General features: G+C 53.0%; 94 protein-coding genes and 5 tRNA genes (1 of these 99 only partly in view). 46 read left to right on the top strand and 53 right to left on the bottom strand.

The window, feature by feature from the left end:
* The first annotated feature begins 85 nt into the window (after nucleotides 1-85).
* The 16 genes from HYT79_02470 (at nucleotide 86) to HYT79_02395 (ending at nucleotide 13,394) form a co-directional block, all read left to right on the top strand.
* Complete coding sequence (locus HYT79_02470) at nucleotides 86-1,090, top strand: sensor domain-containing diguanylate cyclase (protein ID MBI2069438.1); 1,005 nt, start codon at nucleotides 86-88, stop codon at nucleotides 1,088-1,090.
* 107 nt (nucleotides 1,091-1,197) lie between these two features.
* On the top strand, nucleotides 1,198-1,947 hold the full coding sequence (locus tag HYT79_02465; protein MBI2069437.1) for a matrixin family metalloprotease: 750 nt from the start codon (nucleotides 1,198-1,200) through the stop codon (nucleotides 1,945-1,947).
* Between the two features lie 52 nt (nucleotides 1,948-1,999).
* A complete protein-coding gene (locus HYT79_02460) occupies nucleotides 2,000-2,440 on the top strand; it encodes a hypothetical protein (protein MBI2069436.1) in 441 nt (146 codons plus the stop codon).
* Between the two features lie 46 nt (nucleotides 2,441-2,486).
* Entirely contained in the window at nucleotides 2,487-3,437 is a 951-nt protein-coding gene (locus HYT79_02455; GenBank protein MBI2069435.1) for a class I SAM-dependent methyltransferase, read from the top strand.
* Between the two features lie 111 nt (nucleotides 3,438-3,548).
* Nucleotides 3,549-4,598 carry a transposase gene (locus tag HYT79_02450; protein MBI2069434.1) on the top strand — a complete coding sequence of 350 codons (1,050 nt, stop codon included), beginning with the start codon at nucleotides 3,549-3,551 and terminating at the stop codon, nucleotides 4,596-4,598.
* A 12-nt stretch (nucleotides 4,599-4,610) separates the two neighbouring features.
* The gene (locus tag HYT79_02445; protein MBI2069433.1) at nucleotides 4,611-5,498 is read left to right on the top strand and encodes a hypothetical protein; all 888 of its coding nucleotides are present in this window, start codon (nucleotides 4,611-4,613) and stop codon (nucleotides 5,496-5,498) included.
* 19 nt (nucleotides 5,499-5,517) lie between these two features.
* Entirely contained in the window at nucleotides 5,518-5,781 is a 264-nt protein-coding gene (locus HYT79_02440) for a type II toxin-antitoxin system HicB family antitoxin (GenBank protein MBI2069432.1), read from the top strand.
* On the top strand, nucleotides 5,778-6,560 hold the full coding sequence (locus tag HYT79_02435; protein MBI2069431.1) for a hypothetical protein: 783 nt from the start codon (nucleotides 5,778-5,780) through the stop codon (nucleotides 6,558-6,560). Before HYT79_02440 ends, HYT79_02435 begins: the two co-directional genes overlap by 4 nt.
* 32 nt (nucleotides 6,561-6,592) lie before the next feature.
* Nucleotides 6,593-7,843 (top strand): tRNA (N6-isopentenyl adenosine(37)-C2)-methylthiotransferase MiaB, encoded by a 1,251-nt coding sequence (gene miaB / locus HYT79_02430; GenBank protein ID MBI2069430.1) that lies wholly within the window; start codon nucleotides 6,593-6,595, stop codon nucleotides 7,841-7,843.
* Nucleotides 7,840-8,328 (top strand): PilZ domain-containing protein, encoded by a 489-nt coding sequence (locus HYT79_02425; protein ID MBI2069429.1) that lies wholly within the window; start codon nucleotides 7,840-7,842, stop codon nucleotides 8,326-8,328. The genes miaB and HYT79_02425 overlap by 4 nt, the downstream gene beginning before the upstream one ends.
* Complete coding sequence (gene miaA / locus HYT79_02420; GenBank protein ID MBI2069428.1) at nucleotides 8,277-9,353, top strand: tRNA (adenosine(37)-N6)-dimethylallyltransferase MiaA; 1,077 nt, start codon at nucleotides 8,277-8,279, stop codon at nucleotides 9,351-9,353. The genes HYT79_02425 and miaA overlap by 52 nt, the downstream gene beginning before the upstream one ends.
* A complete protein-coding gene (hflX, locus tag HYT79_02415) occupies nucleotides 9,344-10,633 on the top strand; it encodes a GTPase HflX (GenBank protein ID MBI2069427.1) in 1,290 nt (429 codons plus the stop codon). Before miaA ends, hflX begins: the two co-directional genes overlap by 10 nt.
* On the top strand, nucleotides 10,630-11,181 hold the full coding sequence (locus tag HYT79_02410; GenBank protein ID MBI2069426.1) for a CDP-alcohol phosphatidyltransferase family protein: 552 nt from the start codon (nucleotides 10,630-10,632) through the stop codon (nucleotides 11,179-11,181). Before hflX ends, HYT79_02410 begins: the two co-directional genes overlap by 4 nt.
* Nucleotides 11,178-11,777: a glycerol-3-phosphate 1-O-acyltransferase PlsY gene (gene plsY, locus HYT79_02405; GenBank protein ID MBI2069425.1), complete on the top strand. Its 600-nt coding sequence runs from the start codon at nucleotides 11,178-11,180 to the stop codon at nucleotides 11,775-11,777. Before HYT79_02410 ends, plsY begins: the two co-directional genes overlap by 4 nt.
* On the top strand, nucleotides 11,777-12,811 hold the full coding sequence (locus HYT79_02400; protein MBI2069424.1) for a hypothetical protein: 1,035 nt from the start codon (nucleotides 11,777-11,779) through the stop codon (nucleotides 12,809-12,811). Before plsY ends, HYT79_02400 begins: the two co-directional genes overlap by 1 nt.
* A gap of 10 nt (nucleotides 12,812-12,821) precedes the next feature.
* Entirely contained in the window at nucleotides 12,822-13,394 is a 573-nt protein-coding gene (locus HYT79_02395) for a bifunctional nuclease family protein (protein MBI2069423.1), read from the top strand.
* A 5-nt stretch (nucleotides 13,395-13,399) separates the two neighbouring features.
* Here the strand turns inward: HYT79_02395 and HYT79_02390 are convergent, their stop codons facing one another.
* Together HYT79_02390 and HYT79_02385 are read right to left on the bottom strand one after the other, a co-directional pair.
* The gene (locus HYT79_02390) at nucleotides 13,400-13,795 is read right to left on the bottom strand and encodes a MerR family transcriptional regulator (GenBank protein ID MBI2069422.1); all 396 of its coding nucleotides are present in this window, start codon (nucleotides 13,793-13,795) and stop codon (nucleotides 13,400-13,402) included.
* Nucleotides 13,792-14,055 carry an HU family DNA-binding protein gene (locus HYT79_02385; GenBank protein MBI2069421.1) on the bottom strand — a complete coding sequence of 88 codons (264 nt, stop codon included), beginning with the start codon at nucleotides 14,053-14,055 and terminating at the stop codon, nucleotides 13,792-13,794. Before HYT79_02385 ends, HYT79_02390 begins: the two co-directional genes overlap by 4 nt.
* Nucleotides 14,056-14,125: 70 nt before the next feature.
* On the opposite strand from HYT79_02385, the gene HYT79_02380 reads away from it, so the two are divergent.
* A tRNA-Pro gene (locus HYT79_02380) sits at nucleotides 14,126-14,198 on the top strand.
* A 27-nt stretch (nucleotides 14,199-14,225) separates the two neighbouring features.
* Nucleotides 14,226-14,298, top strand: a tRNA-Ala gene (locus HYT79_02375).
* A gap of 17 nt (nucleotides 14,299-14,315) precedes the next feature.
* On the opposite strand, the gene HYT79_02370 is transcribed toward HYT79_02375, so the two are convergent.
* From HYT79_02370 to HYT79_02360, 3 genes are all read right to left on the bottom strand, one after another.
* A complete protein-coding gene (locus HYT79_02370; protein ID MBI2069420.1) occupies nucleotides 14,316-14,963 on the bottom strand; it encodes a VTT domain-containing protein in 648 nt (215 codons plus the stop codon).
* Nucleotides 14,960-16,084: a hypothetical protein gene (locus HYT79_02365; protein ID MBI2069419.1), complete on the bottom strand. Its 1,125-nt coding sequence runs from the start codon at nucleotides 16,082-16,084 to the stop codon at nucleotides 14,960-14,962. The genes HYT79_02370 and HYT79_02365 overlap by 4 nt, the downstream gene beginning before the upstream one ends.
* Before the next feature lie 15 nt (nucleotides 16,085-16,099).
* Nucleotides 16,100-16,171 (bottom strand) — tRNA-Pro (locus tag HYT79_02360).
* Nucleotides 16,172-16,330: 159 nt separating this feature from the next.
* On the opposite strand from HYT79_02360, the gene HYT79_02355 reads away from it, so the two are divergent.
* The 8 genes from HYT79_02355 (at nucleotide 16,331) to HYT79_02320 (ending at nucleotide 23,306) form a co-directional block, all read left to right on the top strand.
* Nucleotides 16,331-16,609 (top strand): acylphosphatase, encoded by a 279-nt coding sequence (locus HYT79_02355; GenBank protein ID MBI2069418.1) that lies wholly within the window; start codon nucleotides 16,331-16,333, stop codon nucleotides 16,607-16,609.
* 1 nt (nucleotide 16,610) lies between these two features.
* A complete protein-coding gene (locus HYT79_02350) occupies nucleotides 16,611-17,570 on the top strand; it encodes a sigma-70 family RNA polymerase sigma factor (protein ID MBI2069417.1) in 960 nt (319 codons plus the stop codon).
* A complete protein-coding gene (locus tag HYT79_02345) occupies nucleotides 17,528-18,082 on the top strand; it encodes an adenine phosphoribosyltransferase (GenBank protein ID MBI2069416.1) in 555 nt (184 codons plus the stop codon). Before HYT79_02350 ends, HYT79_02345 begins: the two co-directional genes overlap by 43 nt.
* 3 nt (nucleotides 18,083-18,085) lie before the next feature.
* A tRNA-Arg gene (locus HYT79_02340) sits at nucleotides 18,086-18,157 on the top strand.
* 36 nt (nucleotides 18,158-18,193) lie between these two features.
* Nucleotides 18,194-18,805, top strand: coding sequence for a tetratricopeptide repeat protein (locus HYT79_02335; protein MBI2069415.1), 612 nt, complete (start codon nucleotides 18,194-18,196; stop codon nucleotides 18,803-18,805).
* 534 nt (nucleotides 18,806-19,339) lie between these two features.
* A complete protein-coding gene (locus HYT79_02330) occupies nucleotides 19,340-20,749 on the top strand; it encodes a hypothetical protein (GenBank protein ID MBI2069414.1) in 1,410 nt (469 codons plus the stop codon).
* An 89-nt stretch (nucleotides 20,750-20,838) separates the two neighbouring features.
* The gene (locus HYT79_02325) at nucleotides 20,839-22,212 is read left to right on the top strand and encodes a hypothetical protein (protein MBI2069413.1); all 1,374 of its coding nucleotides are present in this window, start codon (nucleotides 20,839-20,841) and stop codon (nucleotides 22,210-22,212) included.
* Nucleotides 22,213-22,322: 110 nt separating this feature from the next.
* Nucleotides 22,323-23,306, top strand: coding sequence for a hypothetical protein (locus HYT79_02320; protein MBI2069412.1), 984 nt, complete (start codon nucleotides 22,323-22,325; stop codon nucleotides 23,304-23,306).
* A gap of 13 nt (nucleotides 23,307-23,319) precedes the next feature.
* Here the strand turns inward: HYT79_02320 and HYT79_02315 are convergent, their stop codons facing one another.
* The 3 genes from HYT79_02315 to HYT79_02305 are packed head-to-tail and all read right to left on the bottom strand — an operon-like array spanning nucleotide 23,320 to nucleotide 27,024.
* Nucleotides 23,320-24,495 (bottom strand): hypothetical protein, encoded by a 1,176-nt coding sequence (locus HYT79_02315; GenBank protein ID MBI2069411.1) that lies wholly within the window; start codon nucleotides 24,493-24,495, stop codon nucleotides 23,320-23,322.
* Entirely contained in the window at nucleotides 24,492-25,262 is a 771-nt protein-coding gene (locus HYT79_02310) for a hypothetical protein (GenBank protein ID MBI2069410.1), read from the bottom strand. The genes HYT79_02315 and HYT79_02310 overlap by 4 nt, the downstream gene beginning before the upstream one ends.
* Nucleotides 25,234-27,024 carry a FecR domain-containing protein gene (locus HYT79_02305; GenBank protein ID MBI2069409.1) on the bottom strand — a complete coding sequence of 597 codons (1,791 nt, stop codon included), beginning with the start codon at nucleotides 27,022-27,024 and terminating at the stop codon, nucleotides 25,234-25,236. Before HYT79_02305 ends, HYT79_02310 begins: the two co-directional genes overlap by 29 nt.
* 226 nt (nucleotides 27,025-27,250) lie before the next feature.
* Between HYT79_02305 and HYT79_02300 the strand changes: the two genes are divergently transcribed.
* Genes HYT79_02300 through HYT79_02290 form a run of 3 tightly spaced genes read left to right on the top strand, consistent with a single transcriptional unit; the run spans nucleotide 27,251 to nucleotide 32,012 of the window.
* Nucleotides 27,251-30,463 (top strand): CHASE2 domain-containing protein, encoded by a 3,213-nt coding sequence (locus tag HYT79_02300; protein MBI2069408.1) that lies wholly within the window; start codon nucleotides 27,251-27,253, stop codon nucleotides 30,461-30,463.
* Between the two features lie 4 nt (nucleotides 30,464-30,467).
* A complete protein-coding gene (locus tag HYT79_02295) occupies nucleotides 30,468-31,313 on the top strand; it encodes a Stp1/IreP family PP2C-type Ser/Thr phosphatase (protein MBI2069407.1) in 846 nt (281 codons plus the stop codon).
* Nucleotides 31,314-31,316: 3 nt separating this feature from the next.
* A complete protein-coding gene (locus tag HYT79_02290) occupies nucleotides 31,317-32,012 on the top strand; it encodes an FHA domain-containing protein (GenBank protein MBI2069406.1) in 696 nt (231 codons plus the stop codon).
* Here the strand turns inward: HYT79_02290 and HYT79_02285 are convergent.
* Nucleotides 32,009-32,917 (bottom strand): hypothetical protein, encoded by a 909-nt coding sequence (locus HYT79_02285; GenBank protein ID MBI2069405.1) that lies wholly within the window; start codon nucleotides 32,915-32,917, stop codon nucleotides 32,009-32,011. The two genes, HYT79_02290 and HYT79_02285, sit on opposite strands and share 4 nt — an antisense overlap.
* A gap of 152 nt (nucleotides 32,918-33,069) precedes the next feature.
* Here HYT79_02285 and HYT79_02280 point away from each other — a divergent pair, with 152 nt between their 5' ends.
* The 6 genes from HYT79_02280 to HYT79_02255 all read left to right on the top strand — a co-directional run bounded on the left by HYT79_02280 (nucleotide 33,070) and on the right by HYT79_02255 (nucleotide 38,519).
* Complete coding sequence (locus HYT79_02280; protein ID MBI2069404.1) at nucleotides 33,070-33,747, top strand: hypothetical protein; 678 nt, start codon at nucleotides 33,070-33,072, stop codon at nucleotides 33,745-33,747.
* Nucleotides 33,748-33,798: 51 nt separating this feature from the next.
* Nucleotides 33,799-35,271, top strand: coding sequence for a C40 family peptidase (locus tag HYT79_02275; GenBank protein MBI2069403.1), 1,473 nt, complete (start codon nucleotides 33,799-33,801; stop codon nucleotides 35,269-35,271).
* A complete protein-coding gene (locus HYT79_02270) occupies nucleotides 35,268-36,029 on the top strand; it encodes a hypothetical protein (protein MBI2069402.1) in 762 nt (253 codons plus the stop codon). The genes HYT79_02275 and HYT79_02270 overlap by 4 nt, the downstream gene beginning before the upstream one ends.
* Complete coding sequence (hemE, locus tag HYT79_02265) at nucleotides 36,026-37,090, top strand: uroporphyrinogen decarboxylase (protein ID MBI2069401.1); 1,065 nt, start codon at nucleotides 36,026-36,028, stop codon at nucleotides 37,088-37,090. The genes HYT79_02270 and hemE overlap by 4 nt, the downstream gene beginning before the upstream one ends.
* Before the next feature lie 2 nt (nucleotides 37,091-37,092).
* Entirely contained in the window at nucleotides 37,093-38,031 is a 939-nt protein-coding gene (locus HYT79_02260) for a ferrochelatase (GenBank protein ID MBI2069400.1), read from the top strand.
* Between the two features lie 101 nt (nucleotides 38,032-38,132).
* Nucleotides 38,133-38,519 (top strand): response regulator, encoded by a 387-nt coding sequence (locus tag HYT79_02255; GenBank protein MBI2069399.1) that lies wholly within the window; start codon nucleotides 38,133-38,135, stop codon nucleotides 38,517-38,519.
* 4 nt (nucleotides 38,520-38,523) lie between these two features.
* On the opposite strand, the gene HYT79_02250 is transcribed toward HYT79_02255, so the two are convergent.
* The 8 genes from HYT79_02250 to hisC form a co-directional block, all read right to left on the bottom strand.
* A complete protein-coding gene (locus HYT79_02250) occupies nucleotides 38,524-39,702 on the bottom strand; it encodes a hypothetical protein (GenBank protein MBI2069398.1) in 1,179 nt (392 codons plus the stop codon).
* A gap of 807 nt (nucleotides 39,703-40,509) precedes the next feature.
* Nucleotides 40,510-40,758, bottom strand: a complete 249-nt coding sequence (locus HYT79_02245; protein ID MBI2069397.1) for a hypothetical protein — start codon at nucleotides 40,756-40,758, stop codon at nucleotides 40,510-40,512.
* Nucleotides 40,759-40,767: 9 nt separating this feature from the next.
* Nucleotides 40,768-43,626, bottom strand: a complete 2,859-nt coding sequence (locus tag HYT79_02240; protein ID MBI2069396.1) for a PD40 domain-containing protein — start codon at nucleotides 43,624-43,626, stop codon at nucleotides 40,768-40,770.
* A complete protein-coding gene (locus tag HYT79_02235; GenBank protein ID MBI2069395.1) occupies nucleotides 43,627-44,658 on the bottom strand; it encodes a tetratricopeptide repeat protein in 1,032 nt (343 codons plus the stop codon). It lies immediately after the preceding gene.
* Entirely contained in the window at nucleotides 44,645-45,901 is a 1,257-nt protein-coding gene (locus tag HYT79_02230; GenBank protein ID MBI2069394.1) for a 30S ribosomal protein S1, read from the bottom strand. The genes HYT79_02235 and HYT79_02230 overlap by 14 nt, the downstream gene beginning before the upstream one ends.
* Nucleotides 45,888-46,508, bottom strand: coding sequence for a 1-acyl-sn-glycerol-3-phosphate acyltransferase (locus HYT79_02225; GenBank protein MBI2069393.1), 621 nt, complete (start codon nucleotides 46,506-46,508; stop codon nucleotides 45,888-45,890). The genes HYT79_02230 and HYT79_02225 overlap by 14 nt, the downstream gene beginning before the upstream one ends.
* Nucleotides 46,489-47,226, bottom strand: a complete 738-nt coding sequence (cmk, locus tag HYT79_02220; GenBank protein ID MBI2069392.1) for a (d)CMP kinase — start codon at nucleotides 47,224-47,226, stop codon at nucleotides 46,489-46,491. The genes HYT79_02225 and cmk overlap by 20 nt, the downstream gene beginning before the upstream one ends.
* Nucleotides 47,227-47,246: 20 nt before the next feature.
* Nucleotides 47,247-48,416: a histidinol-phosphate transaminase gene (gene hisC / locus HYT79_02215; GenBank protein ID MBI2069391.1), complete on the bottom strand. Its 1,170-nt coding sequence runs from the start codon at nucleotides 48,414-48,416 to the stop codon at nucleotides 47,247-47,249.
* Between the two features lie 32 nt (nucleotides 48,417-48,448).
* Here hisC and HYT79_02210 point away from each other — a divergent pair, with 32 nt between their 5' ends.
* Nucleotides 48,449-49,438 (top strand): hypothetical protein, encoded by a 990-nt coding sequence (locus tag HYT79_02210; GenBank protein ID MBI2069390.1) that lies wholly within the window; start codon nucleotides 48,449-48,451, stop codon nucleotides 49,436-49,438.
* Between the two features lie 32 nt (nucleotides 49,439-49,470).
* Here the strand turns inward: HYT79_02210 and HYT79_02205 are convergent, their stop codons facing one another.
* From HYT79_02205 to HYT79_02185, 5 genes are all read right to left on the bottom strand, one after another.
* The gene (locus tag HYT79_02205) at nucleotides 49,471-50,094 is read right to left on the bottom strand and encodes a hypothetical protein (protein MBI2069389.1); all 624 of its coding nucleotides are present in this window, start codon (nucleotides 50,092-50,094) and stop codon (nucleotides 49,471-49,473) included.
* A gap of 157 nt (nucleotides 50,095-50,251) precedes the next feature.
* Nucleotides 50,252-51,166, bottom strand: coding sequence for a hypothetical protein (locus HYT79_02200; protein MBI2069388.1), 915 nt, complete (start codon nucleotides 51,164-51,166; stop codon nucleotides 50,252-50,254).
* A gap of 16 nt (nucleotides 51,167-51,182) precedes the next feature.
* The gene (locus HYT79_02195; GenBank protein MBI2069387.1) at nucleotides 51,183-51,572 is read right to left on the bottom strand and encodes a hypothetical protein; all 390 of its coding nucleotides are present in this window, start codon (nucleotides 51,570-51,572) and stop codon (nucleotides 51,183-51,185) included.
* A 157-nt stretch (nucleotides 51,573-51,729) separates the two neighbouring features.
* Entirely contained in the window at nucleotides 51,730-52,407 is a 678-nt protein-coding gene (locus HYT79_02190) for a hypothetical protein (protein MBI2069386.1), read from the bottom strand.
* Nucleotides 52,404-52,904: a hypothetical protein gene (locus tag HYT79_02185; protein MBI2069385.1), complete on the bottom strand. Its 501-nt coding sequence runs from the start codon at nucleotides 52,902-52,904 to the stop codon at nucleotides 52,404-52,406. The genes HYT79_02190 and HYT79_02185 overlap by 4 nt, the downstream gene beginning before the upstream one ends.
* A gap of 169 nt (nucleotides 52,905-53,073) precedes the next feature.
* On the opposite strand from HYT79_02185, the gene HYT79_02180 reads away from it, so the two are divergent.
* Nucleotides 53,074-53,940 (top strand): hypothetical protein, encoded by an 867-nt coding sequence (locus HYT79_02180; GenBank protein MBI2069384.1) that lies wholly within the window; start codon nucleotides 53,074-53,076, stop codon nucleotides 53,938-53,940.
* A gap of 90 nt (nucleotides 53,941-54,030) precedes the next feature.
* On the opposite strand, the gene HYT79_02175 is transcribed toward HYT79_02180, so the two are convergent.
* The 3 genes from HYT79_02175 to HYT79_02165 form a co-directional block, all read right to left on the bottom strand.
* Nucleotides 54,031-54,444: a hypothetical protein gene (locus HYT79_02175; GenBank protein ID MBI2069383.1), complete on the bottom strand. Its 414-nt coding sequence runs from the start codon at nucleotides 54,442-54,444 to the stop codon at nucleotides 54,031-54,033.
* 94 nt (nucleotides 54,445-54,538) lie between these two features.
* Nucleotides 54,539-55,033, bottom strand: coding sequence for a hypothetical protein (locus tag HYT79_02170; protein MBI2069382.1), 495 nt, complete (start codon nucleotides 55,031-55,033; stop codon nucleotides 54,539-54,541).
* Nucleotides 55,034-55,198: 165 nt separating this feature from the next.
* A complete protein-coding gene (locus HYT79_02165) occupies nucleotides 55,199-55,798 on the bottom strand; it encodes a hypothetical protein (GenBank protein ID MBI2069381.1) in 600 nt (199 codons plus the stop codon).
* Nucleotides 55,799-55,934: 136 nt separating this feature from the next.
* Between HYT79_02165 and HYT79_02160 the strand changes: the two genes are divergently transcribed.
* Nucleotides 55,935-56,801, top strand: a complete 867-nt coding sequence (locus HYT79_02160; GenBank protein ID MBI2069380.1) for a hypothetical protein — start codon at nucleotides 55,935-55,937, stop codon at nucleotides 56,799-56,801.
* Nucleotides 56,802-56,844: 43 nt separating this feature from the next.
* Entirely contained in the window at nucleotides 56,845-58,626 is a 1,782-nt protein-coding gene (locus tag HYT79_02155) for a DUF885 domain-containing protein (GenBank protein MBI2069379.1), read from the top strand.
* On the opposite strand, the gene HYT79_02150 is transcribed toward HYT79_02155, so the two are convergent.
* The 22 genes from HYT79_02150 to HYT79_02045 all read right to left on the bottom strand — a co-directional run bounded on the left by HYT79_02150 (nucleotide 58,550) and on the right by HYT79_02045 (nucleotide 80,585).
* The gene (locus HYT79_02150; GenBank protein ID MBI2069378.1) at nucleotides 58,550-59,128 is read right to left on the bottom strand and encodes a hypothetical protein; all 579 of its coding nucleotides are present in this window, start codon (nucleotides 59,126-59,128) and stop codon (nucleotides 58,550-58,552) included. The two genes, HYT79_02155 and HYT79_02150, sit on opposite strands and share 77 nt — an antisense overlap.
* Entirely contained in the window at nucleotides 59,121-59,966 is an 846-nt protein-coding gene (locus tag HYT79_02145) for an inositol monophosphatase (GenBank protein ID MBI2069377.1), read from the bottom strand. The genes HYT79_02150 and HYT79_02145 overlap by 8 nt, the downstream gene beginning before the upstream one ends.
* Nucleotides 59,936-60,730 carry a uroporphyrinogen-III synthase gene (locus HYT79_02140; GenBank protein ID MBI2069376.1) on the bottom strand — a complete coding sequence of 265 codons (795 nt, stop codon included), beginning with the start codon at nucleotides 60,728-60,730 and terminating at the stop codon, nucleotides 59,936-59,938. The genes HYT79_02145 and HYT79_02140 overlap by 31 nt, the downstream gene beginning before the upstream one ends.
* Before the next feature lie 30 nt (nucleotides 60,731-60,760).
* Nucleotides 60,761-61,504: a laccase domain-containing protein gene (locus tag HYT79_02135; protein ID MBI2069375.1), complete on the bottom strand. Its 744-nt coding sequence runs from the start codon at nucleotides 61,502-61,504 to the stop codon at nucleotides 60,761-60,763.
* The gene (locus tag HYT79_02130) at nucleotides 61,494-62,234 is read right to left on the bottom strand and encodes a deoxynucleoside kinase (protein MBI2069374.1); all 741 of its coding nucleotides are present in this window, start codon (nucleotides 62,232-62,234) and stop codon (nucleotides 61,494-61,496) included. Before HYT79_02130 ends, HYT79_02135 begins: the two co-directional genes overlap by 11 nt.
* 30 nt (nucleotides 62,235-62,264) lie before the next feature.
* Complete coding sequence (locus HYT79_02125; protein MBI2069373.1) at nucleotides 62,265-62,807, bottom strand: peptidylprolyl isomerase; 543 nt, start codon at nucleotides 62,805-62,807, stop codon at nucleotides 62,265-62,267.
* A 220-nt stretch (nucleotides 62,808-63,027) separates the two neighbouring features.
* The gene (locus tag HYT79_02120; protein ID MBI2069372.1) at nucleotides 63,028-63,690 is read right to left on the bottom strand and encodes an HAD-IA family hydrolase; all 663 of its coding nucleotides are present in this window, start codon (nucleotides 63,688-63,690) and stop codon (nucleotides 63,028-63,030) included.
* Nucleotides 63,691-63,715: 25 nt separating this feature from the next.
* Nucleotides 63,716-63,800: transfer RNA gene (locus tag HYT79_02115), tRNA-Leu, on the bottom strand.
* Nucleotides 63,801-63,828: 28 nt separating this feature from the next.
* Complete coding sequence (locus tag HYT79_02110; protein MBI2069371.1) at nucleotides 63,829-65,508, bottom strand: hypothetical protein; 1,680 nt, start codon at nucleotides 65,506-65,508, stop codon at nucleotides 63,829-63,831.
* A 2-nt stretch (nucleotides 65,509-65,510) separates the two neighbouring features.
* On the bottom strand, nucleotides 65,511-66,263 hold the full coding sequence (locus HYT79_02105; GenBank protein MBI2069370.1) for an ABC transporter ATP-binding protein: 753 nt from the start codon (nucleotides 66,261-66,263) through the stop codon (nucleotides 65,511-65,513).
* A 72-nt stretch (nucleotides 66,264-66,335) separates the two neighbouring features.
* The gene (locus HYT79_02100; protein MBI2069369.1) at nucleotides 66,336-67,625 is read right to left on the bottom strand and encodes a TolC family protein; all 1,290 of its coding nucleotides are present in this window, start codon (nucleotides 67,623-67,625) and stop codon (nucleotides 66,336-66,338) included.
* Nucleotides 67,626-67,632: 7 nt separating this feature from the next.
* A complete protein-coding gene (locus tag HYT79_02095) occupies nucleotides 67,633-68,079 on the bottom strand; it encodes a hypothetical protein (protein ID MBI2069368.1) in 447 nt (148 codons plus the stop codon).
* Nucleotides 68,076-71,234 carry an efflux RND transporter permease subunit gene (locus HYT79_02090; protein ID MBI2069367.1) on the bottom strand — a complete coding sequence of 1,053 codons (3,159 nt, stop codon included), beginning with the start codon at nucleotides 71,232-71,234 and terminating at the stop codon, nucleotides 68,076-68,078. Before HYT79_02090 ends, HYT79_02095 begins: the two co-directional genes overlap by 4 nt.
* A 627-nt stretch (nucleotides 71,235-71,861) precedes the next feature.
* A complete protein-coding gene (locus HYT79_02085; GenBank protein ID MBI2069366.1) occupies nucleotides 71,862-73,097 on the bottom strand; it encodes a glycosyltransferase in 1,236 nt (411 codons plus the stop codon).
* Nucleotides 73,084-73,764 (bottom strand): hypothetical protein, encoded by a 681-nt coding sequence (locus HYT79_02080; GenBank protein ID MBI2069365.1) that lies wholly within the window; start codon nucleotides 73,762-73,764, stop codon nucleotides 73,084-73,086. Before HYT79_02080 ends, HYT79_02085 begins: the two co-directional genes overlap by 14 nt.
* The gene (locus HYT79_02075; protein MBI2069364.1) at nucleotides 73,761-74,162 is read right to left on the bottom strand and encodes a low molecular weight phosphatase family protein; all 402 of its coding nucleotides are present in this window, start codon (nucleotides 74,160-74,162) and stop codon (nucleotides 73,761-73,763) included. The genes HYT79_02080 and HYT79_02075 overlap by 4 nt, the downstream gene beginning before the upstream one ends.
* A gap of 3 nt (nucleotides 74,163-74,165) precedes the next feature.
* Complete coding sequence (locus tag HYT79_02070) at nucleotides 74,166-76,430, bottom strand: trehalose-6-phosphate synthase (GenBank protein MBI2069363.1); 2,265 nt, start codon at nucleotides 76,428-76,430, stop codon at nucleotides 74,166-74,168.
* Nucleotides 76,431-76,577: 147 nt separating this feature from the next.
* Nucleotides 76,578-77,132, bottom strand: coding sequence for a thermonuclease family protein (locus HYT79_02065; protein ID MBI2069362.1), 555 nt, complete (start codon nucleotides 77,130-77,132; stop codon nucleotides 76,578-76,580).
* Between the two features lie 26 nt (nucleotides 77,133-77,158).
* Nucleotides 77,159-78,127: a phosphoribosylformylglycinamidine cyclo-ligase gene (purM, locus tag HYT79_02060; protein ID MBI2069361.1), complete on the bottom strand. Its 969-nt coding sequence runs from the start codon at nucleotides 78,125-78,127 to the stop codon at nucleotides 77,159-77,161.
* A 17-nt stretch (nucleotides 78,128-78,144) separates the two neighbouring features.
* Entirely contained in the window at nucleotides 78,145-78,735 is a 591-nt protein-coding gene (locus tag HYT79_02055) for an orotate phosphoribosyltransferase (GenBank protein MBI2069360.1), read from the bottom strand.
* A gap of 36 nt (nucleotides 78,736-78,771) precedes the next feature.
* A complete protein-coding gene (gene pyrF / locus HYT79_02050) occupies nucleotides 78,772-79,515 on the bottom strand; it encodes an orotidine-5'-phosphate decarboxylase (protein MBI2069359.1) in 744 nt (247 codons plus the stop codon).
* Complete coding sequence (locus HYT79_02045) at nucleotides 79,515-80,585, bottom strand: quinone-dependent dihydroorotate dehydrogenase (protein MBI2069358.1); 1,071 nt, start codon at nucleotides 80,583-80,585, stop codon at nucleotides 79,515-79,517. The genes pyrF and HYT79_02045 overlap by 1 nt, the downstream gene beginning before the upstream one ends.
* Nucleotides 80,586-80,729: 144 nt before the next feature.
* Between HYT79_02045 and HYT79_02040 the strand changes: the two genes are divergently transcribed.
* The 7 genes from HYT79_02040 to HYT79_02010 all read left to right on the top strand — a co-directional run bounded on the left by HYT79_02040 (nucleotide 80,730) and on the right by HYT79_02010 (nucleotide 87,573).
* Nucleotides 80,730-81,308, top strand: a complete 579-nt coding sequence (locus HYT79_02040; GenBank protein ID MBI2069357.1) for a thioredoxin family protein — start codon at nucleotides 80,730-80,732, stop codon at nucleotides 81,306-81,308.
* 78 nt (nucleotides 81,309-81,386) lie between these two features.
* Entirely contained in the window at nucleotides 81,387-82,124 is a 738-nt protein-coding gene (locus HYT79_02035; GenBank protein ID MBI2069356.1) for a hypothetical protein, read from the top strand.
* Nucleotides 82,125-82,156: 32 nt separating this feature from the next.
* Complete coding sequence (locus HYT79_02030; GenBank protein MBI2069355.1) at nucleotides 82,157-83,374, top strand: S8 family peptidase; 1,218 nt, start codon at nucleotides 82,157-82,159, stop codon at nucleotides 83,372-83,374.
* Nucleotides 83,375-83,463: 89 nt separating this feature from the next.
* Nucleotides 83,464-84,438 (top strand): DUF1573 domain-containing protein, encoded by a 975-nt coding sequence (locus HYT79_02025; protein MBI2069354.1) that lies wholly within the window; start codon nucleotides 83,464-83,466, stop codon nucleotides 84,436-84,438.
* The gene (locus tag HYT79_02020; GenBank protein MBI2069353.1) at nucleotides 84,435-85,364 is read left to right on the top strand and encodes an ROK family protein; all 930 of its coding nucleotides are present in this window, start codon (nucleotides 84,435-84,437) and stop codon (nucleotides 85,362-85,364) included. Before HYT79_02025 ends, HYT79_02020 begins: the two co-directional genes overlap by 4 nt.
* The gene (locus HYT79_02015; GenBank protein MBI2069352.1) at nucleotides 85,361-87,178 is read left to right on the top strand and encodes a glycosyltransferase family 39 protein; all 1,818 of its coding nucleotides are present in this window, start codon (nucleotides 85,361-85,363) and stop codon (nucleotides 87,176-87,178) included. The genes HYT79_02020 and HYT79_02015 overlap by 4 nt, the downstream gene beginning before the upstream one ends.
* A gap of 5 nt (nucleotides 87,179-87,183) precedes the next feature.
* The gene (locus HYT79_02010; GenBank protein ID MBI2069351.1) at nucleotides 87,184-87,573 is read left to right on the top strand and encodes a response regulator; all 390 of its coding nucleotides are present in this window, start codon (nucleotides 87,184-87,186) and stop codon (nucleotides 87,571-87,573) included.
* 7 nt (nucleotides 87,574-87,580) lie between these two features.
* Here HYT79_02010 and HYT79_02005 read toward each other — a convergent pair whose 3' ends face one another.
* The 6 genes from HYT79_02005 to HYT79_01980 form a co-directional block, all read right to left on the bottom strand.
* On the bottom strand, nucleotides 87,581-88,087 hold the full coding sequence (locus HYT79_02005) for a hypothetical protein (GenBank protein ID MBI2069350.1): 507 nt from the start codon (nucleotides 88,085-88,087) through the stop codon (nucleotides 87,581-87,583).
* Nucleotides 88,087-88,653: a helix-turn-helix transcriptional regulator gene (locus tag HYT79_02000; protein ID MBI2069349.1), complete on the bottom strand. Its 567-nt coding sequence runs from the start codon at nucleotides 88,651-88,653 to the stop codon at nucleotides 88,087-88,089. The genes HYT79_02005 and HYT79_02000 overlap by 1 nt, the downstream gene beginning before the upstream one ends.
* Before the next feature lie 72 nt (nucleotides 88,654-88,725).
* Nucleotides 88,726-90,924: a hypothetical protein gene (locus tag HYT79_01995; GenBank protein MBI2069348.1), complete on the bottom strand. Its 2,199-nt coding sequence runs from the start codon at nucleotides 90,922-90,924 to the stop codon at nucleotides 88,726-88,728.
* 5 nt (nucleotides 90,925-90,929) lie between these two features.
* Nucleotides 90,930-92,255 carry a short-chain fatty acid transporter gene (locus HYT79_01990; GenBank protein MBI2069347.1) on the bottom strand — a complete coding sequence of 442 codons (1,326 nt, stop codon included), beginning with the start codon at nucleotides 92,253-92,255 and terminating at the stop codon, nucleotides 90,930-90,932.
* Nucleotides 92,256-92,322: 67 nt separating this feature from the next.
* On the bottom strand, nucleotides 92,323-95,103 hold the full coding sequence (locus HYT79_01985; GenBank protein ID MBI2069346.1) for an insulinase family protein: 2,781 nt from the start codon (nucleotides 95,101-95,103) through the stop codon (nucleotides 92,323-92,325).
* A gap of 28 nt (nucleotides 95,104-95,131) precedes the next feature.
* A protein-coding gene (locus HYT79_01980; GenBank protein MBI2069345.1) for a DUF885 family protein crosses the window boundary here: on the bottom strand, nucleotides 95,132-99,494 show its end. The gene runs 48,878 nt beyond the window's last position; only the last 4,363 of its 53,241 coding nucleotides appear in the window; its start codon lies off the right edge, out of view; the stop codon is at nucleotides 95,132-95,134.

Genomic DNA, 99,494 nt, shown 5'->3' with positions numbered 1-99,494 from the left:
TGATCGCGGTAACGGCGCCAAATAACCGCTCAAGCGGCGTATTCGCTATTGCCAAAAAAGCGTTTCTCTTCAACACTATAGAATCATGCGCCGGCAAGATACGCTCTATCGCCTTCTTGAAACGACCCTTCTACTAAGCCGCTCGCAGCATGAACAGGAAATATTGGAAGAAATCCTCAAGGCCATCCGCTATGTCATGAACGTCAGAGCCAGCTCCCTTCTCCTGCTTGATCCCTTCACCAAGGAGCTTTATTTCCATACGTTTAAGGGAGGCGCGACCAGCATCCGCGAAATCCGCCTTAAAGTGGGCGAAGGGATCGCCGGCTGGGTCGCTCGATACGGCCGTCCGCTGCTGATCAACGATGTGCGCCGCGACCGGCGCTTCAGTTCTCGCGCGGACAAAAGAACCGGTTTTTCCACCAAAAATATTCTCTGCGTGCCGCTGAAAAATGAAGACAAGATATTGGGCGTCCTGGAAGCCATCAATAAAAAAACCGGCGTTTTCACCAAGGAGGATCAAAAAATATTCTCGGCGTTCGCGGCCCAAGCGGCCGTGGCCATCGAAAACGCGCGGCTTTACTCCATGGCATTTTTCGATCAATTGACCGGCGTTTACGGCCGGCGCTACTTCGAATCCTGGCTGGCCAATGAATTCGCCCGCGCGGACCGCTACAGCGGCGATTTCGGCTTAATCTTGGCGGATATCGACCACTTTAAAGGAATCAATGATCAACACGGCCACTTAGCCGGCGACTTGGCCTTAGCGGCCACGGCCGACACCATCAAAGCGGCCATTCGCACCAGCGATATTTTGGCCCGCTACGGCGGCGAGGAATTCGCGCTGATTTTACCCCACACGAATATTAAACAAACCTCGGTGATCGCCGAACGCATCCGCGCCGACGTGGAAAAACGCACCTTCAATTTCGACAAAGAAACCGTGCCCGTGACGCTCTCATTAGGCGCCACCAGCTTCAAGGCCACCCAGCCTAAATCAAGCAATGAAATGCTCGGGCTCGTGGACCGAGCCCTCTATTCGGCCAAAGAAAGCGGGCGCAATCAGGTCGTCGTTCATCCCAGCAAAGAATGACTCTCCTTGCATCGGGGGCCGTTCTCTGTTAAAAAATTAATATGAAATCAGGGGAATCAAAAACGATCGCAATCCTGCACGCCGGACTTTTGGCCCTTAGTTGTTCAATGCTCAACTTAACCGATGTTTGCGCCGACGCCGATGACAGCGTCGTTGAGCGTTGCGCAGACGACCGGGATCAATATTGCTGTAAAGATTCACACGCTCTGATCGTGATGCCGTTTACCGCCTTCAACGACCTTCTTTGGCCAGAAAATCTTAAACGCAAAGCAAACCAGATTTTGGGAAACCATGAAATAACCATTAACGAACAGTATCCATCCGCGGAAGGTCTTGATCCTTTCTCCATGCTGGAGGGAAATTTTGAGACTCTGGCCGATGCCTGCGTCAGCGTAAATGCAGCCTTATTGAGTCAAATAGGCAATATCCGGGGTAAACTCCCCGTCGTTTACGTCAACTACAGAGGCACTTTCGAAGAAATCGATAGTCCTGATTATTATGGAGCTTACTATAGTCACACCGAATGGCAGTCCGCCTGTCAAACGGCCATCTCAGAATCTTCACGGGAAAACCGGGAGGAAGAAGCCGAGAGGATACACCCGATTGATTTGATCCTGATTAATCTGGCTAATCTTGGCCGGCGCGAAGATGGGAGCGAAGACACGGATCACAAATGCACCAATGCGGTTCTAGCCCATGAAATGGGGCATGCGGTAAGCTTAAGGCATGCCGGCCATCCGACGAATCTCATGTACCCAAGCTGCGACACGAATTACACGCAAGAAAAACTCTCCAAGAAACAGGTCGCCAAATTTTGCAGAAAACGAGGCTTTAACAGACACCCCAGCCTGCCGTAACCCGCGCCAAGGATCGCTTCTCCTATAGCCAAGATCGACATAATTTTGAACAATGCTTTTCAGGAAAACCATGGAAGGCAACCACGCATCGAAGCGCATCAACACCTTGCTGGGCGCTCTTCTTGTCTTGGACATTGTCCTGAGCGTCGTCGCCCTGTTTATTCCCGAATTCTGGTCCCGCGTCATGCACGGGGTCCCCTATGACGATCCCCAGGGGCTTCTTCGTCGCACTGGAGCGACATGGGTCGCCTTCACTCTTTTTCAAGGAATTGCTCTAGCGCGCTGGCGAAAAGAACCCTTTTGGCTTGTTGTTGTCGCGGGCTTGCGATGGAGCGAAATCATTACCGATTGGATTTACCTTTATTTCTGCCAAGACATCACCTTATTCGGCCGGCTCGGCTTATTCGTATCGCCGCCTGTCAATATCTTAGCCGGCTGGTATTTGATTAAAAGCTATCAGCACTGCTCCGGGCAAACCAGCGGCCGCTCCTAACCCCGGATTCCGGGCGGGGCTCCGGTAGTATAATGATCCTATTCCAGTGATTGCCGAACAGATTCAAATCCCAAAAGCCAGCCCCTACCGTGTCGGCCGCTTTTATTTTCATATCAACGAGTTCGATGAAGCCCGGCCTTGGCTGAAAAAAGCGGCGCTCCAGAAACCCTGGAAATTGGAACGCTGGACCCGTTTAGCCATCAGCCATTTGCCCAGGCGCATGGCCGCGGTTTTGGCCGGATCGCGCCGGCGGCTATGGCATCAACTCTGGGAAGAAGCCCTGAAACTCCCCGGCTATCCGACGATTTACGAAAGCGCCTTAAACGAAATGTCCGAATACCTCAAAATTTCCAAGGAGGAAGCCCTCCGGCTATGCCAACAAGCGACGACTCAAATGGCCGATGAGTGGAAAGAGGCCGCCCCGCAAAGCGCCGATCAAATCATGGAATTTTACCGGACAAACACGACCTATATCGCCGACCTGATCCACGAACGAAGCAAACCCTATGAATTCGGCGGCCATCATGCGGTCGAAGCCCTTTTATTCGCTCTTGAGAAAGGCGCTCAATCCTGCCTGGATTTCGGCAGCGGCGACGGCTCCTGCGGCCTTTTGTACGCGCATCATGGTCTACAGGCCTCTATGGCCGATGTTTCGAGCCATCTCCTGGAATTCGTGCGCTGGCGCTTCGCCCAGAGGGGACTTGAAGGCAAATTCTATCTGATGCCGGGCAAACCTTTGCCGGAAAAAGAATTCGACTTGATCACCTCGTTCGATACCTTGGAGCACGTGGCCGATCCCTTGACTGCTTTAAACGACCTCTACCGCAGCTTAAAGCCGGGGGGGCATCTGATCGCCAACACGCCGTTCGGCTGTACGGAAAATCACCCCATGCACCTGCCACATGACCGAAAAAAATTCATCCGAGGCGCCAAAGACATGGGTTTTGCGGTTAAATCATTCCGGTTACGCGAGTTCTACCTCTTCCAAAAAATTTAATCCCCGTCAAATTTCAGGGGACACACCTAAAAACTTGACTGTTTTTTGACTGATTTTCAATTGTTTTGTCAAATATCTGGACATGACCCTTTAAATTGTTAACATGATCCGATGGCCAGGCAACTGCGAATCAATTTAGAAAACGCCCTCTACTATGTCTTTTCCAGAGGCAACGACAAAAAACCCGTTTTTCTTCATGATCAGGATCGCGAATCTTTCATTTCCCTGCTAAACGAAACCTTCGTCCGATACGGCTTTAAGTTTCATGCTTACGCTTTGCTGAACAATCAATACCATCTTCTCGTTGAAACGCCGGGGGCCAATCTATCCATGGGCATGCGCCTGATCAACGGGCGATACGCAGAATACTTCAATCGGCGGCACGGCCGGGTGGGCCACCTTTTCCAGGGCCGGTTTAAGGCCTTGATTCTCGAAAAAGAATCTTATTTGGCCGGATTAAGCCGTTATATCCACCTGCAGCCTGTGGCCGCCAATCTTGCTTTTGATCCCTGGGTCCATCCCTGGAGCAGTTGCCGGGATTATTTGGCTTTAAGGAAACCGCCGGCCTGGCTCAACACCGCCGACGTTCTTTCTTCCTTCGCCAAGACGAAGGAAGGGCCCATCCTCGCTTACAAAAATTTTCTCATGGCCATTGCGGAACATGACGACCCGACGAAAAAGGCGATGGGTCAGACCCTCCTGGGCTCCAAAGAATTCGCCCAAACCATCAAACGCAAAATTCAAAACAGCCTGGGCGACAAGGAAATCGCGCACCGGAATATTTTTAAGGACCGCCTGGAACCCGACGTCGCCGAATCAGCGATCGCCAAGGTCTTTGATCTCAATCCCGATGAATTAGCCGGCGGCCGCCAGAACAATCGCTTGGCCAGAAAATTCGCCATCTACATTTTAAGGGAACGTTCCGGATTAAGCCTCAAAGAAATGGCCGGCCGGTTCCTGATGGGGGAAGCCGGGATCAGCAAACTGGTCACCCGATTAAAATCTAAAATTCAAAACAATGAAGATACCCGGCGGCATTTCGAACGCATCGAGGCGGCCATCGCCGAAACAATACAAGAAAAAACGCCTGTTTCGACAGCCGAAGGCGCGCCCGAACAGCCGCCCGCCGGCGCTTCGAATTCGCTGGACAGATTGAATTAACAGGAGGATTTTATGCAACGACTCGTCGCAGCAATCATTCTTTGCTTGTCGGCCGGATCAGCCGGAGCGATTGATATCGGGTTGCGCCAGACCTTAGGCTCGGATGATTACAAAGGAACATACGGCTATCTCGAGATCGGAGCAGGAGCCCTGTCCATCCGGCCCGAAGCCGATCTTTTCACCTCGGATAAAACAACGGCCAGCTTTAAAACCTTTGCCGCGCGCCTGGGCTACGATACGTCCATACTCGGCCTGGGCGTCACCGGCGGCGCGACGCCTGAAGAGGACGACTACTCAAACGCCTTCGCGGGCGCGGATGCCACGCTCACGTTCTCGGCCACGGGCGGGGGAAGAAAGCGCATCAGAACGTCGGGCGGCGGAGCCCCACGCGGGCGAGGCTTGGCCAGGGTGGATGCCGGCGCCGGCGCTTTAGTCACCAAGCATGAGGATAAATTAAACGCAGCCCGGACCACATTGGCCAATAAATTCGAAGTGACTCAAACCGATTTAAGCGTGTTCGCCGGGGCGAGTTTCGTTGGCATTCATGCCAGCGCCAATCTAACCCAATCCGATTACAATAAAACCTTGACCGCTTCAGACCGGCCGGCCCAACGCTTAAAGCTCGATGGCGTCAACATGCGTCTGGAAGGATTCCCGGAAACCAGCCTGACCCTTCATGCTGAAATTCCGTTTTTGCCTCTCATCAATCCTTTCGTCACCTACAACCGGACGTCGTACAAGGCCAGCACGCTGACAACACGCGTTTTTTCCGTCGGAGCGCATGTCGGCCTTGAAATGCTGGAAGTCTTCGGAGCGTTCGAAGCCCTGCACCCGTCCGTCGGCAAAGACTCCACCGCCGTCACCGTCGGAGCCAGCCTAAGATTCGGTTTGGGCGGGTAAAGAATTTCCGCCTCCGCAGATGGAAAAAAGACCTTATGCCATCCGAGTTCTTTTCAGCAAAGAAGACGGAGGTTATATAGCCACCGTTCCGGAACTTCCCGGCTGCTCAGCCTTCAGCAGGACGTCGGAAAAAGCTGTCAAAGAAGTTAAGGTTGCGGTTTCTCTTTGGCTTAAAACTGCTGGGCGAGAAGAACGCTCTATCCTGAACGACAAAAAACTTTTAAAAAAACTGCGGCGCGGCTCCCGAGACGCCAAAGCCCGCCGAGGCCAAATTGTTCGATGATTAAACAAGAGTTCCTTTTGCCTGAAATTGAAGGGGAAGATCAAAATCTCGAAACTTTCGATCCAAATGCCTTCGTCGGAAATGATAAAGACGAACAAAAGACCTGCAACTTCGTACTGATGCTTGCCCTATTTTTTAATGATTTGAAAAATTTGGTTTGGGCCTTTCGTCAGCTTAAGAATACCTTACCGAAAAATGCAGACTCACCCTCCGTTTACAATGGCCATCACGGAGGATTTGAAGTTCATATTCAAAGATTATTTTGGGCCTGTGTGTTTGAACTAACAGATAGCATCAAAAATAACGAAAACGCCATTAAACACTCGCTTTTTGTAAAAACGATTCATTCGCTGCCACAAGAAAGACAACGCTTGTGGGATGAACTTTATCAATTTTCAGTAGGATCAAAAATCAATAAATTCTCCAATAAACTTCTAGAAGAATTGGCACAGCATCGAAACAATATCGCTTTTCACTATAGTCAGAACAAGGTTATTGCCAACGGTTACAAAGACTTCTTTGCCCCACAAAGCGCAAACCTACATAGTAATCCATTAAAAGTTCCTTACATTTCCAGAGCCGCTTCGATGGCAGAAACAAAATTCTATTTTGCCGATGCTGCTGCTCAAGAATGCCTTAAGAAATTTGATCCCTACGCTACTGAATTGAAAAATCTGGTCAAGGAAAACATACTAAAAACCGTAGGCTCAATTGTAATTAACTTTATTCAGGTTCGAGGATTTGCTTGGCAAAAGCCACAAACAGCCGAACAGGAATAATGAAACTCCACACCGTTAGTTTTGGTTGTCAGATGAATACGGCCGATTCCGAGGAAATGGGCCGGACTTTGGTCGGGCGGGGATTTGGGTTTACTCAAACGCCTCAAGATGCGGATGCCATCCTGATTAACACCTGCACGGTTCGCCAGCACGCTGAGGACAAGGCTTTTTCTTTTGTCGGCACTTTGCGCGAATGGAAAGAGGCGAATCCCAACCGGCTTTTAATCGTGGCCGGGTGCGCGGCGGAGCGGACTAAAGACGTTCTGCAGAAACGCTTTCCCTATGTTGATTTGGTGGTGGGCGCTAAATCGATTGAACAATTTCCGGAAATCGTTGAAGAGGCGCTAAAAGAAAAATTTAGCTGGGAAAAAGACAATGTCGGGGTTTGGCCGGATGAGGGGAATGGAAAAGAAGCAAGGGCACATTGCGCCTATGTCACCATTATGCGCGGGTGCAATTACACCTGCACCTACTGCATCGTGCCCTTTGTGCGGGGACGGGAAATTTACCGTCCGGCGGCAGCCATATTGAAAGAAGTTGAAACACGGGTTCGGGAGGGGGCCAAAGAGATTATGCTGTTAGGGCAAACGGTTAATTCATATCGGGGAGAAGGGGAGATCGTCGATTTTTCGGACTTGCTCAAGACCGTGGCCCAAATACAGGGCGTGGAGCGCATTCGCTTTATGAGCCCGCATCCTTATTACTTCAACGATAAGCTCATCGAAACCTTAGCTGCAACGCCGCAGGTTTGCAACCATATTCACCTGCCCGTGCAATCAGGCTCAAATCGCATCTTAAAACTGATGCGTCGCAATTACACGCGGGAACGCTATTTGGAAATCGTCCAAAAACTGCGCGCAGCCATCCCGAATATCGCCATCACCACGGATATTATCGCGGGCTTTCCCACCGAAACCGAGCAAGACTTCGATGAAACCATGGATTTAATTTGGGAAGGTGGTTTTAACGGCGCTTATTGCTTTAAATTCTCACCTCGCGATGGAACCGATGCCGCTAACTTGGAAGGGCAAATCGATCAGGAAACCAAGGAATGCCGTTTAGCCCGGGCTCTTGAGCTAACCGAAGACATGGGCCGGAAAAAGGCCCAGGCGCAAATCGGTCAAGTTAAAGAGGTTCTCTGGCACACGGATCAAGAAGGATTTTCACGCGATTCCTACAAAGTCGAACTTCTAAACGGCCAAAAAACCCAGGCAGGGTCCGCTCAGCCGGTCAACATTGAAGGTGTCAAAAGCCGCAAATTACTTGGTAGACTAGTGTCATGAAGCCTTCGGAAAGGCGCAAATATCCGCGCATCCCGATTGCCGCCGACCTGGCCGAACCCGTCGAAATCGTTCTACTGCGACAACAATCGAACGGCCGCATTTCAACCACAAACGGCCATAAAGCGCATCGAATACCCGCCATCCTGGCCAATATTTCAGCCGGCGGCATGGCGCTTGTGGCGTTCGGCGAAAAAGAAATTTTTGCCAGGGTTCGCCGCATCCATTTAGTCGCCAATATTCCCGGTTTCGAGCGGGCCAAAATCGAGGGCAATCTTGTTCATGTCCGAAGCCGCGAAGGCATTCAAACCCTGGGTGTTCGATTCGCCGCAGTGGCCAAAAAATTAAAAGACCGGATTCGCCACTTGATCGATGATTATTCGGACTGCGAAACCAGAATCGGCTTGCGCTTGCCGGAGGTTTGCACGGGCCAAACATGCCGCTTCTTCAACCTCTGCAAAAAAGCCCAAAAGCTCGAAACGCCCTGAGTACAACCCTCCTCCCCGTTCATAAAAATACAACCCGCCATCACCCCTTCGTCGTCGCCATTTTAGGCCCCACCGCCTCGGGAAAAACAGCCCTGGCCGTTCGCTTGGCTAAACGCCTGGGCGCGGAAGTTGTTTCCTGCGATTCCCGAAATTTTTACAAAGGCTTGCATGCGCTGACGTCCACGCCCGCCGGCCGTTGGACGGACGACGGAAAAACCTTCACGGTCGATGACGCGGTACCCTATCATCTGGTGGATTTTTTGGATCACCGGCAGCGTTGGGATGCTCAACAATACGCCACGGCCGCCCGGGAAGTTTTAGACGATATTTTTTCACGCTCGCGCTGCGCCATCGTGGCGGGGGGAAGCGGTTTTTACTGGCGCGCCTTAAACCAAGGCCTCGACGAAGCCCCGCCTGTCGATGATTCCCTGCGCCGAGAGCTCAATCAGCGCCTAAACAACGAAGGCCTTCCGGCGCTAAGCGAAGAGCTTAAAAGACTCGATCCTAAGACTCATCAATCCATCGATCGGCAAAATCCCCGCCGCGTTCTGCGCGCCCTAGAACTTTGCCGCCAATTGGGGCGCCCTTTATCTGAGATTCGCTCCGGGCCAAAAACCGAGAAAAACCATTTTTGGCCGCATGCCGCTTTTTATCTTGATTGGCCGCGTTCCGCGCTCAAACAAAGAATCGAACGCCGCATTCGCAGGTTCTTGGGATCCATGACCGAAGAATTAAACGGCTTGAAGAATAAGCACGGCGAGAGCATCCGGCAATGGCCGGTCTTTGAATCGCTTTCTGCCGAACCGGTCTGGGACATGATCCACGGACGAATCAGCCGGGAAGAAACCGTCGCCCGTTCGATCAAGCTTGAATTCGCCTACGCCCGCCGCCAGGAAACCTGGTTTAAAAAAGAAAAGAACCTCGTCAAAATTTCATTCAATGAAGAATCGGACCGCGATGAACGCTTGATGTTTGAGCGCGCCGAACAAATCATTATGGGGAAAATACCGCAGCCATGCCGTTAAGAGAAACGCTGCGCCCGCTGGAGAAGGTCATTCTGGTCGGGTTATTGACCAAGAAAACCGGGTTCGATGATGATTCTCTCGATGAGCTGGAACGCCTGGTTGAAAGCGCCGGAGGCGCAGCCGTTAAAAAAATTATTCAAAAACGCATGGCCAGGGACCCGGCCCTCTTAATCGGCAAGGGTAAAACCGAAGAAATCGCGGCCATGGTACGGCGATTGGATATTCACACCGTTGTTTTTGATGAGGAATTGACGCCCACCCAGCAACGCAATCTCGAAGAGGCCATCGGAACGAAAATTATCGACCGCACGCGCCTGATTTTGGACGTTTTCGCTCAACGCGCCCGCACCAAGGAAGGCATTTTGCAGGTTGAGTTGGCGCAAAGCACCTATATGCTGACCCGCCTTAGCGGGCGGGGAGCCGGGCTCTCTCAGCAGTTGGGCGGCATTGGGGCCAGGGGTCCCGGCGAACGCGCTTTGGAATACGACCGGCGGCGCATCAGGGTCAAAATCCAAAACATCAAAAAACAGCTGGCCGGCGTCCAACAAGAGCGGGAAACCCAGCGCGCCCAACGCCTCGCCGAAGGCATCGCTCAAGCCGCGCTCGTGGGCTACACGAACGCGGGGAAATCGTCGCTGTTGAATAAAATGCTCGGCCCTCATCAAAACGGCTCGGCGGCCGCCTACGCTGATGATCGACTTTTCGCCACGCTCGATCCTTTGACCAAACGGATTTATCTTCCCGGCGGCCTGCCGCTCTTGGTGACCGACACCGTGGGTTTCATCCGAAAACTGCCGACTCATCTGGTGGCCAGCTTCCGGGCCACGCTTGAGGAGATTCGCTGGGCGGACTGCCTGATCATCGTTGATGACCCGATGGACTCGGAATCCGAGATTCAAAAACGGCGCAAAGCCGTGGACACGATTCTGGGTGAATTCAAAGTCGACGATTACCCGGCCCTTCGCCTCTTCACCAAAGCCGACTTATTAACCCCGGACGAAAAACGCTACCTCGCCAAACGCTACCCGGAGCATCTCCTCGTCTCCTCGAAAACCGGGGAAGGCTTCGATCAATTGATGAAGCGAATCGAAAACCTTTTGATCGGTACCTGGCCCAAGTCCAAATTGAGAATCCGGGCCAAAGACGGGCATCTCGTTTCTCTTCTCTACAAACTCGGCAGGGTGATCGAATTTAAAACCGACAGACAGGGGGACTATCGCGTTTATTGGCAGGCGCCTGCGGCGCAGATTAAAAAACTCCAAGGAATGGCCGGACCATGACCTTAGCCAATAAAATCACCATCATCCGCATCGCGCTGACGCCGTTTTTTCTGATTTTTCTCATTTATTCGCACTATGTTCCCGCCCTGATTTTCTTTTTGGCCAGCGCCATCACGGACGGGCTCGACGGTTTTTTTGCGCGCAAACGCCGTCAAATCACCAAAATCGGCTCTTTTTTGGATCCCCTCGCGGACAAGGCGTTCTTAATTCCGACTTATGTCTCCTTCGTGCTGGTCGGCGCCATCCCGAAATGGCTGTTCGTTCTTCTTATCTGCCGGGATTTTGCTATTCTTCTGGGTTGGTTGCTCTGGTTGATCAAAGAACAAGAATTAAAAGCCAATCCGCGCTTGTCCGGAAAAATGACCATTGCCACGCAAATGATTTTCTTTGTTCTGGTCATGTCAAAATTGGCTTTCCCGAATTTGGAAACCCCCATGTTCAATATGATTCTTGAATTTCTTATGTACATCATCGCGTCGATCACCTTCGTTTCATTCGCGGATTATCTGGCCCTGGGCACAAAAACCCTGGCCGCCAAAACACAATGATGATCACCTTGTGGATCGTTGCCATCGGCGGCTATTTTTTGGGGGCCATCCCCTCGGGATTTCTCATCGCCAAATACGCTAAAGGCATCGATATCAGGCGCCACGGCTCAGGCAATCCGGGCGCAGCCAACGTTTATCGCACCTGCGGGAAAATCCCCGGGTTTGCGACGGCCATCGGCGATATCCTCAAAGGATTCCTTCCCGTCTACCTGGCCGTCAGCATCGAACCGGAATTGACCTGGTTTCATCTGTTGGTCGGGGCCTTGGCCATCATCGGCCACAATTGGACCGTCTTTTTAGGTTTTAAAGGCGGCAAGGGCGTAGCCACGAGCGCCGGAGTCTGCGTCTGCCTTCTGCCTATACCGACCCTATGCGCGACCGGCGCTTTTCTGCTGGGAGCGGCGCTGACGAATCATATCTCGGTCGGTTCCATGCTGGCCGCGGTTGTTCTGCCGGCGACCAGTTTGGCCCTGGGCTCTCCGCCGAGCTTAGCCATTATGTCCGTTATTATCGGAGCGGTCATTCTGATCCGCCATATCTCCAATATGAAACGGCTCCTGACCGGCCGAGAACTTCTGTTCGCCAAAAAAACCTAATGCCGCCGGGCCATCTTCCCCTGAGCTTTTTGGGCTTCGGCGCATGGGGGGGAGCCCTGGCCATCCATTTGGCCCGCCACGGAGTCAAAGAAATCAACGCCTGGGAATACCTGGAACGCTTGCGCGATCATATCCGCTTGACGGGACGCCACCCCTCTTTGGGCGGACCGGTTGTTCCGGAAACGATCAAGATTGTCGAGCGACTGGAACATTTGCCGTTGAGCAAACGCCATGTGCTTGTGGTTGCGGTGGGCTCCGCTTATGCCGCAGCCACCCTCAAGGCCTTGGCCCAACTTCAGGATAAGGTCCGCAAATTAAAAACAAAAGGCTCGCCGCTGAAAATTGAAAAACCTTACGCCTGCCTCATCCTCAGCAAAGGGCTTGACCCCGCCACATTAACCCTCATGAGCGAGATGGCCCGGCGCACGCTCAAACTCGAGGCAGGATCCGTGTTCGTTCTCTCCGGACCGACCATCGCCAAAGAATTAATTTACGGCTCGCCGACCGTCGCAGTTTTAGCCGGACGGCCGGGGGCCAAGATGAATGCTTTAAAGACGCTTTTTGAACGCGGCTCGTTCATGATCAGGACCTCCCCGGACAGCATCGGCGCCCAATTAGGCGGCGCTATGAAAAATATCTATGCCTTAGGCTACGGCGTTCTTGACGCCCTGGGCGCTTCCGCCAACACCAAGGCTTTTTACCTGACGCGAGCCATGGAAGAAATCGCGGATTTGGCTTTGCGCCTGGGCGGACGCCGCGAAACGATTTACGGCCCGGCCGGATTGGGCGATTTATTGACCACCAGCCTCTCGCATAATTCCCGAAATTCCCGCCTAGGACGTCTCCTGGCCCAAGGTTACACGCTTGAGGCGGCCCAACGGGAAATCGGCATGGTGACCGAAGGCGTTTCCGCCTGCCATGAATTTCTTAAGCTTGCGGCCCGGACAAAAACAAAACTAACCTTGGCTGAACGGATTTCGGTGGTCCTAAAAACCCCTACAAAAGCGCGCGAAATCCTGTTAAACTTAAATTAACGGGGGAGAAATGATCAAAGTCAAAGTTTACTCCATCGCCACCAGCGGAACCGAATGCGTCCTGTTGCTCGAAGAACTCGACGGCCCCCGCCTCCTGCCGATTTGGATCGGCATCTCCGAAGGCCAAGCCATCGCCCTTAAATTCGCGGATATTCAATTGCCCCGCCCCATGACGCACGATTTGTTGATTAATACGCTGGATTCTTTGGGCTTTAAAATAGACCAAGTGATCGTCAACGACCTGCGCGGACAAACCTTTTACGCTCAGCTGCATATCAGCCACAATTCCACCAAACATGTGGTTGACTCACGGCCTTCGGACGCCATTGCACTGGCTGTCCGCGCCAATTGCCCGATTTTCGTCGAACAGAAAGTTTTCGACAAATGCCATACGATGAAAAAACCTATTTCCGAGGACGAAGTCAAAAAATTCAAGGAAGAGCTTAAGAACATTAAACCCGAAGACATCGTCAAGGGTTTAAAAGACAAAGAGTCCAAAAAACATAAGAAAGGGGAGGCCGAAGAAGCGACCGAAGGCCCCGAAGACAACGATGAGGACGAAGAAGAGGAAGACGACGAATAGTCCCGTCAGCGCAGCAGTTGCAGGATTTCTTTTAACGCCCGCTTAGTCTCAGCCAGCGCCGCCGCAGCCGCGGATTGCGTGTCCAATTCCAAGGGAAGCTCGGAGCTCTTTTGGCGCTTTCTCGCCTCATCGGCCAGCGCCTTGCGCACGCCTTCGAGGCGCATTCGTTTAACGTAAAAAAGATCCTTGATTTTTAAAATCTTCTCGATATCCGCCTCGCGGAAACGCCGATGTCCTCGCGATGTCCTCGATGGAGCGACCAGGCGGCACGTTTCCCAATAACGCAAAATATGTTCCGGCACCTGGGTCAAGCGGCTGGCTTCGCTGATCGCATAGGAAGGGCCCCAAGAACTTGATGCCGGTTGCCCCCCGGCAGGCAAGAGAGTTCTGCGCGGCCTCATTCAAGAAACTCCTGGCTCATTCTAAATTTGACCTGTTTGCGCGGGGGGACGGCCACGGCTTCCCCGGTGTTGATATTTCTGGCGCGCCGGGGCTTGCTCATACGAACCGCGAACGTGCCGAAGCCGTGGATGGTCAACCGAGTCCCGTGATGGAGCAATTCTCGAATAGACCGCAGCACGATCTCCACGGCCTGGTCGGAGACCTCTTTATCCCACCCGGTCTTTAACCGCACCAACGACGTCAGTTTGCCTTTATCCATGGAATCCCTATTTTACTCAAGTGAGACAGGACTTGATAGAATCAATCTCGCCAATGGAGTTTCGGGGAATCGGGGCGTGGCTCAGCTGGTAGAGCGCTCGGTTCGGGACCGAGAGGTCGGAGGTTCAAATCCTCTCGCCCCGAAATTTCCGCACATAACTTGGACTTTTTGGGCCCGTAGCTCAGCTGGGAGAGCGCTTCCTTCGCAAGGAAGAGGCCGGGAGTTCGATCCTCCTCGGGTCCAAGTTATGTGCGGAGCAATCAGGTTTTTTTGGGGCCGCTCATCCTGAAGCGCAGCCAAAGAACCAACAGCCCGGCGCCGGCCACAATGCCTACGGAAACCAAACTCTCCACAAAATTAAGTTTATTAGCCATGGCATAGTAGGCGTCATGGAGAATCCAGCCGAGATAGCCTAAAAACAGGCAGCGGGGCACCGAGCCCAAAAAAGTCCACCAGGTAAAGGCCCAAACCGGGAGGCGGATCACGCCCGCGGCCGCTGAAATCAGCGACAACGGCACGATGGGCAGCGCGCGCAAAAGAAAAATCGTCCAGCCCATGCGCCGGCCCTGGAAACGGCGTTCCATATTCATCACATCCTGCCAGCCGAATCCCAAAAATTTTTCCAGTTTCTCGATCATGGGTTTGCCGCCCCAGAAACCGATGCCGTAGCCGATATAAGCGCCCAGCGTCGAAGCCACGGTGGCGGGGAAAACGATCAACTTTAAAATATCAAACGAGGCTGCGCCCCAACCAATGTCCGGCGCGATTAAAATGGCGCCCGCGCCCATGATAATAAGAGGCGAAGGGATGGGCACGATCACTGATTCGATGATCACGCCGATAAACACGCTCACGGATCCGTGCGTGCGCAAAAGCTCCAAAATCCACTGCGTCATTTCCGCGATCATCGAAGCGACTCCTTTAAGGCTTTGACGATATCAAGGGCGGCTTGAGGCCGGGCGATTTTCCGAGCGGCCTCGCGCATGTTAGCCAATCGCGAAGGCGAACGAAACAAAAGAGCGGCCGAACGAAGGACTCCGTCCAATTGATCCTCCCTAAGCGCGGCGCCGGCTTTGACCAACAAGCGGGCATTGCCCTCTTCCTGCCCGGGGATAGGACGGTGAATAATAAGCGGGCAATTGACGGCCAAAGCTTCGGCCGCGGTCAGAGCCCCGCCTTTGGTGATCAGGCAATCAGCGGCGGACATCAAGGAAACGATATTGTCTTCAAAACCATAGATCCGGATGCGCCCGGCATGTTCCGGCTTCCTCAAGCTTTTGACGCGCCGCAGGGCCTCCTCATTGCCTCCAAGCACAAACAACCATTGCCAGGAAGAAGGGGAGCCTTTGCTCTGAGCAGCACTCAAGAGCTCATCGAAAGGCAGCAGCCCCAGGCTCCCGCCCATGACCATGACCGATGGTTTTTTCGGGTCAAGTTTCAAGCGCCGGCAGGCCGCCGCCTTAGCCGGGGGGCGCAAGAATTGGCCTCTGAGCGGAATCCCGGTTGTCTCGATACGGCCGGCGTCAACGCCATGGCGCGCCAGATCGTCGGCCGCCTGCTTGCTGGAAGCGAAATAACGGTCCACGGAAACGGAGGCCCAATAGCGATGGGCCCAAAAATCGGTGGTGACCCCGAACAACGGCGTATCAAGACGGCCTCTGGATTTAGCGCCGGCTAATATGCGTATGGGCAAGGCATGCGTTGAAATCACCGCATCAGGCCGGTGGCGCTCCAGCATTTGCCGAAGCTTGAAGATGTCCTGATCATAAAGCAGGCCTTCGGCCTGGCGAACCAACGGATACAATTCCGGATTATCATGCATTCGCCCCCAAACTCCGGAATGGTTCGCGATCATCCAATGATAAAGCTTGAGAAACAGTCCGCCCAAATGGGGAAAATAACGGATAACATTGTCTTCCGCCGCGTCCCAATCGCTATGACGCTTGATGGCCTCCACCACGGCATGGGCTGCTTGAGCATGCCCGGAATCCGGAGCGGCATAAAGCAGGAGAATTTTTTTCTTAGGCATGGCCATCTTGAAATTTCGGGGGTGTGGGAATTGAACCCACGACCTCTCGCACCCCAAGCGAGCGCGCTACCACTACGCCAACCCCCGTTAAAACGACGACCCTCAGTATACCAAGGTCCCCAAGTCTTGAAAAACTGCGGCGTAATCCTTCTTTTATTACCTTTATAATGTCATGATGCTTTGCAATGAAGCGCCCGCGAATCCTCAAAATTTTATTGAATCCATAACATTGTGAAAGGCGAAGGGATGGCGGAAAAAAGAGCGCGCTTGATCGTGCGTGGGGTCGTTCAAGGCATCGGCTACCGCTATTTCGCCCAAAAAATGGCCAAACAATCAAATCTGCAGGGCTGGGTCAAAAACCAGCCGGACGGCTCCGTCGAATTGGCCGTCGAAGGCGACGAGAGCGACATCGAACGCCTCATCGCTTCCTTAAAGCAAAAACACCCCTGGGCTAAAGTCGACGCCGTTGAAATCGAGTGGCAACCCTACGCGGGAGAATTCCAGACTTTCGAAATAACCTATTAATATGGCTGAAAGTCAGGGAACGAATTTCGATTTAACGAAGCAGTATTTCAAAGGGATTCAACGCCTCAAGGAATTCACCCGCGAGGACATGCACCTCCTTTGGGTAAAAGCCAAGCGCGGCGACAAAAAAGCCAAAAAGACGATTATGGAATCGAATCTCAAGCTGGTCATTCCCATCGCCAAAAAATATCACCGCGCCGGGCTCGACTTTCTGGATTTAATCGAAGAGGGAAATTTGGGACTCATGCATGCCATCGACAAATTCGAACCGTCCAAGGGCTTCCGCTTCTCGACTTACGCCTCTTATTGGATTGAGCAAAGCATCCGCCGCGCCATCGAGGAGCAGTCGAAAACCATCCGCATCCCGCCGCATGCCTGGGAGGCGCTCAGGAAATGGTTCAAGGCCTGGGACCGCCTTCACGGGCGCCTGGGCCGCGATCCGTCCGTATCGGAAATGGCCAAAAATACCGGGCTCACCGCCCGGCAGATCAAAGGCATCGTCAACGCCGCCGAGGCCGCCAAAGAAATGGGCTCTCTTGAGAGCCCGATCGGCAACGATGAAAATCTTGTGTTGGAAGAAGTCATCAAAGACCCGCAAGAAAGAACCCCCGATCACGCGATCGGCGCCTCAAGAACAAACGACGAAATCAAAAAAGCGCTCAACGAACTCTCCTACCGCGAACGCCAAGTGCTGACCTTCCGTTACGGCATGAAAGGCGCGGAAGTTCACACCCTTGAGGAAGTGGGCAAGGAGTTGAAGCTTTCCCGCGAGCGTGTCCGCCAAATTGAAACGAGGGCCTTGGAGCGCCTGCGCCGGATCGCCCATCGCATGGGCCTGGTTGAAAGCGGCGTTATTTCCACGCAGCTGCGCCGCACCGAGAAACAAAAAAATGTTTTACGTTTAACGCGAGGTGTGATATGGTCAAGCCAAGCCTTAGGCAAAAAACTCAAGATGGGCTGACCCCGCTCATCGGGGCCATCCGCAACATCTCAGATTTTCCGAAACCGGGCATTCTTTTTAGGGATATTACCCCGCTTTTAGGGAACGCCCGCCTGTTTAAAAAAACCATCGATTTGCTCGCCAAGCCTTACGCCAAGTCGGGCGTGGATTACGTCGTCGGTATTGAAGCCAGAGGATTTATTTTCGGCAGCGCCATCGCATGCCGCTTAGGCTGCGGATTTGTGCCCATGAGGAAAAAAGGCAAGCTGCCCCATCATACGGTCAGCGTCACGTACGACCTTGAATACGGCCAGGATACGCTCGAAATTCACCGCGACGCCTTCCTATCGGGTAAAAAGGTCCTAATCGCCGACGATGTCTTGGCCACCGGCGGAACGTCCCTGGCCGCGGCCCAGCTTGTCGAAAAAGCGGGGGGGGAAATTACCGCGATATCTTTCCTTGTTGAGTTGCTGCCTTTAAACGGCCGGGCTAAAATCAGCCGGTACCCCGTACACTCCCTGATCCAGTTTTAAGCCGCCCCCGTAGCTCAATGGATAGAGCTACTCCGTCCTAAGGAGGAGATGGTGGTTCGATTCCGCCCGGGGGCATTTTGTCCCTTTTCATTAATTAGTTAGGATAAATCCATGACATTAAGAGCAATTCAATGGGTTAAGGCTCATAAAGGCGTTGTTTTAACGGTTTCATTCATCCTGGTCTTAGCCGTTATTTTAGGCGGCGCTTTCATCATTCAAATCAGAGAGCTCGAGGACAGAGGATGGCAATTGCTTTCCGGCGGGCAGTACCTCTCTTATCAGGGTCAAACCCAAGAAGCCCACAAATATTTCGGCGAAATCGAAACCCGTCATTTAAACAGTAAATTGGGGGATTTCGGCCTATTAATGAATGCCACCCTTTATGCCCGGGAAGGCCAATGGGCCCAGGCCGAAGAACGCTACAGGAGCCTATTAAATCGTAAGAAGGTCAAACCTCTGCTGCCGATCGCAACCATAGGATTGGCCCGGGCTTGCGAGGCCGTCGGCAAAATCGATGAGGCCCGCCAACATTTGGAAAGTTTTCTTTCCCTCTATCCGGACCACTTTTCCGCTCCGCAAGCCTATGAAAGCCTGGCCAGGGTCTATGAGATGGGGGGGAACTTTCCTAAGGCTAAAGAACAACTGGAACGCCTAAGAGTGCTTTATCCGGAAACGGTTTGGGCCCATCGAGCAGAGACCCGATTGCGCCTCGTTCGTCCCTGATCGGACCAAATACCCGACTCTTTATAACGCTGATAAGCTTTATCTATCCGAATATCGGAACTATTTAATTCAATCTGGCACTAAGTAATAAAACTTGGAATCCCAATAGGGAGATGGGGGTATTGACAACCCCTAAGCTTTTTTCAAGAATCTGATTTCTATGGGAGGCTACTTAGTGGAGGGGCGGAAAACGATTTCCAACTTTCCTATTTGCTTTCCCATCAACAGATCCCTACTCATGGCCTGCCCTCCCGGTGCGAAAGCCCTGGAGGGCAGCGATTTCATGGCCTCCGCTCTAGGCAGGGAGCCCAGCCGCCAACGGCGGGCAACCCTTGTCGAGCGAGCTGCCCCACCCCTCCGACACCCCTGGATCCCATCAGACAACCTGCAAAGCAGGGTGAGGGGGATGACAGAGCACTTGGCGGGCGCGTCCGTTTATGGCGGAAGGCCGAACTATGCCTACCGAGGCATAGAGACCCAACTAAGTAAGGAGGAAAACGAATGAGACACGCTAAAGGAGCGTTAAGTGTCCTAATGGCCATGCTTCTTCTTGGTCAAAACGCCTGGGCGCTTGAGCTCGACCTAAGCAAAATCAAGCTGGATGGCTCATTGGACCTAAAATCGCAGTCAGCCAACAATGAGACCGACTTCAGCGACAAAAACGCCACGGAAGACCAAAGGAACTCCACTCGGCATAAACTCACGCTCGGATTGGGCGGCGAGTTAACCGATGGGGTTTCGGTCAAAGTGGAAGCTGTGCGAACGCCCTTGAATAACGGCGCAAGCACGGCAGGTCAATTCGGACAAGCTGCACAGACGCCCCATGGAGAAACTCTTAATTTCAGGCTGGAAAACGCCAACCTGACAATTGATGATGTTATCCTTGAGGTTGGAGCAACGTTAGGCCGCCAGTATGTCGGCAAAGCTGACAGCTTGGTTCTGTTTGCAGGCCATTATGATGATGACAACCTTACGGTTGCCGGCGTGGACGCTGTAAAATTGTGGCGGAAAGTCGGCCCTGTGGATGTCAACTACTTGCATGCAACCACGAATGACACCAAAACACTTGCCGGCAATGACTACACCGGTGGCGGCAACCGTCGAGTAGTTCGATCACTCGGAGTAGGCTTAAACCTCAAAGAAGTGACAGGACAAGACATGCTTGATGTTCCCTTGACTGCTGCATGGCATCATGGCACCGATCAAGTCACCAATACCACGGCTGACAACCTCAATCTTGGTATTTACGAGCTTAATGCCAGCGTTAATCTGCTTGACGGCATGCTCGGCCTCGGCCTTGATTGGGCTTCCAACAGCGGCCAACAAAATACCGGAGCCACGACAAAAGTCGACTTTAAGGGCGACTTAACCGCTCTTAAAGGCATGGTCAACCTCAAAGACGTCGGGCTCAAACTCGGCGTCGAATTGGCGCAAGCCAGCGGCGACGATGGTTCCACAGCAACCCAGGATAAATCCTTCCACGACATGACCTACTTCGGACTAGCTCCTCGAAAAAATTACGGAGAAATTCTGGGTAAAAGCAACGCCTTGGGCAACACTGTCTCAGTCGGTGGTAGCCCAGTTCTTCAGGGATTGGACAGCGGCGTCAATACAGCGGGTGCAGTTGCAGTGGGTGGCGGTCTTAGCGTAACAGCGCTAAACGCAGCCTACACTCTTCCGGTCATGGACAATAAACTCAGCGTCAGCGCAGACTATCTGACTGCTGAGATTGATAAGTTGACGGCAGCTCAATCCGCGGCCGGCCTTGTCAAAGACATCGGCTCGGAAATTGACGTAGCGGTTTCCTACATGAAATCAGACAACATCATGTTTAAAGTAGGTGCTGCTCAATTCGATCCGGATGCAAAATCCGCCCTGCTGGCCAACGGCCCCATGGCTGACACAATCACCAAATACTTCGCCAACGCAACGGTGAAATTCTAAACTCTCCGACCGTTTAGAGAGTTTTCATCCCCCCGCCGAAAGGCGGGGGGATTGTTTTTTACGAGAAATTATTGGGCTAAAATACACCAATGCTTCAGCGTGGGATTAAGATTGCTTCGTCGCTGGCGCTCCTCGCAATGACACAGGCCGGATGGGCCCAAGTCCCGGAAGTCATGCCCCACGCGGCTCCGGACCCAAGCCTAGCCACGATCGACGTTTCCGTTTCCGCTCAACCCGCTTATTACACCTGGAGCGAAATCTCCACCAACACCAACCGGGCCTCATACGGATATTTCGCCCAGCGCGGCCATGTCAACTTAAAGGTCATGGAAGAGCCTTGGATCTTTAATTTCCGTATGGAGAACATCTCTTTGGTAGGTATTTCCGAGCTTCCCCAACCCCTGGCCCAGTTGTCTACGCGTTACCCCAAGGCAGGGTCCGATCTCTTCGTCTCCCAGGCCTATCTCGGTTTTGAAGGCCACTGGGGGTTAAATCCCTTAACCTTTAAAGCTGGGTCCATTCCTATGGGAACCGGTGAAAGCATGTTCCTGGATGATAACGGCCTGGGTATTTTCGGTATTCATGCCAAACTGGCTGATGTCGGCCCGCTTGATCTTGAGTACACGGCCGGGAACACGGATACCAGCAATTACGGAACGGAAAAAGTTTTTTTCAGCCATGGCAACATCGGTATTAAAAGGATGGGAAAATGGAATTTAGGCGTGATGACCGAACTCGATGCCACTACGCGAAACCGCCAATTCGGCCCCGCCGTAGGCAACTCCCGCAGGCTCTACTACACGCTCCATTACGATCAAAAAACGCCCAATTTCTCCTTTCACTCTGAAGTCGTCTGGCTGGAGGGAAGTTATTTTACGCCCAGAACCCTGGCTTGGGAAAAAGTCACCAATAAAGCCTCTTCCCTGACTTTAGAAGGGATGTGGAAGGCCAGGCTGCCCAAATTGGAGTTTCTAGGGGCTCTGGATACCCGGTTTATTTATGCTCAAGGCAGCGGGGATAAATCGGAAACCCAACAGGATGAGGCCTATTTCGCGCCCATGGCCAATCGTTTTGACGGAGTCAAAAGAACGGGTCAGGGGGGACTTTTAGGCGCCACCACCTTTGACGCCCTTCCTTCGACCACGACCTGGAACGGCCTGCCCAGCGGCTTAAGCGGGGTAACCACATTCGGGCTATTCTTCAAATCAAAGACCTATAAAATCTATCGCATCCCCGTTCAAGCTGAAATCGGCCGGCTCCTGTTCAGAGCCTCGCAGAGCGCCCAGATTTCCAAAGACCTGGGTTCCGAATGGTCCTTGGAGACCATCAGCGAATTTTCTGAACGCTTCCGCGCCCAGGTTAAATTTTTTCAATTTAACTTCGGCCAAGCCTATGAAACAGCCGGAGTCAAACCGGAATCCGTTCAAGGGGCCCAAGCTTCACTTTCTCTGACCTTCGATTAAACGAGCTAAAAACACACATAGAATAGGACTGTTTCACATGAAACAAAGCCTATGCCCTTGTAAGAACGCCATTTTGGCGCCACAATATAGTCATAGGACTAAAGCACCTAATGACAAAACAAGCATGGCGGAACACCGGCCAGTTCATCATGATGTGCCTGATCATTATGGTATCAGCGCTTGCCCTTCCCTGCCATGCGACCGAAGAACCGCGTTTCTTTAATTGCAGCGAACAAGAAAAAACAAGGTTAAAACAAGCCATTAAGGGCGCCGATAAAATCGCCAAGGGCTGCTTGATCCGCAAAGGCCTTAATCGCAGTTTAGGCGAAGCCATAAGAGAAAGAATAGCGGGCGCAGCCCTGACCTTCGCCTGCGGCGAAGAAGGCGTATGGGGGCAGACCTTCGCCTCAGAAAATAGCGCGGCCATCAGGGTGGGGACTGTACCGAAACCGGATTATATCAGCGAGCGCGCCGACGATTATGAGTACCTGGTTTTTCATGAGCTTAGCCATGCGGCTGACCATGAAGACCGAGGGATTCTTTCCACGTATTTGCATAATGAACACCGCACCGCTGATGTCATCTACGCCTGCGAAGAAGCTTGCCGCTATCAAATCACGATGCCGCGTTTAATCTCCCGCATCCTGGAAACCGAAATAGATTCGCAAAACATGGGCGGCCCCTCATCCATCGAACCTGATTCCGGTTGGCCATGCCGCGATACTCAGGATTGCCAAACCGTGCAAAAATTAGCGCGCATATGCAGGGACGGGCAGCCTTTTCAAGCGACGGTCATGAGAACCAATCTCAGAAAATTGGAATTGAAAGCCTGCATTTTCGACCGGTTGGCATGGCAAGATTGCCAAGACTTATCCTGCTTGGACCAAAACGTCAAAATTTATGAAAAACTGACCAAGGTCTTCGATGCGATGCAAGAGGGATCAGCCGACACTTTGATGACCGATCCCGAAGAACGGACCATTTATGAATTCATGGTCGGGCCGCAGGGCGATTTATTAGCCGATTGCGATCTTGATCTTCAGTTTTTTTATGAGGACGATTTAGGTTGGACCAGTTGGTACCCTAACGAATGAAGCTTGCGGAGAACTATGGCGCGACGGTGAAATAAAGGCCGACGACGTGGCCGGTGTAGTTGTAGGGGATGAAGCGCTCAAATTTCATGTTTGAAGAGCTGTGGACGAAATTGTAGGCCAGATTCCAGGTGGAGTATTCCGCCACCTTCCATTGAAGGCCGCCGCCCCAGGAGCCCCAAATCGTTTTCTGTTTTTCGCTCTGGTAAACGCCGGATTCGTTGCGGGTCGGCCGGTCGGTATAAGAACGATTGTTTAAATCGATGGAACCAAAAATCGCCTTGGTTTGGGTCAATTTCAAATACAGACGCCCGCCCACGCCGAATTCATTGTAGTCGTAATTTTTTGCGATAAAAGTCGGGTTCGTGTCGCCGAAGAAAGCGAAACGCAGATAATTCTGATTGGAACGCTTCATCCGGTAAACGGCTTTGGGCACAAAACTGAAACGCCACAAAGTGGTCTCAAAATTGGCCCCCAGTTCGGAGACCGTGTCTTTTTGATTCTCTCCGGAATAAGTGCCGTTTGAAGCCACAACCTTCTCCCGTTTGTATTTCTGCGTGCTGATGCTCGCGTGCGCGTTAAACGGCTGCCGCGAAACATCGAGAGAAAGCGCCTGCACGTCCTGGTCCATCAAACCGCCCGAGAGCTCAGACGTCAAACTCGCGCTCTGGAACTCGCGCAGCAAATCCGTGAAATTGGGGAATTCCATTTTCGTAATGGTGATGGCCGGGAAAACCTTCAAACCGAACACTTCTTTTTCAAAACCGACGGAAGCGCCCTGCGCTTCGTAATCATAGAGCCCCTTGCCCCAAACCTCATTAGTTCCGCTGCGTCTTTTCTCGTTGATGATGAAGCCCCTGGTCCGAATTTTGCCGTAAGGAGTGGCGAAGGTGGGTTCCAGCATGAATGAATGGCGCATGGCACGCTCGGAGAAAATACGGCCCTCGGAGCGCATCAAACCAGGGCCTTCATACGTCAAATCATACATGCCGAAGAAATGAAGCCAGCCCAAGGGCTTGACCAAGGCGCCGACCTGTGAGGATAAATCTTGGCTCGCGAAAAAATCGCCTTTAGAGGGAAGGGCCATGCCTTCGCCGAAATTGAAGCGATAATAGGGCATAAATTTCTTCTCTTGAGCGCTCAAGGGGGAGACGCCCAAAGCGAAAAGAACGATTAAAATTAATATTCTCATAAGCCGAATTTGAATCCGAACGTCGGGTAAATAACCAAAGCACCCTCAGGATAAACGGTCAAGCCCCAATCAAACGTTGTCCCTGAAAAAACCACGCGGGCCATCAGCTTCGTGCTTTCAAGTCCGAAGCCCATTTGCGTAAATAGATATTTACGCTCGCCGCGCAAAAGCTCCGCGCCCATCAACACAAAACTTTCCTTAATGGTGATTTTAATATCGGTCAATTTTGTTCCATAAACATCAAGGGGTTTCTTCTTGAATGTGGCTTTGCCGATCAACGAGCTGGTTTCATAAGCCACCTGAACGCGGGCCTTCGGATGAACGGACCAAACCGTGCTTAAACCGTAATGATTGCCGGAAATTTTTCCGTCAATATCATCGGAATCAACCTGAGTCAAAGCCAATAACTGAGAATAGCCGCCGAACAACTCGATTTGGGGGGAAACGCCGATATGCTCATGCACCAAGGTGAATCGACCGCTGAGATTGCCCATCGTAAAAGGCAAAAGCGTGGGAAGCAATTGCGAACTTACGGTCAAACGCCGCCCCATGCGCGTGGGCTGAACTGATTCGGTGAGTTGATGAAGGTCGTAAAGAAAACCGCCGGGATTGGTGGCGATTTCCAAGGCAATGGCTTTTCCCTTGCCTTCAAAGTCCAATTTGGCATGAAGCGTCCGCCCCGCCAAAAGGAAAAGAAAAAAGAAAACAGCGGCGCCGCGCGGCGCAAACCGAATCAGCTTAGAAACTGTCGCCGATATGCGCCGCATATTTCTGGACGATGTCCACCATAAGATCAGGAATAATCACAAGATCGATATTGCCTCTTTGAAAAATGGTTTGACCGGCTTGAGCAGAGGGCTTGGTCCGGACCGTAAGGATCGTTTCACCGGCCACGGTTCTCATGAAAGCGAAGGGCTCGGTGATATTGCTGTTGAGAATATTATTGATATTTAAAATATTGCCGCCGTTACCGATGGCATAGCTTTCGGTCAATAGCCATAACTCAGCGGTCAAATTCGATCCGTCCGGGGCAACCAAGAATAGAGTATCCGAAACCTCATTGACAAGATTCAGCGGCAATTCCGCCGTTGACCACAAATCGCCGGGGCCGGAACCGTCCTGAGTAATATTAGCCGATTCATTGATACACGTGGTATTCGTACAATCGGTGACCACCCACTCGCCCGTATCCGCGCCGTTGACAAAACCGATGGTTGTCTGCTCAAAGCAATTGACGCCGAACGTTAAACCTGCGCCGCAAAGAACGCCGCCGACCTCATCCTTACCGGGATTGTAAGTCGCTTTAAATTTAATGAAATCCTGGCTCGTCGCATCGGTATTATTGGCCATCGTCGCTTCAACCAAATTAATTCTCAATGTCTCGGAGTTGCTCCCGAAGAAGCTGGGCCATTCCATGATGTTTTCCGGCAAGGTCTTATTGAAAGTAATGGACGCCTTAAAAAAATCTTTGCGGCTGCTGGTAGGATACGGCGTCGAAGGGGGAAAATAACCTTTATACGTGTATTCATCGCGCTTGACCAGATTAACGAATTGGATGCTGTCGCCCGATGGCCGCTGCAAAAGCTGCTCAACGCGCACCAAATTGCCGTGAACGTCGCGCAGCGTTCGGCCGCTGGCGAAACCGTCCTCGCGCACTGTGGTCACGATATTGGCCACCTGCGCCGCTTCGCGGCCGGCAAAGTCCCCGGCTTTCTTATCGATCTCGGCGCGGGCTTCGCCGAACGCCTGAAATCCCTGCGCCCCGCCGAACGCTTCGACGAAGCCGTCGGCTGATAAACCGCCCTTTTCAACCTTGCCGTCGCCCCGGTTACGGCTCCTGCCTGCGCCCTGATCGCCGCGCGCTTCTTCTTCCTGCTGTTGAAACTCCTCATGACCTTCTTCGCCTTCCATCGGTTCGAGTTCTTCGGACTTGGGCTCGCCCGAAGGAGCGCCCCCGGCTTGGTCGAGATTAGGGGCATCGCCTTGGACTTTGCCGCTTTCACCTTGAATGAAATTATCGAGGGTTCGTCCGGATAAAGGATCAACCAAATCCACCCGCCCGTACATGACCTCAACGACCGTGTCGCCGGCCTCATTGGTATTGACCGTAAATTCGGTGCCGCGCACGCTCATCACGCCGCCGGGCGTCACCACCGCCACATCGCGGCGCCTGAACCAGCCGCCGGAAACAGTGGCTTTTAAGGTGCCCAGGAAAAGCTGCAAGCGGGAAGAGCGGGGCAACACCTGATCCACGATGACGCGCGTTCGCTCGCGAATTTCAAATTTATCTTTATCGCCGAAACGCAGGTAAGCCCGGCCGCCGGCGCCCGTTCTTAAAACCTCACCGCCGGAAAGCACGCGGCCCACTTCAACGGCCGCACAGTTATTGGCTTTGTCGCAAACCTGGACATCTCCCTGAACCGAAGCGACCACAAGGCGGTCGGGAGAAGAGGGCAACGCCGACGCTTGAGCGCCCAAAATTAAAAGAGCGGCGACGCTCAAACCGAACTTCACAAGATTAATGTTCATTCTAGCCTCCTGCTTTCTACCATAATTTTAAAGCAAAAAAAAATCCCGTTCAATGTGAAAATACGCACGCGTCGCGTGAGCGCTTTCAATTGCGCCTTGACAGGCGGATAAAAAGGGGATACAAATTAAACGGAGGGAGCAAGCCCCGAATCGCCCGGCGCGCAGGCGCCAAGCGAAGGAGGGGCTGTCGTTTATCCCTCCTTAATGATGGCAATCGAACGGCTGCATGAAAAAAATTTTTAAATCGGAGACAGCCTTGGGCTTGGTCCTCACAGGCCTCGTCTTTTTTTCGTATTTTCAATCCGGCGGGGTTCTTGAAACGCTTGAATTGAAATTTTACGACTTTCGCCTGGCCCTGTTCCGGCAGCCCGACAATCCCGCCAAAGATATCGCCATCATTACCATCGATGACGACAGCATCACCAAACTGGGACGCTGGCCCTGGCCCCGCGCGCGCATCGCGCAACTATTGGAAACGCTTTCGCAGGAAGCGGCCAAACCCAAAGTCATCGGCCTCAACATTCTTTTTTCGGAACCCGAACAAAACCAAGGCTTGATCGAATTGGCCCGCCTGCGTGAAAACTACCGCACGACGCTGGAGATGCGGGAGCAGGAAACCAAAAAACAAAAACCGCGTTTCGCCAAAGGGGATTGGGGGCTGCGCCAATCCTTCAAATGGTGGGAGGAGTCTTTGGACAACGACAAAAAATTCCTGGCGGCCATGGATGAGTCGCACGCAGCCTTAGACAACGACGCCAAGCTTGAAGTCGCCATTTCATCCGCGGGCAATGTAGTGCTGCCTCTGTTCTTTCAGACCGGCTCCAATATCGAGGGCAAGGCCAACGACATATCAACGGACGTCACCAAAGCGGCCATGATCGTGGATCGGTCCGCCCAAGCGCCCGAGGGCAGCCTGTTGAGCTCGTTCCAAGCCACGCTGCCCTTGAAACGATTCGCCCAAAATTCCGCCGGCATCGGTCATGTCAACACCCAGCCGGACATCGACGGCACGGTGCGCCGCGAGCCTCTGGGCATCGCCTACGGCGAACAAGTTTTTCCGTCCTTCGCCCTTGAGATCGTCAAGCATTACCTGGGCTTGAAAAGCGATGATTTGACCATCGCGCCCGGGCGCTCCCTTCTCTTGGGCAACACGACCATTCCGCTTGATACCGACGGCACATTCGCCGTCACCTTCAGCCCTGAATACAAAAATAATCGAGGCACGGAGCGCAGCTTCGCCACCTTTTCTTTTTATGACGTGATCCAAGGCAAAGTCGCTCCCGAGGCGTTCAAAAACAAACTGGTGCTGGTCGGTTTGACCGCGGCGGGCTTAAGCAATGTCTATGTCACGCCCGTGGGGCACAATTTCCCTGGCATCGATATCGTGGCCAATATCGCGGATAATCTGTTCAATAAAAGATTTCTGGTCCGGCCGTCCTGGAATTTTCCGGCTGAACTGGCCGCCATCTTGATGGTCGGCCTCTTCGTCAGCCTGATGTTGCCGCGCTTAAAAGCCGGAACAGGCGCGGGCGTTTCCCTGGGGCTTCTGTTGGCCATGCTGGCCGCCGGAACCTATCTTTTCAAGACAGGGCAATGGCTTAAAGTCACCTACCCATCCTTCTTGCTTGCGGTCGGCTACCTGGTGGTATTCTCAAAAAAATTCCTGGTCACCGAGCGTAAAAAGGAGCAAGTTGAAGGGGAATCCATTGAAACCAACAAAATGCTGGGGCTGTCCTTCCAGGGGCAAGGAATGCTGGATTTGGCTTTTGAAAAATTCCGCAAATGCCCGGTGGACGACAATATGAAGGAACTGCTGTATAACCTGGGGCTGGATTTTGAAAGAAAACGCCAGTTCAATAAAGCCGTGGCTGTTTATGAATTCATCTCCGGCAAAGACAAAGGGTACAAAGACGTCGTCCAAAAAATCGCCGCTTTGAAGAAGGCGGCCGACGGCGCCATCATGGGAGGCCCGATCGGCAAGGGTCGCGAGTCGACGGTTGTGGTCGAAGGCGCCGGGGTCAAACCTACGCTGGGCCGCTATGAAATTGAAAAGGAATTGGGCAAAGGCGCCATGGGCATCGTTTACCTGGGCCGCGACCCCAAAATCAACCGCCAGGTCGCGATCAAAACCATGCGCTTTGAAGAGGACATGGATGAAGCCAGCATGAAAGCCGTCAAGGAACGTTTTTTCAGGGAAGCTCAATCAGCCGGCAATCTTTCGCACCCCAATATCATCAAAATTTTCGATGCCGGTGAAGAACAGGATGTTTCGTATATCGCCATGGAACTCTTGGAGGGGGATGATTTAAAGAAAAATGCGAATAAAGCCAATCTCCTGCCTTTGCCCAAAGCCGTCGAATACGCGATGCAAGTGGCGGATGCCTTGGGGTATGCCCACAAGCAAGGCGTCATTCACAGGGACATCAAACCCGCCAATATCATGCTGTTGAAAGACGGCTCCATCCGCGTCACGGATTTCGGCATCGCCAGAATCATGGCCTCGTCTCAAACCGCGACCGGCACTGTGCTGGGCACGCCCTCTTATATGAGCCCGGAGCAAATTGCCGGCAAAAAAGTGGACGGCCGGTCCGATCTTTTCTCGTTGGGCATTGTTTTGTTTGAAATGCTGACCGGCGAAAAACCTTGGAAGGGAGGGGATTCCATCGGCACGCTTCTCTTTCAAATCGCCAATGACCCTCCTCCGGATCCCAAAAGCATACGCCAGGATTTACCCGAAGGATTAACGACGATCATCGATAAGGCCTTAAAGAAAAATCCCGATGAGCGATATCAAACGGGAACGGACATGGCCGCTGATTTAAGGGCGTTTTTGGAAGGCAAAGTAAACACGCCCAAACCAGCGGCTCCGGCTGCGGCGCCTGCGCCCCCAACTGCTACGGTTGCAGAGTCTAAAGCACAGGCTGCCGTTGCGCCTCCGCCGGCTGCTGCGTTTAAAGTAACGCCGGCGCCTATGTCGCCGGCTCCCGCTCCTGCTCAAACGCCGGCTCCTGCGCCCAAACCGCCCGCAACGGTTCAACCCGCTTTAAATTCATCGGCAACCAAACCGCCGGATAAAACGCTGATCGAACCTCCTCCGCAAAACAAGACCGATTTTTCTATAACGTCGAAACAAGAAGCGCCCCAGGAAAAAACCTTGCTGCTGCCCCCGGAAAACTCAAAACCGGCTCCGGCTTCGGAAAAAACAGCGCCGATCGCCCCGAAGCCGACGCCGCAGGCGGCCCCCATCGCCAAAAAAGAAGAGGCGACCATCAAGCTCGATGCCGTGCCCCCGCCTCCCAATCCCGTGACCGGCGCAGACGGCAACAAGCCGCCCGAAACCAAGCCCGACGCTCCGGCCGCGCCCGGCAAAGAATCGCCGCAAAAGAAAAAATTTGAAGATTTCGAAAAAACTCTGCCGATTATTTCTCCACCGGAGTGAAACCATGGCTAAATTAAAATGGACCGTCGCCAGCAAATCCGATCAGGGCAAAGTTCGATCCAACAATGAAGACAACCTACTGGTGGATGAATCGATAGGGCTGCTGGTTGTCGCCGACGGCATGGGCGGCCATCAATCCGGCGAGGTCGCCAGCAGGATGGCCACGCAAATCCTGGCCGAAAATCTCAAAAACTTGGTCAAATCCGGAGCCGTGCCGGAAAAAACAAATCCCAATGTATCCGCTCAAACCAACCAACTCGCTTTCTGCGTGCGTCTGGCCAATCAGGCGATTTTCGAGGCCTCCAAGCGTTACGCCCAGGATCGCGGCATGGGCACGACGCTGTCGGCCCTTTGGCTGCATGACGGCTACTGTTCGCTGGCGCACGTCGGCGACAGCCGCGCCTATATCGCCAGAAACGGGACTCTTGAGCAAATCACCCGTGATCATTCCCTAGTTATGGACCAAGTGCGGCAAGGTTTGATCACCCAGGAAGAGGCCGCGTCCTCGAATCTGCAACATGTGCTTTCGCGCGCCCTGGGCGTGGCTGAAACAGTCGAGGCGGACGCCGAGGAACACCCACTCATGGACGGTGATTTTCTGTTGCTTTGCACCGACGGCCTGACGCGCATGGTTTCCGAAAAAGAAATCAAAACCATCATCGACTCGGCCCGGAATCCCGATTCCATCAGCGAAACGTTGGTTGAGGCCGCCAATGCAGCGGGCGGCAAAGACAATGTCAGCGTGATCGTGGCGCTGATCGAAAAAGCCTCGTTTATTCAAAATCTGAAATCCAAATTTGCGAAATCTAAAAATCAACGCCCGGCTGCGGCGGACGGCCGGAGGTCATAAGCCATGCCTAAATTCCTTCTTAAATTCAACGCCGCAATAATAAAAGAAATCCCGGTCAACAAGGACTCAATGACCGTGGGCCGCAAAGACGACAACGATATCATCATCGATAACCCGGCGGTTTCCGGGCATCACTGCAAAATCTACCTTCAAAGCGACGTCTTCTTCGTCGAAGATTTAAATTCCACCAACGGCACGTATGTCAATGAGAAAAAAATCCTCAAGGCCGGCTTAAAAAACAACGACGCCATCGGCATCGTAAAACACGCGCTTGTTTTCATCGACGACCGTCCGAGCGCCGGCAGCGCTCAGGCGGCCAATCCCGAAGCCACGGTCGCCCTAAGCCAGACCTCGCAGGCTCAAATGGCCCAGGCAGCCGCCGCCTCCGCAAAAACCGAGACCACCGGCATATTAAGCGTGGTCAACGGCGTAGTCGACAAGCCGGAATACGAGCTCAATGGACTCTCCACTTATATCGGCAAATCGGAGAAGGTTCAAATCCCGGTTAAAGGCGGCATGTTCACTCCGGAAGTCGCGGCCATGATCGCGCGCCGCCCCGAAGGCTATTTCTTGATCGCGTTGAAACCCGGCTACCCCAAATTAAACGGCGCCAATGTCCAGGAACGCGAACTGCTGCATGAAGGAGATATGATTGAAATCAGCGGAACGACGTTTCGATTCGATTTGAAAAAACCTTAAAACCGCCGGGCCGAACTCTGGGATGCGCCGAAAGCATAGCTCGAGCTGAAGCCCTTGATCATAATGATCCCGCTGATGAAAACCAAAGCCACGCCGATAAACTGGAAGATATCCGATTGGACGCTGGTCGATACAAAACAATACAACGAACGCAAAAACAATCCCATTAAAACGCAGCAGTTCAAGAATCGAAGAAGCGACGGAGCGTTGCCCATGATCAACAGCTTGGCGATGCCGACGCCGAATCCGACCGTGCCTAAAAAACAAAGCACGATATCCGTGTAATTGCGGTGCCACCCAAATGTATGAATCCGTTCGACCGGCCGGGACTCGGAACGGTCCTGAAGCGCGATTGTTTCGCCCGCAACAGGCCTCTGAGGCGCATCGGCCAAAGGCAAGGACAAAGAGACATCCTCGCGGACGTTTCCAAGCAATTGAGGGCCGTTGTGGGAATCTTCAACGGTGGGCGGCAGGGGCAATTCCTTCTGCGCGGACTCGGGTTCGTTCCCGAATTGAGACAAAGCATCTTTTTCATAGCCTTGGAACAGTTGCTCCAAATCACCATCGCCGGAAGAAGAAGTAACCGGAGGGACCTCGGGCAAATCCACGGCCTCCTGTTTCGCCGATGAAGGCGCCGCTTCCGGAGGTTTCATGATGGATTCTTGCGGTTGAGTCTGCATCTGGATATCGGGTTGAGCCGGGACAAAGACGGCGTTGACGGCCCGAAGAAAAACATGCTTGGCGCCGAAACTGATTTGAATCAGGCCGAGCAAAGCTAATAGAGTCACGACTATTTCCCGAACTCTTAAATTACCCCAAGTCGGCCGGTGCAAAACCATAAAAACGACTAAAAAGACCCGGAATTGCTTGAGCCTTTCGAACTGCCCCAATAGCCAAGACTTCATTGCCTTAACCCCCAGACTGGCTTAATTGTAAGGGACAAATGAGAAAAATGCCACTGTGCTTTTGAGCACAGACCATTAGGGACCATAGTCCTAGTATAAAATCGGGACCAAAGGCCCTAGGTCCGCAGGCTAGGGCAGGCCATAATTAAATCGTGACAAGGCTTTTAGCCTGTATCGTTCTTTTGTTCCCGATGCTCGCCTGGGGGAATCCGCCCGGCGCTGCCTGCGATCTCTGCGGCCGGGACCATACGCGGATGGAGCGCAGCATCAACGAAGCCTTCGGCGATCAACCGCGGATTCGTCCCAACGCCGCACGCACAACATTGATCCAACGCCGCACCCCAGCGGGCCCAGTGCGGCCTGACGGCACGGTTTTGCTTGATGAAACCCTTCTTGAAGAAACACAAACCAGAACTCCGGTGCTCGGCACCTGCAGGGAAAACGACTGGGGTGAACGCTGGTGCCGCGCTTCCTGCCTTATTGAAACCAGGAAACGCTTTCAACGCAGGTACCAAATCGTCAACCGAGAACGCTTCGTCGCCCATCGAGAAACTGCCGCTCGACGCCCTCGCGAACGCCGCGATGCCATGCTCGGCTTAATGACCCTGGGCATCGGCAATGTGATCGAAGCCATCGTTGACCCTTCGTCTGCCGAAGAAATCGAACAGGCCGCGGCCTTGGCCCGAACGCAGGCCGAACAAATGCCCGAAATTTTTACGGCCGAAGAGATCGAGGAACGCCGCACCCATGAACGCTACGACGGCATCATCAACGGTCAATATTGGGAGCAAGCCCAATCCTCGGTCTGTCAAAACGACCGGCCGTACTGACGAAAACCAGCAAAAAATCTAATTGCTAAAATAGTTCCCACCGTCATAACCATGATAAAAATATCGCTTTGGGCGGCCATTATTTCATTGTCTGCTTTGCCTATTTTTGCCCAGGATGACGGCGCTGCCCGCCCCGTGCCCAGGGACCAAGCCAATTTGGAGGAGACTCAACGGCGCAGGGATGAAGCCAGAAGACAGGCTGAGGAAGAGGCCCGCCGCCAAAGAGCCCGGCAGCATTACGAAAGCGTCACCGGCACCCCGCACCCGTCTTCACCCAGGTATTACGATCATCTGGTCAACGGCGGATCATCCAGTCAATCCAGACCTAACCCAAGCCCGTCGCCTGCCGGTCCCATCCCGTCTCCTTCGTCAAGGAATTCCGGCTCCAGCCCAGGCCCGGGAACTTCTCTTGCTCCCAGAACCCCGGTTATATCCCCGAATTTATTGCGCCGTCCGACGTTGGAACCAAGTTTGCGTCAACAAATCGATGTTCTTGACGCGGAGCGAAACAGAGCGTTGCAGCGTGGCGAAGAGGAACGAATTCAACGGGAACGCGAGAGAATAAACAGGCTGTTGCGCAATCCTGCGGTCCCGGCTCCCGGGGATCGTGCGAACCGGCGTCCGGCAGCAAGAAGCCGGTCCGGATCAGGGAGCGCCGGGCAGCCCGCGCCTCGAATTGATGAGGAAACCATCCGCAATATTAGCGAAGGCGTGGCCAGAGAGGCTCAGATGAGACAGCGTATGGAGCGATCAAGGATTCAATCGCTTCCCGCTACCCCGCCACCTAGCCCAAGGGGAAACTCCCGATCAAAAGCGGATACCGCGAGTACGCAAGAAGCAATAGAGAAAGCAAGCCAACCCGCGCGCATATCATCGGAAAGAGCCAGGGCAATCCGCGATTTAACTGTGCGATCAGCCCAAGCTTTTCGTGGCCAGCCTTATGGCTGGAATGGCTGCGCTCTTAAAAGCGCTCCCGGCGGTTTAGATTGCAGCGGATTCGCTTATCAGATTCTTTTTGGGCGTCAGCCTACAGGTAAGAAAAGAAACGCTGATGGTTATTTCCAAGAGGCCCGCCGTCTAAATGCCGTACTTGCTGATGGTGAGATGCCTCAGCCGGGCGACATTTTCTTCAGAGAAAATTCCGGCAGCATTAACCACATTGGATTCATCCAAGACTGCCGACGAACCGGCGCTCATACCATGGAATGTACCGTTATTCACGCCAATGGTACCCCTCGGATCAGAACTCATGACGGAAGAGAGTTGACCACCTATGAGGAAACCAGGGAATACAGACGCAATCACCACGTGTCTTCTGATATGGAAATTGAAGGGAAGTGTGCGCCGAGCGTCACGTTTGATGAAATAAGTTGCACAATTCAACAGGAACAAAATCCTTGGACTTTTACTTTTCAAAACGGCCAATGGCATAGAATAATTCAACCAAGAACTGGCCCTCGCCGCACCGAACCGCACCACTTTGCCGATTCTCTGAGAATGCGCGGTTTGGAGGAAGGCCGATGATAAAAAATTCAAAAATTTTGTTTTTGATCCTTGCGGCGGCCCTTGTTTCCTGCTCAAAGGTGGAAGATAAAATCCATGATCTTTTTTCGTCCTCAAAAAAGGGTTTGATCATCACCCCCAGCGGGGGTCTATACAAATCCGAAGAGGACTGGAAAAATGCCGACAGAACCAGATTTGGGGAAAAAAGGTATCTCCAACTGCACGAGCGCGCCATCCGCTCGGCTGAGGATTGGAAGAATTATATCCTCGCAATTTTTCCCGAAGCCAAAGAAAGTCCTCCGGGTTCAATTAAGCCTTATCCCTGGGCTCTTAACGAGAGGTCGTTCGTTCTTTATCACGATTTTCTCAACACCGGAAAACCAACGGCTGTTTTCATTGAAACCATGCCCAATCTGCCCAAAATCAGAACTCTTGTCGTTAGCGAATGGGACAAGGACCAATGGAATAAACTTTTAAGAATGGACGAAAACGGCAGAAAAACCCCTTATGTCTCTTTTGATTATGCCCGCTCCGGGGAATATAAGGGTTTTGGGATAAGATTATTCGATCACTTCCGTCCTGACGATAAAAAATATTTTGGTTTTCAAGAATCTGATAACGTCAGCTGGCATACCGATGTTCAGCGCTACTGCTTCAGCGACACGGCAGGCCCGGGCGACACCCTGGAATCCATGGAAGAATTTGAGAAATCTATAATTTGTAATCAAAAAGATTTAAAGAGGGCGTTTCCAGAAAAACCCGAATCATCTGACAAATGAACATTAAGCATCCGCCGGCGATCAAGAAGAACCCGCTAGTGGTTCAAGCCTGCCGCGGGCAAAAGACAGAGCGGACGCCCGTCTGGTTCATGCGCCAGGCTGGGCGCTACATGGAAGAGTACCGCAAAGTCAGGAAAAAATGGACGATCAAGGAAATCGCCAAGACGCCGGAATTGGCGGCGCAGGTGACGATTGATCCCGTCGGCAAGTTAGGCGTTGACGCCGCGATTTTATTTTCGGACATTTTGCTGTTGGCCGAACCCATGGGCTTTAAGCTGGAATACACCGAAGGGGAGGGGCCGGCCTTTCATAATCCAATTCGCGAGCCAGACGATATCCGCAGGATTCCCGAAATCGACGCCGCGCAAGAAATGAAATTCACAGCCGACGCGGTGCGCCTGATCCGCAAAAATTTGCCGCCGGAAAAAGCGCTGATCGGATTCGCCGGCGCGCCGTTTACCCTGGCCAGTTATCTGATCGAAGGGGGACACTCAGACAACTATCTTAAAACCAAGAATCTGATGCGCCAAGATCGGACTCTCTGGACCATGCTGATGGAAAAACTCAGCCGCGCCGTCACCGATTTATGCCTGATCCAGGTTCAAGCCGGCGCGGACATCATCCAGATTTTCGACAGCTGGGCCGGCTGCCTGGCGCCCGGCGATTATGAAGAATTCGTCCTCCCCCACGTGCGAAAAATTGTCGCGGCTCTTCAAGCGCAAAGCGTCCCCGTGATTTATTTCAGCACAGGCACGGGCGGCTGCATCGAACTCCTCAAGAAAACTCAAGCCGACGTCATCAGCGTTGATTGGCGCGTTTCACTCGGTGAAGCCTGGCGGCGCCTGGATTACGAAACCGCCGTTCAAGGCAATCTCGATCCCGCCGCTTTATTCGGCCCTCACGAATATATCGAGCGCCGCGTGCGCACGATTTTAGACGAGGCCGATGAACGGCCGGGGCATATTTTCAATCTAGGCCACGGCATTCTTCAACATACGCCGGTCGACAATGTGAAACTGGTCGTCGACCTGGTTCACAAAATTTCTTTCAAGGAGCGCTAGGCATGACCCCAATGGCGGCAACGACGGAAAAACAGACGACGGGCGTTCTACTGATGGCCTATGGAGCGGCCCAATCCCTTGAAGAAATCGGACCCTATCTCTTAGACATCAGGGGCGGCCGCCCGGTCAGCCAAGAGCTGATTGATGAAGTTCAAGAACGCTATCGGGCGATGGGGGGAAAGTCTCCCTTGCTCTCCATCACTAAAGACCAGGCTCTGGCCCTGCAGAAAAAACTTCCTCAAGCCAAAGTTTTCATCGGCATGCGCCATTGGCACCCTTACATCAAAGACACGGTCGCTCAAATGGCGCAGGAAGGCTTCAAAAAAATTACGGCCTTGTGCCTGACCCCCTACTACTCGAAGCTGAGCGTCGAGGCTTACCGGAGCAAATTAAATGAAGCGATCAACAATTTGAAACCCCGCCCTCAAATCCGCTTGATCGAACGATGGCATACGCAGCCTCTTCTCATCGAGGCCTTTGCGGAAAAACTTCGGGCCGCCCTGATGAAATTTCCAAGCAAAAATAAATCGGAGGTTGCGGTTATTTTTTCCGCGCACAGCCTGCCGCAAAAAATTTTGGAATGGAAAGATCCTTACCCCGGTGAACTCCTGGAAACGGCCCGCTTGGTCGCTCAACATGCGGGCGTCCCGCCCGGACGCTGGTATTTCGCTTATCAAAGCCAGGGGCGAACGCCGGAGCCTTGGCTGGGACCCGACGTCCGCGAAATGCTCGAACAACTAGCCCAGCGCGGCGTTAAAAATATCATCGTGGATCCCATCGGTTTTATTTCCGACCATATGGAAACCCTTTACGATGATGATATTCTCTACAAAAAAATTGCCGAATCCTTGGGAATAAAATTCGTCCGGGCCGAATCCCTCAACACCTCGCCCACCTTCATCGGGGCTTTAGCTGCCGCGATCAAACAAAAACCGGCGTAAGTCTTCAGTAACTTCGACACTTCGGGCCGGATGGCGCAAAATACAAACTGCTTATGGATAATTTCATAAAAAACCGCCAAAATAATATAGTTGGATGCAAGATGAGCAAAAAAATACTTGTTGTCGATGACGAAGAATCCATCTGCGAGCTGCTGCGCGTCGCGCTTGCAAGGGAAGGTTTCGAAATTTTAACCGCAAAAAACGGCAAAGAAGCGTTAAGCATCGTCCTGTCTTCGTCCCCTGATTTGATTCTTCTCGATCTAATGCTGCCCAATATGAGCGGCTTTGAAGTGCTGCGCGAACTTCAGCGGCCTGATATGAACAGGGTCCCCGTCATCGTGTTCACCGGCCGCTATACCGATAACTCAACGCAGGATTTGATCCGGCAGGAAACGAATGTGGTTGAATTTCTTCAAAAGCCCTTAAACACAGCGGCCCTGGCAACCAGGGTTCATACGATTTTAAAAACCGCCCCTCCGCTTAGATAAAAGACTAAATCGCTTCCAGCAGCATAGCCGAAGCCCACGAAAACGGGCCCTCGGAACGATAAAGCCACCGCCGCGCAGGCAAGGACGTTAGCGGATCATAAACTTCACAGACCATGGCGTCGCGCTCAAGAATTTTTTGCACGGCCTCGATCAAACGATTTTCTTGCGTTCGACGGCCCATTTTGCGCTCGACTTGAACGCTCAGAGCCGACTGCCACATCCAAACCATGGAGTCATGGTAATCGCTAACTCCGGCAAAAAGAGCATGGGGCTCGATCTCGCGCCAAGAGTAGGGGGGGACCGTGCAACGCGGACCCGACGGCGTCCAAACATTCATCTGATCCATTGCTTTTAGAATTCGATTGCTCCGCGAACCATCGACAAAATCCCATAAAATTGCGAACAAATTGCCGTCCGAAGATAATTGCCGCGAGGTTTCGGTGTTTCGAAAATAACCCGCGTCCTCAATCCAAAAAAAACGTTCGACATTTTCTTTAAGCCGGGCCGCCTGCTGATTCCACGACTCGGCCTCATCGAAATTGCGCGTTGCTGCGGCGATCCGAGACAACGACAAACACGCTTTCCAATAAATAAGATTGGTAAAAAACACTCGCCCCCTGCGCGCGATCACCGTGTCTTGAAAATCGGCGCAAGGCGGCTGCGCGATCAATCCGTCCTTTAAAAGGCCCTGATAAAATTCAAGCCCGCGTTTTAATGCCGGATAATATCGAACGGCGAAATCAACATCGCCGGAAGCCTTTAAATAAAGCTCCGCGGCATAGGTCAATAAAAGACCCGAATCAATCGCAATAACAAAATGCTGATTCGTGTAATAGGGCTTTAAACGGCCTTCGAAAGGAAGCCTTAAGCCCAGGCTGGCGGCCGCCACCCGGATATACCAGGGCAGCGTATCCAAGATATGCGGAAATAAACCGCTGGGTTTTTGGAAGGCTAAAAACGCCTCCAACGTATCCCGAACGACACCGGTTTCGCCAAGCTTAATCAGGCCGCCGGCCGTAAATCCGAAATCCCTGGCCCAGACCGTTCTAAACTGCTTGGCGCCGGCGGTCACGACATGCCGGCTTCGGCCGTCAGGTCCTTGCGCTTTTCTGATATTGCTGCGCAAAGATTTTGCGGCGATATCCAGGATTGTTTTTTTCAAATCTGAGTGTTCAGCAATCACGCCGGAATTATATCAGGAAGATTCAATATAACGCAGCATTTGACATCCCCCTGCTCATATTTATTACTTTGCATAATTTCTATTATGTTAAATATTATTGGATACGTATTTAACAACCCATTCTAGACTCAATCGCAATTTATATTCAAAAATGCCTGGAAATAAGCTTATTTACCTACATTATTCATATGCTTTGTAAGAATTTCAAAGTTAGCAGTCTCATTTAATTAGAATAACGCCGACCGATGCGGCAAAGATGAAAAACAAGTTTTGAAATTTAGGGTATCCGGGTATTAAAAAATAAAGATTCTGGGCGTTCGAAAAAACCCATCAAAGGGTCCTCTGGGGTGTCATTAAGCAAGGTTTCAAAACTCGAATTTCAAGGTATCCGGATACCCCAAAAAACAAGTTTTAAAATAGACAAAAACCCATACCTGGAAAAGACCGGGATAGGGGTCTAAAAAACCATCAAAGCCGGGTTTCGAAAAACCCCTGAAACCCAGCCTCGGAGCAGCCTAAAAACCGTTGGTTTCATGGTCCCAAAAACGGGGAAAGAAGGCTGCAAAAAACCACCAAAAGCCGGCCCTATTCCCCCGCCTCAACAACCAAAAATCAAAAGGCTCAGGCTGATCAGAATCCAAAAGGCCATACTGGACCCCGAAAAAATGCCGACAAATCACAGAATAGAAAATAGAAAAAACCCTGCAAACCCAATGAAAAAAAATTAGAAAAAAAGGGGAACCCGGATTTTTTGAAACTGACTGAATTAAAGCCGGTTATCAGATGCGCAGAAAACCGTTTGATGGTCTATGCTCTTCGACCCCAAAGCGCCCAACCGATAGCCGCATATCCTCCCAGAATCAGGAACGGCGCCAAATGACTCGCCCAGTTCTGCCCTGCGGGGTCGGCCCGAGACAACACAATGAATCCTGCGGCAACGGTTAATATTCCCCCCGCTATGATCTTCCATTGTCCGGAGGTCCACAGAGGCTTAGCCGGCGGAACCTGAGCCGGCGCAACCGTTTCCTGGGCCCTTTTATCTTTCTTCTTGCTCATGTTGCTCTCTCATTGAAACAAAAAGTATTGAACGACGGAGCCATATAAAACTCCCCCGTTGCTGGCCGTTCTCTTGGCCCATTCCAAAGTAAAGAAAAATGGGAATGTCTCCAAAATGAACGTGTTGAACCTGAGCCCGAAACCGGCCGAATGCAAAATATCCGTCTTTCGGCGGGCTTGCCGATCGCGCCAGAAATCTTCGGTTTCATCATCCCAACGCACGCCCTGATCGCTGAAGAGGTTCAAATAAATATTTTTGATGTAAAAATCAGGAAAGATATACCACATGTGATAATTAACGTCCGGGAACAGAGGGAACCGTAATTCCAAATTATTGACCAATGTCCCCCTTTTCTTGGCTGAATCCGGCTCCCTGGCGTAGCCGCGCACGCCGCCTTGACCGGTCAACGGGAATACCTCATAGCTTGGGCCGTAGCTTCTGTTGAATTCGAAACGGGAGGCGACCGCGGAATCCTTGCCGATCGGGATGAATTGATGCCACTCCGCGAATTTCGAAACATAATCCAAATCAAATTCAAACATGGGCACGGCGCGGCGCACGCCCAAGGCCAAGCGTGAGCCTTTGGTCACGACTAAATAGGGCCCCGTAGTCGTGTCCCTCACGAATTGCCCGATCAAGCGTAAATCCTGAAGATTGGTCAAGGCCACCGGATCGGATGGGAACGTATGATAACGCTCGACGAATTGAGTCCCCGCTTCAATGCGATGCTGCCGATCGAGGGGGTAGCTGACGAACATGGCCTGAAGATGCTCTTTCTTCCTTAAGTCTTCCCCCTTATCGCTGACCAGGAAGGGATCACGGTAATGAGAGCCTTTAAAAACAAATTGCAGTTCGGGCCGGAACCGGGCGAATGAGTAGCCGATGCTGTAATCGAGAATTCCCGAACCGGAGTTCAGCAGCAGATTCGTGCCCATATTGTGATAACCGAGCATGTCGGAGCCCTGCCAGTAGGCGAAAGCGAAAAACCCTCCCTGAGTCGAAAAGAAAAACGCCGGAAAAAAAAGATCCGTGCCGAAGCGCGGGCGATAAGGCCCTTTGTAATCGAGCTGGGGTAATTCTTTTTCGATCCGTTTCGCCGGTTTTTGCGCGACGGCCATGACCTGGGTTTTATCCTCGGACGACAGAGCGTCGAACGTTCCCCTGTAAGCGTGAACCTCGCCGTCGCGGAAACCGGCGAACAGAATGTCCCCGTTTAAATAATTTGGAGAAAAAGCGCCGCCGATCACGCGGGTTCGCCGGGTGATTTTATTCCCCTCAAGATTCAACTCGTAGAGATCCCACGTGCCGTCCTCATCCGATACGAATAGAATCCGCTTGCCGTCCGGCGAAACGGCGGGCTCCTTTTCGATGTGCGGCCCCTGGGTTAACGATTCGGCGATCCCGGAATCCTTGCGCCAGAGATACAGGTCCCTATTGGGGAACCCTTGGGATGAAATACCGACCTCCGTGCTGTAAATCAAACCGGAGCCGTCCGGAAGAAAAGCCGGATCGTCGTCATCCTGGGGATCGGAGGTGATCCGTTCGGCGATTTTTTGCCGGGTAAGATCGACGATGTAAAGGTCGTAAAAGCCGTTGTCCATTCCCCCCAACGCCACGCGATTAGGATCAGCCGGATCCGGAGCCGGACTTTTGAGGGCTGAAAATTCCGAAAACTGATACCTCTTGAGGTCTTTTGAATTCCGGTCATAACGGTACAAATAATCTTTGAGGTTTTTTTCGCCGATGAAATAAAGGTACCGGCCGTCGGCGGAAACGGAAAGGTTTCTGTTGTCTAAAGCAATCCAATCGAGCTGGCGAAAATTCCTGCCGACTAAAGCCGATTTTCTCCCGCTTTTTAAATCAAGCTCGTAAACGGCCGGGTAACCTTCCCTCATGCCGATAAAAAAAATCCGCCCTCCATCCGGAGAGGCCGCCGGGCTCCAATTAAACACGGGGACCGGCGGCTCGGCAGCAGTCAGGCGCGGACCGTACTTCGTAGGCTCATCGAGGCGTTTGGCCGGCTCGCCGTATTTTTCCTCAAGCCACTCCCGAAAATTGCGGTCGAAGCGCTCGTCGTCAAGGCCCAACACGTCGATGAGAACGCTCGCGGCATCGAAACGTTCCCGGTACGATTTAAACAGCTTGCCCAGTTTGTCGCGGCCGTACTCCTCAACAATGAATTCCATCATGGTGCCGCCCTGCTTGTAGGCCTTGGTGACTTGATTGGGCTTTAGATGATTAAAATTGTGCAAATCGCGCACGGAAAAAGCCGGCGACGTTTGGCTGGTGGCTGCATCGCGGGCATACATCAGGTCCGTGGCCGTGTCGATATTGCCGGAAGCATATTCAGCGGAACCCTCCATCAGCCACAAAGGATAAAGAATGGATTTCAAAAGCCGCGCCGATTTCCAAAAACCCTCGTTCAAGATGGCGAACTGAACCTCGTGGGTGAATTCGTGGAAGATAACGTGTTTGAGCCAAGCCATGGACCCGTTGTTAAAGATAAGCAGCCTGTCCTTAAAAGCTTCGGTCACGCCGCCGGTGCCTTCGCCGATATTCACGATGCGCGTTTGTTCGAATTCGTTGTGATTTGTGTAGAGGAAAAAAGGCAGCTTCTTGTTGGGCTTGGCGTCTAGAAGATCCGTGACATCGGCGTAGGCCGCCTCAAGGTAACGCGCGCATTCTTCAAGCAGAAGCGGATTCTCTTCATAGTAATGGATTTTAAAATGGTCGGTTTCCCAAATCTTATAGGGATATTTGCGGGTCAGCAGGCGATTTTTGCCGAAGGCCTGGGCTCCGGCCTCGTTAACCGGCCACAGACCCGCAACTGTAATAAGAAAAAAAAGGGCTAGTGATTGGAAACGCAATTATCCGTTTCGGCCCTTTGCCTTCGGCGCTCTTCCTTGGGTGGAACGCCGGCCGGGGCCTTTTGATTTCTTCATCTGCTTTAAAATCCCGCCCGCGAGCTTGTTTTTGGCGTCCACATCAAGAAGTTTCTGCGCCGTGGCTTCGATGCTTTCAAGATCGGGAGTCGGCGCGCTTTTTAGACAAGTCAATTTTCCCTCAAGAACGGCCGTTTCCTTTGAAGCATCCAACGTGACCCCCAGCGTTTCATCATAATAAGGCAATGCTTCCGGACAGCGGCTTAAATGCCGCAGAGATTCGGCTAAAAAATAAGAAATATCTTTTGAGTAATGATTATTCTGGCCCCTCAAACCTTCTAGAAGCGATTTGGCTTTTTCCCAATCTTTCAGTTTGAACGAAGCGAGAGCCAAATTCTCAATGATGACCGGGTCGTTGCGATATGATTTTTTAAGCGCCAATAAACGCTCGTAAAAAGCCGCGCTTTGAGCGTACTCCTCAAGTTCGAAATGCACGCGCGCCGCCCCCAAAATCGCGACCGGATCATTGGGCTGATTTCTTAAATACCGATCGTATTCGCCCGCGGCAAAGGGTTTCAAACCCACGGTGTCATAAAGAACAGCCAGGTAATAGGGGATGCGGCCATCGACGCTGCCGTAATCCCTGGCGGCTTCAAGACGATTCAGGGCTTCGACGGCATGCTCCCGGCCCAAGGCATAATAAGCGATGCCCGAGGCCGCCAAAGCCGCCAAATCGGTGGGATCGGTTTCCAAGGCCTTCTGCGCTTCTGCAAGCGCCTTTTCGATTTGCCCACGCGCCGGGAACTCCTGCGTCTGCCTGGGGAAGAATCCGGGGTCAGCGAAGCGCTCAAACGACGCGGCCGTAGCCTTGGCTCGAATGAAACCCGGCAAATAAACGGCCAGCATTCCGCTGGTCAGGCCCAAAACAAAAATCGCCACGGCCCAGACCGCGTTTTCACGCGCCAATGCGCTCAACCGTTGATGAGCGCTTAACGGCTGTTGCTTAAGGTGACTCAACGCTGCCTCCCTCCGGCGTGTCCCCTTCCTCGGCTTCTTCGGATGGATTCAAGATTTGTCCCAAGCTAAACGGCTGGCTTTCCTTCGAATACTGCCGCACCATATCCGGCATCATCTTGTCCTCGAATTTCTTCGGAGACAGAATCACGCGGATATTTTCACGGTCAACGCGGATAATCGTGGCCTTGATCTTGGTGCCTTCTTTAGGCGGCGTGTCTTTGACCGTCTCTCCGGCGGGCACGAAAGCTTCGCGCTTGATCCCGTCGATGCGCACGAAGCAGCCCCCGTTGGGCAGAACCTTGCTGACCGTTCCTTCGATCACCGATCCCCGGCGGAATTTGGCTTCCAAAGCGTCCGCAGGATGAGGCTCGACCGCGCGGCGGCTGACCAAAAAGCGCTCGGCCTGCTCGTCTTTTTTCATGACTTTGACCTCAAGGGTTTCCCCCACCCTGAACCGGCGCCTTAAATCCGCTTTGGGATACCAGGAAGCTTCGGTTTGTGGAAGATGGGCCTCAACGCCCGAAACATCCATCCTAAGACCCTCTGGGGTAATTTCCCTGATCTTGGCGGTCAGGGTATCGCCCTCTTTGGCCGAGGTCAATGTTTCACGCCTCAAAACTTCCTTCATTTCAATGGCGACTTTCTTTCGCGAGACGAGCACCAGCCCGTCGCCGCGCATATCCAGAATCTTGACCTGGACCCGGCGGCCCAGCCAACGATGAATCGGCCTGGGATCATCCGTATCCAATTCAGCCAAAGGCATTTCAGCCGGATAGGGCACCAGCTTCCACAATTTAGCCGGGATGCCGGCCGGCAGGCCTGCCGAGGCATCGGGTTCGACATCAAGCCCGACAAAAAACCCGTCCCCCCGGCGTCGGAAAATTTGGGCGTCCAAACGCTGATTTTCCTGCTGATAGCGGCGAAGCCGCTGCACTTGAAGCGAACGCACGGCATATTTCAACGAAAGAAGAGGTCCGAAGCCCTCCTGAGGAGCGCCGGAACGCACAACCGGCAGCAGCGCCCCCGGTTCCAAAGACAGCCCCTGGGGCACCTCGCCGGCCTTCAAGCGCCCTTCCAGCTTCAATCCGATGTCCATCAGATAATAGTCTTCATGCTTGGACACCACCCGTCCGACCGTGATATCGCGGGACCCTGCTGAAACATGCGTTTCAGTCGTCGCCTCAAAAAGCTTGGCAAAATCTTCTTCGCCTTCTTCGATCGGTTTATTCTCATCCAGACTCATGGGTTCCTCCTAAAGCAGCCAATTCTCGAACTTTATCTAAAACTTTTTTGGCGATTTCATCCGGATCGCCGTCGGGCGCGACCGGAGCGCCGAAGCGCACATAAACCTTTTGGCCGAATTTTGGGAATACGCCGAATTCCGAAATATAAGCCGGGATAACAGGGACCCCCGTCTTAGCCGCCAAAAAGCCCACGCCCGGCAGAAAACGCTCCAGCTTATTTTCCCTTTTTCTGGTCCCCTCTGGGAAGAGACCCAACAACTCGCCCCGGCGCAACAAAACCATGGCGCGCTTCAAGGCTCCAACATCCGAACCCTGGCGGTACAAGCGCATGGCGCCCAATCTCGATATCAAATAAGCCAACGCCGGATTTTCAAAGAGTTCGGCTTTGGCCAAAAAATAAGCCGGACGCACGCGCGCTATGGCCGTCCCTAAAAATTGCGGGTCCCAAACGCTTTTGTGATTAGCGGCCACGATGGCGCCGCCTTGACGCGGCACATATTCAAGCCCGCTCACCTGCCAGCGGGATTGGAACCAAAACAACGATTCGAAGATCACTTGGGCGGCCCCGTGGATGACCCGCGAAATCTTAGGAGTTTCTTCTGGCACCCGCGTTTCGTTGTTTTCGGTGTCGGTAGAGTTCAATGATTTTATCGGCAACGTCATGGAGAGTCAAATGCGTGGTATCTAAAACCACCGTGCCCGGGGAAAGGCGCCGGGGCATGATTTTTTTCTTGCGCTCCCTTAAATCCCGGATGCGCACAGCTTCCTGAATGGCGTGGAGTTTGACGCGCTTGCCATCGCCGATGAGCTGATGATAGCGCCTCTTGGCCCGCTCCTCGACGGGCGCGTCCAAAAAAATCCTCAGGCCGGCTTCCGGGGCCACATGGGTGGTGGTATCCCGGCCCTCGAGCACGGCCGAGCCCTTCAAGGCCAATTCGCGCTGGAGCCGGCGCAACACGAGGCGCACGGCCGGAATCTGAGCCACGGTAGGAGTCAAGCGCGAAACCCGTTCGCTGCGCAGTTCGCGGCCCAGTTCCTTGCCGTCCAAGCGGATTTTCAAACTTCCGTCGTGAACATGAAAACGCCAATCCATGCGCTTTCTCAAAAAACGGGTAACGGCGCGCTGATCCCTGATGTTGACGCCGTCGCGCAGCGCGCGCCAAGTCAACGCCCGGTACATGTCTCCGGTGTTGACGAACAAAAAATCAAGCCTCTTGGCGATCAAACGCGCGACCGTGGATTTGCCGACGCCCGCGGGACCGTCGATGGCCACGACGGTCGCCAATGAATTTCCAGCTTGAGTTGTTGTTTTTTTGGTCGACACAGCCGCCGTCTTAGGGTCCTTTATCCGCTTAAAACCGCCGTTGCCTTGACGGATAAAACTTTCGTCAACGCCCGGATCAAAATTTTATTCTGAGCAGGCGTGCCGACGGTGATGCGCACGAACGCTTCCAATCCCGGCTCGCCGACGGGCCGGATAATGACTCCTTCCTCCAGGAGTCTTCGATAAAGGTCGCGGGCATTGCCTGCAGGGATGCGCGCAAACAAAAAATTGGCGGCGCTCGGTGAAACAACGTCAAAACCGAGCCGGCCGAGCTCTTGAGTTAAAAAACGGCGGCCCTGGCTGATCGTTTTCAGCGTGCGTTGAATATGGGCATGATCATCAAGCGCCGCCAAAGCCGCGGCTTGGCCGATCATATTGACGTTAAAAATCAGCCGGGCCCGATGGAGAAGGCGCACAAACTCCGCCGGTCCAGCCAAATAGCCGACCCGCAAGCCCGCCAAGCCCACGATTTTGGAAAGCGTTCTCAGGATGATGAGTTTGGGGTAAGCCTCAAAAAAGCCGGGCAACGTGTCCGGGTATTGCGACGCAAAAGCGTGGCGGGCGAAGTCATGATAGGCCTCGTCCAAAACAACCCAAGGCTCTCCACCGGCCGGCGATCCTCGCCGCAAAGCGGCGAAAAATTCCCTTAATTCGCGTTCCGTATTAAACGTTCCCGTCGGGTTATTTGGATTAGCCACAAAAATCACCTTGGCTTTAAGCTCCATGGCTTTCAAGGCCATCGCCGGCAGGTCGTGGCGAAAATCCTTCATCGGCACCTGGGTCACGCCGGCGCCCATCAAGCGCACGTGCTGGCGAAAGCGTGAAAAAGCGTACTGGCTGATGACGGCAGAATCGCAGGGGTCCAAGAGCGTTTCAACGACAAGCCTCAGCGCTTCATCAGCGCCCGAAGCGACAAGAATATTCTCAGGGTTTACCCGATGCACCCGGGCCAATTTGTCGCGCAAAACAGGAGCGGTCGGCTCAGGGTAGCGATGCATCTCTTTAAGCGCGGACCGAGCCGCGCGCAGCGCTTTCGGCGAAGGGCCGAGAGGGTTTTCATTGGAAGCCAGCTTGATGATGGTCCGCCGGGCAAGTTGAGGAATTTCTCTCTTTAATTCGGGCAGCGGCTTGCCGGGCTCGTACGATTCAAGCTCGAAAATAACTGGGCGGACGCCGGTGGTTACTGACATCTCTACCTTAATTCTATTAGAATCCTTATGCTTTGACTACCCGGTTTTTCGTCATTTTCACGTTGACCACACTCATCACCTTTTTTACGTCTTTTCTAGACGCTGGATTCCTGCCGGAAGGCGCTTTCAGCAACAAGGCCAAAGGAACGACCGCGGCTAGTTTCTTGAAGCTCTCCGCCTCGCCGCGAAGCGCGGCGTTGGCTGAGACGCTCAATCCATCGCAGGCCGATCCTCTGGCCGGCCTTCAAATGCCGGCTTCTTATTTGGGCGCCCCCGATGCCAGCAACTTCGCTTTAGGCAGCGGATTTTTGCCCGAAGGCATTATCCAGGCCAATGCGCTTTACGGCCATCCCGTCGGCTCAAAAAAAATCGTCTTGGCCGTGCATGAAGTCCTTCAGCCCTCGTTGGGCCTCTATGACGTTTTAGGCAATAAAACCGGGGAATTCCGCCCCGCGGATATGGCGGTCGGCTTGACTGTGGCCGGTGGACCGCAACCCGTTCGCTGGGGCGCGGGCCTTTCCTTCCTGCAATCTAAAATCGGGCCGGGCATCTCCGGGCAAGGCATGGCCGCCAACTTAGGCATGAATATCCCCTACGGGCGCTTCGCCGATCCCAATCTCTCTTTCTCTCTGGCGGCCGTTAATATCGGACCGCCGGTGAAATGGGGCAGCCGCAGCGTCGCCCTTCCTCTGAAAGGCCAAGCGCAAATGGGCTACAAAATGGGCGAGATGGCTTTTTTGGCCTTGGATGTGATCGCGCCCGTGGATCAAACGGCTTACGGCGCGGCCTCCATGGAGTGGAAACTCGCCTTCAACAACGAACCGTTGGCAGACGGCGGAGATCCGGAAAGCGGCCTGGCCGTGCGCGTAGGGGTCAATTCAAAAAATAAAACGGAAAGCTTTACGGGAAAACTCTCCTTCGGCCTGGGTTTATACCTGGGCGGCCTCACCATCGACGCGGCCCTGGCCCCGTTCGGCGATTTGGGATTTTTTCCTAGAGTCGGCCTAAGTATGGCGTTCTAACCTGCCGTTCGCTAAACGCAAATTGTCAAATTTTAATTCGAAAAATATCTAACGAGAAGAACGGCGCCGGCGCCGGCGATGCCGGCAACACCGCCGGAAAAAGCCATCCAGCTTGCCGTTTCAAAAAATGTTGTTGATGAACGCGTGTATGCGATATCGGCCAAGCCGGATGCAAACCCAACTCCCACGGCGGCGCCCAACGACGAAACCAATAAACTGATTCCCTGGCCATGCTTCTTCATCATTGCCCCCTGTGTCGCCGATCCAATCAAGCCGCCGGATCCACCGACAACAACCCCGGCAGTTCCGATGAATCTCTGGGCCCCCCTCGTCCACCACCGGCTAAGATAATAAGAAGGAATACCCAAAAGCGCGGCGCCGACCGTAATCCCTCCAGCTATCTCGCCCGCCTTTTGGCTGATAAAAACGCGTTGCATCGGGAGTCTGGAAGCCGTGGAAAAAGATAACTCCGGCAAATATTGCTTCTCCACCGGAACCGGACGTTTCTTCGTTACGCGGCCGGATGTCCGGGCACCGTCATTAATCATCCCCAAATGCTGCCAACCGCTTATTAAATCCTGTTGATCGGCAACAAGAGGAGTCACCCCGGACAAAAAACCGCTCAAAACGACCGCCATCGTTTTTAATTTTTTCATTGTCCCCGCATTTTTTTTCGCTATTGCTTTTGAGATTCAGCCACGACTTGCTCAAACACAAGCAAACAATCATCCGCGGCTTGTTCGACTTCGCTATCGAGGATGCGTTCGGAACCTTGGAGATTGTCGATGTTTTAAATTAAAATTCTTTCGGCGCTTAGGGCACGGCATCCGGCAGGGGCCCGGATTCCAGCCATAAGTGACTAAAGATTTTTTGGCCGGAGTTGTTCATTTCCATAAGCTTTTTAAGATCAGTTTGAAGTTGCTCGTCGGCCAGATCAAGCGCACGTTCCATAACACAGTTTTTGCCGGAAGCTTTACCTTGAAAAAGTGACCCATTTGCTTGCTCATAGAGGCACTTCGATACGGGAGAATGGCACTGAGCATTGACCTTGGTGGAATAAGATTGAGTCCGGATGTCATACGCTGGAAATTCCAGTTGACATGTTTTAACTGCATAATCAATTGATTTGGATAATTTGGCATGCTGGGCCAATTGGTTGGCAACCAGTTCAGAATCCCACGTTTGATAAAGCTTCAACTTGCTCATTTCGTAAAGAAACGCCTTGTTAAATTTCTCAAACATTTCATAATGACGGTGATTCCAATGGCCCTCATTTTTGGCAGAGCCAACATAACGATCAAGAGAGTCTGCTAGCTCCCGGAAACCGGTGCGCATAAAAGTCAGGTGTTCCCGCAGCATTGAATCTATGGAGTGGGCATCGACCATGGTGCATGTAGGACAGCCCTTGAACCGGTCATTTACTGCGCAGAGTTGAATCGGCATGATCAGATTCATTGTTGTTTTTTCCCAGCGTTTCCAAAAGCTTGGCGCATGACTTCCAAAACAGAGATTATGGTAGGACCCATTTGAAGAAGGATGTTGTGTAAACACATAGCCTCTTGGCCAATACACGCGGCAGGCATGATACAGGGTAAGAGGAGGCGTTTGGGATGGCTGCCGGCGGCGTAAAACCGGGTGGTTTCGAGCCCTCTTGATTGATTCGGCGGATGCTGTTGGAGAACTAAAGCCAATAACAGAGCACAAAATTAAAAATGTTATTTTTTGCATGATGACCCGTCTCCTTTTAAGTTTTTAAGTAGCCGATCAGCCGGCCGAGTGTCCAACCCATGGCGGCGCCTAGAATGGGGCCGATGGCGAAAAGGCCCATCATGACACCGGCGTAAACCCAAAATCCTGACAGAGTTCCGGTTAGACCGAGCGTCATGGGGATAGCAAAGCCCAGGATATAGCCGGCCCCTTGCCCAACGTAGCGGCCCGTCCTAGCCCCGCGGCGAGCCGCTGCCTGTTTTCTTTCTTGAAGAGAGGGGCCTTCGGCAGGGGCAGGGGCTTTAAGACCCCGGCAAAAGGGCACGTAATCATAGGCCTGCTCCAAAGGCACCTCGCGCGTAGTGTAAATGCGCTCATCCGTAGGCGTTTGGGCGCCGTCAAAACGGCCTTGTGCTTCTGCGGCCAAGTCATCATTTTGACCCGCATGGGATAAAGCAAATTCCCCTGTAATCAAAACTGAGATTAGTGCGATTTGAATTTTTATTTTCATTTAGTTATCCCCATTTATATCGCCAGTCGTCCGTCCAGGAGGGACAATGATTCGGCACAAGTTTCATGCGCATTTACCAACGGCCCGACGAGGCGCCGATAACTAGCCCCATAAGTCCGGCTACCAAGGCCGCCGCCATAAACGCCACGCCCAGAATGATTCCCTCAAGAAATCCGAACAACCCGGTCACAACTTTAAGCGGGCCGCTGACTCTTCTTACCTGCCACCGTATGGTGTTATAGACAGTAGCGACGAGGGTATAAGGGGACAAGACGATATTTCGCGCAGATACCCCTGCACGCATTGCACCGTTTTCATCGGGGCTCACCAAGGGTTTCGCGGGTTGCCAAACCGAACAATTGAAAGACTTCAACCTCTCTTGTTCAGAAGGATTCGTCCACCAATCACCGCAGCCATAAAGGTCATTAAAATAAGCGGCTTTCCAAGGAACGCTTAAAGGCGGCCTGCCTCTCATGGCCCGGAATCTTTGAAGGGCTTCCAGGTGTCGTTTCTTCGTTTCCGGATCGGTTGCGCGCGCGGCCTGCTCTTCCATTTCGACTTCGACCCCATAATCAACATTGGCCACCCTAACAGGTTGGGCGCCCCGCGGACCTTCTTTGAAACCATGAAACGTCTGAGATAAACTCGCTGATTCTTTCTCCCAAGAATCACCCCCGGCCGGCGCTCCCGGCGCCGCTTGCGCGCGAGAGATAGTCAAAATCAACAAAGCTGAAACAACAATTTTTTTCATAACCAACTCGTTATCAGATTAGCGGCTATATAACGCCGGTAGGCCGTCACGCCAAAGATTACGCCCCAGAGCAATGCCACAGCGCCCAACACGGCAACCATAGCCGCCACCGTCCCAGGTATACTGGAGAAAGCCGCCACACAGATCGCCGCGAAGCCAACCACGGCGCTTCCAATGGACAAGATCAGTTTCTCCTTGGCATCGGCCCGTAGGGCGGCCACTCGCATATTTTTCATATCGTAATAGGTCGGGTAGGGCAATACACCGGTTCTGGGCAATGCCGCCATATTCCCAGACGCTTTGCCGGCAGTAAGTGATGCGGCTTGAAGGTTAAATGGGTTTGCCGAGGAGCCGGCTTGCCTGCCTTCGCCGAAATGAGCCGCTAGGCCGGCGGCCTCCCTCTCTTCATCCCCTCCGGCCGGCGCTCCCGGCGCCGCTTGCGCGCATGAGATAGCCAAACCAAACACGACGGCGCAAAAGCAAATTACAGGCTTCATCTGTTTCATCTTTATCCTCCTTAGGCAAATCACTAGAGATATTAAAGATGAGAAAGCGTCTATCACCTAGGGTCCAACCGGTAAAAAGTTCCACAAACCTGGATGGGGTGGGCGGTTAAAAAAGTTAAATGATGATTTCACTTTCTTTTGGGGTTAGACTTGAAATACGATGAATGACAAATTCGCTAAATGCCTCGCGCGACTTCGGGAAGAAGAAGGCTACACCGCGGCGGCCCGGTTTTACAAAGCCAACGGAGGGAGGCAGGTTTTCGGGTTCAGCTACAACCAATATTTAAATTTCGAAAAAGCCAAATCTCTCCCCCTGCCCAAAACGCTCATCGCCCTGACCCAGATGCTCAGGCTTAAAGCCGATCTCGGCAAGCTAAGGGATTTCACGCTGGCTTATCTTGAATCCCTCTGGGGCAAGGAAATCTTGCACTCTATCCTCTTGCCGGCTTTTCAATCCGCAAGCGCGCCTGCCGGCGCGGGGCCGATGCAGCAAGCGTTGAAACAGGCCGTGGATGTGAAAAAAGTAAACCTGACGCAAAAGCAAGCTGACGTGATCAGAAGCTCCGCTCTGACGTTTTGGATTTATGAAGTGATGGTCAATGATTACGAGCCTTGGGATACGCAGCGTCTTAAGCAGATTCTGGGATTCCCTGAAGCTCAAATCGCCAAAGCAATCGAGAAACTGCGGCAAGTCGGGCTGGTCGATCGCAACAAAGACGGGCGCTTTTCCAGCCCGCTGACAGGAAAATTCATCCTCTTGCCGCGTTCACCGGCGCCGCAGAGCGCGGACGTGCCCGGCTATGCTCAACTCAAAAAGTTTTCGGCGGACATCGAGGTCAATAAAAAACCGAAAATCATTTTCCAGCGCTGGCTGACGGTGCGCGCTTCGGAATCCGAGTTGGCCAATTTCATCCCTTACCTCGGCCATGCGGTGTACGGTGTTGATATTTATTCGACGCTCAAACCCAAACCGGACTCCGGCTTATTCTTGGTCGAAGCCAGCATTAAAAAAATGTTCGATTTCTAACCTTTAAAAGCGTCCAACCGCCGCGATTAAGTTATGGATAAAATTTCGGGATGGGTAAAGCCAACCGGGCGAAATCAACTACTTTTTCATCTAATCGTTTCGGTCAGGATCAGTAACAACAGGATTGTCCTGAGCGTATTGATAGGCCCGTTGATAAACGCCGTCACGAAACCAAGTGTTGTAGACACCTTTCGCCAAAAAATAAAACCCCACGGCCAAAGCGGCATTCAAACAAAACATCCCGCCCTCATCCGCCACCCAAGCGGCTCTTCCTTTACTTTTTAACTCGGTAATAAGGAGCACGCTAGGCGACAACAAAAAGCCCCCGACGCCTGCGGTAACACCGACAAAAAAACCGACTTTATCCGCCCTTCGGCTTGCATATTGAATGCTTCGGATATGAATTGTGTTTGGATTTTCGACCACATGGAAATTTGTTCTGACATTTTTGAAGTCGGTGGACAAAAATTTTATCGCTTCACCGGTAGAGCCGCTGACGCGCACAGGGTCCGTCTCCTTTTTTAGCCCTACCGATAAGGAACGGAATGCAGATGACGAAGATTGATAATGACGATATTCTCTTCATTTTTTTATCCTCCTACCAATTTCCTGTAAAAGCGCCGGCCAATAGACCAAAAACAGAGAAGAACAACGCAACGACAAGGACAAAAGCGCCGACTATAAGACCTTCAGCAAGGCCAAAAAGACCGACGCCGACTTTGGCAAGCGGGTTGTCGACTTTGCTTGCTTGCCATTTAACCGTGTTGTAAACCGTGGTTGCCAGGGCATAGGGCGCCAAAATTAAATTTCTTGCGGCTTTAGTGAATTTTGGAGCGCCGTCACAAACCAAACTGCATTGCTCCCGCGCCTCAAGATCACTTTTGTTAGGGTAAACAAGAGGCGAAACCGGCGCTACAACACACTTGTCGAACGTTCCATCGCAATCGCTGCCGGAAACGCCAAGCGTGTAGTCGGGTTTTTCACTCCCTTCCATAATCACCTGAGGCTGCGCCGCCTGTTTTTCCTCCTCGCTGTTTAAAGCCGGTGAACCGGCAAAAACCGCCGTGCTGCTTGCTATTAAAACCGCCGCCATTGCCAAAAATTCTTTAGACCATCCGTTCTTCATTTTGAATCCACTCCTTATTTTTAGTCAACCAACCAATCGCTGATAGCGGCGCCAATCACGCCGCCGACGGCGCTAAGGCCCATGGTCATAGCGACCGCACCAGGCTCACCCCTCGATACCCTTCTTTTCATCTTATTTGCTCTCCTCGCACATTTCCGGATACTTTTCGCAATTCCATTTTTGTGGCTTACTTTTTTCGCGTTCCAAATCTTGCGACCCCTTGATCGCCAGCGCAACGGATAAGCCCATCAGAACCGCTCCCAACACCTGAAAGAAAACAGGCCACAAAAAAGCGCCGGCGGCTAAAGCGCCGAAGGCCAGGCCCAAACCCAAAAATCCCAAACCGATCAAGCGCTTTCCAGCAGAACCTTTGCTCGTTAAAAGCACCCCGATACCCAAGGTAGCAAGCCCCAAACCCAAAACCCCGGGAACTAAAGACGGGTGGGCTGAACCGCCGCCGCCCTCCCAAGGTCTCTCCTCAATACCGTCGCCGTCCGAACTCGATCCGCCGGAACCAGGGCTGACGGACATGGCATTAAACGAACCCCTCCCGACGCCGCCGGCCCTGGTAGACGATGGACCGGGGTTCACGGGTAAGGCCATCGACGGCCCAGTTCCGGCTTCGCCGAAAAAAAACCGGGGCTGAGAGCTCAATTGTTCGGGCGTTTCGCCATAAACCCGCAAAGGAAGAACCTCCGATAATAAAAAAATGGATAGCAAGGAAATTCTCACCAAGAATATTAAAGACGATGCCGCGCCGGTCCCCTAGGGTCTATCTGACAAAAAGTCCCATAAAGAGAGATTCGTCAGCCTGTGAAAAAAATTAAATCTAGATTTAACTTCTTTCTTGAGCTAGGCTTAAGGCAGCATGCAAGAAAAATTCGGGGAGGTCTTAGCGCGACTACGAAAAGCGGCCGGATTTAAAACAGCGGCTGGGTTCTACCGCAGCAACGGCGGCTATGAAATTTTTGGATTTACCTACAATGAATACCTTAATTTTGAAACGGAAAAATCCCTCCCGCGCCCGCGTACCCTTTTAATGCTCGCGCGAATGCTCTTTTTGCGCAGCGACCAGAATGCCCTTGGCGAATTTACCCTGGCCTATATCAGCTCCGCATGGGGCCGCGACGCGTTCCAATACTTGCTGGCGCCGCTGTTGACGACCAGTGGAACCAGCCGTCAACGCCATCCCCTTCAAGCGGCCATGCAGCGAGCCGTTGAGCCCAAGCGTTATAATTTAAGTCAACGCCAAGCGAAAATTATCAAAGCAACTCCGGCCAATCACTGGGTTTTTGAAATTTTTTCCAATGACAAAAATTCCTGGAGCGTTCCGGCATTGGCCAAATTATTGGGGTTTGCTTCTAAAAAAATTCAAAAAGCCCTTGACGCGTTGACCGAGGCGGGTCTTGTCCGGCGCCACAAGACCGGCGACTACTATTCGCCCCATGCCGGACGATTCTTTATTTATCCTCAGTCCTATGGCGCAGAATTCGGCGAGCAGCCAAAATACGCCCCGGCGGTCAAATTTTATGATGAGATGGCCCGCAAGAAAAAAGGAGGCACGCTTTTTCGCCGCCTGGCGGCTTTTCGGGCTTCCCAAGCCGAATTAACCCAATACCTGCCCTACCTTGCCCAGATGGTTTGGGGTTCTGAAATCTACTCCACGCTGGACAAAAAATCTGATTCCGGCCTCTTTACCGTTGAAGCTACCGTTAAAAAAATATTCGACTTTTAAAAAATTCTTTGGAGATACCCCTGTTTATTTCTAAGATACTTCCATGAAATTATTCAATCTGTTTTTTATTTGCTCCTTGATTCTGAATCCCTTGACCGCTCTTGCCCAAAAAACGGCCGCCCTCTCCGTCGTCACGGCACAAGAAACGGAAAAATCCCTCACGCAATTGACGAATGACTACTGGCAAGCCTATTTGAAAAACAACCCCACCTACGCGACGTTTATCGGGGAGCACCGTTATAACAATCGCCTCGACGATTTATCCGCTGAAAACCGCAAAATGCAGCTAGCCGAACTCGACGCCTTCGCCCAACGCCTGACTGCCATCGATGCTTCGCTGCTTTCGGAAAAGGACAAAGTCACTCGAAGCATTCTGGCTCAACTTCTGGAATTCGATGCCGGACACCTCAAACACAACTTTCATCAATGGAATATCGATCACATGTACGGGCCGCAAACATGGTTCGCACAATTGATGAATTTCACGCCGCTGGCTACGGAGTCGGACGCCAAAAATCTCCTCGATCGTTTTCAGACGTTTCCCATTTATATCGATCAATATATCGCCAATTTAAAAGAAGGATTGACCCAAAAGCGTGCAGCCGCTCGTTTGGCCGTCGAGCGCGTGATCAAGCAAACCCAGGCCATGACATTGAAAGCCCCGCACGCGTCTCCTTTCGGCGACAAAGTGAAAACCCTGCCCAAAGAACTGGCCGAATCCTACGAGGAGACGGCCATGGCGGCCATCTCCACCCAGGTTTATCCGGCTCTAGAACGTTTGGTCCAATTTTTGAAAGATGATTACCTGCCGCAAAGCCGCGCCCAGGCCGTCGGTCTTTCCAGCCTGCCCAACGGCAAGGAGGCTTACCGGTTTCTGATCCGCTTTCACACAACCACCGACTATACCGCCGAGAAACTTCATGCCGTGGGCTTGGAAGAGCTCAAAAAAATCCAACAGGAAATGCAGGCCGTGGCCGCTAAATTAGGGCATAAAGGCGAATTGGCCGCGTTTATGGCGCGCGCACGCTCCGATCCAAAAAACTTTTTTTCGACCAGGGATGAAATTGTGGCTTCGGCTAAAAAAAACGTGGAAGCGGCCTACCAACAACTGCCGAAATTCTTTTTAAGCCTCCCCCAAATTTACTGCGACGTGCTGCCCATCGAGGACTACCGAGAAAAAGACGCGGTTGCCGCTTTTTACTATCAACCGGATCAAGACGGCAAACGTCCGGGCATTTATTACATCAATACCTATAATCCCCCCTCGCGCACGCGCTATACCATGGCGGCTTTGGCCGCCCATGAAGCCGTGCCCGGGCATCATCTTCAAATCGCCACGGCTCTGGAAGCCAAGGAATTGCCGGAATTCCGCCGCCAGCGTGATTTCACGGCCTTCACCGAAGGCTGGGGGCTTTACTCCGAGCGATTAGCTGAGGAAATGGGGTTTTATCCTGATCCCATGAGCCGATTCGGCATGCTGACGTACCAGGCCTGGCGCGCCTGCCGCCTGGTCGTGGATACGGGCATTCATGCCATGGGCTGGAGCCGTGAGAAAGCCATTGAATTCATGAAGACCAACGCGCCGTTGAGCGAGGAAGAAATCATCAACGAGGTGGATCGCTATATCATCTGGCCCGGACAAGCGCTGGCCTATAAAGTGGGCCAAATGGAAATCGAATCGCTGAGGGCTTATGCCAAAACTAAACTCGGCGAAAAATTCGACTTAAGGGAATTCCACGACGTTCTGCTTAAAAACGGCTCGATCCCGCTGCCGACGACTCGGGAATTGATCGAACGCTGGGTCCAGGAACGCGCCCGGGGCTGACCCTGTCTCGCCGGCAAAATTTAAACCAACAAAGCGCCGCCAAGACGCTGGCGTTGACGATTAAAAATCCAGGCCGCGACCAAAAGAATCCCCAAGGAAAAAACGGCGCCTCAAACGGCCAACAATAGGCCACGGGGAAGGGATGCGGGGGATGGGTCGGGATATCCATCACAATATGAAGCGCCCACGCGCCCAATTCCCACGGAACCCGGCGAAGCAAAGCCCAAGCCCCGGCGAATAAACCGGCCCAAACCACCAAGCTGTGCGTCGGCCAAAACAAACGGCCGGTTGGGACCGTTTCAAAATCCCCGAGTGAAAACCCGTCGGTGGCCATTTGAAAAACGGCCCATTCCTCGAAAACATTCCAGCGTAAAATCAAAAATGCGGCGATGGGCAAAAGATCCGGCAGCGCCCCAAAAGCAAAAGCCGCGGCCAAACTTTTCGAGCGCCGGGTCCGGCCGAAACAAATCATGCCGTAGAGGCCGTGGGATAAACTATCCACGCGGCACGCTCCCGACGACGTTAAGGCACTCGTCATGGATCAGCCCGTTCGTTGCGAGCGTCTCCTCGCTTCTAAAAATCGAATATTGAGTCCCGTCAAAATGAGTCATGCGCCCGCCGGCTTCCTCGATCAGCAACAAGCCGGCCGCAACATCCCAGGGCGAAAGGCTCCATTCCCAAAACCCGTCCGAGCGTCCGGCCGCCAGCCAGGCCAAATCAACCGCGGCGGCGCCGGTTCGGCGCACATCATGAACGATTCTCAAAAAGGATCGGTAATACTTCAAATAAAAATCCGCCCTTTCCCGCCGGTCATAGCCGAATCCCGTGACCATCAGCGCGTTGTCAAGGCGCGCAGCCTTGGTCACTTTAAGCCGCCGCCCTGAAGCCGGGGCTTTGCCGGCGCTCAGATAAGCCCCCGAACCTTGTTGAGCCCAAAACAACTCGTTCTGGGCCGGGGCATAAACAGCGCCCACAAGCGGCCGTCCGTCCATGCAAAAAGCAAAACTCACGGCAAAACAAGGAAAGCCGTGAAGAAAATTGACTGTTCCATCCAATGGATCAAGCACCCATAGCGGCCCTTTTTTAAAAGCCATGTCACCGCGGCTTAAATCCCCCTCTTCAGCCAAAATAGCTTCCCCGGGGAAGGCTTTGCGGATTTTTCCGACAATCAAATGTTGGGACTCATGATCCGCAACGCTTACCAAGTTGATGGGATCGCCTTTTTTATAGCTTGCTTGGGCGACGGTGATTTTTCCAAAGTAACGCCGCAGCAAATCCCCGCCGGACAAAGCCGCGTCGATGAGAAATTTCAAACGTTGTTTGAGTTCTTTTTCGCGCATAGCTCAATCATCAAATCAATCAAACCGTCGAAGGTATGGGTTTGGGCCTGCTGATAGGGAATGCCCAGCCCCGAAAGCGCGCGGGCCGTCTCAGGCCCGATGGCCAAAGCCGTCATCTCCTCTTTTAACAAACGCCTCCGAACGGGCCTCCAGTTGCTGGATAACCCCTTTCGAAATGCCTGGGCTTGGCTGCGGGAGCCGAAAAGAACATAGTCTAATTTACCCGAACGCAAAAGAGTCAGGATTCCAGGCGCAAACGGGCGGTATTCAAGCCGGTAGGGCGACAGGCGCACAACACGGGCGCCGCGTCTCTGGAGCAATCGATCCATTGAATGATCCGCGTTTTCCGAACGAATCAGGAGCACGCGTTGATTCTTTTTAACCGGGAGTTCTTGAGCCAGACACTGCGTGGTATAAGCGCTGGGCAGGAAGGCCGGCTTGAAGCCGAACATGCGCCTGGTGGCGGCTGCGGTCGCCGGGCCCACGCAAGCCAAACGCGCCGAGCGAACCACGGGCGAAAGATTTAAACGGCGCAGAGCGGCGACAACTCCCGTGGCGCTGGTAAAAATCACCCAATCAAACCCTGGCCGGCCGCCGGCCGCCGGATGATGGCTCCCGGCAGCGCCGTTGTCTTTTTTAATCAACAGAGGCGCATGAACAACGCATGCGCCTAATTTCTTTAATCGATTTTTCTCCGGACCCAGCTTGTCTCTGAGCAAAAGCACGGTTTGACAGGCCAATGGTTTGCTTGTTGAAGGCCGCATAAGACATACAGTATACAGCCGGGATGACGCTTAAGAAAAAGCCAAAAGCGCCATTTGAGCGCCCTTTAAACCGCGGCGTTTGGAAAAAAATAAAGGGTTCTCGGCACATTTAGTGCAATCCGTGGAAACCAAGACTTCCTCAAGGCCGCAGGCCAGCAGTTTATCCGCAGCGCCTTTTCCCAAATCAAGATAACAGCCGCTTTCTTTTTTGAGGCCCCAAGATTCCGGAAATTGCCCGGCCACATCGTCCCCAACTTGATAACAGCAGGAGCGCACATGCGGGCCGATGGCCGCCACAATTTCTCCGGCTTCCAAATGAAATTCAGCCGTCAGGGCACGAAAGGCCTCCTCCACGATGCCCGCCTTAAGCCCGCGCCAACCGGCATGGATCAAGGCTCCCATCGGCTCCTCTCGATGCATCAAAAAAATGGGCAGGCAATCCGCGATGAAAACGCCCAACGAAACCCCTTGAACGCGGCCCGCGACCCACCCGTCGATGCCGTCGGCGCGGTTTAAGGGCACATCCTCGATCTTCCTGACGACATGAATTTCCTTCCCATGCACCTGGTAACTGACCGCCAAATGCTTCGCGTCAAAATCGAGTTTTCTCAGGAAACGAACACGAGCAGCCTCTTCCTGCATATTTCCGGCCGCAAGCGTGGTGACAAAAAGCCCAAGGCGAGGATGGGGCGATAAAAATTCCGGGTTGCGAACAAAAGATCCGGCCTGATCAACAGGCCAGGATTGGAAACGGATTGCGTTCTTAAGCGGCAATCCCAGCCAGCGCCCCCTCGGGTTTTCTCGACGCAGGGGTCTCAAGGGCGAATGCTTCGGCCCTAGCCCTCAACGGACGGACCCATTTCGTAAAATTAGACGGCTTTAGGCTCAACTCATGCACCAAGCGCACAACCTCGGACGTGGGGATAAAGCGTTCCCAATCAAGCCTTAGAATGCGCACGCCCGCGTCTTCCATCTCATCTAGAAATTGAAGGTAATTGTCCCTCAACGCCGTCAAGTATTCGATGGTGATTGTCTTCTCCATCACCCGGCCGCGCACGTCGATTCGCTTGATGGCTGTTTCCGGTCTGCAATCAAGATAAATCAGCAGTTGCGGATAGACCAATTCGTGAAGAACCATATTATCGAAAAGGTCTAAATACGTCGCGTAATTCAAATCGGAAATGAACTTTTCAGAGTGATCGTTGAGCATGCGGGCGAAAATTGTGTCTTCCCAAATCGTTCTATCCTGAACCACGCCCCGGATTTTGCCCAGGCTGATGCGCGAGACGAATTCCTTATGCTGGCGGAACCGATGATTCAAAAGCCAAATCTGCATCATGGCGGCATAAGATTTCATGTCACCGTAAAAACGTTCTAGATAGGGATTGCCTCCCACTTCTTCCAAAATAGGATCAAAGCCCAAAGCCTGAGCCAAATCCACGGTCAATGTCGATTTCCCAACGCCGATAATGCCGGCGATCCCGATGTACCCTTCTGCAAACATGATTACCCCCTGATGTTGATTTTTGCTCGCTTACTTTTTCGCGCCGGCTTTGTTTTTAGCCGGAGCCTTGACGCGCTCAATCGTCACTTTTTTCATGATCACCGGCGTTCTAGGCCGGTCGCGCTCATCGCGATCGACCAGCGTGATCGCTTCGACGATATTCTGGCCGTCCGTTACTTCGCCAAAAATCGTATGCCGGTTTGTCAGCCACAGCGTGGGCTTGACCGTAATGAAAAATTGACTGCCGTTGGTATTGGGACCCGAATTCGCCATAGCTAAAAGGCCGGGGCGGTCAAACTTCAACGACGGGTCGAATTCATCCTCGAATTTATAGCCGGGGCCTCCGGTTCCGTTGCCCAGAGGATCGCCGCCTTGAATCATGAAATCCGGAATGACACGATGAAAAACCGATCCGTCATAAAGCTTTTTCTTTGTTTTCTGCCCTGATTTAGGATCGGTCCATTCCTTGGTTCCCTCGGCCAAACCCGTAAAATTGGCCACGGTTTTGGGCGTTTTATCGTCGAAAAGCCGACAGGTGATTTTGCCTAAATTCGTTTCAAAAATAACGTACATGCCGGGCTCCTTTTTTGTTTTTGATTTTTTAGCCTCGGCTTTTTTGGGCGCGCCGAGCGCTTTTTTGGAATCTGATTTTTGAGCTTGGCTTTGGCCGGCGATGACCGTCAAAGCCAAGGCCGTCAGGATTAACATCCGCGTTCCCCTCATCGCAAGCACCTCCCCAATCTAACGCAAGTAACGCGGCTATTCTAGCACGCGCACATAATAATTTCTAATTTTACCAGGGCAACTTCGCGCCGTTGACGCGCCAGCCGGCGGCCAACGACAAAAATTCAGACGGTGTCGTCGCAAAAAACTCCGGCTTCAGCGGTTTCAACAGATGATCCCCATCGTAACCCCAGCCCACGGCCACGATGGGCAACCCGATTTTTTTCATCGCCACGATATCGCGGACTTCATCGCCCACGTAAACGGATTCCGTTTTCTTCAAGCCTTTTCCAGATAAAAGTTCCTGTGCCGATTCGTTCTTGGCGAAGAACGAATTGGAGGAAAAAACATAAGAAAAATATTGGCCGAGATCGTGCAGCTTTAAGAACGTGCTGACATTGTCCGATGAATTCGAGGTCAGAATACCCAAATTGAAATTTTTCCGAAGCTCCCGAATGGTATCGGCCATGCCGCCGTGAATGGGGATGCGCCCGATCATTTCACTTAACCCGTTGCGCATTTTACGGACAAAAAACGGCAGCCGGAACGTCGAAATCTTGGATTTCTGAATCAGGCCGGTTAATCCCGTATTTCTGACGTCTGAACGTGACAGCCGCGGCAGGCCGTATTCGGAACCGTAATTGTTTAAAAGCTCGATCACGGAATCCAGGCTGTCGGCTAGAACGCCGTCGAAATCGAAAATAATATTCTTGACCATCAGGGATGCGGGCATTATGTCAAATTATCTAAAAACAGTTTGCCGGCGGAGGGAATTGAACCCACACGGTGCCAAGCACCACACGATTTTGAGTCGTGCGCGTCTGCCAGTTCCGCCACGCCGGCGAATAGGAGATTATTTTAACTCTTTGAACTATGGGGCGTAGCGCTCCCAGGAACGCCGGGCTGCGAACCAGGAGACCGCGCAAATAACGGCGGAAAAAAGGGCATGCCCGCCCAGCAAAACGCCGAGCCAGACCCATTCGTAGTAACCCATCGCATAATTCATATAGCGCACTTGGAAAAAGAACCTGATCGGCATGGCAAAGACTGATAAGGTGATGACCATGAAGCCCAGAATGAACACAGCGTAAAGAAACCCGCCGAATGATGTCTCTATTTGGATGATGTTCTCAAAACGCGTTTTGGGGAACGCGGAGCCTACGGCCAAAGACAATACGGACATCACGCAGGATGTCAGAAACGAAGCGGCTAAATAAATCGGAATCAACCGCATATCCGTCCCCAGCAGCCACGGTGACACACAAACCAAAACGGCGCCGATGACGTTTAAAAAAACAAGATTGAAAATAAGTTTCGAACCCAACAGTTCTCGAGAACCCATGGGGCTGGCTTTGATAATCCAGGCATAGTAAAGCTCCAGGCTCGGCTGCGGAAAACAAAACCTCAACGAAATGGCTCCGATAATGAACAGCCCCAGCGCCAAATTGATGAATGAAACGAAATTCTTTAGCTGCGGCGTGTCCATGGGCAGCCGGTAAATGGAAACAAGATAAATCGCGCACACCGCAAGGATGAAGGAAACGTTGGAAAATCGTTGAGAATCGCGCAAAAAAAACCGAATCTCTTTTAACAGCAGCAATCGTCCCAAGGTTTTGGCGCCGGACAACGGCGGCGGGCCGTCGGCGGCGCCGGATTCTTCAGAAATGGAGTCGTGCCCCCCCTCCAAAACTTGGCTCCATTTAGCCAAGGTCAGCACCTTGGTCCCCAAAAAAGCCAGCAGCGCCAGGCTCAGGGCGCCGAACGCGAAGAGAATCCCTGCTGAGAAAACCAGACGATTCCAATCCCCGGCCATATAAGCGCCCATGGCTTCGACGAACCATCGCGACGGCAAGAACGACCCGGCCGGAGCCTGGAGATAAAGAATATATTGGAATACATCCTCCATCTGATCCGGGCGGATCAGACGCTGGGGCAACGTTAAACGAATCCCTGAATAAAGAAACACGAAAACCAAAACTCCGAGAACGCTCAAGAGCTCGGTCAGCTTCCTTCTGGGGAAAACCGCCACGAACAGCGAAGACAAGGCGATGCCGATGGAAGAGGCGCTGATCGAAAAAGGAAAAAATAAAACGAACGCCAGGACCAAAAACCCGTAATCAAGTTCCTTGATTTTGACCAACACCATAAGAAAAGGGAGAAGGACCAGCGTAATCATCCAGCTGGCGTGAATCATGGCTTCGAACGCCTTTTGGAAGAACACCCGGCGTTGATGAATGGGAAACGACAATAACAGCGGCAAATCGCTTGAGCCGAAATGCGTGGCCAGACTGGTGACCATGGCGGAGAGCGCGATGAGCGAAAACGAAGAAAGAAAAGCGATTTCAAAAAGCTTTTTCATCAACAAATGCCCGATGGCCGGCACATTGTCGACGAAAACGAGCGCCCGGTAAAACCACCAATGCAGGCAGCCGATGAGCAAAAGGCCGAACAAGACGATGGAGACGACTTTAAAAAATTCCCAGCGGTTGGCCCTGACCTGACGGGCCCAATTTTTCAACATTTTCAGGCGCGCAACGGTCAGCGCGTCCATATTCAGCCTTCTTTGTCGAGCGTCGCTTTCAGGAACAACTCTTCGAGATTTTCGCCGGAGGAAAGATTGATTTTTCTGGAACGAAGATAATCCTCAAGCTCTTTTTTGGTGCCCATGAATTCAAGATTCCCGGTGTTGATGATGCCGACACGGTGCGCGATCTGCTCGGCGATGGAGAGAACATGGGTAGACAAAAAAATGGCCGCGCCTTGGCGCACGCGTTCCAACAGCAATTCCTTGACCAAACGGATGGACTTGGGATCGAGGCCCACCAAAGGCTCATCCAACACCCAAACCTTGGGCGAACGCATCAGGATGCTCGTAAAAATCACTTTCTGCTTCATGCCGTGGGAAAAACTCTCCAGAAGGCCCTGGGCATGGGCGGCGCGAGCCAAATTAAACAACTCAAGGTACTTCTGGGCTTCCTGGGCCCAATGCCCGTTCAAGCTGTACATGCCCGCGATCAATTCCAGATACTCCCAGGCCGTGAGCTTGGGATAGAGATAAGGCTCATCCGGGATCAAGCCGATTTGCCTCTTGGCTTCCTTCGGATTTTTTTGAATATCCAATCCGTTGATGCGGATGATCCCCTGATCCGGCGCCAGGAGCCCGCATAAAAGCTTGACCGTCGTCGTCTTGCCCGCGCCGTTGGGCCCCAAGAGCGCCACGATCTCCCCCTCCCGGACGCTCAGGGATAAATTGTTCAGCGCTTCAACGCCGCCGTAGCTTTTGCTGACTTTTTGAATTTCAATCAAAAATATTTCCCCCCTCCCCCCAGCTCTTACAAGATTATCAGAGATCGAGGGATTCCACCACCACAAAAATTATTACTGACCGATAAGGGAAAACAACAAACTCCTGGCGACCTGATAATCTCGCCTGCGCTGGGCATACTGCCTCTGGAATCCCAAATACTTCTGCGAGGCCCCAAGCACATCAAGCGAATTCTTAACGCCCCGCCTGTATTCGTCAAGAATGCCGGCCAAGTATTTACTGGATTGTTCAATGAGATTTTCGCCATTGTGGATCAACTCATGAAGATGCCGCATCTCTTCTTTGGCTCTTTTCACCTGGGCTTCGATGGTGAGGGCTGCTTGCGCCCTCTGAAGCTCAAATCCTTTCTGCGCGAGGGAGAATGATCTGGCGTCAGCCCTTGACCGGAACCCGTCAAAGAGAAACATGCGCAGATTGACGCCGACTACCCTGTCATCCCGAAGGGTTTGAGTCAGATAATCCCGGTCTCTGAGGGTGTAGAGCTGATAGGCGCCGTAGAGATCAAGAGAAGGCATCCACCAGCGTTGGGCCTGAAGGCTCTGGGTCTCGATGAGAACGCTTTTGGCGCTTAAAGTCTCAACCAAAGGATTCTCTTTGACCTCAATGGATGCGGCCAGCAGATCATCGTCATGGCCGTGAGGAATATTTTCCGGAGTCGTAAAGCGCGTCGTGATGTCTAGGCCCAGCAGAGGAGCCAGGCTTATCTGGATTAACTGGGCCTCGTGATTTAATGAGGCAATCTCCTCTTTAAGCTGAGTGCGATGAATTTCAAACTCCAAGCGATCCGTCTCAGCGGCAAGCCCGCTTTGGATGCGCCTTTGAGCGGCCTTAAGGTTCCTTTCGTTTTGCTCAAGCGCGGATTCCAAAATGCGGACCATTTCGCGAACGCAGACAATCATCCAATAGAGTTTTCTTGCCTCCAGAAGCTCGGCAGAAAAAACCTTTTTTGCCTCGGCGCCGGCTATCCGGCTTTGACTTTCGCGCCCCTTCTCCTCCAGAGCATCCTTGCCGCCCTGATAAATATTGATCCGGGCTTCCGCTGATCCGTAAGGCTGTGTCGCCGTAGCGTAGCGTCCCGTTTGGAATCGTTCGCTACCGCCTTCGGCTTTGATTTGAGGCCAATAAGAACGCGGCAAATGTCCGCGCCGTGCTTGCGCGGACTCGGCTAGAAGGTTGGCCCCGCGTATGTTTTCATTTTTACCTTGGATCAGCCGGGACAGATCCTCAAAATTGAGTTCCACAATTTCGGATCCACCCACGCCTGCCCCAGCCGGGGCAGGCGACTGGGCCAGCGCTGGCCCAGTCGCCGCTAAAACCGCCAAGAAAGCGACGTAAACTTTCATGGCAGGCTTAGTCCAAGTTATCAAAGGCGGCCAGGAACGTCCTTTCTGTCAATGTAATGTCAATGTTGTAGGGCTTCTTGGCTGGTTTGGCTGGGGTACCGACAAAGGCTCCGTCCTTCAAGGTCAATTCAAACGAAGTTTTTGTGGCCTTCCCTTTTTTAAAAACCTCTACGATGCCTTTGGCTTTATTGTTTAATTTTGACAGGTCCAAAGGTTTCATGTCCTTGTCGTAGAGATAGACCCGCACGGCGCCGTCCTCGGATCGCAGAAGCTCGGCCTTATAGACAAGGGTTGCTTTGGCCCCCTTATTGGCTTCCTTGGCGTCGATGACCGGGGCCAGGACGCCTCCCTGTTTGGGCATGTCGCTGAGCTTAGGACCGTGTCCTTCGTCATGGGCGAACACGATGGCCGCGAGAGCCAACGGCAACATCCAACTCATCATTCGTCGTTTCATTTTTTATTCTCCTCCTCGTCCTGATTTTGAATTACGGCTTGTTCCTTAACCTTAATGGCATGGATCAGCCTCTCGGCCGAAGCTTTGCCGAAACGGTAGAACACGGCCGGGGTAACGATAATGTCTAAAAGCGTTGAGGAAAAAAGCCCTCCTACGATGACCACGGCCACCGGATAAAGAATTTCTTTGCCGGGCTGGCCTTTGGAGAGAAGGAGCGGAATCAAGGCGAGCGCGGCCGAAAGGGCGGTCATCAAGACCGGAACAAGACGCTCAAGCGATCCACGGATGACCATTTTTTCACTGAAGGCTTCCCCTTCTTCTTTCATTAAATGAATGTAGTGGCTGATCATCATAATCCCGTTTCTGGAGGCGATCCCACATAAGGTAATGAAAGCGACCAAAGTGGCCACGGAGAGAATCCCGTCGGTCAAATAGATGGCCGCAATGCTTCCAATTAAAGCCAGGGGCACATTGAGCATAATTTGAAGGGTAAGCGGCACGGAATGGAAATGGATGAACAACACGAAAAAAATCGCAGCCAACGACGCCGCGCCCAAAAAGAGAAGCATTGTCGATGCTTTTTGCTGGCTCTCGAACTGACCGCCGTAGGCGATAAAGTACCCACGCGGGATTTCGACGCGACCGGTGATTTTGGTCCGAATCTCCTCAATCAAGCTTCCTAAATCTCTTCCCTTTGCGTTGGCCGAAACCACGATGCGCCTTTGCATATTTTCCCGGTTGATCATATTAGGGCCGCTGCCTTGATACACCTCAGCCACGTCGCTTACCCTAATCTTGTCGCCCGTAGGCAAAGTCTTAACAAGGGCTTTTTTAATGCCTTCAGGGTCTGATCTTGATTGATCATCAAGCCGCATGAATATGTCAAACAGTTTTTGTTTTTCTATCACCGAGCCCACGGCTTCACCGTTTAAGGCCATCTCCAAATCCTCGGCCAAGGTTCCGGGTCTCAGTCCATAGCGGCTAGACTCCTCGCGGTCTATAGCGATTTTAAGCTGAGGAATGAGCACCAAAGGCTCAAGCTGTAAATCCACGATACCGGGTATTTCCTTCAATACGTTTTCGACCTGGGCTCCCAGTCGTCTTAGCTCCGAGAGGTCCGGACCGAAAATTTTGACCGCAATCTGGGCGCGCACGCCGGATAAGAGGTGATCGAGACGATGGCTGATGGGCTGGCCCACATTGACATAAACGTCGCCTGTTTTCTCCACCTTCTCCCGGATTTCTTGAAGAACTACGGATCGAGGCCGGCCTTTTTCCTTAAAATCCACGTCAATCTCGCTCCAGTGCACGCCTTCCGCATGTTCGTCCATCTCGGCCCGTCCGGTGCGGCGCACCGTGGATTTGACTTCGGGAACGGAAAGCATGGCTTGCTCGATTCTTATGCCTAATTCATCCGAGGCGGCTAGAGATATTCCCGGAGCGGCAGCCACGCCGATCGTGGCTGTCCCCTCATTAAACGCGGGTAGAAACTCCCGGCCCATCCAAGGCAGAAGCGCCAAAGCTCCGGTCAAAAGAGCGCCGCAGCCGGCCAACGCCAGGTAGGGGTGATGAATTGTCCTCTCCAGGATGCGCCGGTCCATGCCTTTCAAAAACCGCACAAGAGAGCCGTCTTGATGGCGGGCTGTGGCCTTGGCTTTGGGCAGAAGGTAAGAACAGAGAACCGGGGTTACCGTCAAAGAAACAATCAAAGAAATGGCCAAAGACACGATATAGGCCGCGCCTAAAGGCGCAAAAAGCCGCCCCTCAATACCGCCCAAAGCGAAAAGAGGCAGAAAAACCAAAACAACGATGACGGTGGAGTAAACAATTGAGTTGCGAACCTCGGATGAAGCCGAGAATATGACCTGGAGCAAATTTTTTTGTCCTGCAGCGCGGGCCTCGCGCAGCCTGCGAAACACGTTTTCCACGTCAACAATGGCGTCATCCACCAGTTCGCCGATAGCGACAGCCAAGCCTCCCAAGGTCATGGTGTTGATGCCCAAGCCCATCAGCTTGAAGGCGATCGCGGTTCCCAAAAGCGAAAGCGGAATAGTGACCAACGTAATGGCCGTAGTTCTTACATTCATGAGAAAAAGAAAAAGAATGATGGCCACCATAATGGCTCCATCGCACAACGCTTCCTCAACGTTGGAAATCGCGGCTTCAATGAATCTAGATTGCTTGAAAAGATCGCCTTCGATACGCACGTCCTTGGGAAGGGTGTTTTGAAGCTCGGCAAGCTCGGCGTCAATAGCCCCGGTAAGCTTGATGGTGTCAGCGCCCGGCTGTTTCTGGATGGTCATGACCACCGCGTGCTTGGCGTTGACGGAGGCCTCTCCGCGCTTTGTCTTGGGACCCAGCTTCACCTCAGCCACGTCTTTAACTCTGACCGGCCGGCCTAAATGTAGGCCGATGGCCGAGTTTTCAATATCTTCAATCGTTTCCACCCGTCCCAAAGGCCGAATCAGAAACTCCTTGCCATCTACATCAATAAATCCTCCTGTCGTGTTCTCGCTGATCTCTGATAAGGCATGCTTTAAGTCTTCAAGCGAAACGCCTTTTTGCTGCAATTTTTCGCTGGAGACGAGTATTTGGTACTGTTTGACTTGGCCTCCCATGACAACCACCTGGCTGATGCCTTGAATGGTCATGAGCCTAGGCCGCACCAGCCAATCCGCGAGCGAGCGTAGTTCCATGTTCGAAACCGTGCCCTGAGGGCTGGTGAGTCCTGCAAACTGAATTTCTCCCATAATCGAACTCACGGGCCCCATGACCGGGGCCATTTCCTCAGGCAACCGCCCGGCTAAAAGCTGGAGCCTTTCTGAAACAAACTGCCGGTTGCGGTAAATGTCGGTTCCCCATTCGAACTCGACGTAGACGATGGAGATGCCGATGCCGGATGAGGATCGAATCCTGGTTACCCCGGGAGTTCCGTTTAAGACGGACTCGATGGGAAGCGTGACCAGGGTTTCAACCTCCTCAGGAGCCAATCCATGCGCCTCGGTTAGAACCGTGACCGTCGGACGGTTTAAGTCGGGGAAAACGTCCACGGGAAGATTTTTGGCGACCCAAGCTCCATAAAAAAGAACGGCTGCGGCCGCAAGCAGCACGGCACGCCTATTGTTGAGAGAAAGTCGAATGATAGCGTTAAGCATTTTTACTCCTATCGTCAGACATCTTTTAAGATTGCATCAGCATGCACCCTGAAACGATGCCGGCGCGCGAACGACAACGGCAAACTGACTTGAATGGTGCTTTAAGACAGAGAAACTCTGCCCGAAGGTTTAGGCTGGAGGCGCCCGTCCGGTCGGCGGCGAGTCTAAAAGAAAAGCGTGTCGGTTATCAGGTGGACCGATCCCCCCTAACCTGACGCTATGTTGAACCGGATTTTTTCTATTAAGAAAAAAAGAATCGCCAGAAACATTTTGGAATTTATCCTCGGGCTTCTCAATTTTGAAGGATTGCGGCGCAATGCTTGACACCGATAAAAATTCGGCGATTTCGTGATGATGACCGTTGCGATCGTCCTTGTGCTCATGGTTGTGAGCGTGTCCATCATGCTGATGTCGGTGCGCACGCTCAAAAACATGGCCCACGGCATGAAAAAAGACGGGCATTCGTGGCCCTGAAAAGAAAACAACGAGAGCAAACGATGCCGTCAATTTTCGCATAAAGACTTTTTTCATCAGCCGCAGTAAGCGTAACATACGACAACAGTTTCCGCTACCACTGATCCTCCCTTGGCTGCAAGTTGCTGGAGCACGACAAGTTGGCCGGGCCGGTCAAGCCCTGGCATCCAAACGAATCAAATCTTGGTTTTGGTGGTAAAGGAATAGGAACAAAAGCAGATAATCCCTTAGATGCCTAGTAAGAAGGAAATTTTGCTTTACGTGCTCACGGCCATTTTCTCCCAACTTTTTTGCGTAACTTGGCTCTTGAAGCAGTTGTTTGAGCCGATAGGCGCAACCATCGATAGAATGGACCAGAATACCGGAATATTTATGAGTGATCTGAAGGGGAATGCCGCCTGCAGCGCCGGCAATAACGGGTTTGCCTTTCCACAAAGCCTCGGTTACCGTTAAACCAAAACCCTCCCGAATAGATTTCTGAAGGATCACGGTTGACGCCCGCTGAATGGCATTGATTTCCAAATGCTTGTCCGAGGAAAGCATGAGAACCATGATATCGGCGTCTTTCTTAGCTTTCTCCCGGGCACGCTCGTAAACTTCAATACCCTCTGGGTCATCCGTAGCGCCGCCTCCCACCAAAAGAAGCCTCGCTTCCACATAAGGCTTGATCTTTTGAAAAGCCTCAATGACGCCCAGGGGATCTTTTAAACGGTCAAATCTGGAGACCTGGGTGACAAGAGGTTTGTCTGTTGGAATATTAAGGCCCTCAAGAATAGTTTTCACCTCTTGCTGGCTTAACTCTCTGTTTTTGTCGCTCAGGGGGTCGATAGAAGGTGAGATTAAAATTTGCGGGATGCGAAGCTGTTGTGCGAATGCCGGCGCTGAAAAAACACAGGCATCATAATCTTCCACATAGGGCTTAAGAAAATCCCAGACTTGCGGGTTAGGTTGAGATAAATCAACATGGCAGCGCCAGATCCAGCGATTTTTCAAAGTCTTTCTCTTTTTAACCAAGGCCGCCGGCTGAAGGTCGTGAATGAAGACGATGTCGGAGTCCAAATTCATCTGGGCTAAATTCTGATCCAACGTATCCTCATAAATTTGATAATCCGCAGGCCCAACCTCTTGATGATCGCCATGCAGGGCATTGTGGAATTTTTTAGTTACCGCGTAGAAAGCCTCGCCTCCTTTGATCAGTTCCCAGCGAGATTCCATCCCGAGCTCGCAAAAAAGCGGCACCATGCGGTTTAAAATTTCAGCCACTCCGCCGCCGACGGCCGTTGAATTAACATGAACCAAGGATTTTCCTTTAAGACGCTCGGCTAAAAGATAAATCTCCTCCACCGTGTCTTGCCCGACGACACCTTCGTAATCCTTAAGGCGCGGCACGGGGAATCTCCTTTAATCTCTGCTCCATGAAGCCGATAATCCGGACGCGCAATCCTTCCAGAGTTTGGGTGTAAGGATCAAAACCGGCTATTTTCTTGGCCAGCTCTTTCTCGGCAAGTTGGTTGTCAAGCCAATAGGAAAAATCATTAATGCCCAGAGGGGGCCTCAGTCTTGCCTCAAAAATGTGCAGGTAGAGGCTAGAAATGCTGACTTTCTTAAGGCATGAGACAAATTCACCCAAATCCCACGCCTGGTAAGGCGTGGGCAGGGAAAACCGGACGGCCTGCATGAAATGAAATTCCTCGCCCTCCGGGGGGGCCTGGCGATCGTTGTTGTTTTCTTTAAGAGATTCTTCCAGAACGCGTACGAAAGCCGCTCTCAGATCACTTAAGGTGTTGAACTGAACGGTGTCGATGGCGGCCAAACGCTCTCCCAGTTTTTTATTCTGCAGCATGTTGGTTACCCAGTAGGCAAAATCATTGGGAGGCTCGGGAACTAGGTATTGATGTTGCTGCAGGAAGCGATGGGTATGGTAGTAGACAACGGTCTCGGGGACTGTTTTGAGGCTCTCCAGAAGCTCTTGAAGATTTTTAGCCTTGATGCCTGTCATGGATGTCAGGCTAAGCCTGGTGAAAAAATGAAAGGGTTCTTTGGCGCGGGCGGTCACGGATGGATCCCGCCAATTTCTTCGATGAGCTTTGAAATTCGATTTTGGAGTTCGTCGTAAAGCTCTTGATAAAGATCCAACGGGCCATCCATAGGGTCCGCCAATTCCCACCGAAGGGTTTTTTGGGCAACGACCGGCAAATGCTTCGATAAGCAGCTGATATCGACTAGATAGTCCCATGAATGATCGGAAAGTTGAGCAAAACCTATCGGCTTAGCTTGGGTCATGGCAAGCCCATGTTTGCCAAGAATTTGAGCGGCTTTAGGATCAACCTGCGAGGAGGGGCGAATCCCGGCGCTGGCTATGATCCAGGAGTCAGGCGCCGATTTTTTACAAATGGCTTGCGCAATCTGGCTTCGACAGGCATTGTGAATACAGACAAACAATATCGAAGGCATATCTTATCCTCCCTTAGCTGCCGGTTGCTGGGGCAGACGAATTTGAGCTAGTTCGGTGATCAAATTTCCCGCCCATCGGTAAATGTTATTTTCTTTCAAGGTTTCCCGCATCCTGCGCATGCGGTTTGCTTTCTCCTCCGAATCCATTTCCAAAGCAAGACGGATGGCCTGAGCCATCTGATCTATGTCATAAGGATTAACGAGCAAGGCGTCGCGCAACTCGCGGGAGGCCCCGGCGAAACGGCTTAAGATCAAGACGCCGCCGGAATCCTCGCGCGCGGCAACAAACTCTTTGGCGACCAGATTCATGCCGTCATGAAGGGATGTGACTAAACACACATCGGCATTTTGATAGAAGGGAAGAATCTCCTGGTGGCTGTGGTGTTTTTTTAAGAAAACGATGGGTTTCCAGTCCTTTGTCTTAAATTTCCAGTTAACGCGATCGGCCTCGGTTTCCACTTCAGCCATAAATTCGTTGTAGCGCTTGATGTGGGTGCGGCTGGGCGCGCCCAAGAGCACGAAAGTAAATTCACTTTGATAGCTGGGGTATTTCTCGAGGAAACGTTCGATGGCCCTAAAGCGCTCCAGGATTCCCTTGGTGTAATCCATCCGCTCCACCCCAACGCCGAGATATTTGATTTTGATTCCCAGTTCTTTAAAAAGCGCGGCGCGATCCATCTTGGCTTTATCTTGGGAACCGATATCCCCAAAAACCGAAGGGAAGGCCACGCTGATTGGGAAGGGTTTGGTCAAGGTGGTGTGATTTTCTTTTTGAACGGCGAAACGCGCCCAATCAATGCGGGACTCCAAAGCGCGGTCCACTGTATCCAAAAAATTATTGCAATAGAACTGAGTCTGGAAGCCAACAAGATCGGCTCCCAGCATGCCGTAGAGAAGCTCTCTCTGCCAGGGGCAAATCCCGAAGGATTCAGGGTTGGGCCAGGGGATATGCCAAAAAAGAGCCACTCTTGCGTCGGGCCGCTTTTCTTTAAGCAATCGGGGAAGAAGGGCAAAATGATAATCCTGAACCAAAACGCAGGGCTCATCAACTTGGGCGATCTCCTCTAAAAGAGCCTCGGCAAACTTCTGATTGGCTTTTTGATAGGCCTGCCAATCTTCCGGCCGGAATATCGGCCTTGTATGGGCGATGTGGCATAGAGGCCAAATTCCCTCATTGGAAAATCCATAGTAATATCCGTCTTCCTCTTCTTTGGTCAAGGCTACCCTTCGCAACGTGTAAAGAGGGTCATCCGGAGGCACGCTGATTCTGTTTTGCTCATCCACGACATCCCAGTCAGCGTCGCCCGCGCCATGAGCGATCCAAGTCCCTCCGCAGGCGCGCAGGACAGGATCTAAAGCCGTCACCATGCCTCCAGCGGGAACAATGACTTGAGTGGCGCGACCCTGTTTGATATGCATGTACGGCTCGCGGTTGGAAACAACGAACAGAGGCTTGCCGTCCAGCTTGGACCGAACATGCTCTTTGAGCCTATCCGGCGTCCATACCGCCTCGGCGGATTGGCGCAAGCGTGCCTCTTCTTCAACGGCCATTTTGGCTTGCTGCAAGTGTTTGGCAAAAGTGGCAACTTCACGGGTCATCGGGGCGAATAGGCCTTCCCTGGGCAGCTTGGATGATTCAAGGTCGGTTCCCAATCTCAACTGCTTCATCCACTCCGCCATCTGGGCAATAGGGCCGCCCACGCTCCAACGCACAAGCAAAAGCGTGACAAGGGAAATCAAAATGGTCTGGATCAACACGCGCCAGAAGGTGCGCCGCCAGATTGAGCCAAGATGGGCCTGGATATAGGCGGCATCATGGAATAAAACCAAAGCGCCTGACACCTGGCCCTTCTCTATGCCCAAAGGAAGGCTGTAGATATGCATCTCTTTATTGTCGATGCGCCCAAATTGACCTACGTCTATTTTCTTCTCCATTGATTCCCGAACAACCGAGGGCGCTGTCGGCAGGACAGATGTCAAATGGGAGGTTACAGCCAGAGGGCCGGCATTGAGGTCATAGATGGCCACCCCGGCCAGACGCTCCCTATTGCCGAATTTTTCAACCAATCGCTCGATTGTTTTGGAAGGGCCCTTCCTCAAATGAGGCTCGATGGCTTCTTGCAAACTTTCGGCCAGCAAACGCGATCGGCGCTCCAATTCATCCTGTTGCTTGGCTCTCTCTTGGCGGACATGAAGATAAGCGGAAAAAAAGGCCACAGAGGCCACAACAATAACAAGTGCGGTGATGAAACGATATGTGATACGCATATCCCTATAAACTAAAAAACCATCCTATGCACCTTTCGATGCCTAAGATGGCGGCCCGACCATCCGAAAACCTCTAGAAATTCGTTTCTAGACCCTTGAACTCAACAATTCTACTCATTCTTGCAAGGCGGATCAAAAATGCCTTTCTTACGGCCGGCACTTGCGGCAAGGGGCCAGACCTCGATCAAAGGCTTTGCCGCGATCAGCGACTTGGATGCGGTTTCTCTTGCCGATTTTTTTGGCGAATTCGCAAGATGGCCGGTGAAAGGCGCGGCCGCGCGCCGAAAACACATACGATGACTCCGGATCCACAGGCACGCCCCAAAGCCCGGCTTTCTCTTCCCTGGCTCGACGCTGAAACTTCACGAACTGTTCCGTATGCTTCAAATTAGGCGGGATCGTATACACGTAAGCGTAACCCTGTTTCAGGAGCTCGGCGTTGACGAACGTTCCGTCCTTTAAATAGACATAAGCCAAATGCCGTCCATAGGCGTCGGTTTTCTCAATATCGTATTCGAGCCGTATCTTGCGGCCGGCGACCATGCTGCGATTAAAATCCGTGGCTTCCTGGTAATAAGGCCGGTCTTTTTCAGGGGTGTCGACGCCGATATAACGAACGCGCGTTCCATCGCTGAGAATGATCGTGTCGCCGTCGATGGCTTCCCGCACGATAGGCCCACGCTGACACGAAGCCAGCGCCATCGCGAAAAAAATCAGTAGCGATCGATTTAAGCGAAACAAACGCTTTCTTGGCGCGCTTCGCGGCGCGTGATTTCGCCGATAGGAACAACTTGGTCGCCCAGGCGCCGGGCCAGCTTAGGCCAGCTTTCTTGACCGATCACAGCGACCAAACCGATGCCCATATTCCAGACTCCGCAGGCCTCTTGATGATTAAGGTTCGACTTTTTCTGCAAATACCCGAACACGGAAGGGACGGGCCAGGACCCCCAGCGAAGAACGGCCCGGCAGTTTTCATTCATGGCTCTGGGCAATTTCTCAATAAAGCCGCCGCCGGTGATATGGGCCAATGAACGGATCATCCCCTTTGTTTTTTGATCGGCCAGCAACGGCCTGATCTCTCGCTCGTAAAGCCGCGTAGGAGCCAACAGCTCTTTTGCCCTGGCTCTGACTTCGGAACCCGTCAAAATTTTTCGGATCAGGGAAAAACCGTTGGCATGCGGCCCGGCCGAAGGCCACCCCACAAGAACATCGCCCGGCCTTATTTTGCGGGGGTTAAGGCCATGATCGGCAATGGTGCCGGTCAAAAAACAGGCGACGTCATAAACTTCGGGCCGGTGAAAAAGCCCCGGCAATTCGGCTGTTTCCCCGCCCACAAGCCGCGCTCCGAGAACATCCAACGCTTTGTTAAGGCCGTGAAGCACTTGTCCGAACACGCGTCTGTTCAACCGGCCCTGGGCGTAATAATCCAGGCACCACATGGGCCGGGCGCCCACGCACAGAAGATCGTTGGCGTTCATGGCCACGGCATCCCAACCGCTGATCCAATTGAGCCCCGACGCGCGCAGCAATTCAACCTTAGTGCCCACGCCGTCTGCTGAGAAGGCCAGGCGAAAACCATCGAAAGAAACGACGCTGGCAAAATGAGAAATCGGTTGTTTTGTTTGGCGGGCGATATCCTTTAACAGAGCATGCGCGCTGGAGAGATGGACGCCGCTGGCGCCGTAACCGACTTTCATGGCGAGGGTTTTAGGGCTTACCCCGCCGGTTCCAGATAACGCGAGCCCGGCGAAGTCAGAGGGACGCCGTTTTTACAAAGCTGGCAATTTTCGGGCGTGTACAGCTCGAGCGGATAACTGATCAAAGAACGAAAGGGAACGTCCAAGCTGGGAGTGGTGACGGTTCTGTCCACAATTGCGGCGACGCCGACGACTTTGCCGCCGTATTGACGCGCCAAGTTCACGACCTCCCCGGTCGATCGCCCGGTGGTCAACACATCCTCGACCACCAAAATTTTTTCCCCGCGTTCGATATGAAAATCGCGGCGCAAAGACATGGACCCGCCCGTGCGTTCGGTAAAAATAGCGCGGCATTTTTTGACGCGCGCGACTTCCTGGCCGATCACCACCGCGCCCATGGCCGGAGAGCAAACGCAATCGATCTCAGCAGGGAATTTAGCCGCCATGGCCTTGGCGATTTTGTTGGAGATATGCGGGTATTGAAGAAGAAGGGCGGTCTGAATGTAACTGGATGAGTGCATGCCCGACGATAAACGGAAATGCCCTGATAAAAGCGCGCCGTGCTCCCCCAACAGTCCCACAAAGTCGAATTTTCCTAGTTTGCCCATTTGCTTATGCCTCCCTATTTCTAAGATATAACAAAATTAACGCTCGGCCGTGGCCGCCGCGCCCAGCAAAGCTTCCAGCCGCTCGCGCGGATCCTCGGCTTCATAAATATCCCGGCCCACGATCAAATAATCCGCGCCCCCGGCCAAAGCCGCGGCCGGAGTCACGACGCGTTTTTGATCGAGATCCTTTTTTGGATTGGCGTCGAGCCGGACGCCGGGGACAAGGGTCAAAAATTCCCTGCCGCAGGCCTTGCGGATCACCGCTGTTTCATCCCCCGAACAAACGACTCCGTCCAAACCCGCGTCCTCGGCCAACACGGCCAATTTTTTAACCTCGGCCTCCACGGTACGATTGATGCCCACGCGATAGAGGTCTTTCTCCCTTAAACTGGTCAAAACAGTGACGCCAAAGAGCATCGGGCGATGAGCCGCGGCGTCGCGCTCGCTGACCGCGGTCGTCAACATCGCATAGCCTCCCAACGTATGCAGCGTCACCCCCCAAATGCTTTCCGATCCCGGCGCCCTCAGCAACGCCGCGAGGCTGGCCTTGACCGTGTTGGGAATATCATGAAACTTAAAATCAATCATCACGCGCGCCCCTTCTCCGGCGAAAAATTTCAGGCACTCGGAGCCCCATTCAAGCCACAGGACCGGGCCGACCTTGTAAATCCCGGCCAAATCACGGGTCCGAGACACAATCTCTTTGGCCCGCGCCGGCGTGACATCCAAGGCCACGACCAGTTTGTTTTTGACGTCCATACCGGCCCGGGGACTCTTCATCAAGCGTAACGCTCCGCGTGAATGCCCACGGCCTCGCGAATGTTTTTAAAGCCGTGTTGAGCGAGCTGCGATGAAAGCATCCGTGAAATCCGACGAATCAGCGAAGGCCCGCTGAAAACAAAACCACTGAACATCTGAATCAACGAAGCTCCGGCGGTGATGCGCTGCCAGGCGTCTTCCGGAGTCAATATGCCGCCCACGCCGATGACCGGCACTTCTCCCTTGAGCGAGGCATAAAGCCTGGCCGTGGTCTTTAAGGCCGCGGCCTTCAACGGCAAGCCGGAGAGGCCGCCCTGCGGGGTCGCCATTGTATTGGTGGCGATCACGCCGTCAACACCGGAATCGCGCAAAACCTCGGCCAATGTTTCGATTTCTCCCTTGTTTAGAGTCGGAGAAATCTTAACAAAAAGGGGTTTGCCGACGCGGCCCAGCCTTAAGCCGATGTCCCGGCTCGAACGCTTCAAGGCGCCAAGCATCTCCCGGAGAAAATCAGGGCGCCCCATCAAAAATCCGCGCGGGGTATTGGGCGAGCTCACATTGACGGAAAAAAAAGCGGCATAGGGATAAAACAGCTCCATCATCCTGACGGCCTCGGGCATCAGCCGCTCAGGCGGCGAGAACAACATTTTCCCCAAACTCAAGCCCAATATCGGGCCGCCCAAATGCGGCAACTTTTGAAGGCGGCCGCGCACCGAATCAGCCCCGTCATTGGCAAAGCCGACCCGGTTGATAATCCATTGGTCCCGGTGGCTGCGGAAAATCCTGGGCTTGGGATGACCTGATTCCGGCCAACAGGTTACGGTGCCGAGCTCAAGAAATCCGAAGCCCAAGCTGGACAAGGCCAGGGGCACGCGCGCATTTTTATCCCAGCCCGCCGCCAACCCGATCGGGTTTGGAAAATCCAAATCAGCCACACGGGTATTTAATTCCGGATGAACGAAGGCATGGCGGCCGTAACAGGCTTTCAGCAGCCCCAAAACCGGCGGGACACTTTGGCAAACGGATAAAAAACGCAGCGCCGCCTCATGGGCTGTTTCCGCATCGAGCAAATCAAGGCAGGGCAAGAGCATCCATCTGATTAGAACAAAACAAAAATGACTCTAATATAGGCAGGATTGAGGCTGATCAATGACAATAGGACTTTAGTCCTATATTAACTAAGGTCTAAAGTCCTGAGATTTTGGATAGAAGCCATGGTAAATTTTATATAGAGAATGAAAAAATCCTTGTGGCCGGCCATTTTTACGGTTGTTTTGCTATTGAACCCATTGGCTTGGGTTCTCGCCAATGACGCCGCGCAGGTTCAGAATGCCTTAACCGCGCTGTTAGACGGTGCTCCTGCGACGGGCGCAACCATGCCCGCCTTCAAAGGCCGCAGTCCAAATAGAACCCCAAGCCGCGTCGATCTCCCCGGCAGCGCAGCCGCCCAGGCGCAGGAATTCGAACAAAGCGATCAAGCCGCCCCTTTGACCGTGCAGGAAATCGGGGATGACGATTTTGAGAATATCGTCGTAAAATCCGAGATTCCGGTCGCCGTCTATTTTCACGATCCGCGCTCCCCCATTTGCCGGCGCATGTATCCTGTTGTTCGCGACCTGTCCGATGAATACGCGGGAAGAATCCGTTTTGTGCAGGTTAACACGAGGGATCACACCGACGTGGCCCGGCGTCTGGGTGTCGACAGCGTGCCCACGTTTGTCTTCTTTAAAAGCGGACGGGAATCGGGCGATCGTCTCCACGGCATCGTCACGAAAGAGGCCTTCAAAGAACGCCTAAACGCCCTTCTTCGATAATGGGTGGGCCTTTCGGGCAATTTTAAACTACCCAAAAGACCTATAACTCAAATCCCGCCCTGTGCTATATTGAGATCCGTGAAAAATATTTTTCACACGTTCATCGCCCTGTGTTTTTTCTTCTGCGCGTCTCAATCCTCAGCCCAGCCTGATTCCTGCGCCTCGCCCTCCGTGGCCGGAGCCGATCTGGCGGCGGCGGACATGGCTTCGATTTACGACGGCGCTCAATCGCCCGGCGCCTGCGCGCCGGTCTTAGTGGCCTCCTATGACGGCTTACCGGGTGACAATTACGAAGAACGGGTTTATCAACAAACGCAGCAGATTCGAAAAGGCATCCTTGAGGACCGGGCCAGGGCGCATCGTGAATTAGCCGGCAAAAGTTGGCTCAACGTCGGGATTTCGGGCTTGGCCGTGGCCGGCTCGGTTACAGGCTTGACTCTAGGTTTGGGTCCTTATCCTAATCTCATGCCGATTTTCGGTTATGCGGCGGCGGGACTGCTGTTCGCCTTGTCCATTTACCGCGTTTATCAGATGATCGCGGACTGGGATAAAATGTCCACCGTAGATAAGGTGCTGGGCGTTTTGGGAACGATTTTGCAAATCGGCATGGGCATTATGGCCATTTTCAGTCCGGCCAGCTGGGGCTTAGGCGCGCTGGTGACGATGGGCGCCATGGGGCTGGTCTCCGGAATTGTCAATACCGTTGAAGCTGTGCAGCACGGCAATGAAGCGGACAAGGCTCAAGAAGAAGCGGATGCCATCCCGGCAGCAGCCTCCGACCTAAGTCCGGCGCCTGCAGAAGTCCGCACCGCTTAAAAAAAATGAATCGAGGAGGATATTCGACGAATATGAACAAAAAAATCGTAATTCAATTGATGCTGGGACTCATGCCCTTGCTGGCTGTGGCTCAAGCTGACAAAGATAATGGTGATCTCAACCGCGACGAAGCCAGAAACCGGCGCATCGTGGTTTTTCAAGCGGGAACGACTGATGACGCTAAACGAGCGGCCGTGGAAGCCGTCGGCGGACGCGTCAAAAAAAATCTTGGTTCCATTAACGCCGTGGCCGCGCATTTACCGGAAGGCGCCGCTGATAGCGTCAAAACCAACCCCAATGTTTTACGCGTGGATGAAGATTTGATCGTTGAGGCTGCGGTCGTCAAAGATTCCGTACGGGAACACGGCCGAGTTGAAGAACACGGCAAACCCGGAGGCGCGGCCCCCGCTCAACCGGCTCAGGAAACGCCCTGGGGTATTGCGCGCGTCAAAGCCCCTGAAGCTTGGTCCGCCAGTCAAGGCGCGGGCGTCAAAGTCTGCGTCATTGACACGGGCATTGATCTTGATCACCCTGATCTTCAGGCCAATATTGCCGGCGGCTACAATGCCGTCAATCCCTCCAAATCCGCGGATGACGACAACGGCCACGGCTCCCATGTCGCCGGAACCATCGCCGGTTTAAACAACAGCATCGGCGTTGTCGGCGTCGCCCCGCAGGCCCAACTTCTGGCTGTTAAGGTTTTAAGCAGAAACGGCTCCGGCTGGCTTTCGGATATCATCGAGGGTCTTGACTGGTGCGCGGCCAACGGCGGCAAAGTCGCCAATATGAGCCTGGGCTCATCTTCGGACAATCAGTCGTTCCACGACGCCGTGACCGCAACTTATAATGCCGGCGTCACCGTGGTCGCTGCAGCGGGCAATTCCGGACCCTGCACGAATTGCGTCAGCTACCCGGCCCGCTACCCTGAAGTCATTGCTGTCGCGGCCAGCGACTCATCGGATCAAGCGGCCGGCTTCTCCAGCCAAGGACCGGAGGTGGATTTGATCGCTCCGGGGAAAGACGTGAAATCAACGTACAAAGGCGGTGTCTACGCCACCATGTCCGGCACCTCGATGGCAACGCCGCATGTCAGCGGCGCGGCGGCCATGAAATTGGCCCAGAACCCGACGCTCACGCCCTCGACCCTGGCCGATGCGATGAAAACCAATGCCGATTTGTTGACCGGCTTGACCGCCGAACAACAGGGCTCAGGCATGGTCAATTGCCAACGGTTGACCGCGACTCCGTAAGTCCGTTTCATCTCATTTCAAAAACCCTCTCATGATGAGAGGGTTTTTTGTTTTGAGGAAAAGGCGCAAGGATTGCTATCTTGTGATCCATGCGCCGATTTCTTTTACTCATTCTCTTTAGCCAATTGGCGTTTGCCCAGCAGGGACCGGCCGATCAATCCTGGCGGCTTTCGATCAAATCCGAGCGATCAACTTATATCGCCGGCGAGCCCGCGCCGATTTCCTTTGAGTTCAAAAATATCTCCGCAAGACCCAAGCGTATTCGATTCCCGCTCAACTTTGAATGGGGGCTCCTGGTTTACGTCACGGCGCCGGATGGCCAAAGCGAACAATATTTTTCGGCCAAACATCTCAAAGCCGCGGCTTCACAGCGAAGGCCCCCTGATCCCGTCTGGATTGAACCCGGACAAAGCATCAGCTACACAGCCCACTTGGCTTACGATGTCCGAACTAAGACCCCGGCTTTTATGGAACCCGGACGCTATAAAATCGCAGCCCGCTTCCCCTATGAAGAAGGAACGGCATCGAACGCCTTGGAACTGACCGTTAAGGCTCCCGATGAAGCCGAACAAAAAGCCTTGGAATATCTTGGGGCCAACAGCCTCCTGCCTTATGTCGATCCCGGCGGCCGCCGATTAAAGACGAATTCCAAACAAGCGGTTAAAGCGCAGGAATTCTTAAAACTCCACGGCAAAAGCGTGTACGCTTCGCCCCTGCGCCTGGCTCTAAGAGACGCCGGGCTGTTCGCTCAATTAACGACGTACCCGGAAGACACGATTGATTTCAATAAACTTCCGCCCGCACTGCCCGGAAAACTCAAGGAACATCCTCTGTTCCTGAAAAATACAGGGCAAGAACCGCTGAACATAAAAAAAATTGGGCCGCCGGAGCTTCCTTTTCGTTTTAAAAGCCCGCCTAAAACGCCGCTCATTCTTGAGCCCGGAGAAATGACGGAATTCATGATTGTTTTTGAACCAAAAACCCCCGGGCACCGCCATTCCCTGATCACCGTTGAATCAAACGATCTGCGCAGCCCGGCCGTTATGAGCATTACCGGAAAATGAAAAAAACCATCATCGGCGTGGATATCGGCGGCACCAAAGTGATGACCGGATTGATTCAAGTCTCGGGCATTTTTCCCGGGCAAGTCCGGCTTTTGCGCACAATCGAAGAACCCACGCAAACACAAGGCCATGAAACGGTCAAAGCTCAGTTGGCCCGCCTGATCGAAGGCTTGGCCGGCCCCAAACTTGCCGGAGTTCAAGGCATCGGCGTAGGCGTGCCCGGCCCATTGGACCGCGAGAAAGGCTGCCTTCTTAAAGCGCCGAATTTGCCGGGCTGGGAACGCTTGCCCATCGGCGCGTGGCTCGAGCGCCGGTTCAAGCGGCCGGTGGCCGTGGAAAACGACGCCAATGCCGCGGCCTTAAGCGAGGCGCTCTGGGGCGCGGGCCGCAACAAACGTTTCGTTTTCTATGCGACCATTTCCACGGGCATCGGCACAGGGTTTGTCATCGATAAAAAGCTGTTCACCGGATATACCGGTCTCGCGCTTGAAGGCGGCCACCTGACCATCGATTTCAACGGCCGGTTGTGCAAATGCGGACAGCGCGGATGCATCGAGGCCTATGCTTCCGGCCCTTCTATGGTTCGCCGGGCCCTGGAAACCTGGCCCTCATTGCCCAAAAATCTCGACGCCGCGATGATCGGAATTCGAGCGCGATCAGGCGACCGGCGCCTGCAAACATTCATCGATGAAACAGCCCGCTACATCGGGCTTTGGCTCGCTAATATCGTTAATATGCTTGATCCGGATATCATGATTTTGGGCGGGGGCGTCGCCAATCTCGGACGGCCGTTTTTTGACGTCATCCGCCGCACGATCCCCCGGCACTCCATCAATCCTCAGGCGTCGCGCATCCCTGTTGCGCCGGCTAAATTAGGGCGTGAAACCGGCGTTCTGGGGGCCGCCGCCGCTTATCTGACAAATTGATCCTTCTACCCTGGCATCTTTTCCTTCTCGCCGCCGTTACAGGCGGCAGCCTCAGTCTTGGGTTTAAACTGTTCAAACGTTTAGGGGCGAGCCTTGACGATCCGATGGCTTTTGCGGCCAGCTTAGCCTTGGGCTTCGCCCTTTGCGGCTATAGCGTTCTCGCCCTGGGTCAAGCCGGCATGCTCAGCCCCGCGACTCTTTGGGTTATTGTCGGCCTATTGATCGCGGTCACCTTGACCGAACGCCGGATCATCGCGCAATTATGGCAGAAGGCTGCTTTTGGCGGCCTTTCACGTCCCGGAAAATTTCTCATGGGTTTGGCCGCGTTCTTGCTTGTGTTCAACGCCTATAGGCCTGAAACCTATTTTGACGCTTTGGTGTACCACCTTGGCCTGCCTCAAATTTTTCTTCTCGAGGGGAACACTGTCCCCACGGCTCGCCACGCATTTACACCTATGCCCCTTTTAGAAGAAATGATCCTAACATTGGGCTTGGGCACAGGCGGGGAACCCGTAGCTAAAATGCTCGCCGGACTTCTGGGCCTGATCGCGCCGCTTGCTCTTTACGCCTGGGGTCGCAGCTTAAATAAACCCAAAGCCGGAGAGCTCGCTACGCTTCTTTTCCTCACCGCGCCGATTATTTTTCGCAATATGACGCGCAGCCTCGTGGAACCCACGTTAGCGGGTTATTTGATTCTTGCTCTCCATGCGCTTCTTCGGACTCCGGTCAACAATGCCGGGTTGTTTTTGGCGGGACTGTTTACCGGACTCATGTTTGCATTCAAATATTTCGCGGGTGTCTGGTGCGCAACCATTTTTCTTTTGCTTTGCTGGCGCTTATTCAAGGAAAACAGAGCTCTTATGAGCCGAGGCCTGGCCTTGTTCTTCCTTGGGGCCCTAATCCCCGCCTTGCCCTGGCTTTTGCGCAATTGGGCGGCGTTGGGCGATCCGCTCTACCCTTACCTGAGCGCATTTTTGGGCCGCCATCCCAACCCCGAAGGCTGGGCGCATTTTCTCTGGGAAGCCCGGCATTGGCATCCCGGCCCGCGTTTCATCAGCGATTTCATGATCATTCTCAAAGGCAGCTTCGCCGACTTTTCCGGCGCCTATTTCATCGGACCAGGATTTCTTCTTGTCTTGCCTTTTGCCGTGAAAACCTGCCGCCGATCCAACATTCATCAGGCGCTGGGCGTTTGGACGCTGGGCAACTGGATTCTTGGTTTGGCCCAAACCCATTACCTGCGTTACCTCTCTCCCCTGCTTGCGCCCGCGGCCTTTCTCGGCGCTTTGGGATTTCATGACGCCGATAAAAAAATAAAACGGTGGCTCAAACCGGCCATCGCGCTGGTCTTGGCGTACCATGCCTTCTGGATGCTCCACGGCTTCCGGCGATCCCTCGATCAAAAAGCCGCGGTCGGTCTCGTCAGCAAAAAAGACTACCTTCAAAAAAAATTAGGCTACGAGGAGGCGTTGGAGTGGATCAATCATCATGTTCCCGCCGATGGACGCGTTCTCCTTTTGGGCGAAACCCGCGCCTATGGATTTCACCGGCGTCTCGTGGTGGCTACGGTTCACGACCGGCATCCCTTGGCGGACTGGATCGCCCAAGCCGCGAACGAGCAGGCATTGCGTCAAACATTAAAAGCGGAAGGCATAACTCATATCTTCCACCACCGGACCGAAGAACAACGCATCGCAGGTTACCGGACAATGCCTCTTGATGAAGCCGGCGAACGGCGATGGCGAAGCTTTAAGGAGTCGTTCCTGGCCGAAACCTACGCCGATGCCAACGTTACGATTTATGAGGTAAGATAAAGCGGATGTTTAAAAAGCTCTTTAAAAAATCAAAAACGATTTTAGTCATCGAGGACGATGACTCCGTGGCCCATACCATTGAAATCGCCTTAAACGCCAAGGGCTATAAAATTCTGCGCACGTCCAAAGGCCATGAGGGCATACGCATGGCCATGACACATGTGCCTCAAGCGATCATTCTCGATATCCGATTGCCCGATATCGACGGCTGGCAGGTATTGAATAATTTAAAGGCCACGGACAAAGCCAAAAATATCCCGGTCCTGGTGCTGACTCAGCTCAATCAATTAGGCGATATCAATACCGGCTTCGGCCTGGGCGCCGCATCGTACGTAACCAAGCCGCTCGATCTCAACAAACTCTACGCCAAACTCGCTGAAATCCTGGACGAGTAAAACGGCCTCATCCTAAAATTTCTTCAACCAAAAATTTCGTTTTAGCCGGGACGCGGGCATGGGGGCAGTAGCGGGCGATTAAAGAAAAAACTTTTGGTGAAGCTTTGATATTGAGGTATTTCAATAAAAATTTAATGTCATCCGTATCCTGAGTGTCGGCGCGGCCGGCCAGGCATTTCATGACGAGCATATAATCCGCCTTGGGAGCCCAAATTCTCAAATGCGAAAGCTCCAGCACGTCCTGCCTGGGCGGGTCGGTCAAAAAATAACCCTTGGCCGCGTCATTGAGCCAATCCTCGGGCAAACCAAATTCCTTGGCGACACGCCGCGCGGCTTTACGAATTTCGCCGGACGGCGCAAAAATGGCATCAATGTCTTTTGTGGCTCTTCTGGCTTGAAATGCCAGGCACATGGCGGCGCCCCCGCAGAGCCCGATTTCCCCGACAATATCCTTATCGGCAAGCTCTTTATTCAACGCTGCAAAAAGCCGCCGCATCAAGGGGATATCAAGCATCAGGCCCTCTTTAAAAAATTCTTCAACACAAATATATTGCGCTTCCTGAAATGCACGGGGCTTTCAATCAGGACCGACGGTTTCAAGCTGTCCAACCCTGAAACAAACCACGGTTCGTTTAAAGGGCCGACCCCGGCGCACCACCAAGGCGCAGTCAAACCGATCTCATCGCAAAGCGTTTCAGATCCCGAAGCCAACAACGCCTTTATTCTCTGAGGAGTCCGCTCAACTGGCGGTGATTCCACATAGGTTTGATGCCGATCGCGCCTGAACGCATCCACAAAATTAAAAAACCAAAGTTTCCAGGAACCCTCGCCTTCTTGGGCAATCTGCTGCGATATGGCGACGATGGAATCCGAAGGCGCCGCGAAGATGGATTCCAAACGCTCATCAACCGCCTGGTGGCAATAACCGAGGGTTTTGGCGACACGTTTTAGGGTAACGAGCGTGGGATTATGCTTTTTGGATTCCAAAAGCTGTACGGACCTAAAAGAAACGCCGGCCAACTTAGCCAAACGTCTCTGCGAAATATGGCGCTGCTCCCTGGCGGTTTTAATGCCCTGCATGAGAATAGTATAAATGACATAATATATTATGTCAATAACGGTAAACTAAAAATTATGCGTTGCGCCAAAATTTTACGGCTGCCGCCGGAACATTTCCAAGAGCCCCTGACCGGATAATTCGTTGGCTTTGCGGCCCCGAGTGATGGTTAAATCATCCTGTTGTTCGCCGGCGCGGGTGGCGTCAAGCATCATTTGATTGGCCTCGCTCCGCGTCATTGAACCCATATAAAGCATACCGCTGTCGAGCATGCTTTTGGCATCGGGACCGTATTCGTTCCTCACCCGATCACGATCCTGCTCCGGAATGTTTTGAAGCCCTGTTTCAATGATATGGCCGGCGTCGGCATCGGGATTTTCATTATCCATGGCGCGGGAAAGCTGCCAATAACCGAAAGGAACGATGTATTCCTCGATATCCCCCCGCCTCAAGGGTGGCAAGGGCGATAGGCGGCCGTTCATGATTTGGGCCGCGGAAATCATATGAGCCCCGCCCATTTCCATGCGCAAGTCGCGGTTAAATAACCGGAAGCGCACGGGATTTTGCCGGGCCGCTTCCTGGACCGCATAACGCAGGCCGCGCTGAGCTACGCGTTCCAAAGCCGCGCTTTGACCCAAATCCCTGACCACGGAGTCGGTGTAATTATTTAAATCGCGTAAAGCCGCAATCATGCGATGGGCCGCCTCTCGGGACGATCCCTCGGCGCCCCTAATCGCATTATTAAGCGAAGCAATCAAATCACGGTAGCTTTGCAAGGATTGAATCAGGGCTTGAGTGTCCACGCCGGATTGCCCGGCGGTGATGGCGTCGATCAAACGAAGCATCTCAATCAAGTGATCCAAATTTTCATCATTCCATTCTTGAGCGTCGCCGGCGCCTTGTCGGTAAGGCCCGAAAGCTTGATCGAATTGCTCGTCTTTAAGACGCTCAAGATCGGCGATTAATTCCTCGGCCAAGCGATGCTTGATCCGGGCTAAATCATCGGCCATTTGCTCGCGTCCGTAAGGCAAATCCTCATGCCTGGTTTCCTCAAGTTCAGGACGCGCAGTTAGGGCCACGGATACCGGGTGCTTTCCCCAAGTTCCCCGCAAGCCGATAAAAGCGCCCACATTCGTGTAGCGGGCATCTCCATAGCGAAAATCCTCGGCCCCCACGGATGCGGTCATTTGCACCAGCTCCCAAGGCGAAACATTGACATAAGCGCTTTTGCGGTCGCGATTAAATTCGATCCCGTCCCCTTCTTCATGCTCCCAGCCCATGCCGATTTGAATCGGCAAATCCTTGATCCTCGAGTTAACGCCCACGCCCAAATGCGCGGCCGTGGTCAACGGGTTAAAGCGCACAGAATGATCCACAATCCAATCTCCGGGAAGCCCCAAGGGCAGCGGTCCGTAAACAGCCGCTCCCAGATGAGGAGCGCGCTCGGCATGCACTTCAAAAGGAACCTTGTTTTCCCGCAACGCCATAGCGTCTTGAAGAATATATTGCCCGGCCGGAGAAAAATTCTGGCTCTCCCCCGCCCACAAAGCGACGCGGAAAGGCAAAAGATCGGGCCGCCATTGAGCCCCCAAGCTGACATCGGTTTGAAGGTTGGGGAATATCCAGGAGTGCTGCAGGGAAAACGTCGTCATCCACCCGACATCAAGGTCCCACGGCATGGGGTACATTTGACCCAGCTGATAAAACGCCGCGCCGATGGGAATGAACGCGCCGTGAAAATCGTAATCCACCAGCAAAGCGTAAGGCGCCAAACCCGTGCCCTCGACCATGGAATCGAAGGTTCGCTCAAAATCGCCCCGGTCATCCGCGAAGAATCGCGCCCTTGAATAAAGAAGCGCCATGCTGGCTGCTGCGCGCTGATAAAATTCGGCGTCATGCGCCGAACGCCAATCCAAATCCTGGTAAAGATAAGGCGAAATGCCTTGGATGCTCTCCGACGCTTCCTTACCGATAACCCCGATCTGGGTTCTCAGTCTCCACTGGCGGGCGGGGCTCAGATAATTGACCCCCAACGAACTCGCGCCCAGATTCGCCTGTTCGTCAACGTCCAAATGCAAATCGAGATTAAAACCCCGGCGTTCATGATCGCGATCGTCAAAAAGCGATCCCAGTCTCAACCAATTGTATTGAGCGTCCTCCTGACGAAAAGGCTCGGATTCTAAGCTTTCTTCTTTTGATGGAGCATCCTCGGCCATCAACAAAAACGGAAACGGCAACAAAACGGTGGCCGCTAAAATAAACCGCGCAAAAAAGGGGATAATGGTGTCTGTCACTGTTTTTATAAAACCCCCAAGATAAGAATGCCCACCGTGCCAACAGCTGTTGCCGCCACAAAAGCGGCCGTCAAATAACCCATGATTTGGCGAAATTCGATTTGCGCCGCGGCCAGCAGCGGCAAGCACCAAAACGGCTGAATCAAATCCGTGACCATATCGCCCCAGGCATAAGAAAGAACCAAGGTTGGCGCCGGCACACCCAGCGATTTCGCGGCTTCCAAAAGATACGGAGCTTCGATGGCCCATTTCGAGCCTCCGGATGGAACAAAATAATTCAGGACTCCGGAATAAAAATAAACGACCAAGGGAAACGTTTTCGGCCCGGCCAATGAAGCGAACCATTGCGCGAGGATATTCGCAAGCCCCGTGCTTTTAATGACGCCGAACATGCCCGCGTAAATCGGAAACTGAAGCACGATGCCGGTGATGGTTTTGGCGCCGTCGGCCGCGGCCTCGAGGAGGCTTTTGATATTCGGGTGAATCAAAACAGCCAGCGTCAAAAAAATGAAATTAAAAAGATTAAGATCGAAATTCCACCGGCCGCGCCCGATCAATAAGGCTAAATACATCAGCCCGCAAACGCCCAACGCGCCGTTGACCCAATACGTGCTTTCCAGCCATTGGGCCGGGCTTCGGGCCTCAATCCGGCGCTGGAGCGCTTCTTCGTCTTTATCCACCAGCTCCGTATGGAATTGGTCCAACGTCGCTTCCGGGCAGACGGCCACGGCCTGGCCCTTAGCCGGATAAAGCCGCCAGGCAAGCGCGGTCAAGACGCCGATGGTGATGAACGAAAGAATCAGATTCCACGGGGAAAAAATCGTCTGCCCGAACGGCACAACGCCCAGGCTCGATTCCAAAAAATGGCCCTTGGTAGCCACCAACAAAGGCGCGCTGCCGGATAAACCCGCGTGCCAGATTGCGCCCATGCCGAAATAACCGCTGGCCACCAAAAGCGGGTAATGAATCTTTTGCTGGCGCAAAGCAAAATAACGCGTCAGCACCGCGCTGCCCACGATGCCCAACCCCCAATGAAACCACGCTAGAACCATGGATGAGAAAGCCATGAGCGCGCAGGCCGAACGCCCATCCTTAGCCAGCGAAGAGAACGCATGAAGCCCTCGGCGGACATAAGGGCTATGGGAGACGATAAAGCCGGTGAGCATCACCAGGCTCATTTGCATGGAAAAGGACAACAGCGCCCAAAATCCGTCGCCCCAGGCCAGCACAATATCCCCCCATCCCGACGGCGTCAATGCTTTGGCTAAAGCAAAAACAATGAAGGTTAAAAAAACGGCGAGGATAAAGGCATCCGGAACGACGCGGCTCATCCAAGAGTTCAAACGCCAAACGATTTGTCCCACTAAAAAATAGTGACAGACACCATTGTCCCCTTTTTTATGCGGAGGAAACTGCAGCGTGCGTCCGGCCTGAAAGCTTTACGCCCTGGGCGTCATAAATCTCGATAGCGCCGAAACGCTCAAGCGGCCCGGCGATTTTAGCGGCATCACCCACGACGACCACAACAGCCGCTCCCGGATTCATATGTTTTCTGACGGCGGATTCCGCTTTTTTGCGGGAAACGCCTAAAATTTTTCCGCGAAAACGGTTGATTTCGGCAGCCGCCACGCCCAAAGAGCAATACTCCGCAATTTTATCCGCTAAATAATCCTGGGTTCCCTGAGCGATCGCATCAGCGCCGGCAAGATAATTCTTAGCCAGGCTCAGTTCCTCATCCTTGATGCCGGATTCCCGGATGCGCTTTAGCTCATCAAAAATCTCCGCCAAAGCCGGAGCCGTCACTTCCGTTCTCACCGCAGTCTTGACCTTAAAGGTGCCTGTTTGCAGATACCGCCCGATCGCGCTGCCGGCGCCGTAGGTATAGCCCTTTTCTTCGCGAAGCTTCCGGTTAAGCCTTGAATCAAAGGTCACGCCCAAAACCGCATTGCCTAAAACCAGGTTGTAATAATCAGGATGCGCGCGCTTGATGGATAAATGCCCTAAAACGATTTCAGACTGCGCGGAAGCCGGCCGGTCGACGATGACGATTCGCGGTTTCGCCGCAGCGGCGGGAAACGGCGGATTTTTAGATGCGCGCAAAGCCGGGGGCTTAGGCCGCGCCAGCTTGCCTAACGTTGCCGACAACAGCTTTTTGAGATCAGCCGGCGCCGCATCGCCGACAAGGACAAGGGTCCCTTGGCCGGGATTAAATTGCCGCCGGTAAATACCCAAAACTTCGCCTCTTGAAACGGCGCGCACTTGATCCGGGCTCGGCGAGACAAGGCTATAGGGATGCCGGCCGAAAACCTCCGCAGACCAGCGCTCATCCCGAAGGAATTCGGGCCGGCTGCGCTCATCTTTTAATTCCTCAAGCGTGTTGGCGCGCCAAAGCTCCAACTCGTTTTCCGGGAAAACAGAATCGGTCAACAGCTCAGTCAACAGTTTGAAGAAATCCCCGCTGGTCGCGGATAAAACCGAACCGCTCAAGTGAAAATAATCATGCCCGGCGCCGGCGCCTAGAGAGGCGCCCATGCCCGCCAGAGCCGACTCGATTTGCGCATTATTCATCCGGCTTGTGCCGGCTTTAAGCAAATGAGCCATGGCCTGCGCTTGAGCCATGCCGGGCCCTGTTTGTCCCTCGTTGAGAGCCGGAAACAGCAGCCTTGCTTTGATAAAAGGCAGGCGCTGATCGCGGATCAAAACAATGTTAAACCCGTTGGCAAGCCGCCACGAAACGATTTTCTTTTGCGTTGTTTTTTTAGGGGCTCCCTGAAGAGGCGGCTGTTCGCGCTTGGCGGCCTCTGTTGCCGGATGCCCGTTTCCAGAGGAAGCTTTGGGACGGGCGGCCTGGGCTTGCGTTGCGCCGGCCTTGGACGGGTCCGGCTCAACCAACAAAACGCTTTGTTTGCCTTCTTCAAAATACCCGGCGCCCGCGGCTTTCATCACCATTTCCCTGCTGATTCCCGATAAATAAGCGTTTAACTCGGACTCAAAACCTTGCGGATTGCCGCCGTTGAGATGGGTATAAATGCCCAGCCAATAGGCTCTGGTTTCGGTCCCCTGGAATTGATCGAGAATACCGGCCTGAAATTTTCGCCGGCTGCGGACCATTTCCTCTTCGGTGAGACTGCCCCCGGCGATAGCGGCGATTTCCCGGCGGATCGCATCAAGAACGTCCCGAGAATCGACGCCCGGTTTTAAATGCGCCATCAATCCGAACGGAGCCGGATCGCGCAGTGTGAATACATTGCCGAACGGCCAGCCCATGCCGCCGGAGACGCCCAAAGCCCATTCTTTTGTCTTGACTAAAAGCTGATGCAAACGGCTGTCGTCCCCCTCCGACAGCACTGATCCCAAAAATTCAAGCGCTTTGTAATGCGGGCTGCTGCGCGGGGGCGCGGGCCACCCGACCATCAAAACAGGCAGCGCGGCGAAGCGGTCTTGATAGGTTTGCTGACGCCCCCCTGCGCTTGCTTGTTCGCTTAAATCATGATGAACCGGCTTGGACCGACCGGGGATGCCGGAAAAATATTTTTCAGCAAACTTTTTGACTTCCTGAGTCCGCGCGTCCCCGGCCACCACCACGACCGCGTTGGCGGGCACGTAATGGGCATTAAAAAATTCCCTGATGTCTTCCAGCGTGGATTCATCCAAATCTTTCATGGAGCCGATCACCGAATGCTGATTCTCCCAACGCGAAAAAAGTAATTTGGGAAATTCCTCGTTTAACGCGGTCATGTATGGACGATTGTCGTAGCGCCAGCGCTTTTCTTCCTGGACCACGTCTTTTTGATTGTCGAAATTCTCCTGAGTAACGGCCAACGATTTCATCCGGTCCGCCTCAAGCCATAAGCCTAACGCCAGCCGGTTCGACGGCAAGGTCTCATAATAAGCGGTGAAATCCTTCATGGTGAAACCGTTTAAAACGCCGCCCTGGGACTCGATCAGGCGCATATGCCCGGTTTTATCCACATTGGCCGAACCCTGGAACATCATGTGCTCGAATAAATGAGCAAAGCCGGAACGCCCCGGCCGCTCGGCCCGGGCTCCGACGTCGTAAACAACGGCCACGGAAACGACGGGAACCGAATGATCCTCGACAACAACGACCCTGAGACCGTTTTTAAGAACAAATGTTTTAATCGGCGTTTTAGGCAGCATGATCTTGTTCTTTATCATAGCTTTCCTGAAAAATTTTGTCTTTTAACTAACGGCCTTTTGAATAAGGATGATTAAGGGGGGTCGCTTTGCCTCGCTGGTGCGTCATGATTTGCAGCGCTCCGGAGCCCTTGGCGCCCTTTTGAGGATCGGCGCCGGTTTTTGCGTTGCGAGTCAAACGGTTGCCCATGAAATGAGCCGCGGCAATTAAAGCCAACAAAGCATAGACCGGGAATCCGGCCAAGGTCAGTCCCCAGAAAAGAACGCTGAGAACGCCGCCGCTCGCCAAGTAAAGCCATCCGGTTTTGCCCGAACGGACTAAATGCACATAGTAAGCAACTGCGGCCAATAAAGCCAACGGCGCCCAAACATTGCCGATCAAAGCCGTAGCGCCGATCAAGCTGGTCACGAGCGTCGCGCTCCAAAGATCGCTAAAACGAAGGCCGGCCCCGTTCGCAGGCGATAAAAATTTCTCTTGAGCCATCCGCCTCAGGAAAGAGCCGTAAAGCCAAAATAGGAAAACCCATGGCAAAATCCAAGACACGCCCAAGGCGAGAGCCGCGGCGGACACGCCCATCGGCGGCGCCAGCAAGGCCAAAACATACAACGAAGGGGATTTGGGCCATGGGTAATGGCGCAGGAAAACATAACCGGCGAAGAGAAGGAACCCGCTTAGTCCTGCGGCCAATAAACCGGCGCCCTGCCACAGACCGAATATGGCCAGGCCCAAGCCCAAAGCCGCCCCAAACGCCTTGCTTCTAAACGGCAAGGTTCGCGCAGCCATCACAAAACCGGCAAAAATACCCTGGGCAATAATGAGAGCTAAAACAGGCAACGACAACAGAAAATAAAGCAAGCCGGGGCGCCCCATGCCCAATCTCTGCTCGAAATTTTTTAACAGTTTGGACGCTTTGGCATCCACAAGGGATTTTTTCCCGCCGGGGATAGGCGTTAAATCATTGATTGACTTTCTCAATTGTGCGGCCTCAGGATTCGCTTGCGCCCAAATTTTATTCTGGGCCCCAAAAGCCAGACGCGCCTTGATTTTAGCCGCCTCTCTCCAGATAAACCCAGCGCGTTCAACCGGCGACAAAGCCTGCCAAAGCGGCTTAGGCATGAATATTTTTTTGGCATCAGGATCGGAGAAATAAAAAACCGTTTCGAGAGGCAAGCGGTCGATCTGAACTTGGCCTAAAGCCGGCGGCGCCCGCCCGTCGTTGCCCACGATCATCAACGACATCTCTTTCAAAATTTCAAAAACAGTTTTTCCGGGCAATCCAGCCAGAGCTTCAGGCTCTTTCGCTTGACCAAGGAGGCCGACGACCTGATCGAAGGACGATTGATCGGCGACCGCCACGCCCATCGCCTCATACTCGCCGGCCATCGCGCGCAACACCATCAGCCGGGCGGTTTCTTCCCCCAAGGAGTCCTGAACGATGGTTTTCGATCTAAGGGCTAATCTTTTGGAAGCATCAGCCAATTTCTCCTTGATCTTCGGATCCGTTTCCGTCTTGTTCGCCGTCTCCATGGCTCCGGTCACGGCATTGATCACGCTGATCGCAGGCGTCAATTTAGCCATTTGGCGCACCGATTCAACAGACAATAGGCGAAGTTTTTTATCAGGATGGGTGAAATAAGCCAAAAATCTGTCCTGGATGATTTCAGGGCTGTTGGATCGCCTCATCAATAAAAATTTAGAGACATTGAGGATCAGCATAAGCGGCAGGCCGACCGCAAGGCCGAGTAAGAAACCTAACTTAAAAACCAAAATCCATAAAAAGGGCAATCCAAAAATATCAAGAGCCCCATCCAGCCAAGCCATCCACGCTTTTTTTGCTCCCTTTCCGAATGTTTTTCGCGGGGCCCCGGGCTCGATCAGACGCCGCATCGCTTCGGCGCGCTTGAGAATAGGCGGATGGCCGGCCGTCAATTCTTCAAGAGTAAACGCGCCTACCGGAGCGGTGTTGCGTCCGGCCACCAAACGCGACCAAATATCCAAACGTAAAAGTCCGCTTCCCAACGTATCGGGTTTTTTCGTCAACATGGCGCCGCCTAAATCCGCCAAGTATTCGCGCGAACGGCTCAAATACTTGCTTAACAGCCCGTCGGTAATCAGCAAGGCGATCAAGAGCGCGGTCGGGGCATCCATCAGAACCAAATTAACAAGCAGGAAAAAACTCAACAATCTGGAAACAATAAGAAAAAGAATGTCATGGTGGCGGATATGCGACAGTTCATGGCCCACGATGCCCGCGATTTCCTCCGGGCGCATGGTTTTTAAAATACCGTCCGTGAACAGGACGTAAGTTTTAGTCACCAAAATCGGGTGTTCGACGCCGGTGGCCGCGGCATTGGGAACATCCATCGGCCACAATAAAAGCTCCGGCATTTTCTTCAACCCGGCCTTTTGGGAAAGATCGGCGACCATTTCATAAATCTTGGCGTGTTTGACGGGATCGAGCTTAGGCATACCCTCCCTTCTGCCGCCCGTGATGCGCCGGAAAAGCTCCTGGACGACAGGCAGGAAAAGAATAAGACCGAACCAAAATACCGTGTTGTGAAACCCGGGCCAACCCATGCGCACAAAAATAGAGTAAGCGATCCAAGCGGAGATCACGGCGATGATGCCCAGGGCCGCAAAACTTTTGGCATTAAGCAGCCAATGTCCTTTTTTATAAGCGGCGGCGATCCTTCGTTCGCGGGCGGCTTTGCGGAGTTCGGGGTCCTTTTCCGCCAGCGCTTCAACGGCGGCATTTGCCGGCGGCGAACGCAGCCATCGGTAAAGCCCGTAGCCTAAGGCCGCAGCCGCAGCAACGGCCGCCGCTAAAATCAACCAGGCGCCTAAATATCCCGAGGACCAAATGCTCCAGGGCAAGCCCCCCGCCAAAGCGGCCAGCAGCACCCCGCCCATGGCAACAGCCGCGCTGTTGCCGCCCTCCAAAGCTTTCTGAATCCTTAAAGCGCTCTGCATCAAATGCGCTTGGCTGGCATCGTCCCAGCCGGTTTTTTGAATGGAGGCGGCCATGGCCTCCAGGATCAACATCAGGTTCTGACGGGCAAAATCAGCGGCTTCCGGAACTGAATTTTTGTCGTTCATCATAGCGACGAGATGTTCGAGATGCGCCTTTTGCAAGTCGCGTCGCATAGAGGAGATGGGCTTGGCCCGGCGGCGCTTGCCGGCGGCGGAAAAGACCTCGCTCCAGATGGATTTGGTGACGTTCAGGAACAGATCATCAATGGTAAACGCCGGTTGTTCTTCGGTGGCCATATGCCGCGACTCATGGATGCGCTGCAGCGTCTGAGGATTGAAAATATGCTTTAAGGCGGCTTGTCTTAATTGAAGAACCGTGGCGCCCCAGGGAATATAGCTGAGCTCGGTATCGCTATCCTTAACCGTCGGCAAACGCGAAGAAGCCATCTGGCGGATAATTTCCGGATCAAGATTAAATGATGTGTCCGCAAAAACTTCTTCGGCCAAGAAGGCAAGAACCTCCTGCTGTTTTTCCGCGGACACGGGTTCATAAGGCAGCTTTGCTTTAGGATCGCCGGGACGGCTCCTATAAGAATGAATGCCGCCCAAGTATTTGACGGCGGCGTTGACCGCGCGCCAATACGTCCGATAACCTTGGGACAAACGTTCGGTAACCGCCTGATAACCTTGCTCCGAAGTAAAAGGAAAATCCTTGAGACCCGCCCATAATCGCCGGGCCATCTCCGTATGCCTACGCGCGAACGCCAGCACATCGTCGCCCAAATCCCATTGCTGAATCAGAGGATCCATGCCCGTCAAATCTTCATCCGTGGCATAGGCCAGGCCCGGCTCCCCGGAGCGCGAGGCGATTTTAGCCAGCTCTTGACCCTGTTCTTCCTCGTTTAACCCCTCAAAGGATTTATACGCGTATTCGATGGCCCAGTAATCATAGGGGCCTAAATCCGTCTGCCAAAAAGCGCCCTGTTTTTCTTGCGGCCCCGCGATATTGGGCGGATTGTAGTCCATGACGGACGCGGAATGGACGCCTTTTGAATCCGCCATGTCTTCAAGATTTTTCCAGGCGCTGCCTTTGAAATTATGGCGCAATCCCAAGGTATGGCCGACTTCGTGAAGAATAACGTCAGTCACAAAATCCTCGGTAAATTGCCGGCGTATTTCATCGGTCACTTCACCCCGGCTTTCAAGATAAGCCAAGGCGAACACGCCGCGCTCAGCCGCTTCCCGCGCATAATTGCACGAATGACGCTGCGCAGCCTGCGCATGGCGGCCGCCGGCATAATTGAGCCAGCCGCTGACGCGCGCCATCTCAGCGGGAAATAAAACGCTGGCGTGATAAATCTCCCCGGTCAATGGATTGACACGGGAGGGACCGATAGCCGGAGCGCTCTCGGAAGCCATAAACCAATGAATCACGTTGTAT

This window comes from Elusimicrobiota bacterium, from assembly GCA_016180815.1.
Taxonomy (GTDB): domain Bacteria; phylum Elusimicrobiota; class Elusimicrobia; order JACQPE01; family JACQPE01; genus JACPAN01.
Note: the sequence above shows the minus strand (reverse complement) of the source record. Positions and strands in the feature narration are given on the sequence as shown.

Bases quoted from the DNA above. Each gene is read 5' to 3' on its own strand.
- HYT79_02470 (MBI2069438.1), top strand. From the start codon at position 86: ATGCGCCGGCAAGATACGCTCTATCGCCTTCTTGAAACGACCCTTCTA.
- HYT79_02465 (MBI2069437.1), top strand. From the start codon at position 1,198: ATGCTCAACTTAACCGATGTTTGCGCCGACGCCGATGACAGCGTCGTT.
- HYT79_02460 (MBI2069436.1), top strand. From the start codon at position 2,000: ATGCTTTTCAGGAAAACCATGGAAGGCAACCACGCATCGAAGCGCATC.
- HYT79_02450 (MBI2069434.1), top strand. From the start codon at position 3,549: ATGGCCAGGCAACTGCGAATCAATTTAGAAAACGCCCTCTACTATGTC.
- HYT79_02445 (MBI2069433.1), top strand. From the start codon at position 4,611: ATGCAACGACTCGTCGCAGCAATCATTCTTTGCTTGTCGGCCGGATCA.
- HYT79_02440 (MBI2069432.1), top strand. From the start codon at position 5,518: ATGGAAAAAAGACCTTATGCCATCCGAGTTCTTTTCAGCAAAGAAGAC.
- HYT79_02435 (MBI2069431.1), top strand. From the start codon at position 5,778: ATGATTAAACAAGAGTTCCTTTTGCCTGAAATTGAAGGGGAAGATCAA.
- miaB (MBI2069430.1), top strand. From the start codon at position 6,593: ATGAATACGGCCGATTCCGAGGAAATGGGCCGGACTTTGGTCGGGCGG.
- HYT79_02425 (MBI2069429.1), top strand. From the start codon at position 7,840: ATGAAGCCTTCGGAAAGGCGCAAATATCCGCGCATCCCGATTGCCGCC.
- miaA (MBI2069428.1), top strand. From the start codon at position 8,277: ATGCCGCTTCTTCAACCTCTGCAAAAAAGCCCAAAAGCTCGAAACGCC.
- hflX (MBI2069427.1), top strand. From the start codon at position 9,344: ATGCCGTTAAGAGAAACGCTGCGCCCGCTGGAGAAGGTCATTCTGGTC.
- HYT79_02410 (MBI2069426.1), top strand. From the start codon at position 10,630: ATGACCTTAGCCAATAAAATCACCATCATCCGCATCGCGCTGACGCCG.
- plsY (MBI2069425.1), top strand. From the start codon at position 11,178: ATGATGATCACCTTGTGGATCGTTGCCATCGGCGGCTATTTTTTGGGG.
- HYT79_02400 (MBI2069424.1), top strand. From the start codon at position 11,777: ATGCCGCCGGGCCATCTTCCCCTGAGCTTTTTGGGCTTCGGCGCATGG.
- HYT79_02395 (MBI2069423.1), top strand. From the start codon at position 12,822: ATGATCAAAGTCAAAGTTTACTCCATCGCCACCAGCGGAACCGAATGC.
- HYT79_02390 (MBI2069422.1), bottom strand. From the start codon at position 13,795: ATGAGGCCGCGCAGAACTCTCTTGCCTGCCGGGGGGCAACCGGCATCA.
- HYT79_02385 (MBI2069421.1), bottom strand. From the start codon at position 14,055: ATGGATAAAGGCAAACTGACGTCGTTGGTGCGGTTAAAGACCGGGTGG.
- HYT79_02370 (MBI2069420.1), bottom strand. From the start codon at position 14,963: ATGATCGCGGAAATGACGCAGTGGATTTTGGAGCTTTTGCGCACGCAC.
- HYT79_02365 (MBI2069419.1), bottom strand. From the start codon at position 16,084: ATGCCTAAGAAAAAAATTCTCCTGCTTTATGCCGCTCCGGATTCCGGG.
- HYT79_02355 (MBI2069418.1), top strand. From the start codon at position 16,331: ATGGCGGAAAAAAGAGCGCGCTTGATCGTGCGTGGGGTCGTTCAAGGC.
- HYT79_02350 (MBI2069417.1), top strand. From the start codon at position 16,611: ATGGCTGAAAGTCAGGGAACGAATTTCGATTTAACGAAGCAGTATTTC.
- HYT79_02345 (MBI2069416.1), top strand. From the start codon at position 17,528: ATGGTCAAGCCAAGCCTTAGGCAAAAAACTCAAGATGGGCTGACCCCG.
- HYT79_02335 (MBI2069415.1), top strand. From the start codon at position 18,194: ATGACATTAAGAGCAATTCAATGGGTTAAGGCTCATAAAGGCGTTGTT.
- HYT79_02330 (MBI2069414.1), top strand. From the start codon at position 19,340: ATGGCCATGCTTCTTCTTGGTCAAAACGCCTGGGCGCTTGAGCTCGAC.
- HYT79_02325 (MBI2069413.1), top strand. From the start codon at position 20,839: ATGCTTCAGCGTGGGATTAAGATTGCTTCGTCGCTGGCGCTCCTCGCA.
- HYT79_02320 (MBI2069412.1), top strand. From the start codon at position 22,323: ATGACAAAACAAGCATGGCGGAACACCGGCCAGTTCATCATGATGTGC.
- HYT79_02315 (MBI2069411.1), bottom strand. From the start codon at position 24,495: ATGAGAATATTAATTTTAATCGTTCTTTTCGCTTTGGGCGTCTCCCCC.
- HYT79_02310 (MBI2069410.1), bottom strand. From the start codon at position 25,262: ATGCGGCGCATATCGGCGACAGTTTCTAAGCTGATTCGGTTTGCGCCG.
- HYT79_02305 (MBI2069409.1), bottom strand. From the start codon at position 27,024: ATGAACATTAATCTTGTGAAGTTCGGTTTGAGCGTCGCCGCTCTTTTA.
- HYT79_02300 (MBI2069408.1), top strand. From the start codon at position 27,251: ATGAAAAAAATTTTTAAATCGGAGACAGCCTTGGGCTTGGTCCTCACA.
- HYT79_02295 (MBI2069407.1), top strand. From the start codon at position 30,468: ATGGCTAAATTAAAATGGACCGTCGCCAGCAAATCCGATCAGGGCAAA.
- HYT79_02290 (MBI2069406.1), top strand. From the start codon at position 31,317: ATGCCTAAATTCCTTCTTAAATTCAACGCCGCAATAATAAAAGAAATC.
- HYT79_02285 (MBI2069405.1), bottom strand. From the start codon at position 32,917: ATGAAGTCTTGGCTATTGGGGCAGTTCGAAAGGCTCAAGCAATTCCGG.
- HYT79_02275 (MBI2069403.1), top strand. From the start codon at position 33,799: ATGATAAAAATATCGCTTTGGGCGGCCATTATTTCATTGTCTGCTTTG.
- HYT79_02270 (MBI2069402.1), top strand. From the start codon at position 35,268: ATGATAAAAAATTCAAAAATTTTGTTTTTGATCCTTGCGGCGGCCCTT.
- hemE (MBI2069401.1), top strand. From the start codon at position 36,026: ATGAACATTAAGCATCCGCCGGCGATCAAGAAGAACCCGCTAGTGGTT.
- HYT79_02260 (MBI2069400.1), top strand. From the start codon at position 37,093: ATGACCCCAATGGCGGCAACGACGGAAAAACAGACGACGGGCGTTCTA.
- HYT79_02255 (MBI2069399.1), top strand. From the start codon at position 38,133: ATGAGCAAAAAAATACTTGTTGTCGATGACGAAGAATCCATCTGCGAG.
- HYT79_02245 (MBI2069397.1), bottom strand. From the start codon at position 40,758: ATGAGCAAGAAGAAAGATAAAAGGGCCCAGGAAACGGTTGCGCCGGCT.
- HYT79_02230 (MBI2069394.1), bottom strand. From the start codon at position 45,901: ATGAGTCTGGATGAGAATAAACCGATCGAAGAAGGCGAAGAAGATTTT.
- hisC (MBI2069391.1), bottom strand. From the start codon at position 48,416: ATGTCAGTAACCACCGGCGTCCGCCCAGTTATTTTCGAGCTTGAATCG.
- HYT79_02205 (MBI2069389.1), bottom strand. From the start codon at position 50,094: ATGAAAAAATTAAAAACGATGGCGGTCGTTTTGAGCGGTTTTTTGTCC.
- HYT79_02200 (MBI2069388.1), bottom strand. From the start codon at position 51,166: ATGCAAAAAATAACATTTTTAATTTTGTGCTCTGTTATTGGCTTTAGT.
- HYT79_02190 (MBI2069386.1), bottom strand. From the start codon at position 52,407: ATGAAAAAAATTGTTGTTTCAGCTTTGTTGATTTTGACTATCTCTCGC.
- HYT79_02185 (MBI2069385.1), bottom strand. From the start codon at position 52,904: ATGAAGCCTGTAATTTGCTTTTGCGCCGTCGTGTTTGGTTTGGCTATC.
- HYT79_02180 (MBI2069384.1), top strand. From the start codon at position 53,074: ATGAATGACAAATTCGCTAAATGCCTCGCGCGACTTCGGGAAGAAGAA.
- HYT79_02170 (MBI2069382.1), bottom strand. From the start codon at position 55,033: ATGGCGGCGGTTTTAATAGCAAGCAGCACGGCGGTTTTTGCCGGTTCA.
- HYT79_02160 (MBI2069380.1), top strand. From the start codon at position 55,935: ATGCAAGAAAAATTCGGGGAGGTCTTAGCGCGACTACGAAAAGCGGCC.
- HYT79_02155 (MBI2069379.1), top strand. From the start codon at position 56,845: ATGAAATTATTCAATCTGTTTTTTATTTGCTCCTTGATTCTGAATCCC.
- HYT79_02145 (MBI2069377.1), bottom strand. From the start codon at position 59,966: ATGCGCGAAAAAGAACTCAAACAACGTTTGAAATTTCTCATCGACGCG.
- HYT79_02140 (MBI2069376.1), bottom strand. From the start codon at position 60,730: ATGCGGCCTTCAACAAGCAAACCATTGGCCTGTCAAACCGTGCTTTTG.
- HYT79_02130 (MBI2069374.1), bottom strand. From the start codon at position 62,234: ATGTTTGCAGAAGGGTACATCGGGATCGCCGGCATTATCGGCGTTGGG.
- HYT79_02125 (MBI2069373.1), bottom strand. From the start codon at position 62,807: ATGTACGTTATTTTTGAAACGAATTTAGGCAAAATCACCTGTCGGCTT.
- HYT79_02120 (MBI2069372.1), bottom strand. From the start codon at position 63,690: ATGCCCGCATCCCTGATGGTCAAGAATATTATTTTCGATTTCGACGGC.
- HYT79_02110 (MBI2069371.1), bottom strand. From the start codon at position 65,508: ATGGACGCGCTGACCGTTGCGCGCCTGAAAATGTTGAAAAATTGGGCC.
- HYT79_02100 (MBI2069369.1), bottom strand. From the start codon at position 67,625: ATGAAAGTTTACGTCGCTTTCTTGGCGGTTTTAGCGGCGACTGGGCCA.
- HYT79_02095 (MBI2069368.1), bottom strand. From the start codon at position 68,079: ATGAAACGACGAATGATGAGTTGGATGTTGCCGTTGGCTCTCGCGGCC.
- HYT79_02090 (MBI2069367.1), bottom strand. From the start codon at position 71,234: ATGCTTAACGCTATCATTCGACTTTCTCTCAACAATAGGCGTGCCGTG.
- HYT79_02075 (MBI2069364.1), bottom strand. From the start codon at position 74,162: ATGCCTTCGATATTGTTTGTCTGTATTCACAATGCCTGTCGAAGCCAG.
- HYT79_02070 (MBI2069363.1), bottom strand. From the start codon at position 76,430: ATGCGTATCACATATCGTTTCATCACCGCACTTGTTATTGTTGTGGCC.
- HYT79_02065 (MBI2069362.1), bottom strand. From the start codon at position 77,132: ATGGCGCTGGCTTCGTGTCAGCGTGGGCCTATCGTGCGGGAAGCCATC.
- purM (MBI2069361.1), bottom strand. From the start codon at position 78,127: ATGAAAGTCGGTTACGGCGCCAGCGGCGTCCATCTCTCCAGCGCGCAT.
- HYT79_02055 (MBI2069360.1), bottom strand. From the start codon at position 78,735: ATGGGCAAACTAGGAAAATTCGACTTTGTGGGACTGTTGGGGGAGCAC.
- pyrF (MBI2069359.1), bottom strand. From the start codon at position 79,515: ATGAAGAGTCCCCGGGCCGGTATGGACGTCAAAAACAAACTGGTCGTG.
- HYT79_02045 (MBI2069358.1), bottom strand. From the start codon at position 80,585: ATGCTCTTGCCCTGCCTTGATTTGCTCGATGCGGAAACAGCCCATGAG.
- HYT79_02040 (MBI2069357.1), top strand. From the start codon at position 80,730: ATGAAAAAATCCTTGTGGCCGGCCATTTTTACGGTTGTTTTGCTATTG.
- HYT79_02030 (MBI2069355.1), top strand. From the start codon at position 82,157: ATGAACAAAAAAATCGTAATTCAATTGATGCTGGGACTCATGCCCTTG.
- HYT79_02025 (MBI2069354.1), top strand. From the start codon at position 83,464: ATGCGCCGATTTCTTTTACTCATTCTCTTTAGCCAATTGGCGTTTGCC.
- HYT79_02020 (MBI2069353.1), top strand. From the start codon at position 84,435: ATGAAAAAAACCATCATCGGCGTGGATATCGGCGGCACCAAAGTGATG.
- HYT79_02010 (MBI2069351.1), top strand. From the start codon at position 87,184: ATGTTTAAAAAGCTCTTTAAAAAATCAAAAACGATTTTAGTCATCGAG.
- HYT79_02005 (MBI2069350.1), bottom strand. From the start codon at position 88,087: ATGCTTGATATCCCCTTGATGCGGCGGCTTTTTGCAGCGTTGAATAAA.
- HYT79_02000 (MBI2069349.1), bottom strand. From the start codon at position 88,653: ATGCAGGGCATTAAAACCGCCAGGGAGCAGCGCCATATTTCGCAGAGA.
- HYT79_01990 (MBI2069347.1), bottom strand. From the start codon at position 92,255: ATGAGCCGCGTCGTTCCGGATGCCTTTATCCTCGCCGTTTTTTTAACC.
- HYT79_01985 (MBI2069346.1), bottom strand. From the start codon at position 95,103: ATGATAAAGAACAAGATCATGCTGCCTAAAACGCCGATTAAAACATTT.